Genomic DNA, 115,343 nt, shown 5'->3' on the forward strand with positions numbered 1-115,343 from the left:
ACAGGCAGGACGTGGCACGATGAAACACCAGCCAGGCAAGAACCTGTGCGGACAAGCGCCTGTTTGAGCGCGTCACGGCTGATTCGAGAAACCATCCATTCATGCATCGCAGGCGCTTTGTTCTGGCCGCGCTAAGTGCGGCGGGCAGCACGCTTCGGGCACGCGCCGCCCCGGCCGACCCGCCCGTCCACTTCGACATCGTCTATCCCCGCATTCGGCCTACCCGCGACGTGCAAGCCGCGTTTGCGCTCGCCGTGCTCGATCTCGCCATGAAAACGGCCAACGCCTCGTACACGTTGCGATCGGCCGACATCGAAATGGAACGCGGCCGCGCGCTTGCCGAACTGGCCGGCCCCGACAATATGATCAATCTGCACTGGACGAGCATGGAGGCGCAGGCCGAGCGCGGCCGCAACGTCGTGCGGATTCCGATACACCGTGGTCTGATCGGCCACCGGGTATTCATCATCCGGAAAGATCGGCAAGCCGATTTCGACAAGGTCGAACGCTTCTCCGATCTCAAAGCGTTCATGTGCGGCCAGGGACTCGGCTGGATCGATACGAAAATCCTGAGAGCTGCCGGCCTGAACGTCCAGACCTCGACCTATGACACGATGTTCGAGATGACCCAAGGCGGCCGCGTAGACTTTTTCCCACGCGGCCTAGTGGAAGCATTTACCGAACTGGAAGGACGCCAGCACCTGGAGCCCGATCTCGTGGTCGAGAACCGGCTGCTGCTGAAGTATCGATCGGATTTCATTTTCTATGTTGCAGCGGGCCATGAAGCACTGGCACAGACCATCGAAGCGGGGCTCGTCGCAGCGTATCGTAACGGCGCGTACATGAGGCTGTTCAACACCCATCATTACATTCAGGATGCGCTCGCGCGCGTAAATATCGCGTCCCGGTTGACCTTCACGCTCGACAACCCCTTCCTTTCCGAAGCCGACCGGAGGATTCCAGACGAGTACTGGATGAGCTGACGCTGGCGGGGGCTCGGTTCGAGCGACTGCCGGCCGGGCCGTTTCGCGCGCCACGCCAGGCGGCTGAAAGGGTTATGCCTAGGCCAAAAATCAGGAAATCCTGACATCAAGCTGCATCGCGGCGTCGCCGTATACAGGGAAAAGCGGCGCGGATTCCCACGGCGACGTCGTTTTGAATGCAGGCAGGATCATCCATCGCCACTCACGAACCCCTACACATGGACATTGACAGGTGAAGTCGCAGACGTTCGTCCTCCTGGCGCGGCTTTGCGATCGCGCGACGGCGCTCAGGATGCGCATGGCCGAAGCGCATGACAAAGCGAAGCAACTGATCGAGCGCGCCGAAGGCTGTCTTGCCGTGCTGGACCACGTGCGACAGGGCGCGTCCACCGCGGCCAACATCTCACGCGCGGACGATCCAGGCCCGCTCATCACGGCGCTGTTTCGCGCGGAAGACGAATGGCACGATCAGTTGCAGATGTTGAAGGCGATGCTGACCGAACTCATGTGTCAAAGCCAAAGCAACTGCGGCGAGATCGAGTCGCTCGCCGCGCTTGCGTTTCGCTCGCAGACGACTCCTGAAGCAATTGCCGCCGCCGAGCGCACGGCCGAAGTCCATGCGTCCCATTTTGAGGAAGTCGACGCGCAGCTGGAAATGGCTCGCTCATGGTTCGAACGCTTCGACTTGCAGATCAACGCGATTGTCGCTCGCTTGCGGAAGTCGTCTTGATCGCCGAGCCTAGTACTACAGCCGTAGATTTTTTTACTATACTCAAATAATTAAGGATTACTATACGTTAAGGCTATGCATTCGACTGCAAAAGCGTGGGAGCGTGAACTGGAGGTACTGCACCAGCGGCTCGGGGAACTGTTCAGGCGTCCGGAGCCCCGACAGCGGTCGCTCGCATACCTGAAGGGCCTGCTGGGTACAGTCGAGCGCAAGAACGGCTGGCAACTCGCCGAATGGATCGGCGAAGCGACACCCGATGGCGTACAGCACCTGCTGGAGCGGGCGCAATGGGACGCGGATGCCGCTCGCGATGTGCTGCGTAGCTATGTAGTGGAAGAACTGGGCGAGCGTGACGCGGTGCTGATTGTGGACGAGACCGGCTTCCTCAAGAAGGGACAGCACTCGGCCGGTGTTCAACGCCAGTACAGTGGCACGGCAGGTCGTATCGAGAACAGCCAGATCGGCGTGTTCCTCTGCTATGCCGGTCGTGGCGGCAGTGCGTTCATCGACCGCGAACTGTATGTACCCAAGGTGTGGACCGATGACCGGGTGCGCTGCGAGGCAGCGGGCATTCCCGGGTCGGTGGAATTCGCAACGAAGCCACAGCTTGCGCGTCGTATGCTTGAGCGGGCGCTGGACGCAGGGGTGCCGTGCGGCTGGGTCACGGGGGATGAAGTCTACGGCGGTGACCGTCACCTGCGGCTGTGGCTCGAGTCGCGCGGCCAGTCTTTCGTGCTGGCCGTTGCGAAGAACGAACCCCTATGGTGGAAAGGTCCAGAGTACGTACGGGCAGACCGGATCGCCGAGGCCCTGCCGGCAAGGGCATGGCGCCGCCTGTCAGCGGGTGCCGGCGCCAAGGGCGAGCGCCTGTATGACTGGGCGCTGACTCCGCTGTGGCGCTTGCAGATCACCGAAGAGGAGCGCCGCTTCGGGCATTACCTGCTGGTGCGACGCAGCCTGGACGAGCAACGCGAACATGCGTATTACGTCGTATACGCACCGCGCAGCAAGGCCACACGGCAAACCCTGGTGAACGTCGCGGGCCGCAGGTGGGAAATCGAGACCGGCTTCGAGGCGACCAAAGGCGAATGCGGACTCGATCAGTATGAGGTGCGCCGATGGCAAGGCTGGTATCGCCACATCACGCTGGCTCTGCTGGCCCATGCAGTACTCGTCACCCTGCGGGTGCACGGCAAAAAAAACACCTGAAGGTTTGGTGCCGCTCAGCGTGCAGGAGATCCGCCGGCTGCTCTGTCGCATCCTGTGGCGCGGCGCCCACTCTATCGCGTACGTGTTGTCCTGTTCGGCATGGCGGCGCCGACACCAGTACCGCGCCCAGCAGTGCCACTACCGAAGACGAGGATGTGTGCCTCCAGTTTACCCAGATCTACGGCTGTAGTACTAGGTCGCCTTTTGCCCTCAACAACGTGGCATTCGTCCGCAGACGGCCAGGGTTTATGCTCCCATACAGCTTCATCCCTTGCAATCTCCTCCGAACGAGGTCCAGAATGTAAGCGCTATCATTCAGGTTGTTAGGAGAAAAACTCGCAGGGAAATCTCATGAGCATCTCAAGAGCCAATCAAAATGTAAGCGCTAACACGCACAACGGCACGAAGCCGCTGCCCGCGCAGGCCGACGTCACGCTCAGCGTGATGCGCCGAAGGCGCGCGGACCTCGATCCAACGCGCGCCGACATAGACGCGCACATTCCGGCCGTCTGACATCGCATCAGCGCGGCTTGCTCACACCCGCCGAAGACATGAAACGGAGACAACGATCATGAGCGCAACACCGAGCCTCGAGCAGGCGCCACCGCGAATCCGCCGCGCCCAGATAGTGGCGCTCACACTGCTGATGGTGAGCGGCATCGTCAACTATCTGGACCGCGGCACGCTCGCGGTCGCCAATCCGCTGATCCGTCACGACCTCGGGCTGTCGCTCGGACAAATGGGACTGCTGCTCTCCGCGTTCTCGTGGAGCTACGCGCTGTTCCAGTTGCCGGTGGGCGGCCTCGTCGACCGCATCGGACCGCGCAAGCTGCTCGGCATCGGCCTGATCGTGTGGTCGCTCGCGCAGGCGGCGGGCGGGTTCGTCTCCACCTTCGGCTGGTTCATCCTCGCGCGGATCGTGCTGGGCATCGGCGAGGCGCCGCAGTTTCCGTCGGCGGCCCGGGTGGTCAGCAACTGGTTTCCGCTGCGCGCGCGCGGCAAACCGACCGGCATTTTCAACTCGGCGTCGCCGCTCGGCACGGCGCTCGCGCCGCTGTGCCTTTCGGTTCTCGTCGTGCAGTTTCACTGGCGCTGGGCCTTCATCGTGACGGGCGTGGTCGGTCTCGTCGTGGCGCTCGTGTGGCTCGCGGTGTACCGCGACCCCGTCAAGGCGACCATGACCGAAGCCGAGCGGCACTATCTCGAGGGCGACGAAGCGGACCGCAAGCCGGCACCCACGGTCACCTTCGCTGAATGGCGCTCGCTGTTTTCGCACGGCACCACGTGGGGCATGCTGATCGGCTTCTTCGGCTCGGTCTATCTGAACTGGGTGTACCTCACGTGGCTGCCCGGCTATCTGACGATGGAACGCCACATGAGCCTGATGCACACGGGCGTCGCGGCATCCATACCGTTCTTCTGCGGTTTTCTGGGTTCGCTGACGGCCGGCTGGTTCTCCGATCTCATCACGAGCCGCAGCACGAGCCCGGTTGCGAGCCGCCGCAATGCGGTGGTGATCGCGATGCTCGGCATGGTCGCGTTCACGATTCCGGCGGCGCTCGTCGAGAGCAACACGATCGCGATCGTGTGCATCTCGGTGGTGATCTTTCTGGCGAATGCCGCATCCGCCAGTTCGTGGGCGCTCGCTACGGCCGCCGCGCCGCCCAACCGTGTCGGCTCGCTCGGCGCGATTCAGAACTTCGGCGGTTTTCTGGGCGGTGCCCTCGCCCCGATCCTGACAGGCTATATCGCCCAGAGCTGGTCGTTCGTCCCCGCGCTGCTCACGGCCGCGGGCATCGCCTTCGTCGGAGCGATGAGCTACCTCCTGCTGGTGCGCAAGCCGATCGAAGACCCGTCCGCCCAAACCGAACCCGTGCGAGCGCCCGCGTAAAACGCGCGCGCCGCCCCGACTCAACGAACCCTTGCAGGGAGATCACGCGCATGACCACCTTCAAACCAGCCGCCACGTCGATCGAAGGCATCGTCCCCGTGATGCTGACGCCATTCGACGACGCCGGCGCCATCGATTACGCCGGACTCGAACGCCTGATCGAGTGGTATCTCGCGCATGGATCGGATGCGCTCTTTGCCGTCGCGCAGTCGAGTGAAATGCAGTTCCTGACGCTCGCCGAACGAGGCGCGCTGGGACGCTTCGTCGTCGACAAGGTGGCGGGCCGCATCCCGGTCGTCGTCTCCGGCCATATCAGCGACGACCCCGACGCGCAGGCCGAGGAACTCAACGTCGCGGCAAGCACCGGCGCACAAGGCATCGTGCTGGTGACGAACCGGCTCGATCCAAAGCAGCAGGGCACGGAGACGTTCACGGCGAACCTCCGGCAACTGCTCGCGCGCCTGCCGTCCGACATTCCGCTCGGTTTGTACGAATGCCCCGCGCCCTACCGCCGTCTTCTCTCCGATGACGAACTGAAGCTGTGCATCGATACCGGCCGCTTCGTCATGCTGAAAGACGTGAGCTGCGATCTCGCCACGGTCAAACGGCGCGTCGCGCTCGCCGAAGGCTCGCCGCTGAAAATCCTGAACGCCAATGCGGCCATCGCGTGGGACGCGATGAAGGCGGGGTCCGCCGGTTTCAACGGCGTATTCACGAACTTCCACCCGGATCTGTACAACTGGCTGCGCAACCACGCGGCACAAGACCCGGTTCTGGCAGAAGAGCTCGCTACGTTTCTCGTGCTCGCCGCCGTCTCCGAATCGCTCGGCTATCCGGCTCTCGCGAAGATCTACCATCAACGGATCGGCACGTTCGGCTCGATTCGCTGCCGCGTGATCGACTACGACGTGCGCGAACGCTTCTGGGCTCTGGACGCGGTGCTCGACAAGATCGTCGCCGGCACTGAGCATTTCCGTGGGCGTATCGCGGCACTCGGAGCGACCGCCCGGTCCGCTAGCGTTTGACTGGAAGATTTCCGGATCACGGGAGCGTCCGCCGCCGCTGCCGCGCGCGTCCGCGGCGGTAAGATGGCGGGCGTTCCCCGATTCACTCTGCGCGCTCCAACCTGATGCCTGACTCTCTCGACCCGCCGGCCGCCGCCCGCACCCAGACGAACCGCGCTCGCCGCGGCACGGGCCGCAGCGTGCTTTCCGATGTCGCCAAGCTCGCGGGCGTCTCCACCGCGACCGTCTCGCGGGTCTACAACGAGCCGGACAAGGTCTCCGCGAACGTGCGTGAGCGCGTCGAGCATGCCGCGCTCACGCTCAACTGGTTTCCGAACGCGGCGGGCCGCGCCCTCGCCTCCACGCGCAGCCACATCGCCGGCATCATCATTCCGACCTTGGATGATCGCGTGTTCGCCTCACAAGTGAGCGGCATGCAGGCGGCGTTCGCGGCGCGCGGCATCACGCTGGTGCTCGGCTGCTCGAATTACGACCCCGCGCAGGCGCTCACGCAGGTGCGCGCGATGCTGGCGCGTGGCGTGGAAGCGATGGCGGTGGTGGGCGAGGCTCATCCGCCAGAACTGTTCGATGCGTTGCGGCTCTACCGCGTGCCGTATGCGGTGACGTACGCGTATCGCAAGGACAGTCCCCACACCTGCATCGGCTTCGACAATCATGCGGCCTATGAGGAGATCACCGAACATCTGATCGGCCTTGGGCACCGCGCGTTCGCGGTCTGCATCCAGCCGACACGCGACAATGACCGCGTGCAGGCGCGCGTCGCGGGTATTCGCGCGACACTCGAACGTCACGGCCTCGCGGTGCGGCCGGAGCATATGTTTGAAGGCGAATCGACGATGGGATTCGGGCGGCGCAGTCTGCGCACGATCTGGCAAGCGTCGCGCGAGCGTCCCACCGCGATCGTCTGCGGCAACGACGCTATCGCGCTGGGCGTGTTGCGCGAGGCCGAGGAACTGGGCATTGCGATCCCGGGCGAATTGTCCGTCACTGGATTCGACGACCTGGAAATGGCGCGGGAGATCCGCCCCGCGCTGACCACCATGCGCGTCGACACCTACGAGATCGGCCGGCTTGCCGCACAGTATCTGCTCGACACGCTCGACGGCAAGCGTCCGCTGCACGGGCACGAGGTGCATGCGTTGTTTCAGCTCAGGCAATCGACGGGACCGGCCGCGAGATAGTCTCGCGGCGCGATGCCTCATCGACGGGTTACAGCGTGGCGGTCACGCCGCCGTCCACGTAAAGAACGTGACCGTTGACGAAGTTCGAGGCGTTGCTCGCCAGGAAGACCTCGGCGCCGACGAGATCTTCTACGTCGCCCCAACGCCGTGACGCCGTGACGCTTCACGGGCCTGCTCAACCATTGCATGACCGCTCTCAGGTTGCAGGCGCTGTCTCGCGACGCGAAAAGATGCAGTACACCGGCTTCGCCCACAGGCGGCTCGAGCGTATCGAAATGACGCGCGACCAGCGCCGCGGGAAACTCATGATCGGTCCATCCCGCCTCGCGCGCAATCGCCACGGACAAGGGAATGTCGAGGAACACGAATCGCAGGCCCGCGCATGCGCTCCCGGTAACGCATGTTCAATGCGGAGCACGACAGCACCGCGGCACCTTGGATCGCGTCCATCCGCCCGCCGCGAAGGTCGAGCCATGGCTCGCGATCGCTGTCGCACCGATATGGACATAACGGTAGATCGCCCCTGCGAATCACGCCAAGGCGGCTTCGTGCTTGCCCGATAGCAAAGGCTTATGAAGCGCGATTCTCCGGCACGTCGCGAGGCGGATAAGCGCCGCCGTCGCCGACCGACGCTTAACGTCGATTAGTCGCCCAATGAGTCCCCGTTCTCGCCGCGCGCTTTGGCTGAAGTGAAGTAGGTCCGCAACGCGGGGGCCGAATGATCGCTCAGCGAGCAGATTTGCGCCAGCCAGTCGGCTTCCGCGGGCCATTCGCCTTCCACCACGCGCGGATAGATCTGCCGCACGAACTGATGCAGCGCCTTTGCGCCGATGTTGCCGCTGATGCCGAGCAGGACGTGCAAGGCGCCGTGCGTCGATTCGAGGTCGCGGGCCGCCACGCTGGCGGCGAGTTGCGCCACAGTCGAGCGAATCTGTTCGATGCCGTTGAGGAACGTCTGGTCCAGCAAATCGAGCGCCACCAGTTCTTCGAGGTGTTTCTCGTCGAGCAGCGAGCCTTCCCTGATCGGCGCCGGCCTGGCGGCTTGCACGGCGGGCGTCTGTGCCGGTTCTGGTTTGCTCGGCCCTTGCGACGCACGTTGCTGGGCAAACTGTCTTGCAAGAGACGCATAGAGCGCGCCGATCTGCACGGGCTTGACCATGACCTCGTTCATGCCCGCGGCCAGACATGTCTGCACGGCTTTCATATCGGACTGGCCGGTCAATGCAACGATGGGAATCCGGGCATACGCGTCGGCACGAGCACGGATCGACGCAGTCGTTTCCACGCCGCCCATGCCCGGCATGTTCATGTCCATCACGATGGCATCGACAGCGTCGCTCTCCTCCAGCCTCGCCAGCACGTCCGGCCCGTGTTCGGCCTCGACGACGCGCGCGCCGCATCGCTCCAGATAACCTTTGGCAATCCGCCTGCTATAGGTGTCGTCGTCCGCGACCAGAATCGTTTTGCCGGCGAAACCGTCGAACGGGTGGCTCTGAACGTGCCGATCGCCGCTTTCGAAAAGCTTTTGAAGCGTCGCGATCAGTTCCACCGCGCTGGCGGATTTGCTGATCAGATCGTCCATGCCGGCGCGGCGGGCGAGCACCCGCGTCACATTGCCCGGCTCGGCCGTAAAGGCGGCGATCAGAACATTCCAGTTCGGGTGTTGATGGTCGGCGCGAATCTTCTCGGCCGTGGTGTAGCCGTCCATGAGCGGCATATTGATGTCAATCAGCACGAGGTCGTGCGGCGCCGACTGTTGAAGCACCCTCAATGCCGCCTCGCCGTTTTCCGCCTCGCTCACCTGCGCGCCGACCTTCGACAACGCGCGGCGGCTCCGCGTCCGCTGAGCGGCATCGTCGTCCACGACGAGAATGCGTTTGCCGGCAAAAAATGGCGTGGCGCGCTCGAAAACCTTCTGCTCATGCTCGGCCACTTCGCGGCTGGAGACCGCGGGGAATTGCAGCGTGAACTGCGTAAATTTCCCGACTTCCGAGCGGCAGGCGATCGTGCCGCCGAATGCGCGCATTGCACGCTGGCAATAGGCAAGGCCGAGCCCCGTACCCGCCGAATTGCCCGCGGTGCGGAAAGGCTCGAAAAGATGAGGCAGGAGGTCGGGCGCGATGCCGGGGCCGGTGTCATGAACCAGCACCGTCTGGCGGTCGATCGTCAGCGTGAGTGTCGCCAGTGGATGCGCCGCAATGTGATGCAGCGCGTTCTTGATCAGATTGAACAGCGTGAACAGATAGACGGTTTCGTCGACCTTGAAGATGAAGTCGTCCAGCACCACGAGCCGGACTTTGGCGCGCTCCTTCTGATCGCCGAAGCCGTATTCGTCCAGCGCTTTACGCGTGGTGGCCGCCGCGCTCAGATAGGTGAAATGATCCGCGCGGATGGGTTTCGCGCTGACCTCATCTAGTGTCATCGCGATGATGCGCAGCCCCCGATCAATCGACAATTGGCCATGGGCGAGATGCCGGTAAAGCAATGCCGCCCTGTCGTGCGACATGGCCGGCGTCGGGCTGGCATCAGTCACCGCGGGCAGCGCCTCTTCCATGCGATCCAGCACGTGCCTCAACTGGCTGAGAGGATTGCGCATTTCATGAGCGATCGAACCGGCGAGCGCACGAAACGCCACATTCTTTGCCTGCGCGACGATGCCTTTCAGGTTGCTGTAGCTGAACGTAAGGCCGGCGAAAATGCCGAACGTGAAAACCGGCAGATACGTGTAGAGAAATAGCTGACCGTCCACGTGCAGGGATTGCGGAATGACGATCCTGGCGCACAAGACGGCAAGACCAATGCCCAGCATCAGATTGAGTGCTAACGCAACGACCGACGGAAAAATGGCGATCAGGAAAAACACCATGCCGAGCTCGGCCATCGACCAGAGCATCGAATAGTGACCGGCAATCAGGTAGTAAGTGAAAAAGAACGGTAGCGAATAGGCTACCGTTACGAAGTAATACCACGGCAGGAAGCGCGCGACCGAAGCGGGCCAGAAACGGTGCAATAGCAGCAGCGTACAGGCCGCCGTACCAATAACGCGCATCGGCAGGCTTTCGTTGGGTTGAGGATCGATATACGTCCACCACAGCCAGTATAACGGATGCCCGATCGCACCGATTACGCCAACAGCCAGCACGCTGTAGTCCGACACCTTGGCCGAGTCATAAACCAGTCGGTTGAGATAACGGATGCTCCCTGAAATGGCTCTCATGTCGTGCTTTATCTTGACTTGCCCAGCCTCAGAATTTGAAGCTGCTGACGTTGAACGACATGCCGGCGCTGCCGACCCAGCACAGCACTCTGTCGCCTCTCTTCAACCGCCCGCCGTCTTTTGCCAGTGAAATGGCAGCCGGAATCGACGCCGAAACGAGGTTTCCCGTCTCCGGATAGATGTGATACATCTTGTCGTCGATCCCCACCTTGGCGCCATAACCCTGCCACGCCGCCTTGGAGGATGCGTGGGTGAAGACGATGTCGATGTCCTTCTTGGGAACTGGCAGTTTAGTCAATACCGCGGACAACTCGTCCGAATTTTTGTGAAGCTCATGGCCGAATGACGTGAAACGCATATCGCCGTTCTTGCCGATCCGTTCGGTCGGGTGGCAATACCCTTCATAGCCGGGAATTGGAATGGTGCACAAATCCGACACTGCCGGCTTGGCGCGGAACGCGAAGGTGAAGTTATCCGGCTCTTTGGCGACGAGCAAAGTCGCGGTCGCCGCCTCGCCAATCGTGAACGACGGCAACGTATATTCGATTTGAGCCTGGCTCTTCAACGCGAAATTCCCCGGATAGAGTGGGCCGCCCGCAAGCATATTGAACTCGGCATTCACAATCATAGCGCTTCTGTACTGACCCGACTTGAAAAGGCTGTCGATGATCGCCATGGCCCGGGTCCAGCTCATGCAGGCGTCGACCACATCGAAACACTCGGCGTTCACGAAGCCGAGCGTGCTGGCCATCATGTGGCTGTTGCCGGGCTCGAGGAAGCCTCGTCCAATACCGACATAAATAAACAGCTCAATGTGTTCCGGCTTCAGATACGTTTCCGATAGCGCCTTGCGCGTCGCCATGGCGACGTGATCGATAGGCGACTCGTGGCTTTCACACCAGCGCCGGTTGACCAGTCCGCTTCTGTCGAGCAAGGTCTTGATGGTGCGCATCCCCCGGTCGATATCACCCTCGTAGTCCCTGGAATGGAATCGAATCATATCGATCACTTCCTCGTTCGTCACGATCCTGGAGGGCAAGCTGACGGCTACGTCTTTGATAAGCATAAAGAATCCATGAATAAATTAACGCGGTGGGTAGAAGTACCTTTTGCGCCATGGCACGCGAGTATCTGGGACGCCAGATACGCGGCCTCGCGGCGCTGGTACATTAACGCGTCCACCGCGATTCATGAAAAAAGTCGCGTCTGGTGTGTTGGCAATGGGGATGTTGGGTGGTGGGGAGGCTGGAGCGCCGATGGTGCCGTCGCTGCGAATCTGCGCGGTGGCGTTCGGCGGCGTGTCCTTCTGCCTGCGTGAGCCCTTTTTCATGTCCTGTTCCGTCAAGAACGTGACCTCATCCGCCGCGCGCGTCCGCAGCCTCCTTCGAGCGACTAGACTTGGCTTCGGTCTTTCGAGGGGGCGCTTCTCTCAAGCGAACCCCACCCCTCGATCTTTCAGCCTGCCGCTCCCTCGGGCGGCAGGCTCTTTTTTTGTGGACCGCTTCAAATTCAGGCAATAGCCGCTCGTGAGCCGGGAGGATCAGGCCGCTGCATGCGGCTCCAGCTTCATCCGCGACGGCGGCTGCTGTCGTAACCCGTGGGTCGAAGACGAGTACCGTTCCAGTGGGAAAACCGCGTGACGCTTTCGAGGCAAGCATGCAGCTACCGAACGTAGATAACTTCATCAAGGACTCGCAGCACGGCGTCACCTACAACATCTGCGCCTATCGCAAGCTTTCGGTTCAAGAGATGACACGCGCGATGCAGGTCTTTATACAACAACAGGGCAAGCGTCAACCGAAGCAAGGAACAGTCGTCAAGATCTTTTCCCTGCTCGGGTTTGGGGATCAGTAGCCGTGTTGAAGCCTGGGACGTCGATTGACGGAGGTTGAACGCGCTCGCCATTGCAGGTGTGCCGGCATGCTGCGCGGCAAGATGAACAGTGTCGACTAAACCGTCCAGTCCAACATTGACAGCAGATCGGCGAGGTTCGTGTCGGGCAAGCGCTTCGCAACCATGTCCCAGAAGATCACGTCGTGCATTGCGCTCGCATCTTCCGCCGTCTTCCATTCGCGCGCACCGACGATCGAATCAGCCGTTTCGCGAGCTGCGGATACGATGGTCTGAATGTCTTGTTTCTGCATGAACCCGTTAACGGTCGCATAACGAGCTTATTTAGCCTCATGCGCAATCGTTTGCCAAAAAAGTTTAATCACTGCCCCCCGCACGGGACGATGCCAGCGGTGACCTGACTGAACATGGCGCATCACGGAGTTCAAGCGTTCGCTGCGCCCGAGGAGGCGGGCAAGACGGCCGCTCTGCGGCTCAGGTGAACCGCAGTGCATGTGAGCACGCACTTGTACTTCGCGCATCCTGAGCGTCGGGCGAAATTCTACCTCTTCCGCCGCGCCGCACCGTTTTGCGGCGTTTATTGGAAAACTTAAGTCCGAAACGAGCACATGGTTGGAGCCGCCTGACGACCTACCTGAGACAGGTATTCCCGACATCGGCCATGACGCTCGCCGACGACACCTGCGGCGCCGCAAATGCACCACCTTTGATCAACCCGACATGCATTCACCAAAAAATATTTCGCCGCTAATGGACTATGCACTTTTATAGAGCAGAATTATCATATCGACGAGATAAATCGATAAATGGATGCACTTTGCATGCCGCCCCTGTCTGTTGCGAACTACGATAATCATTTCTCAATCTTACCCATTACGGAACGAATCAGGCGCTCAGCAAGGCTGTTCGCCATCTTGCCACTCAACTCCGCAACAGCCAATGTGTTGGTTAATTCAGCCATGAAATACTGCCAAGAGAATTACACGTATAGCATGATCTAATAAGAAAAAAGACGGAGTCTTGGGGAGAAGTCTCTGTAGAACACATATTTCCGGGGGAAAATAAATGGATTTGGTACATACTCTGCCGCGCAGTTCGCGGCACAGTGCCGTGCCGATGCAAACGAACGATCTGACTCGCATCGACATCGCGCTGTTCAACGGATTCGCATTGCCTACGGTCGCCGCACTCATCGAGATTTTTCAGCGGGCTAATTCGCTGGTCGCCGCACCGCGATCCGGCCGCGCTCGTTACGACGTCTCGCTGCTTTCCGCCGCAGGCGGACGCATCGCCAGTTCATCATCGGTCTTTGTCTGGACCGACGACGTCCAGTCACATCGGGGCACCAATGAGCCGCACCTGTTGTTCATCGCAGGCGGCGCCGGCGTGCAGCAGGCATGCCGCGACGAGCGATTGAGCGAGTGGCTTCGCCGCAGGCATCCGTTCAGCGAGATCGTGCATCCGATCGCGGAAGGCCAACTGCTGCTTCAGGCCGCCGGGCTGCCCAGCCGGTACTGCCCGCTTCTCTATGGAGACAACGAAGCATCCGGATTGCATCGGGCGCGGTTGACGGAAGCGCCGGGCGCTGTATCGACCGCGTTGCGTATCGTCGAAGAGGATCTCGGTGCCGATCTTGCGCGGCGGGTTGCCGAGTCGATCGCGCCGCAACCCAAGACGCCCTTCAGCTCGTCGGTCACACTTGACGTGACGCCTCAGATCAGCGAGAAGATCCTCGCGTCGGCGCGCTGGCTGGAAGCGAACGTCGCCCGGCCCATCTCGATCGACGACGCGGCCCAGGTCGCAGCGATGAGCGAGCGCAACTTTCTGCGCCGCTTCAAGAGCGAGATCGGCATGACGCCCTCGGACTATCTGCTTCGCGCGCGCCTGAATATGAGTTGCCGGATGCTGATTGAATCGCGCCTGCCTGTCGACAAGATCGCGCGCCACTGCGGTATCGGCAGTGGCGGACAGTTGTCGAAGCTGTTCAGGAAATATCTGGAGACCACGCCAACGGACTATCGAACGCGCAACCACGTGGCACTGCAGAAGCCCAAAGCACCGCTACCGGATCAACTGCGCGAGTTCGATCCAGGCGATCTGATCGAAGCCGACTACGCAAGTCAAGTCGAAGCGTAGGACACAACCCAGCGGCACTTGAAAGAACATGCCGCGTTGAGCGCCTTCCATGTCATGTTCAGTCAACAGCGTGACGCAATCCGCCGCTCGCGTCTTGAGTCCGCTTCGAACGAATACACTTGGCGTCGGCCTTTCGAGGGGCGCCTCTCTTGGTCAACCCCCAACCCCTCGATTTTTCCAGCCTGCCGCTCCTTGGGGCGGCAGGTTCTTTTTTTTTCCCCGTCATATCAGGGTGGAGTCGCGTGTGCCACTATGCGCCGGGCTTCTCGCGAGGCACATGCATCCGCGTCCTTGATTCATACGAAACCTCCCAACGGAGCGCGCATGGATGACAAAGTGACTTACGTGTACGAGTACACGGGTGGTTTTGGTACGTACCGTACTGCTGGAAAAGGTTTCGCATGTCATCTTCCCCTTGTTGGCGACAATGTCGTCATGAAGGTCGATGAACTGGGATTCGACGATGTTCTTAAAGTGAAGTCTCGACTCTTCGAGTACGACAAAGCGGGCGCATTGACCGTTACGTTCACGCTATCTCATACGGTCACATAGGATCACTATATATCTACGATAAGTTAACTTTTTCGTTAATCGCTCGCCCTATCAGGCTCACACTCGATATTCAAATTCCACTCAAGGATGAGGGCATCCTGATTCTTTGCTCGATACTCCATTGCAGCCCGTTCAATAGAGCCGCATTTCATTCCCTCTCAAGACTTACCCACGTTTCAAATTAAACCCACCTCTTATCCAGCGGATAAATCTATTTCTCCCGAAACACCCCACGACTTGCCAATTCTTGCCAACACCTTGGCAAATTCGGCCAGTCATTAATGCAGTGCAACAACGTTATGTAGCATTCGATCAAACAATGAAGAGCGGCTTAGAGACGGCCGGCAAGTCACTCATTTCCGGGAAAGTACGATGGAGTTTCTTTGCAACGTGAAGCATAAGAATGCACTTCAAGCACCCGCTTTGCCGCAGAGCACCGGCGCAATCCATATCGGCATTGCATTGTTCAATGGATTCGCTTTGCCCGATGTGGCCTCCATCATCGAGATATTCCAGTCGGCAAATGCCCTGAGTGACACCGGCGAGCCCCGTCGAACGCGCTATGAGGTCTCGCTGTTGTCGGCATCCGGCGGGCGTATTGCCAGTTCTTCCTCGGTGTTCGTGTGGACCGACAGTGTCGAATCGCGCGGGCACGACGATAACTTCCGCGCGCTTTTCATTGCCGGCGGCACCGGCGCAACGAACGCGTTCCGTGACGATCGTCTGATCGTGTGGCTTCAGCAGGCGTTTCCGAGAAGCGGCATGGTCCATGCCATCGCGGAGGGACGCCTGATGCTCGAAGCGGCAGGTTTCTCGAACGCCTACGGCGCTCGCATTGAGAACGACAGTTACGCACGGAGCGCATTCCCGTCGCGACCTCTCGTCGACTCGCCCAGCCCGCTGCGAACCGCGTTGCGCATTGTTGGCGACGATCTTGGCCCCGAGGTCGCGCGGCAAGTCGCCGACTGGGTTGCGCCTCAGGGCGAAACGCAGTTCAGTGCCATCTTGCGCAGCAAAACGGCATCGCATATCAGCGACAAGATCCAGGCATCGGCGCAATGGCTCGAGGCCAATGGCGCTCGCCCGATATCCATCGACGATGCCGCGCAGATCGCGGCGATGAGCGAACGGAATTTCCTGCGGCGCTTCAAGAGCGAAATGGGTGTGACGCCGTCGGAATACCTGCTCTATGTGCGACTCGACATGAGCTGCCGCCTTCTCGCTAAAACGAGCTTGCCCGTGGACAAGATCGCGCGTCGGTGCGGCATTGGCAGCGGTGGACGGCTCGCCAAACTGTTTCGCAAGCACCTGCTTACCACGCCGACGGAGTATCGAATCAGCAAACAAGGTTCGCGCAGTGCGTCCTAACGCACGCCGGCGGTAAATCCACGGTCTCTTTCCAGAGTCCTGAGAACTCTGGAATCTTCAAGCGGTGCGCTCGAATCGCTCGTCTAGCGTCTGAGCAAGCGCATCCCACCAATGGGGTCGCACAAGGCCGAATCGCTCGTCGAAGCGGTCGTTGTTCAGAACCGAATTGCGCGGACGTGCCGCACGCGTCGGAAACGCCTCGCTCGGTACAGGCTCGATGTGTGTGACGCGTACCCGACCCGACGGCGCGAGATTGCGCGCATAGTCGATGATCGCAGAAGCATAGCCGTGCCAGCTGGTCACGCCTCGCGAAGTCAAATGAAAAAGTCCGCTTTGAAAGCGTGCTTCCTGACGTTCGCGCATCGCTTGTGAAATAGCGTGGGCAGTGACGTTGGCAAGCATTCTTGCGGGCGTCGGTGTGCCGAGCTGATCATCGACGATCTTGAGCGCTTCACGTTCTGCGGCGAGCCGAAGCATCGTCAGCATGAAGTTTGCCCCGCGTGTCGCGTAGACCCAGGAAGTGCGGAAGATTAGATGATCGCATTCGGACGCGATGATTGCGAGTTCCCCATCGCGCTTGGTCGCACCGTACACATTCAGCGGCGCAGTCGCGCTATCTTCCGTATAAGGCTCCGCCGACTTTCCGTCAAATACGTAATCCGTCGAGAAATGAACAAACAATGCGCCCGCACTTTTTGCCGCGCGGGCCATTACGTCGACAGATTCGGTATTGACGAGCCGTGCCGTCACGCAATCGTCTTCCGCCTTATCAACCGCCGTATAGGCCGCGGCGTTGACAACGACGTCCGGGCGGTAAAACCTCATCAACCCGTCAAGCAGCGCCGGCTTGCTGAGATCCGCGACTTCCCGATCCCAATGAACTACCTCACCCAGCGGCGAAAGCGAGCGCGCGAGCTCCCAGCCGAGTTGTCCTTGCACGCCTGTGACCGCGATTCTCATCAGTAAACCTCAGCCTCGTTGAAGCGGCTACCGGCGGCGTCTTTCGACGAAACGAACGGAACACCGTTCAGTTCCCATTCGACGGCGATGTCAGGATCGTCCCAGCGCAACGTACGTTCGTGTTCCGGATGCCAGAATGCAGTCGCTTTATAAAGGAACTCAGCAACGTCCGACAATACGACGAACCCATGTGCAAAGCCCGGCGGAATCCATAGCTGCCGCTGGGTTGACGCGGACAGCCGCACGCCGACCCACCGCCCGAACGTGGACGACCAGCGCCGCAGATCGACAGCGACGTCGAATACCTCACCCACTACCACCCGAACCAGCTTGCCTTGCGGATGCTGGATCTGATAATGCAGGCCTCGCAGAACGCCTTGCGCTGAAATCGAATGATTGTCTTGCACGAACGTATAGCCGCGCGCCACTTTTTCTTCGAACTCAACCTGATTGAACGTCTCGATGAAAGCACCGCGTGAATCTCCAAACACTTGGGGCTCGATGACCTTCACGTCAGGAATTGCGGTATGTCGAACTTGAATGGTCATGTGTGGATAGTCGGAATGAGAGATGACAGATATCGGCCGTAGTCAGTCTTTTGCAAAGGCGCCGCGAGGCGGGCCAGTTGCTCGGCATCGATCCAGCCACGCCGGAATGCGACTTCCTCCGGACTTGCAACCAGCAAGCCCTGTCTCTGTTGTAGCGTCGCGATAAACGTCGCCGCATTGATCAGCGATTCGTGCGTGCCGGTATCGAACCAGGCAAAGCCTCTGCCCAGCGTTTCCAGATGAAGCGCTTCGCGCTCCAGATAATGCCGATTCACGTCCGTGATTTCCAGCTCGCCGCGTGCGGATGGCTCGATATTCGCCGCTATGTCGCAGACGTCGCCGTCATAGAAATAAAGACCCGTAACGGCAAAATTGGAACGCGGTTTCTGGGGCTTTTCTTCGATACTCAGAACCTTACCCCGAGCGTTGATCTCCACCACGCCGTAGCGTTGCGGGTCGTGCACGTGATATCCGAAGACAGTCGCGCCTTTGGTTCTCAAATGCGCGTTGCCGAGATGCGCACCCAGGTCCGCGCCATAGAAAATGTTGTCGCCCAGAATCAGCGCGGACGGCTTCCCAGCGATAAACTCGCGGCCGAGTATGAATGCTTGTGCGAGTCCGTCCGGCGACGGCTGTACAGCGTACGTGATCTGCATACCCCACTGACTGCCGTCGCCGAACATCGCCGCGAAGCGCGGCGTGTCGTCCGGCGTCGAGATCAGCAGGACCTCGCGAATGCCCGACATCATCAGCGTGGACAGTGGATAGTAAATCATCGGCTTGTCGTAGATCGGCAGCATCTGCTTGGAGATCACGCGCGTGATCGGGTACAGCCGCGTACCAGACCCGCCGGCGAGAATAATGCCCTTACGGTTCGAGTCCATCGTTCAAGCTCTCTTCAGTACGCTTTCGGGGTTCCAGCGCCGATAGGCGCCGGAGCGGATTTCCTCGAGCCACGCATCGTTTTCAACGTACCACTGCACCGTCGTCGACAACCCGCTCTCAAACGTCTCGCGCGGCACCCAACCGAGTTCGCGACGCAGCTTCGTTGCATTGATCGCGTAACGCCGATCATGTCCCTTGCGGTCCGAGACGAAAGCGATCTGCTGGCGATAACTGCCACTCCCGCGTGGTTTTATCCCGTCGAGAAGATCGCAGATGAAATGAACGACTTCGACGTTGGTTTTTTCGTTATCGCCGCCGATGTTATATGTCTCCCCCGGTATGCCACGGGCGAGCACCGTGCGGATCGCCTCACAATGGTCGCCTACATACAGCCAGTCACGCACATTGCCGCCGTCGCCGTAAACCGGCAGTGCGTCGCCGCTCAGCGCACGTTGGATCATCAACGGAATCAGTTTCTCCGGAAACTGATAAGGCCCGTAGTTGTTCGAACAGTTCGTGGTCAGCGTAGGCAATCCATAGGTGTGGTGGTACGCGCGGACGAGATGGTCCGAACTCGCTTTCGATGCCGCATAGGGACTGTTCGGCGCGTACGGTGTCGTTTCCGTGAATGCGGCATCGTTGGCCGACAGCGAACCGTACACTTCATCTGTCGACACATGCAGGAAGCGAAACAAATTACGGTCCGTACCGTTCAGGCGTTCCCAATACAGCCGCGCGACATCGAGCAGTTCACCGCTGCCCGTCACATTTGCGTCGATAAACTCGCGCGGACGGTCGATCGAGCGGTCGACGTGACTCTCCGCTGCAAAGTGCACCACGGCACGCGGTCGATATTCTTCAAAGATCGCGCTCATGGCTGCGCGATCGCCGATATCGCGGCACACGAAAACGTGACGAGGATCGTCGTGCAGCGCTCGCAACGTGCCGTAATTGCCGGCATACGTCAACTTGTCGATATTGAGTATCGGCTCATCGTGTTGGGCAAGCCAGTCGATGACGAAATTTGCGCCGATAAAACCGGCGCCACCCGTGACGAAGATCATTTGAAGTTCTCTTAGATGACGGCTCTTACACTGTGAATCGTAAAGGCGCGACTATTTTTCTATCGGCCATATCGTTGGCGCATTCAGACATTCGCCAGTTACCCGCGTGGATCGCTCACACTGACTCATTCGGATCGATCGCATCAGTCGCCGAATTCGATCCCTGCCGATTCGCATCACGAAACTCGCTCGGCGTGAGAGAGAGTCGACGTCTGAATATTTTTGCAAGCCGCTCGCCACTTCCCATTCCGCAACGTCGCGCGATCGTATCGATCGGCAAGCTGGTTCGCTGGAGCAGGCTGCATACGACACCCAATCGAATCTCAAGCAAATACTCCGAGGGCGTGATCGACACCTCCGCCCTGAAACGACGCAAAAAGGTCCGCTCGCTCATATTCGCGACCTCGGCTGCGTGCGCAATCGAGATCGGGTGCATATAGTTCTCTCGCAGCCAATTTGCCGCCGCTTTGATCGGTGTCGTCCACTCCATCGATGATGCGCCGACGGTTTGCGCATCGCGACTGCTAGTCGACGCCCGAGGACTTGCATGTTTTCTCACAGCATTGCGCGACGATGTGAGGTAAAGCAGAATCTGCGATTCGATCTGTTTTCGCGCATGCGTGCTGGTCGCCGCCAACGCTGCAACAAACGACACCCCGGCTTCTGTCATGGACAACGCCAGTCTCGAGCGCGCGCGAGCGCTGCCCAACCGTCGTCCGCGCCGCGCGGTACTCGGCGAAGCCATCACGAATCGATGCAACGAGCTATCGCTATCCCACACGACGATATCGGCTCGCGCCACCAAGGTCGACACGACGCGCAACACATCAGGATCTTCAGCCGCACCCGCCCTGCACTCCGCACCGACTACGAACACACCGTCGAATTTCTCCGATAGCCGCGGTTGGATCGCCTCTGTCCAGATCCGGATTGAAAGCGAGTCATCCACATAGCCGCCTCCAATCGACAGTAACGACACCTTGAATATCAAGCCAGGCGACGGCGACGTTTCTTCGCCGATACCGCTGCCGTGAGCGCGATTAAAGATATCCGCCAGCGCGTCGACCTCTTTGATAGAGAACCCGGCGAATACGACTATCGCAATCTTCACTTCCGATTCCATGGAAGGCGCCGCGGCGCTCTCGGAGAATGCTCCTTTAGCTCTTGTACGGTTTGTGTACGGGTGCATGTTCCTGTTTCCGCGGCCAGCGCTGGCGTGTCACCTATTCTCACCGCCGATATTACTCACAGCGTGCTGTCGACAACGATCGCTGGCTACCGGTGCCATGGATTTGTCTGAAATGACGCTAGCCACTGTGCGAAACGCACCAGGCATGCACCTTTACTTCTTGAAAACACCGACAATGTGCTGTTGTTCCAATACCAGTAACGAAGTAATCCGCCGTTCGTCGAGCAATGCCAACGCGTCCTGCACGCGCGTGGCGGGTGACACCATCGTGGGCTCTCTCGACATGAAGTCTCGCGCGTATTTTTCGAATGCATGGGGTCCGTGGAGTTCGATCAAGCGGCGAACGTCACCGTCGGTAATCAGGCCCCAACCCGTTTCGTCGCGAACGATTGCAATCCCAAGACTGCCGCGCGTCATCTCGCTGACGATCTCCATGACCTTCGCATCGGGTCCGACGAACGGAAGCTTGTCGCGCACCATCTCGTCACCCACGGTGCTCAGCAATCGCCGCCCAAGCGATCCTCCAGGATGAAAACGCGCGAATCCCTCCGGCTTGAAATCGCGCGCCTCCATTAACGTCACGGCGAGCGCATCGCCCATTGCCAGCGTCGCCGTCGTCGAAGCGGTCGGCGCCAGTTGAAGCGGACAGGCTTCTTTCTCGACACCGATATCCAGATGGCAATGCCCCGCGCGGGCAAGCGTCGACTCACGATTGCCCGTCATTGCGATCACGAAGTTGTGATTGTTTCGCAGAAATGGGAGCAGTTGCACAACCTCGTGAGTTTCACCCGAATTTGAAATGGCGAGAAACACGTCGTCACTGGTGACCATTCCGAGATCACCGTGGTACGCCTCGCCGGGATGCATGAAAAACGCCGGCGTGCCGGTGCTTGCGAAAGTTGCCGCGATCTTCTTGCCGATAATTCCAGACTTACCCATGCCGCACACGATCACACGGCCGCGCGTTTCGAGAATACGCGCTATCGCCTGCGTATAGTCGTCGTCCAGGGCCGACGCGAGCGCGGCAACGGCACTGGACTCCAAAGCGAAAACCCGTTTCGCCGACGAGATGTAATCGTGAGCCGTCATGATCTCCCCGAAGCGTTCACAAACAGTATTTCCCTTACTCGCGCCACATCCTCGTTCGTATCGACACCCGGCGGCGGAGCTTCAGGCCATTCGAATACGCGAATCGGCATACCCAGCCAGATCGCACGCATCTGTTCCAGCTTCTCGAGTTCTTCGAGTTCGCATGAAGGTGTCTCCGTCAATCGGTAGAGCGCGGAGCATCGATAGGCGTAGATACCGATATGACGCAAGTACGCAGCCAATGGCCAGTCGTCCTGGGGAAGATCGCGGCAAAATGGAATGGCCGAACGTGAAAACACGATTGCCTGCCCTTGGGCGCCGACCACGAGTTTGACGACGTTTGGATCAGCCAAATGGGACACTTGGGTCAAAGGGACCGCGACAGTCGCCATGTCGAGAGCCTGCGCATTCGCGCAGAATTGCACGAACGACGCAAGCAACGGCTGTGGAATCAGCGGTTCATCGCCCTGCACGTTAACGACGAGATCGTCTGGATTCCAGTTCAATTCACGCGCAACTTGCGCGCACCGATCAGTTCCGGACTGATGTTCGGGGTCGGTCATCCGGACCGGAATCCGGTACACCTCCAGGCTTTCGACAATCCGCTCGTCGTCTGTGGCCACCACGATGTCCACCGTCTCGGGCAATGCCGCTCGCACGGCTTCATACACACGCACGATCATCGGCGCGCCCGCCAGATCGATCAGTGGCTTGCCGGGCAAGCGAGTCGACCCAAAGCGAGCTGGAATCACCACGTGGATCGAAGCAAGGCTACTGGACGATCGCACTGCGCACCTCCCCGGTCAAAAACGATTGATACATCTCGTCGAGCGTCATTCCGTCGGCCAACAACACGTTCTCTGCGACTTCTCGGGCGACGCCGTGGCCGCCACGCGCGCGCGTGACGTGATCCGCGTGCCGCAATACAAGCACGTGTGCATCGCCGGGGGCGAACGCGCGGCCGGCGCGCAACATCACCGGCAAATCGATCACGTCGTCGCCGACGTAGACGATCTCCTCGTCCTGCAAGCCCCGCTCCAGCTTGATCGCCTCGTACGCGGACAACTTGTCGCGGCTGCCGGTCACCACCAGGTCAAAACCGAGTTCTTTCGCCCGGCGTGTAAGCGGCGCACTCGATCGACCGGACAATACGCCCGTCGCAATTCCGTATTCCCGCAGCAGTCCGATCGCCACGCCGTCGCGTACGCTGAAAGACTTGAGGTGTTCACCTTCGCCATTGAAATGCAACGAGCCGTCCGTCAGCACGCCGTCCACATCGAATAGAACAAGGCGGATTTTTCCCCGATACTCTCGTGGCCCGCTCATTGAATATCCAGCGCCGGGAAGCTCTTGACCAGATCGTCAAGGTCCTTCATTTGCTGGAGAAACGGTTCGAGCACGGCAAGCGGAAGCGCGCTCGGACCATCACAGCGCGCGTGATCGGGATCGGGATGTGCTTCCAGAAAGAGACCGCCCAGACCAACTGCCAGACCGGCACGTGCGAGTTCGACGACCTGGCGGCGCCGGCCACCTGAAGCGGCGCCCCCCGGATCGCGATATTGCAGGCTATGCGTCACGTCAAAGATCGCCGGCGCGCCATCCGACGCTTCGATCATCTGCCGGAAGCCAAGCATATCGACCACCAGATTGTCGTAGCCGAACGAACTGCCCCGCTCGCACAGAATGACGTTGTCGTTACCGACTTCACGGCACTTGCCGACAATGTGAGCGACCTGCGTCGGGCTCATGAATTGCGGCTTCTTGATGTTGATCACACGGCCCGTTTTCGCAATAGCTACGACGAGGTCCGTCTGCCGCGCGAGAAATGCCGGCACCTGGAGCACGTCGACGACCTCCGCGACACGCGCGGCCTGCTCGACTTCGTGGACATCGGTAATGACCGGCACGCCGAACTCACGTTTGACCGCTTCAAAGATTTTCAGACCTTCATCCATTCCGACCCCACGGTAAGAATGGATCGACGAACGATTCGCCTTGTCGAACGAAGCCTTGAAGACGAATGGAATGTTCAACTTCGCCGTCGTCTCGACATAGTGGCGGCACGCATACAGCGTCGAGTCGAGGTCTTCGAGAACGTTGATGCCGCCGAACAATACGAACGGCAGACGGTTCGAGACCGTTACCGCGCCTGTGATTTCTACCGCACGATCGTTTATCTTCATCGCTCACGTCCACGCCAGAAAGAGTTAGAACGGTAGACCTGAATCGCCCTGCTCAGAGATATCCGAGCGCGGCGATCTTCAGTCTTTGGGTCTCATGCACTGCACGCGTTGACGTTAGCTACGCGTCTCGCCACCGTATTCATAGGCTGCATAGCGATATGAGCCATATTTGGAGCCGTAGCCATACCGCGCGTGCGACAGATTCAGCCCGTTAAAGAGTACGCCGTTTGCCTCAACCCCGTTTTGGGCGAGCCGCTTGACCGACTCTCCGATCTCGCCCGCTTTCGTCACCGCCGCCCGGGCGACCAGGAAAACAGTGCCGGCGTTCGGCGCGAGAATTCCGGCGTCGGCGGCTGCGAGTGCAGGCGCCGTGTCAATCAGCACGATGTCGTACATCTTCGACAGGTCCTGGATACAAGGCGTCACCCGGTCACCTAGCAACAACTCTGCGGGATTTCGCGGCAGTGTTCCAGTCGAAACAAAGTCCAGCCGCGGAATCAGCTCGCGCCGCACGACCTGCTCGAATGTCGAGAGACCCGACACCAGCTCTGAAAATCCGCCACCGCGTTCAAATCCGAACGACTGATGCAAATGCCCTTTGCGCAAGTCACCGTCGATCAGCAGCACTCTCTTGCCTCCCGCCGCCAGCACCGCCGCAAAATTCACCGACACGAACGACTTACCGACGGCCGGCGCCGACCCGGTCAACAGTACGACGTTGTTTCGCGCATTGACCATGGCAAACTGCAACGCAGTTCTCAGACTACGTAAGCTCTCGATAGCCGGATCGCTGGGCGAATCGGCGGCGAGAACGTGTGTACCCGCTTTCTTTGCGCTCGACGTCTTGCTCAGCTCCTGTTGACGCTTACTCAACGGGATCGTCGCGTACACATGAAGCCCCGTGCGGCGCTCCAACTCGGTCGGATCGCTGATGCCGCGGAACAGCATGTTGCGCACAAAGGCAAGCACCGCGCCTGCAAACAGGCCGACGACCAACGATCCCGCGAGGACGATCAACTTTTTCGGCTTGACCGGCTTCTCAGGAATCGCTGCCGTGTCGACAAGCCGCACATTCCCCGTCTTGCCCGCCTTGACGAGCTGCAATTGCTGAAAGTTGTTCAGCAACGACGTGTAGAGATCGGTATTGACCTGCACGTCGAGTTGCAACTGAACAATCTGCTGCTGCACGTCGGGCAGTTGCTTGATTCTGGAGGTTGCCGCATCGCTGTATTGACGCAACGTCGCAATCTGCGAGTCGATCGTGCGGATCGCCGGATGGTGTCCATTGAATCGCGCCGCGAGTCCCTGGCGTTGCTCCTCGAGTTCGAGCAGCTTGGTCTTCGCGTCGACGGACTGCTGCAATACCACCTTCGCTTCCTCAGTCAGGTCCACGCTGCCGAGTTTGTTGCGTGCCGCCGTATAGCGTTGCTGGGCTTCGCAGCAGACTTTCGTTCGACGTTCTGCCGGATGTACTGATCGCCCACCGCGTTCAACTCCGCCGCTACGCGCACCGGGTCGGTGTCGAGCAGACTCGCGATCAATACGCCCGATTGCTTCACCTTCTCTTGAACGTCGAGGTTGTTTTGCAAGTCGGTGATGCTCTTCATTCGCGAGTGGCGTCTAAGGACAAACTGCGTATCCGGCTTGCCTCGAATGGATTTCACCCAGAGAAGGATCTTTCCGCAGCACGACGGTACTGACTCGACCCGTCCAACCTGACCGACAAACGGTTCGGGGAGATCGTCGCCGGTCAACCGGTAGTGCGTCGCGTCAATGACGGTCAAGCGGAATTTGTCGTCCTCGAGCGATGTCGGTACGTCGAACTGCGCCACGTCGATACGCTCGTTTCCCCATGCGTAGCCGCCCATGCCGAATAGGCCAGGCGTGGAAAGCTCCTGATTGCGGCGGGCTATCCAGTTTCCGATCAATGGAAAGTAGCGCGGCTGTGCGTCGATAAACAGTTTGAGATTGTCGACCGCACGCGTAACGACAAGGCGTGATGCCAGAATCTGACTTTCCGCCGCAGCCGTCGACTTCACGTCGAACAACGACGAAACATCGCCCAGCAGGCCTTTTTCCGCCGAGCTTTCCGGGCTGTCTTCGACCTGTATGAGCAGATCGGCTTCATAGACCGGATTGCTCAGAAACGCGTAGAGCGTGCCGGCCACGACGAAGAAGGCGACCACAATGCCGATCAGCCAACGGCTTTCTATCAGCACGTCGAGGATCGTCACGAAGTCCAGTTCTTCTTCGCTATCGGGTGCCCCCGTGGGAGGCAATTTAGTTTGCGTCATCAAATAAGTGCCAAGGTAGCGAGCGGAAAAACGCCCGCTCGGTTAAGCCACAATTTTGAGTCGCTCGACCCAGTCTTCGATCGCGCGGTCAATCAAGGCGAGGCACGCTTGAAAATCCGAACGCTCGCCTCCGTAAGGGTCGAAAATATCCTGATCAATGAATTCGCCCAGCCGAAATACCTTTCCACGCGTGGTCGGATAACGATCGACCACGCTCTGCTTCTGCTTCGCGTCCATCACGAAGATCACATCCGACTGCGCACACAGAGACGCCGAGAGCGGCCGGGCGCGGTGATCGTCGATCACGATGTCGCGTTCGCGCATCAACTCACGCGCAATCCGGTCGGCAGGGTGGCCGATGAGCGCGCCCAGTCCCGCGGACTCGACTCGAACATGGCGCAGCCGTGCGCGCAAAAGGCCGACCGCCATCGGACTTCGGCAGATGTTGCCGATACAAACCACGAGAACCGATTGGACCATGTTCAGTTACCCGATGCGGTTCGTTGCAGGTAGTACGCACCGGTCGCACTGCCCACCAGAGGCGTCACGACGCGGTACCACCTGATCACGCCTGGCGCGTCCACATACACGACGTCATCCGGCTTCATTTCAAACCCGGCGGCAAGCACCATTCCGGTCGGCGACTTGCTGTCGAGATGGAATATCTTCGGAAGCCCATCGTCCGATTTCGCACGCACCACGTAGATTTCACCCGCATCGCCGGTCAACTGGCTGACACCGCCCGCGTCGCCCAGTGCATCGCTTAGCGTCAGGTGACCATTCGTCTTGAAGACGACAGGCCCCGGCTTCACGACTTCGCCCGAGACCACGACCCGATGTTCGATTAAAGGTGGGACCCGGATCGCGTCCTGGTCACGGATCGCAATGTCCTTCGGATTGAGCCCACGCTTCAGCATTTCGGGAAGATTGATCCGATACGTGATGCCGCCGCGGGTCAGTTCGATTCTGCTCAGGTCGCCGGTTGCCGCGACGCCGTTTGCCTGATTCAGCATCTCGGCCAGCGTCATCGGGACATCGGTGATCTGCTTGACGCCCGGCTGGCGCACTTCGCCGTCGATATAGGCTTTCTGACTGCGGTATCCAATGACCCGCACCGTCACCTGCGGATCGTTGAGGTTCTGCTTCAGGTGATCGATCAATTGTTGCTGCAATTGCAGCTCAGTCAGCCCACTGGCCTTGATCTTCCTGACATAGGGAAACTGGACGTATGCGTCCTTGCTGACGACAAAACCAGGCAGGCTCTGCGCCGTCATGCCGACTGTAGCCGGAGAAGCGCCCGAGTCCGTGCCGATCGCGTAACTAAGGTTAGGCATCACCAGTTCCGGGTGATCCCAAACGATGATGGACAGTACGTCCTGCGCTCCGATCCGATAGGGTGCGGGTGGCGCGATCAACGATGCATAGCTGGTGTCTGCCGCAATGGCCGCCTTGCGAGTTGACGACTCCTGCTCGATCAGCTTGAACGTAATCGGCGTGATAACCGGCACTGAAGAAGGATCCTCGGGATCGATCGGCTTATGGGGATCGAAACTCATCCCTGGCGCAAATGCGCAAGCGCCAAGTGCAAGCACCGAACACAAGGACAAGCGTTGAATAAGTAATGCAAAGCGATTTCTCATTGGCAGTGTGCTAGGGCAGTATGGATCTGCAGACTTCGAAATGACCGACTGCAAAAGCGAAGACCCGTGGACTATTCGAGGGCCCTTGAATGTCAGTCGCGCTTTACGGTTGTTAGACCGCATCGCACAGTCCGCCGTCGCTTTCTTGACGGCCTGTCTTACCGGGATCGGATATTACCGATGCTGCGACGCGGCGAATCGCGTTGACCGAAAACGGCATGCATTTGGCGAAATACGGAAAGTCCCGGGCGGCGCCGGTCGACTTCGAGGCTGGGTCCCCGGACTTTTTACCCAATACGACTGAATCGGAGATCGAGGCGCCACGCGGCTTCCGGCCGATGTCAAAACGCCATGCATGAGCACGTTGAGTCGATTCGGACGATTCATTGCCGTTTTCCGTCATCGGAATTGTCGTCGCCAACCTCGTGGTTATGATGCGACGCAAAACCGGTTAGCGCCTGCAAACAAATCGCTAGGGGAATGAAAATGCAATCAGTCAAACCGCTTGAGTTTCATCCCGGTACTCGCGCACCTGAATTTCTCTTCGCGCTGCTTGATGCGTGTCTCGTATTGGCGGGCGCCGAGATTGCGTATGTATTCCGTTTCGAAGACTTCACTGCGTGGAGTAACTCCACGCTGCTTCTCGTCGCCTTCAACACGGCGATGACCGCTCTGCTATTTCCCCCGTTGGGTATCTATCAATCCTGGCGAGGACGGAATCCGCTGGAGATGGTGACGCTCGTTACGATCGGCTGGGTGGCCGTCTTCGTCCTGGGACTCGTACTGGTCTTCACGACACATCAGGCACACACCCTGTCGCGGCTCTGGTGCGGGACGTGGCTCATCACGTCGCTTGCGCTGCTCGTCACCTTGCGGCTCGCGCAATATCACTTGTCGAAACAGCTATGGCGACGCGGCATCAATGTCCAACCGGTCGCCATCGTCGGCGCGAATCCGCTCAGCCTTACGTTGATCGATCGCTTGCGTAAGAACGCCCAGTCGGGTTTCTCTCCGGAATGTGTCTTCGACGAGGATCCGCAGGCCTCCACGTACGCCGGCGGACTTCCGGTGATCCCTTCTCTCGACGGACTTGCCGATGCGGTGCGCACCCGAAGCATCAAGGAAATCTGGCTCGTTCTGCCGCTGCGGGAAGAAGCGCGCGTACACGCCGTACTGAACGCATTCCGGCATGACTTCGTGAACGTCCGCTTCATTCCGAACGTGCGTGACATTTCCCTTTTCAACCACTCGGTCTCCGAGGTCGTGGGGCTATCCGCAATCAATCTATTGGCGTCGCCGTCAGCAGATCCACGTTTTGTACCGAAACAGATTTTCGACCGCACATTCGCGGCTCTTGCGCTGCTCTGTTTGTTGCCGCTGATGCTCATCATCGGAATTCTCGTGAAGCTGTCCTCGCCCGGTCCGGTTTTCTTCCGCCAATGGCGCAAGGGCGCGAACGGCAACGAATTCCAGATCTACAAGTTCCGGACGATGGTGGTCCATTCCGAAGATGCCGGCCAGTTGACTCAGGCCAAACGGCGCGATCCTCGTGTGACGCCGATAGGTGCGCTGCTACGCAAGACCAGTCTCGACGAGTTGCCGCAGTTCATCAATGTCCTCAAAGGCGACATGTCCGTAGTCGGTCCGCGCCCGCATGCGTTGCAGCACGACGAACTCTACAAAGACCTCGTGAACGGCTACATGTTTCGCTACAGGATCAAACCCGGCATTACGGGCTGGGCGCAAATCAACGGCTATCGCGGCGAAACCGACAAGATCGAAAAGATGCAAGGACGGATCGCGTTCGATCTCTATTACATCGAGAACTGGACGTTCGGTCTCGATCTCAAGATCGTTCTGAAAACCTTTATCCATGGTTTCAGCGGCGCCCAAGCGTATTGACGGCACGCGTTACTTTCGACCTGCACGCATTCGGGATTTGCCAGTCGCCAAATCCGTGTCTCGCGTCCCCGGTTCAGCGCTGCGATTCACAGTAAAAGCAGCCCTTTTTTTGACCTTTATCTCAATCTTCGAGCTCGCATGAATATCCTGATCACCGGCGGTGCCGGCTTTATCGGCAGTGCACTCGCGCGTACGCTTAACCGCCTCGGCGACACTGTTACGGTACTGGACAACCTTTCTCCGCAGATTCACGGGACTAATCCGGATGAATCCCCGCTGTTCAAGTCGTTGCCTGAATCCGTGCGCTTCATCAAAGGCGACGTGCGTCGCCGTGAAGACTGGCAAGCCGCACTGGAGGGTCAGGAAGCCGTCATTCACCTGGCTGCGGAAACGGGGACCGGTCAATCCATGTACCAGATCGACCACTATGTCGAGACCAACGTCCGCGGCACGTCGCTAATGCTCGATTTACTCGCCGAAGCGCGCGACGCTGGGCATGGCACCGTCCGCCGGCTCATCGTGGCGTCGTCCCGTTCGATCTATGGCGAAGGCAAATACCGCGGCCACGCGGGCTACGTATATCCGGGCACGCGGAAAGCCTCTGACATGCGTCTCGGACTGTATGATTGCCTTTGCCCGGAAACCGGCGAACGTCTCGAACTGGTCGCAACCGACGAGACCTCCAAGACCCATCCCAGCTCTGTCTACGGCATCACGAAACTGTTTCAGGAACAACTGGTTCTCACTGTCTGCGAGACGCTCGATATCGGCGCGATCGCACTCCGTTTTCAGAACGTGTACGGACCGGGCCAGTCGCTGCGTAACCCGTACACCGGCATTCTCTCCATCTTCTCCACGCTGCTGCTTCAGGGCAAAGACGTCAACATTTTCGAAGACGGCCTCGAGAGCCGCGACTTCGTCTATATCGACGATATCGTCGAATCCATTGTGCTCGCGCTCGATGCAACGAATAAAGCCGGTGTCGCCTACAACGTCGGATCCGGTAAAGCAACGAGCGTGCTTCAGGTCGCGTAAACGCTGAAGCGCTTCTACGGCGCCACCGGCGCGCTCAACATCACGGGCAATTTCCGTCTCGGCGACATTCGCCATAACTACGCGGATTTGAAAAAGATTCGCAAGGAGCTCGACTTCGAGCCGAAGGTGTCGTTTGCAGAAGGCGCGATGCATTTCTGCAAGTGGGTCGAGGAACAAACCATCTCTGACGCAGGCTACGACCAGTCGGTCGCCGAGATGCGCAGTCGCGGGCTGTTGAACTAAGCGCCCTCACTCTTCAAGGAAATTCGTGATGAAAATTGGCATTGTGACCGTGCTTTTCAAATCGGACCCGGTGATCGCAGGGTTTATTGCGAGCATGAACGCTCAACGATTCACGGATTTTCATGTCCTCTGTATCGAGAACGACGTCGACAACCGTGCGTGCGAAGCGGCAATTCGCGCGGATCTAAAGGTTCCGTTCACATTCATTCGCAACAAATCAAACCTGGGTGTGGCCACGGCGAACAACCAGGGACTGGACTTCTTTCTTCCGGACGAGAGCTTCACGCATATCCTCTTCCTGAATAACGACATTGAAGTCAACGCCGATTTCCTCCAGCAGCAAGTGGATATTCTGAATGCCAATCCACACGTCGACGCGCTCGCGCCAAAGAGCTTTTACTATGACACGCCCGGCAAACCGTGGTATGCCGGTGGCAAACTGAGCTACCTCAAAGGCGGCTGCCGTCATTTCGGCCATAACAAACCCGATCGACTGACCAAAAATCCTTTGTATCCGGTTGACTACGCGCCAACTTGCTCGCTCATCGTCAGGTCGCGTCTGTTAAAGGAATCGGGAATCCGGATGTGGGAGGAGCTCTTCGTCTACTACGACGACACGATCTTCTGCCTCGAACTGAAAAGGGCCGGAATCAAGATGTATTACACGCCGACCATTCATCTCCAGCACAAGATCAGCTCTTCGACTGGCGGCAGCCGCTCAGATTTTTCACGTTACTACTTGACGCGCAACTGGCTTTACTGCGGATTGAAAACACGCAATCTGGCTGTCGCCGCGTCGGCAATCGTGTTGACCGTTTTTCATGCGGCGGCACGTCACAAGATCGAACTTCGCGCATTACGCGACGCGCTTCAGATGAAATGGGCTGTCGCATAACCACGTTCGACATCGTATCCGGCCGGCGCCTGGCTCGCTCACACACTATGAAAACTAAAGTTGTCACGCTGGTTTACTACCATCCAATGGCGCGCTTCTTCTGCGCGATAGAGGATGCATGGAAGCAGTTGGATCCCAACGTTGAATTTCTCCATCTGGCGGTTTTCCCAAGTGCGTGGGCGTACTTCCGGTTGCACGGGCGTGCGACCAAGGCGCTGTCGTGGAGGGCATTTCTAGAGAGAGCCAAGGACCGTTCGACCGACCCGGACGTCATTTCGGCTCTGATCCGCTTCCACTCGTCCGATCCCGGTATGACCGATTCGCAACGGGACGCGCTTGACCGCCACGCGCGGAAAATGCTCGACGTGAGCCGATCGGTGATCGAGCAGTTCGATCCGGACGTAGCCATCCTGAGTGGCGACACACGTTTGCCCGCCGAGGTGTTGATGCGCACCCTGGCCGATTCGCGTGCGACGACGTGGTTTTTCGAGCAGGGACCGTATCGCACCACGCTTCTGGATCGCGAGGGAGTCAACGCGAATTGTTCGTTCCGCACGGCTCTTGCCGATCTTCCTGCGACGGGTCCTGAGCTGGTCGTACCTGGTCAGCGTCCGAGATGGAACAATCGTCTGTACTCGATGGTCGACAAGCTTGTCGTTGCGCAGTCGCGGCTCACCGGGTTGCTGCCTCCCGATCTCCGACCGTATCGCCTGGAGAAATGCCCGTCTGCGCGTTACAAGGCATTGGTGCGCCAATCGGACACCGTGTCCGACCGGCGAAAGACGCTCCTGCTCGCAATGCAGGTGCCCGAAGACGCGAACAACATCTATCACAATCCACTTCAGCTCAGCGACGCTGGATTGATCGAGTTCGTCATGTCGGGTATCCCACCGGACTGGAAGGTCGTCGTCCGTGAACATCCGCTGTACCGTCGCAAATACAGCGCGGCATTCTATGCGCTAGTGGAACGCCTGGAGAGAATCGAACTCAGCGGCCGGTCGCTTCCCGAGGATATTGCCCGGACATGTATAACGGTCACGGTCAACTCGTTGACGGGACTTGATGCTTTCGCGGCCGGCCACAGAGTCATCGTGCTCGGCGAATCGTTTTACGATCATCTCAACGGAATTCTGCCTGCACGTACGCCAGCCGAACTCGGCCATCTGATCGAACACCCCACCGACCGGTCGAATCCCGCGCCGAACATGTTGCTTGGCGCGCTGGTCGACCGGTACTTCTTCCCCGGCCACTTTACCGACGTCGATCTCGGCTATACGCGCGGTATCGCTGCGCGCGTAATCGAGTCGCTCCGCGTCGAGACTCGATAAACAGTTATGACAGCAGCCGGACTTCCGCCGTCGCCGAGCATTGTCAAACGTATTGCGTCGAGTTTCGTCTTCAGACTCTCGGGCGCAGTGACGAATTTTTCGTTCGTGATCTTTCTCGGCCGTTACCTCGGCGCGTCGCAGACGGGTCTCTACATGATTGGCCTGGGGTTTCTGTCGGTGCTGTCGACATTCTGTCGGCTCGGCCTCGAACAGATCGTGATTCGCGAGGGCGGTCCGATGGTACGCGATCGTCAGTGGGCACAGCTACGAAGCTTGTACCGCCAAACCATGCTCCTCGCCGCTGTTGCGAGTCTCGTCCTCACGCTGACGGTCATTCTTCTGTCGAAACCCCTGGCGCTGTACGTCTTTCATAAGCAGGAACTTGCCTCCGTATTGGTGTGGTTCGCAGTAGCGTTATTACCGACTTCAATCGCGATGATGCACGTACCGTTTCTGCAGATCATCGGCAAGCCGGAAAGAAGCATCGCCGTGTTCAGCGTTTGGGTACCGCTCCTCTCGTTCCTTTCACTATTCTGTATGCCGCCGTCGAACGCGGTGACGGCGGCATATATCTTCGTCGGCGCATCGACCGTCAACCTCGCTATTGCGTACATTCCCTTCAGCAGGTTCATGCGCAGCGCCGGCGGTCTCACCAGTCCGATCGGCCCGGTATGGAATGTCCGCTTACTGCGGCCAGCACTGCCGCTGCTGATCGGCAACACCTGCCAGATGGCGCTGCTCTGGATCGCGGTTTTTGCGCTGGGCATCCTCTCTTCTCCTTCCGACGTGGGCGGGTATTCGGTCGCACAACGCGTTGCGCTGACGCTTTCGGGCTTTCTGGTCCCACCCATCGACGCGCTAGTGGGGCCCAAACTTTCGATGATGCGCGGTACCGCCAGCAGGCACGATATCGAGTGGATTGTTCAACGAGTATCGGCTGCACTGCTGATCCTGGTGTCGGGTCTTTTCGTCGTCCTGGTCATATCGGGTCACCAACTGTTGCGACTATTCGGCAATGACTTTGGGGCGGGTTACGGCCCCCTTCTATTCTTGAGCGCGGGACAGCTTGCCGTGGTCGCAAGCGGTTCGATACGTCCTTTACTGGTCGTTCACGGACTGGAGAGAGTCATCCGTAATGCGATGGTAATAGCGACCCTGGTGTGCATTGCCCTTGCCGCGATTCTCGTACCGACGCTTGGCGGGACCGGCGCCGCACTCGCTACCGCTCTTGCACTCGCAGGCGAAAAACTCGTAGAGGGACTTGTGGCGTGGAAGGTTCTGGGTATCTGCGTCTATCCGTCGCTGTCGTTCTACCGACGTGAGATCACCACCGTCCTGAAGCCCCACGCGAAACGCACACAAACGGAATAGACACGTGAACATAGGCATCTTCTTCAAGATCCGGAATCGTCTTCGAACGTCACTTCAGAGCGTCGTTTATCCATTTTTCTTCGCGCGGTTCGGGGCACGTTCCCGCATTCTCAGGCCAATCCGGATCGACGGATCGGACAACATCACGATCGGCACTGATGTCTTCATTAACAACTTCGCATGGATCGAGACGATTCACGCGTTCTCCGTGCAACCCAGACTTGAGATCCGCGACCGTGTATACATCGGCAACAGCGCACATATTATTGTCACCCAGTCGATCGAAATCGGATGCGACGTACTGATCGCCGATCGGGTCTATGTCGCCGACTATATTCACGGATACGAAGACATTCACAAACCGGTCAAGACACAAACAGCGCCGCCCGGTCAGTATCGGCGACGGCTCGTGGATTGGCGAGAACGTCGTAATACTCGGAGCCAGAATCGGCCGCAACTGTGTGATCGGCGCTAACGCCGTCGTCACGAGCGACATCCCCGATTTCTGCGTCGCCGTCGGCGCACCTGCCCGCGTGGTTCGCCACTGGCATCCGGATCATAGGGAATGGTTAAAGGGCGGGCCTTCTGCGCGCAACGCCTGTCCCGCTAGTGTCACAACCGAAATCAATCATGCTTAGTGCCCTCTTCCGACGCGAATTCCGCGCCTCGTTACTGCTGACCGCAATCCTGCTTGTCAGCGGCGGTTGGATCGTTGTGGTTCGAGTTGGCAATTCCGCGATGATCGCCGCAATCGTGGTCGTTCTATTTTGCAGCTTCCTGGTATCCGTACGTTTTCCTCGGGCAATCCGCGGAAGCTACGGGATTCTGGTTATCGCGATCTTCGTTGCCAGCTACGCGCAGGACTTTCAGATCGACGACAAGGAACTCTTCGTCATTCTAAAAGCGCTGATCGCGGGCGCCGCGTGCATCTATTTCAAGCGGACACGCCGCGACTTCCGCGAGCTTTTCGTTGACGTGATGTATTACATGGCGATCATCTCGCTGGTCCTTTATCCGCTCGCGTACGTGGCTCCCGGCATCGCACGCCATATCGATGACGAATACAGCACGGTCTTCGGCCTTCTCTACGTCCGCTCGACCGATCTGCAGCGCTTCAATCACTACCGCAATCAGGGCATCTTCTGGGAAGCTGGTGTATACGGCGTCATGCTGACGATGGCCTTTGCATACAACTGCCTGAAGTACAAGAAACGACCCAACTGGGTATTTATTCTGGCTGCACTCTCCACTCAATCCATGGGAGCCTTGTCGGTCTTGATGCCATTCGCTGCCTATTGCTACGTGCATCAGCGCCAGCCGCGGCTCGCAAATCTCGCGGCCATTATGCTGGGCATTGTGGTGGCACTTGTGCTGGCCGCCCCTGGCGCGATCGACGACGCCTTCTCGACCCTCTTCGGCCGCTCGCTGCAAGGCGACTCGAGTATCACCGTGCGAATCAACGACATGACACTCGGGGCGCGCGCCGCAGCTGACAGCTTGCTGCTCGGCCGTCCAAGCGGCGATCTCGACGCCTACAACGCACTTGCACTGGACGAGTATGGGTACATCAAGGAGAACGACGCCGGCATATCGAACTCGATTACCGGCATGATCTACAAATACGGCGTACCTGTCACCGTGATCTATTGCTGGGTTCTCTGGCTCCGGGTGCGTAGGGATTTCGGATCTATGGCGCCACTTGTTTTTGCCGTTTTCGCCGGCTTGCTGATGATCGAACCACTCGGTCTGTCTATCTTCATCTTCATGCTTCTCGCCTATCGAGACTATCCGTCGGTAGCCGGCCGGGAATAGGTCCGACATGTCTCACGAAGCCCATTTTCAAAGCGGTTGTAGTGGGTTACCCGGATCTGCCAAAAGTATGTCGAATAAAGACAGTCGACGCACAACACATAGGTTGCTCAGTAGAGTCACACCGAACGAGGCACACAGGATAGAAGCACATGAGCATTTTCCCAGTTGTTCTATGTGGCGGCAGTGGAACGCGGTTGTGGCCGATGTCTCGTGGCGGTCAACCAAAACAGTTCCTTACGCTGGCGGGCGAGCACTCGCTGTTGCAGACTACGCTCAAACGCCTCAATGCCCTCGACAACACCAAGCCACCGGTTCTGGTTTCAAATGCCGAATACCGCTTTCAGCTTGCCGATCAATTAAAGGAAATTGCTCTCGACGTCTCTGCGATCCTTCTTGAGCCAGTTTCGAGAAACACCGCGGCGGCGATTGCGGCCGCGGCACATTTCGCTGTCCAGCATGATCCCAAGGCACTGTTGCTGGTACTGCCGTCCGATCACGTCATTCAAAACGTAGACGCGTTTCACAACGCCGTCGAAACCGGCATTGCTCTGGCGCGCGATGGACGGCTCGTCACATTCGGAGCGGTGCCGACTGCGCCGCACACCGGGTTTGGATACATCCGCAAGGGTGAGTCGTTGGCGGACATGGAGCACGAGGCATACAACGTCAGCGCCTTCGTCGAGAAACCCGAAGCCGCGCTCGCTGCCGAGTTGCTGGCTAGTCGCGATTACTTGTGGAACAGCGGGATTTTCCTGTTTGGCGCAGCCGTCTACCTGGACGAACTGAAACGATACGAACCAGACGTCGCCCGTCTCGCGCATCAGGCATACAAAGATGCACGTCCTGACCTGCCATTTCTTAGGCTCGGCAAAGATGCCTTCACCGAATGTCCCAGCATCTCGGTGGACTACGCGGTTCTTGAGCGTACCGATCGCGCGGCGGTTATCTCTGTGGACGATCTCGGCTGGAGCGATATTGGATCGTGGTCCGCACTGCATGAGATTGCGCCGCAAGACGAGCAGCGCAATGCGCTTATAGGCGACGTGCTGCAAGATTCCGTATCGAATTCATATATCCGCGCTGAACACCGCATGGTCGCGGCAATTGGCGTCAGCGACCTGGTAATCGTCGAAACGGCAGACGCTGTGCTCGTCGCCCATCGCGATCTGGCTAAAAACGTGAAGACTATCGTCGACAGCCTCAACGCAACGGGACGGCGCGAGTCCGTTACCCATCGGCGCGTGACGCGCCCGTGGGGCTCGTATGAATCCATCGACCAGGGCGAGCGCTTCCAGGTCAAACGGATCGTTGTCAATCCCGGTGCCCAATTGAGCCTTCAACTGCACCATCATCGGGCCGAGCATTGGATCGTGGTCAGGGGCACGGCGTTGGTTACGAACGGCGATCGCGAAGACTTGTTGACGGAAAACCAGTCTACCTATATTCCCGTTGGGGTATCGCACCGACTGTTCAATCCGGGAAAGATCCCACTTGAGCTGATCGAAGTTCAATCCGGAGCGTATCTCGGCGAGGACGACATCGTTCGGCTTGAGGACCGCTATGGAAGAACCGGCACCGCATAGCGCTTAAGCGCTGCTCGCGCTTGCTTCTATAGAGGCGGGCCAGCGGATCTCACCCCGCGATCTTGGGTGCATCGGGCCGATACAAGGCAGATTCGACAAGATCCTCATTTACTTAGTCATCCAAATTCTCCGACAGAAATAAATCCTGTCGGAGCGCTTCGTCACGTCTTATCGACCTGAGGCCTGTTAAATGACCACTAAATGCACGATGTTCGGGATAGAGATAGACGCCATCTCAATGGATACGGCCGCAAAGACGTTGGCACGGTGGCTTGAATCGCCGCGCACAAGATGCCGTTACGTGGTCACGCCGAATGTGGACCATATCGTCAAACTTCGAAACTCGCCGGCATTCCAGGCTGCGTATGCAGACGCTTCGATGATACTGGCAGACGGTAAGCCGCTCGTGCTCGCATCGCGGATGATGGGTCGCGCATTAAAGGAAACGGTGCCCGGCAGCGATCTCGTACCCAGTATCCTTCATCAGGCGCGATCAATGAATCAGCCCATGCGCGTGTTTCTGCTAGGCGCGGGCCCAGGTGTAGCGGAGCGCGCCGCGCGGATCATTACGCAACGCTGGTTGAACGTTCTGGTAGTCGGTACGTACTGCCCTCCTTTCGGATTTGAGACGTTCCCGTCCGAGTGCGATCGCATTCTCGACGAAATCGCCGCAGCTGAGCCGGATCTGTTGATCGTCGGACTCGGTGCGCCCAAGCAGGAACTATGGGTGCATGAACACAGGCCGCGCATCAGCGCAAAGGTGGCGATCTGCGCGGGCGCGACGATCGACTTCATTGCGGGCGAGAAGGTACGCGCACCGGTCTGGATGCGCAGGACTGGCCTCGAATGGCTGCACCGGATCGTCACCGAGCCCCGGCGTCTGTTGCGCCGCTATGCACACGACGCATTAGTCTTCCCAACTGTTCTGGTCAGGGAACTCGTGAGCAACGCCGTTGCGCGCAATAAATGATTGACGACAGAGAGTCATACCGTGACTAACCGACGACAGGCAATCAAGGGTGCCCTCGCAGGCACGATTCTCAGCGCGGCGGCGGCCGTCAACGGGCAAACGAAACCGGACGCGTCATCCGTAGATACGGAGTTGTCGAAGGACACCCCGTCGAGAGCAAGCAACGCTCAATCAATCGCATTCAAGGCGGCCGCGCCGACGAGTATCGTCCGGACGGTGGCCGAAGAGTTGAACGACGCCGACATCAATCCCAAACGATTTGGTGCAAAGGGCGATGGCCGCACCGACGACAGCGCGGCGATCCAGTCTGCGATCGACCTGCTCGAAGCACGTGGCGGCGGTGTGGTTCGCTTTCCGGCCGGGCGTTATCGCTGCAATGTCGTCCTGAAGAACGGCGTGTCGCTCGTATCGAGTAGCACGATGTTCGGCTATCTTCCGGGCCACATTTCCGGCGTAACGCTGGTACAGGCAGACCACGGCTTCGTGGTCGATACGCCAACGGCACTCGTGCGCGGAATCGGCATTAGCGGCATTAATTTCGAAGGACGCGGCGCCAATTTCCCCGGTGGCGGGGTGCGCTTTCAACTGGTCAAATGGGCGGCTATACGACGTTGCACCGCCAACAATTTCGCCGATCAGGGCTTTCAGCACCTCGCAGGGTTTGGTGTCGTTTTTGAGGATATTCTAACGACGAATGTCTTGCTCAATCGCCAGCGCGACCGAATTTCCGGATGCATCGAAACGTTCGGTACCGACGATTTCCTCAACCGCATCGAAGCCAACCCTTCTCTGATCGCGGGTCGCGGTCTGGTCACGCCGGACCTGCTGCTGTGCGGCATTGTCGTGGGCGGGGCAAACAACTTCCTGTCGAACTGCATTGGCGAGGATGCCGAACGCGGTATCTACATCGCACCGTTGCGAGGATCGCAGCACCGCATTTCGCAGTGCCGTGGCGACTCCAATATCGGCCACGGCTTCTATGTGGATGGCAGCGCCATATGGAGCACATGCTTCGGCTACAACAATAGTTCCGCCGAGGTCGGCACCTACAGCGGCTTCTATATGTCGTCGAAGTCGCGCTCGAACGTGCTGACCTCATGCCGCTCCGAGGGCCGAAAAGAACGTCTTCAGAAGTATGGTTTCGAGGACTACGTCAGCGAATCCGATCCGGATGCGCGCAATCAATACTTCGCCTGCGCGGGCAGCTTCAATCAGGCTGGATTATTCCTGGTGCAGAACCATGAAGGGTCGAGCGTGTCGGGCGCGCCGCTCACCATTAAGCCTCCGGCTGGGACGCGGATCGTCAACGTCACCGGCTCAGGTCTCGTTGTGCTTGATAACTACATGACGCCCACGGACATCTCGTATTTTTCCGGCGCCGCCGATGGTCAAACGATTCGCGCACTGGGGAATCCGAATGTGACGATCGTTCACGGATCGGGCATCGTGACGCGTTCATCTAAAGACGTTGTGCTGAAAGCGGACACGATCTACGCATTTACCCGATACGTCGACAAGTGGTACATGAATTGAGTGGAGCGGAAACAATAGGATCCGTGCGATGCGAAATGTTGCCTCACCTTGAACCAGCTTCGCACGGTGCTATTTAAGAATGGCCAGCAGATCGGCAACGCTTATATCGGGCAATCGTTTGGCAAGCATGTCCCAGAAGATCAAATCGCGCATAGCACTCGCATCTTCGGCCGTAGTCCACTCACGCGCGCCGACGATGGAATCGGCCGTCTCGGAAGCGGCACTAACGATTGTCTGAATTTCTTCTATACGCATGAATGCGTTATCGGCTACGTTCAGGACTTATTTAGCCCTGCGCGTTGAGAAAATGGCAAACCGCCGAAAAATTCTGCTTGGATCCGGTTTTTAGGCGGGTGAACTGGCAGTGGCAATCCCATGATAGCTGGAGTTTTTGCCGCAAATTACCCAGGAAAGCCCTACCTTGAAAAAGATCGGCTCAAGTGACATCCCGTAGAGGTTGAGCGGAGCGGCGGCCACCGTTCTGGCGATTCGTTTTATATCGCGTTCTCGCATAACCCACATCTATAAATGTGCTATACATTCCGTCTCATTTCACGGGTAAATTTATGCATATACGCATAAATCCTGTCCAAACGGATTGCGGATGTATCGGATAACGGATTCTCTCCGCTAAAACGGAATTTCTGCAGTCAGGTCGTGAACAGCCAATGTGTTGGCCAAATCGGACATGTAATAATTAAGCTAGAATTGATGGTTAGCATGCAAAAGACAAGAAAAATACAGAGTCCAGGGCGGGGCTTCGAAGGCTAAAACATTCCGGGGGAAAACAAATGGAGCTGGTACATACTCTGCCGCGCTGTTCGCGGCAAAGTGCCGTGAGAGCACAGACGCGTGAGATGACTCACGTCGACATAGCGTTATTCAACGGATTTGCACTGCCAAAAGTCGCGGCAATCATCGAGATTTTCCAGAAAGCGAATGCGTTCAGCGCATCACAGCAATTACATCGCGCGCGTTACGACGTCTCTTTGCTGTCGGCGGCAGGCGGCCGTATCGCAAGCTCGTCTTCGGTATTCGTCTGGACTGAAAGTGTCGACTCGCATCAGGTGAGGAATGACAGACATCTGCTGTTTATTGCAGGCGGCGCGGGCGTACCGCATGCGTGCCGCGACGAACGCCTAAGCAATTGGCTGCGCCGCAGGCATCCGTTCAGCGAGATCGTTCATCCGATCGCCGAGGGCAGGCTGTTACTGGAAGCAGCAAAGCTTCCCAGCCGCTACTGTGCCCTCTTATATGGCGAGGATGAGACAGGCGACTACTATCAAGCAAGAGCACTGAGCGAAGCTCCAACCGAGGTCGCCACAGCACTGCGTATCGTGGAAGAGGATATGGGACTGGAAGTGGCGCGTCATGTCGCTGAATCGGTTGCCCCTCAACAGGATGTGCCTTGGGACACGTCCATTTCCCGCAGCGGAGCGCCCAAAGTCAGTGAAAAAATCATGACGTCGGCGCGCTGGTTGGAGGCAAACGTCGACCGGCCCGTTTCTATCGACGCGGCCGCGAAGGTGGCCGCGATGAGCGAGCGCAACTTCCTGCGCCGCTTCAAGAGCGAGATCGGGATGACCCCCTCCGACTATCTGCTTCGCGCTCGTCTTAACATGAGTTGCCGGATGCTCGTGGAGTCGCGCTTGCCTGTCGATAAGATTGCGCGACGTTGTGGCATTGGCAGCGGCGGTCAGTTGGCCAAGTTGTTCAGGAAGTATCTTGCGACGACACCCACCGATTACCGCCTGGGCAGGGCACCGGCTCCCGCGGAGCAATCTTGAGCGAACGTCTCGGCTAAGTTCCTCCGGTAAAGCACGTCGCAATTCCGTTGGCCGCCCGTTCCTCCCGAACTTTCCGCGAAGAGATTATTTCTAGCATCGTTATGCGCGGGCTGGATCGCAACAGAGCCTCGCCGCTGTCATCGATGCCATGGATCCACGCGCTATACGCCCTGCGCCGTGGTGCTCCCCGCCAGGCCTTCACGTTTCCGCTTTAGCCAAAAGCGGCGCTTCTTCCGCCACCTTGCATCCATAGCCGGTTTTCGCCCCTATGGTTACGCTCGACCACCCGAGTCGATCTATCCGACACTACGCAAACTCTGCCTGGTCAGCTTCGCTTTGGCCCGTCTTGGAAGGCCGGCTACTCTCTAACGTCTATATCGCGAACACCCCGGACAACTCATGCTCAAAGTTACCAAGGCCATATTTCCGGTGGCGGGTCTCGGCACCCGGTTCCTTCCCGCCACGAAGGCCAGCCCGAAAGAGATGCTTCCGATTGTCGACAAGCCGCTGATCCAGTACGCGGTGGAAGAGGCAATGGCGGCCGGCATCACCGAAATGATCTTCGTCACGGGCCGCAGCAAGCGCGCGATCGAGGACCACTTCGATAAGTCGTATGAAATCGAGGCCGAACTCGAGGCGCGCGGCAAGGACAAGCTGCTGGAGCTCGTGCGCAGCATCAAGCCGAGCCATGTGGACTGTTTCTACGTACGTCAGCCGGAAGCGCTGGGCCTGGGCCACGCGGTGATGTGCGCCGAAAAGCTGGTGGGCGACAACCCGTTCGCCGTGATTCTCGCGGACGACTTGCTGTACGGCACGCCGCCTGTCATGACGCAGATGATCGAGGTGTTCGACCACTATCACAGCTCGGTGATCGGCGTCGAAGAGATCCCGGCCCAGGAGACGAAGTCGTACGGTATCGTCGACGGCAAGGAGTGGGAAGACTCGATCATCAAGATGTCCGGTATCGTCGAAAAACCGGAGCCGAGCGTGGCGCCGTCGAATCTCGGCGTGGTCGGCCGTTATGTGCTGAAGCCGCGCATCTTCGACCGTCTGCGTGCGTTGAAGCCGGGCGCGGGTGGCGAATTGCAGCTCACGGACGCGATTCAGTCGCTGCTCGCCGACGAACAGGTGCTGGCGTACAAGTATCACGGCACGCGTTTCGACTGCGGCAGCAAGCTGGGTTATCTGAAGGCAACCATCGAGTTCGCCTTGCGTCACCCGGAAGTGGCCGCCGATTTCGAAGAATATCTGCTTGCGCGCTCGCCAGTGACCGCAGGCTGACAGACTGATCTGCCGCGGATACGTCCATTTTGCGACCGAAGGAATGGACATTCGTCCGGCGGCCGGTGAATCTTGACCATATCGGCCAAGACTATGGTTCATTCAGCCGCGCTTTCGTGCCGCTAGCGCGGCATCGGTAATATCAAAACCTGTCGCGCCGTCTCTCGACGTCGAACAGCGATTGTCCCAAGGCAGTCGACCATTCGATCGCAAACTTCGAACGGACGGTTTTCATTCAAGGCGGTTTAACGTAGCGGGCGCACAGGAAGTTATGGGCGAGTTTATTCCAGAGTATCTGGTCCGAGAACAGGCAGCCGTGGGTGCGCTCGTATTGTTCGCCATTCTGCGCATTGTCTGCGCCGCTGTCGCCGTCGAGAAGGGCTGGCGCATATCCGTCGTGCAATCTTATTGCATTGCGATTGCGGTACTTTACTGCGTGCCCCAGCTATTTGATCTGTTGGTGCACTCGTATGGAATGCGGGCCGCGTCTGCGGCCGCGGAACTCGAAGGTAAGGCGGCGGGCTCGGCGGTTGCACTCTTTTTCGCGCCCATTCTGAGTCATAAGCTCGGCTACGAATAGTTACCGCGCCGCAGCCGACGCAGCATCTTCTCCCACCGCCGCATCCACCGACGCAACATCGGCCGCCACATGCGACAGCTTCATCATGCGCGGCTGAAGCAGCAGCGCGACGAGCCCGCTCCAGCCGGTCTGGTGCGAAGCGCCGACGCCACGTCCGTTGTCGCCGTGAAAGTACTCATGAAACAGGATGAGATCCTGCGAACGCGGGTCGGCCTGCAGCATCGGATAAGCAGCCATCACGGGCCGCACACCTCGTGCATCTTTAAGAAAGAGCGTGGTGACGCGCCGCGCAAGGTCGTCGGCAATCTCGCTCAGCGAACAACGCTTGCCCGATCCTGTCGGATAGTCGATGCGGAATTCATCGCCGTAGTAGCGATGGAACTCATATAGCGATTCGATCAGCAGGTAGTTGACAGGAATCCAGACCGGCCCGCGCCAGTTCGAATTGCCGCCGAAAACGCGCGAGTCCGATTCGGCCGGCTGATATTGAATGCAGACATTCACGCCGTCATGGTCGAAGACATAAGGTGTATCGCGATGCACGAGCGACAGCGCTCGCACGCCGTGCTCAGAGAGAAATTCGTTTTCGTCGAGCGCGCGGCGCAGCAGTGTTGTCATACGGTGTCCGCGCAATAACGAAAGCAACGTGGTATTGCCCTTACCGGGTTCGGTCCAGCGCGACACCAGCTTAGCCAGATTCGGTCGATGATCGAGAAACCAGGCTAGCCGTTCGCGCAATCCCGGCAGATGACCGTACACGCGATCCTCTAACACGTGAACGGCGAACATCGGAATCAGTCCGACAATCGAACGGATGCGCATTGGCACACGGGTTCCGTTTGGCAGGTGAAGCACGTCGTAGAAGAACTCGTCCTGTCCGTCCCATAGCCCCGTTTTGCACCCTTCGCTGCAACTGACCGCTTCCGCGATATATAGAAAGTGCTCGAAGAACTTCACCGCAATTTCAACGTACGCGCTGTTCGTCATTGCAAGTTCGAGGCCGATCTGCATCAGGTCGAGTGCGTACGAGGCCATCCATGCCGTGCCATCCGCCTGATCGATGCGGCCGCCGGTGGGCAGCGGCGAAGACCGGTCGAAGATGCCCACGTTGTCGAGCCCAAGAAAGCCGCCCTGAAAGATGTTGTGATCATCGGCGTCCTTGCGGTTGACCCACCACGAGAAATTGAGCAGGAGCTTGTGGAACATGACTTCAAGAAACGCGTGATCGCCGACGCCCGTCACCTCGCGGTCGAGTTCATACACGCGCCATGTGGCCCACGCATGCACCGGCGGGTTGGCGTCGCCGAACGCCCACTCGTAGGCGGGCAATTGTCCATTCGGATGCATATAGCGCTCCTTCACGAGCAGCAGCAATTGCTTCTTCGCGAAGTCGGGATCGATCATGGCGAACGCGACCGCATGAAAAGCGAGATCCCACGACGCGTACCACGGGTACTCCCACTTGTCAGGCATCGACACGATGTCGCCATTGCACATGTGCCGCCAGTCCGCGTTGCGGCCGTTCCTGCGAGCTCTCGGTGGCGCCGGTTGGCCAGGGTCGCCGTCGTGCCAGCGCGTCACGTCGAACTGGTAGTACTGCTTCGACCACAGCATGCCGGCGAGCGCCTGGCGCTGCACGAGCCGCGCATCGGCGTCGGCGATGTCGAGCTGAAGCGCCGCGTAGAATTCGTCGGCTTCCTCTTGCCGGCGCGTGAAAAGCGCTGGCATGTCGAGACGCGCGGCGTCCGCAGCCGCTTCGGGACGCCAGCGCAGGTACAGCACCGAGCACTCATGTGGCGCAAACTGCAGGGCCACATGCGCGGCGGCACGAGTACCCTTGTCGCGCCGGATTGCCTGCTCGTCGCCGTCAACGAGGTAGTCATTGAAGCCGTCTTTAAACGGCCCTGCTCCATCGACGCCGAAAATCCGGCGCACATTCGTTTCGTTTTCGCAGAAAAGCCACTCGATCGGCCGTTGCGCAGACGCCGTCACGATCATCGTTGCGAGTGCGGGGTGGCGCGCGACGACACACGCGCCATCCTCGCTATTCGACTCCAGCGTAAGCGACGGCTTGCCGGGCTTACCCGACCAGGCCCATCTGTTGCGCGCCCAGAATTGCGGCAGTAGATGAAGCGCCGCGCGCTGATCCGCGCGGTTTTCGACGGTCACCCGCATCACGATATCGTCAGGGGTGTGCTTCGCATACTCGACGCAAACGTCGAAGTAGCGGTTGTCGTCGAACACGCCCGTATCGAGGATTTCATATTCGGGCTGGTCCGCGCCGCGCCGCACATTTTCATCGATAAGGTCCTGGTACGGGTACGCGTCATGAGGATACTTGTACAGCATCTTCATGTAAGAATGCGTCGGCGTGCCGTCGAGATAGAAGTAAAGCTCCTTCACGTCCTCGCCGTGATTGCCCTCCTCATTCGCCAACCCAAAGAGCCGTTCCTTGATGATCGGATCGTGCCCATTCCAGAGCGCGAGCGATACGCACCAGTCGAGTGGGTCGTTGCCGAATCCGGCAATGCCGTCCTCGCCCCAGCGGTACATGCGGCTGCGCGCATGATCGTGCGGAAAGTAGTCCCATGCGGTGCCGTGTTCGCTGTAGTCTTCGCGAACAGTGCCCCATTGCCGCTCGCTCAGATAAGGCCCCCAGCGGCGCCAGCGGTCGAGTTCGGGACCATGAAGACGGGCACCTTCGTTCGACTGGAGCAGATTGGTTGCGTGTAGCGGTGACATGGCACCTCCGGGACCCGACATCGACCATCCAACACGTTCAGTACATCAAGCGTCCGTCCGTTTTTCATCAGGAGTACCGTTGCACGGCGCACCGCCGTGCTTCAACAAACGCTTCCAGCAAGGGCGGCCAGACACTTCTCTAATGATAAGCGCCATCGCGCTGCAACGAGTGAACCTTGCAGCCGCCTCTTGTTGCATACTTAAACGAAATATACCGCCGGGAAGATCGTGATGATGACGAACCTTGCTCACTCGTGGTTGAGTTTCAGCGGACCTGTAGCCGCTGCACAGTCCGCCGGCCGCCCGCTCGTCGCGCTGGAATCGACCATCATCGCTCACGGCATGCCCTATCCCGAGAACGTTCGCACTGCGCGCGAAGTGGAGGCCGTGATCCGCGGGCTGGGTGCCGAGCCCGCGACTATCGCGTTGATCGACGGGCGAATCCGCATCGGCCTTTCGAACGACGAACTGGAACTGCTCGGGCGCTCGGACCAGGTACGCAAGGTCAGCCGCCGCGATCTGCCGGCCGTGCTGGCCGGCGGCGGCCTTGGCGCCACGACGGTAGCTGGCACGATGATATGCGCCGCCTTGGCCGGCATCGAGGTCTTCGTGACCGGAGGCATTGGCGGCGTGCACCGGGGCGCGCCGGAAAGCTTCGACATTTCGGCCGACCTGCAGGAACTGGCGAAGACTTCGGTGGCGGTGGTTTGTGCGGGTGCGAAGTCCATTCTCGACATCGGACTCGCGTTGGAATACCTGGAAACGCACGGCGTGCCGGTGCTCAGTTGCGAGCAGGACAATTTCGCCGCGTTTTACACGCGCGACAGCGGTTTTCGCGCGGACTTCAGGCTGGACGATGCGGCGCAGCAGGCACGCTTCATCCGCACCAAGTGGGACTTGGGTCTCGTGGGCGGCGTGGTGTTGAGTACGCCAGTGCCGGAAGCGGCAGCGATGAAGTCCGAGGAGATCGACGCGCTGACCCAGCAGGCGCTCGCGGAGGCCACGGAGAAAGGTATCACCGGTAAAGCCGTGACGCCCTTCCTGCTGGCTCGCATCAAGGCATTGACGAGTGGACGCAGCCTGACGACAAACATCGCGCTCATCAAACACAATGCCGAAGTCGGGGCGAGATTGGCGCTGGCGTTGGCACATGCAGGGCGCGGGGCCTGTTCGAATCGTCGATGACCTCGTTCTTTGTTTAAGTCCGTAAGGCACTATAGTGAAGACTACCTTCACTCCACGGCAAGAGGGCTTCCATGATCGCATGCAACCGTCGCGCCTGGGCCAACGGGCTCCTGGTCGCTACATTGCTCTATTTCCCAACCGCCCACGCCCAACTCGGCAACCTTCTCAATCAGAGTGGAAACGGCGCCGCCGCTGGTGGACTCGACAGCCTGGGCGGTTTAGGCAGTGGGTTGTCGCTGCAGTCGCTAACGTCCGGCAGCACGGGCAATGTCGCGGGCGTGCTTGAATTTTGTATCAAGAACAACTATCTCGGTGGCAGCGCGTCGTCGATCAAAGATGGGCTCATGAGCAAGCTGCCGGGCGGTTCATCGTCGAGCGACAGCGGGTACACCGACGGCGCCAAAGGCATCCTGAACAGTGGCGACGGTAAGCAGGTGGACCTGAGTGGCGGCGGTCTGAAGGAGCAGATCACGAAACAGGTCTGCGACAAGATTCTGGCCCAAGGGAAATCTTTGCTTTGAGCAAGTGACGGCGCACTCCGTCCGAAGAGAGTGGCGATGTGACTTCGTTCGCGTTGAGAGCGCGTTGGCAACTATACCGAAACGAAACCGGTTGACCACCGGCTATTCCGTTCAAGTCGCGATGGTTCGGCGAACCGTCGTCGGAACGCTAGCGCATTTCAGCGCGAAGTTCCCGCACCCCGCGGCCGAGCCTTCGGCGCAGCAAAGTCCGCAACGTCGCCGAGTCGGCGTAACCCACCTCGCTCGCAATTCTCTCGAGGTCGTAGCCGATTGAGACGAGGTTCTGCGCCCGCTCGATTCGCAAATCCTGAAAGAAGGCCAGTGGCGACTTACCGAGCACGGCCTCGGTACGTCGCTGCAAAGTGCGCGGTCCGACCGACAACGCGGCCGCTGCCGCCTGAAGCGAAAACCCTGCCGAAAGATTGTCGCGAGCCCATCGCTCGAATCGCGCGACCAGCGGATCGGCGTGAGCGAGGTGATCCGGAATGATGTATTCGGACTGGGACGAGCGCTTGTCTATGAGCATGAAGCGCGCAACCAGCGTCGCCAGTTCGGGGCTTGCCTGACGCAGCAGCCAGAGCGCAAGGTCGAGATGACCCATCGCGGAACCCGCCGTCACCACGCGTCGTGAGGCGACGACCATGCGCGAATCGTCCAGATTGACAGCCGGATAGCGTTGGCGGAAGAAAGGCGCGAGCGACCACGTGGTTGTCGCCTCGCGGTTATCCAGAAGTCCGGCTTCGGCCAGCAGGAAAGTCCCGATACAGGCAGCCGCGACGCCGACGCCGTCGGCATGCCAGTTGCGAAGGTACGCCATCGTATCGCGCACGTCCGGACGGCCCAGCGCCTCGATCAGGCGCTCAGGCTGTCTGACATTCGGCGCAGGCACCACGACCCAATCGGGACGGCTAACGGTGCTCGCGGGTTCGACCGCGGTCGACAAGCCATGCGCGGTCCGAATGCGTTTGCGCACGCCGACGACTCTGACATCGAAAGGCGATGCGGCGAAGCCTTGGGCCACGGCGAGCTCGTTGGCAGTCGCAAAGGTATCCAGCAGGACCGTGAGCCCGGTGTCGAACAGGCCGTCCAGTGCGAAGATGACCACTTTCATGTCGCAAATAGCTCCATTAATGTCATTTGCGACTATAGCCTCGCGCCTGTCGGGCGTCTAGACTGCACAGCAATACGGCCAGCGTGACGCGCTGGCTGATCATTCAGTCAAGCCGCCGGCACTCAGTCGCGCTTGCAAAGGAGAAAGCATGAGCGGTTCGATAGACGCTGACCTCGACCGTCCGATCTGGGCGGCCCTCACCACGAAGCAGGCGCACCTGGGATATGGCGATGCCCTTGCCCGCCGATACCACCTCGATGTGGCGCCCTTCGCTGCCTTGGCATCCGAAACGCCCGCGGCATATCGGGCGCTGCTTCAGCTTTTGCTGCCTCACGAGCAGGCCGCCGTGCTGCGCTCCGGTGAATCGATCGTTCCGCTAGACGGGCTTCAGGTCACGCACGCGGGCGTGATCCATCAAATGATCGCGCGGCATCGCACAGCAGCGAGCGCGGACGACCGCGACGTAATTCGACTGGGTAACGCGGACGGGAAAGATATGCTCGACCTCGCCCAGAAGACCAAACCCGGTCCTTTCGGCAAGCGAACGGGCGAAATGGGCAACTACATTGGAATCCGCGAGCAGGGGCGTCTTATCGCAATGGCCGGCGAACGGATGCGCGTTGACGGATACGTTGAGATCAGCGCTGTTTGCGTAGATGAAAACTATCGAGGACGTGGCCTCGCGGGGCGGCTCATCAAAGTCTTGCGAAGAGAGATCGAGCAACGGGGGGACACGCCGTTTCTCCACGTGTTCAGCAACAACACCTCCGCGATCGGGTTGTATGAGCGTCTGGGATTTGAATTGCGTCGCACGTTTCAGCTTACTCGTGTTGGACATGCTGATTCACGTTCGGCCGCAGTCGTTTAAATCTATTCCGGAAGATGTCGAATCAGGGGCTTTGGACGGTTTGTATCGCTTCGCGACTCTTCCTTAACTTCCCCTCATCCTCGACGAGTCACGAAACTTCGACGCGCCATATAGCCCGAAGAAAGGGAGGTCAACCGGCGGAGACATGCAGCGTCGATTCAAGCTCAGTTGATGGAGGGTCTCGCTCTTGGACAGTTCGCGTCACCACGGACGGGTTTCGCAGCAGCCTGAAACACCTCTTGGGCCGGCACCGAGGCCGGCCCAACCTGCTAGTCAGGCAGCCGGAGCGCGATCCGTTGCGGCATCGCACCACCGGCCGAACGCTTGCATCAGCCGATGCGCGCGTTGCTAACCGTCACCGTCGGGCCGCCCTTGTCCCAGTCTTCCAGGCTCAGCCCGGTTTTCTTCCAGACCGGGTTGGCGCTGGTAATCGATCCATTCACGACGTAGCCATTCAATTGCAGGCCCTGCACGTTGAATGAACCGCCGGGACTGCCCGTATCCGTATGGCCGGTAATGCTGATGCTGACCGTCTTGTTGACCGGACCCGGGAAGAAGCCAAAATAAACGTTAATCCCGCCGCCGGCGCAGTTATTCGTCGTCGGGCTGACGATGCGAATGTTTTGAAACACGGCGCTATTGTCATTCGGTTCGATATCGAGACCGGCGCCGGGAGCCGTTCCGCCGATATTTTCCCAAAGCGGACTATTAAACGTGATGCCGCTGCCGCTGATAATCGATACGCCCTGGCGTCGGCATCCGGTCGCATGGTGCGAATTGACCGTGATGTTCGTGCTGTAGCCGTTTCTCTTTTTATCGCTGTTGTTGATATAAATACCGTCGCCCCAGCAATTGATCGTGGTCGGAGACGTAATGGTGCAATTCGTCGCGCCGTTAATCGAGATCCCCATTCCCCATTCGCCCGACTTCGCCGAATTCAATTCCTTGCTGCCGTCGAGATACGGGCTTTCGAGCGTGACATTATCCACGTCCGCCAAGCGCAGGATTTCATACGTATCGGTATTATGCGCCAGCAGTTTGATCGAAGCGCCGCTTGCAAACCGCACGTGGCTATTGGTGCGCAGGTCGAGGCCGGCCACATCGATCCGGCTCTTGCCGGTAATCAGCAAAATCTGTCCAATGGAGCCGTCGATTGCGCGCTGGAGTGCGACGCGATCGTTGGTGGTCCCATCGCCCTTTACGCCGAACGACGTGTCGAGAAGAACGCCCTGGGTGCTCGTCGGCGAGCTCGCGCCAGCCGGGGAGCTTGCCGCCGCCGGCGAGCTTGCCGTTGCCGGCGCGCTCGCTCCGCTCGACGAACTGGCGCCGCTCGGGTTCGATGCGCCGCCGCCGCGTCGGTATCGGTCCGCGACCGCGTCGGGACTGGCGGCATCGCCACCACCGCCGCATGCGGCGAGCACGAACGCGCCGCCGCCGGCCAACAACGACGTCAGAAATTTACGACGGACCGTGAGTTCAGTATTAGAAACGGGGAGGCTTGCCGCTGGTGTATTCTTAATCATTCAAGTCTTTCCAACTATGCCGGCGCGATCAAAAGCCAAAGCCAAGGCGAACGACCGCAACCATACAGGCGTTAATAGGGAAATTAAGCGAGATAACGGGCGCAAAGCCCGTACGCTTAAGTACGAGTTACCCCGCGTAATCGGCATGCGAATACGCGCGGGCGCAAGCGAATACCCGAAGAGATCTCCGCTTAAAGCAAAGAGAACTTCAGGATTGATAAAGCAGGTCTTCCGGAAGGGTTCGCCAGACTTGCATTTCGATGGCGCTAAAGCGGCCGATGAGATGCACAGTAATAGCTAGAAGGTAAATTATTACCATCTCTTAATAATCGTATCAGATTAACAAAGTCAGTCCTACGTCACACTTGTTACAATATGTACATCATATCATCATACTTTTTATAAGATCCGGAACAAATTCCCTGAACCTCCATCTTTTCAATGACTTCCGTACCGATACTTTTGTCTGCTGAATGGTAAATTTTTCTAAACGTATGACGATAAAAACGTATCAAGAACGACACACTTTTATCGTCTGATTAAATATAAATAAATATATGAGTAATTTATTCGAAAGGAATTAAATCTGGCGAATTCGCATTATGCGTGCTTTCACGCACCAGCGCACGACGCGGAGGCCGAATCGAGCTGCATTGGCGGTTTCCAGCGCGCGTCGGACGCCTGCGCGCGCAGCGTGTTTGAACGTCGCTCGCCTACTCGTCCGATAAATCGATTTATCGGCGTCATGTATCAAAACAACGCATTTAGCGTATTTTTATTTTGTCGGACGAGTACTGGCGAACAATCTCATTCCGGCTTATGCGCCGGTTTTGTCCGGAGGACGATTTTCCCCGAGAATAAATTAGTGGGGCAATCGCCAGCGCTATGTGCGAATTCGCACAGTGCGCGTTAAATTACCTTGAAACGCAACAGCTACGGGTAAATCCTTAATCGACTTTTTTTAAAAGAATACGCGCAATCAGTGAACGTTTGTTAAAGGGCAAACGTTGTTCAGATCAAATTCATTCTGTGCCTCGTGCAATGTTGTTTAGCGCACCGAAGCGGCCTCTAAAGAGCGATCCAATCGACCAAAACGCTCAAAACAAAAAGAGGCTCACACTGATGCACTACGAGACAAGAACATTGCGCGGTGCAGTTGCAAAAGACCTTGCAACGCCCGCTTTTTGCAACCCGGCCCCAGTCGGCGACAACAACCAGACCGATCGAGGCTAGCCATGAAACCGATCGCATTCGGTGGACGCTTTGGATGGCTTCATGCTGGAGAAGGCACGCATGGCGTGGTGCTCTGCAGCCCGTTCGGCCATGAGGAGCCGTGGTGCCACAAGGGCATCCGATATCTCGCCGAAGAACTGTCCGCGTACGGTATTCCCACACTGCGCTTCGACTATCTGGCGACGGGAGACTCCGCGGGCGTCGACGGCAATGCCCATCATCTTGAAGCCTTCGTGTCCGATATCGTCGCGGCCGTCAAGCGCCTGAAGGAACAAACCGGCGTGACCAGCGTGACGCTCTGCGGCTTGCGTCTCGGCGCGACCCTCGCTGCGCTGGCGTCGCGTGCATGCGCGGCCGACTCGCTCGTGCTGCTCGCGCCCGTCACCCGCGGGCGCACCTATCTGCGCGAACTGGCGGCGCTGCGCAAGGTCTGGCTCGACAATCTCGCCCCGTCCTTGCGCGCAACGCAGCGCGACAAGCCGTTCAACGTGCTGGGACAGGTTTACAGCGACAGGCTTTGCAGTGAACTGGACGCGCTTGATCTGTCCAAGGCGATGGACATGCACTCCGCGGTTCTCACGCGCGCGCTCGTGCTCGATGCACGCGCCCGCGCCAGCGCCACGCTGTGTTCGACGCTGCGCGGACGCGGCGTCGCGGTCGAAACGGGCGTGCTGGAAGGCTACCTTGAATATATGGATGAGACGAAGTCGTCGACTGTGCCGGCTCGCGCGTTCGACGAGGTCGTCAAATGGATCGTGGACGGCGCCCCGGGAACGCGCGTCCACAACCAGGTGAACAGAGGCGCACGGCCGAGCGTATCCCTCGACGACGAAGCGATCATCGAAACGCCCGAAGCTCGCGAGCGCCCGGTCATCTTCGGCGCCAACGGCCTGTTCGGCATGCTGTGCGAACCGCGCGGCAGGATTGCGTACGGGCCCGTCATGCTGATCACCAATACTGCCGGCAGCGTGCATCATGGCGACAGCCGGCTTTCGGTTCGAATCGCGCGGGAAATGGCCCGGCGCGGCATTCCATCCATGCGCATCGACGCGCGCGGCATCGGCGACAGTCCTCCGCGTACGCCACAAGGTCCACTCGATCTGGTGCCGAAGATCCACGCATCCACGACTATCGAGGATGTCGCGACGGCCGCCGCCTGGCTCAAGCGCAAGGGTTATCAAACGGTCATCTCGTTCGGGATCTGCTCGGGCGCCTACAGCGCCTTGCGCGCGGCGCTCGTGGAGCCGGCTCTCACGGCCGTCATCGCGGTCAATATCGTGCGTTTTTACATACCCCCGCACATGTCGATGGCTGAACTGGAGGAGTTGCAGCGTAACTCGCTGAAGCGTGTCGGGCCCGCGATATTCAAGCCGTCCAAATGGTGGCTCGTCCTGAGCGGAAAGCGCAAGTTCCGGCCCATCGCGCAGGCCGTCGCAGCAACTCTGCTCGCGCGTCTGCATTCGCATCGGCTGGACGCAGCCGGCCACCGTACCGGCGCGGCCGAAGCCGATACGCTGACGCACCCGCACGGCGTCGTTCACACGCTCGAACGCAAAGGCGTGCGGACGCTCTTCGTCTACGGTTCAAGCGACGAAGGAATGGATCAGCTCAATGCGCATTTCGGTAAGCGCGGGAAGAAGCTGTCGCGCTTTTCGCATGTCAAGGCGGTCGTTCTCGATGAGCTCGATCACGCGCTCTTCGATCCGCGAGCGTCGGCAAAAGTCATTGCGCTGAGCGAAGCGTTCATCAAGGATCTGCATCAGAAGGCAGCGGCGCCGAAGGTCGTCAATCCGCTGTTGGCCGTGCAGCAGCAGCGTTGAGCGAGAAGCCGGGGCGATTTTTCTAACTTCGCGCCGATGACACCTCGGCGCGCTTGCGCTGCAGAAATCGGCGCACGGACGGATCGCGCTCGAGTCCGATCGCGAGATCGTACGCGCCGAGCGCTTCAGCCGTCGCGCCGGCACGCGTGAGCAGATCGGCGCGCGCGGCCCAGTACGGCTGGTAGTCGGCCAGGCGCGGATCGTCTGCGTACGGCTCGAGCGCGTCGAGCGCCGCCAGCGGGCCGTCGCGTTCCGCCAGCGCGAGCGCGCGGTTCACCGCGACCACCGGGGACGCTGCAATCGCGAACAGCGCATCGTAGAGCTGCACGATCTCGTCCCAGTTCGAGCGATGCGTGCGGCAGCGGTGCACGTGCGCCGACTGCAGCGCGGCTTCCAGCTGAAAGCGTCCGATTGCGTTGAATGCGCTCGCGCGCAGTAACAGTGCATCGGCTGCGTCGATCATGGGCGCGTTCCACGTCGCCGGATCCTGAGCCGACAGCGGCACATAGTCGCCGGCCGCATTGCGTCGCGCGTCGCAACGCGCCTGCGCATACAGCATGAGCGCGAGCAGACCCAGCGTCTCCGGCTCCTCGGGCAGCAGTTCGACGAGCAGGTGCGCAAGGAACAACGCCTCGCCGGTGAGATCGCGCCTCTCTGTATCGCGGCCGAGCGGGTCGGTCCACCCTTCCGCATACGCCGCATAGACCGCTTCCAGCACCGCGGCAAGCCGGCCCGGCAACTCCTCGCGCTCGGGCACGCTGAACGGAATGCCCGCCGCGCGGATCTTGTTCTTCGCCCGCACGAGGCGCTTGCTCATCGCGGCCGGCGACATCAGGAACGCGGAGGCAATCGTCTTCGCTTCGAGCCCCAGCACGACTTGCAGCATTAGCGGCGTGCGAATCGCGGCCTCGAGCGCAGGGTGCGTGCATGCGAACAGCAGCGCAAGCCGCCGGTCGGGCAACGCGGCTGCTTCACGCTCGTCGATCTCGTCGGCGAGGATCGTGAGCTGGTTCGTCACTTCGTCGCCGACGCGGCGATGCCGCGCGCCGTCGATTGCCCGGCGCCGCGCGACCGTCATCAACCACGCTTCGGGATTCGCGGGGCAGCCGCGCTCCGGCCAGTCGGCGAGCGCGGCCGCAAACGCGTCGGCCAGCGCGTCCTCGGCCGCGGCAACGTCGCGCGTGCGCATTGCCAGCAGCGCGACCAGCTTGCCGTAACTGCGACGCGCGACCGCCTCGGCGATCGCACGCGCCGCGCCGTCAGCGCTCACGGCCGCAGCCATACCGACTCATGCAACGGAAGGCGCATCGTACGGAGCCGTCCAGACCGGGCGCACCTCCATGAGGCCGTGCGCCGCGCCGGGGCAACGCGACGCCCACGCGATCGCCGCGTCCAGGTTGGGCACATCGATCAGGTAGTAGCCGGCCAACTGCTCCTTCGAATCGGAGAACGGTCCGTCAAGCACCTGCGGCTTGCCGTCGACGAGCCGCACCGTGGTCGCCGTGTTCGTGTGCTGCAGCCGGTTGGCGCCGACCAGAACGTCCGCTTTTTTCAACGATTCGGTGTACGCGTGATACGCGGCGACGCCTTGCTGCCGCTCGCTGTCGCTCATCTCGTTCCAGCCGTTTTCTTCCGAATAGATCATCAACAGGTATTGCATAGGAGCCTCCGTCATGGGTTGAGGCGGGTGAACTGCATCGGGCCGCCATCACAATGACGCGTGGGCCGCATGCTGACGGACAGCAGGCCGCGAAAAATGTCGGACGGCAATGCATGAATGCATGGTAAAGCTAATCGGCTTCGCGCAGCGCATGGAGATCGTCCAGTGCTTCGGCGAGGCAGGCGGCAAATGCGTGGCAGGTTCCGCTGATCGGGTCGGATTCGAGGGATGCTATCCCCGCCACTTGCGCGGCACGGCGGGGTGGCTCACGAGCCGCCCATGCCCACTGTTCATCCCGATTTCAAGGACCGCCACCGTTGAGCCCGCGTCTCTCAGCCTCTAACCTCGCTCTTCAACGCCACTCTTATATAAGATATAAGACAATTGACCTCGAGCGCCCATCCCTTTAAAATTGCACCCAAACGCTATCCGGCACAGCCATGGCGGGCCGGAAGCGATCCCCTGAAACGCCAACATCAGCAGGTTCTTTCATGCTTGAAAACTTTCGCGCTCACGCAGCCGCACGCGCCACGCTCGGCATTCCGCCCCTGCCGCTGACCGCCCAGCAGACGGCCGAACTGGTTGAGCTCCTCACCAACCCGCCCGCAGGCGAAGAGCAAACCCTGCTCGACCTGATCACCAACCGCGTGCCCGCCGGCGTCGACGAAGCCGCCCGCGTGAAGGCCGGCTTCCTCGCTGCCGTCGCCAAGGGTGAGACCGCCTGCGCGCTGATCTCGCGCGCTCGCGCCACGGAACTGCTCGGCACCATGCTGGGTGGCTACAACATCCAGCCGCTGATCGAACTGCTGTCGGACGCGGAAGTCGGCACCGTTGCCGCGGACGCGCTGAAGAAAACCCTGCTGATGTTCGACGCGTTCCACGACGTCAAGGAACTGGCCGACCAGGACAACGCCAACGCGAAGGCCGTGATGCAAAGCTGGGCCGACGCCGAATGGTTCACGAGCCGTCCGGAAGTGCCGCAAAGCCTGACCATCACTGTCTTCAAGGTGACGGGCGAAACCAACACGGACGATCTCTCGCCGGCGCCGGACGCCACCACCCGCCCGGACATCCCGTTGCACGCGCTGGCAATGCTGAAAAACGCGCGTCCCGGCATCACGCCGGAAGAAGACGGCAAGCGCGGCCCGATCAAGTTCATCCAGGCGCTGAAAGAGAAAGGCCATCTGGTCGCCTACGTCGGCGACGTGGTCGGCACCGGCTCCTCGCGCAAGTCGGCCACCAACTCAGTGCTGTGGTTCACGGGCGAAGACATCCCCTTCATCCCGAACAAGCGCTTCGGCGGCGTATGCCTCGGCGGCAAGATCGCCCCGATCTTCTACAACACCATGGAAGACGCGGGCGCGCTGCCGATCGAACTCGACGTGTCGCAAATGGAAATGGGTGATGTGGTCGAACTGCGTCCCTACGAAGGCAAAGCGCTGAAGAACGGCGCGGTAATCGCCGAATTCCAGGTCAAGTCCGACGTGCTGTTCGACGAAGTGCGCGCGGGTGGCCGTATTCCCCTCATCATCGGCCGTGGCCTGACCGCCAAGGCGCGCGAAGCGCTCGGCCTGGCGCCGTCCACCCTGTTCCGCCTGCCGCAGCAGCCGGCCGACAGCGGCAAGGGCTTCTCGCTCGCGCAGAAGATGGTCGGCCGTGCGTGCGGCCTGCCGGAAGGCCAGGGTGTGCGCCCGGGCACCTACTGCGAACCGAAGATGACCTCGGTCGGCTCGCAGGACACCACCGGCCCGATGACCCGCGACGAACTGAAAGACCTGGCGTGCCTCGGCTTCTCCGCCGACCTCGTCATGCAGTCGTTCTGCCACACCGCCGCTTATCCGAAGTCGGTGGACGTGAAGACGCACCGCACTCTGCCGGACTTCATCAGCAACCGTGGCGGCATCGCGCTGCGTCCCGGCGACGGCGTGATCCACTCGTGGCTGAACCGTATGCTGCTGCCCGACACCGTCGGTACCGGCGGCGACTCGCACACGCGCTTCCCGATCGGCATCAGCTTCCCGGCGGGTTCGGGTCTGGTCGCGTTCGCCGCAGCCACCGGCACGATGCCGCTGGACATGCCGGAATCCGTGCTGGTTCGCTTCAAGGGCAAAATGCAGCCGGGCGTCACGCTGCGCGACCTCGTCAACGCGATCCCGCTATACGCGATCAAGCAAGGCACGCTGACGGTCGCCAAGCAAGGCAAGAAGAACATTTTCTCGGGCCGCGTGCTCGAAATCGAAGGTCTGCCCGATCTGAAGGTCGAGCAGGCGTTCGAGCTGTCGGATGCATCGGCCGAGCGTTCGGCTGCCGGCTGCACGGTGCACCTGAACAAGGAACCGATCATCGAGTACCTGAACAGCAACGTCACGCTGCTCAAGTGGATGATCGCGCAGGGTTATCAGGACCCGCGCAGCCTGCAGCGCCGCATCAAGGCAATGGAAGCATGGCTCGCCGATCCGCAACTGCTGTCGCCGGACGCGGACGCCGAGTACGCAGCCGTGATCGAGATCGACCTCGCCGATATCCACGAGCCGATCGTCGCCTGCCCGAACGACCCGGACGACGTGAAGACGCTGTCCGACGTGGCCGGTGCGAAGATCGACGAAGTGTTCATCGGCTCGTGCATGACCAACATCGGTCACTTCCGTGCCGCGTCGAAGCTGCTGGAAGGCAAGCGCGACATTCCGGTCAAGCTGTGGGTCGCGCCGCCCACCAGGATGGATCAGAAGCAACTGACCGAGGAAGGCCACTACGGCGTGTTCGGCACGGCCGGTGCGCGCACCGAAATGCCGGGCTGCTCGCTGTGCATGGGCAACCAGGCACAGGTGCGCGAAGGCGCGACGGTCATGTCCACGTCGACCCGTAACTTCCCGAATCGTCTGGGCAAGAACACGAACGTGTACCTCGGCTCGGCCGAACTGGCGGCAATCTGCTCGCGTCTGGGCAAGATTCCGACCAAAGAGGAATACATGGCCGACATGGGCGTGCTGACCGCCAGCAGCGACAATATCTACCAATACATGAACTTCGACCAGATCGAAGACTTCAAGGAAGTGGCAGATACCGTCGCGGTGTAAAAGGCTTAGCGTTTGCCGCGGCCACCCGCGGATCTGGCAGCCGGCTTGCGTGACCCCGCAACCGGCTTGCTGGCGGATTCGCCGCGTGGCTTTGGCACGCCGAATGAGTGACCGCGGGACGAGCTTGTACCTTTACCCGCGGCCACAGCGCCCTGCGCCGCCGGCTTGCGTTTGTTTTCGCCACTTTGCGGGCGCGATTTTTTGCTGAGCACCTGCCCGGCGCCCGGCGCGGCTTGCGGCACTTTCGGTTTCTTAGGCTTCTTGGGTTTCTTGATGATCTCGCCTGTCGCGCTAGTTTGCGGCACGCGATGTTCGGCCTCAAAACCCGGCTCTTCTTCACGGCGCAACGTTTGCCGGATCAGCGCTTCGATCGCGGCCAGTTGCGGCGCTTCATCGGCGCAGACAAGGGACACCGCCACGCCACTGGCACCCGCGCGGCCGGTACGGCCAATACGGTGCACATAGTCTTGCGCCACGATCGGCAGATCGACGTTAATCACCAGCGGCAGGTCGTCGATATCCAGCCCGCGCGCCGCCACATCGGTGGCTACCAGCATATCGACTTCGCGCGTCTTGAAGCGCTCCAGCGCACGCAGGCGCGCCGGTTGCGGTTTGTCGCCGTGGATGGTGTCGACCGCATAGCCCGCTTCATCCAGCATGGCCGCCAGGTATTCCACGCCGTTGCGGGTTTTGACGAACACCAGCGCGTGCTGCCACTTGTTCTCAGCCACAAGGTGCATGAAGAGGTCCGGCTTGTTCTTCTTATCCACCGGCACCACCCACTGCTTGATCCTGCTGGCCGTGACGTTGGGCGGGCTGACGCTGATATTGACCGGGCCGCGCAGAATGCCCGCCGCCATGGCGCGGATATCGTCCGTAAACGTGGCGGAGAATAGCAGGGTCTGGCGCTCGGCAGGCAAGGCAGCAAAGACGGCGTTGAGTTCGCGCGCAAATCCCAGATCGAGCATGCGGTCGGCTTCATCCAGCACGAGCGTTTGTACCTGATCAAACTGCACTGCGTTCTGGCGATGGAGATCCAGCAAACGGCCCGGCGTGGCAACGAGCACATCCACGCCTTTGCGCAGCTTCATCATCTGCGGGTTGATACTCACGCCGCCGTAGGCGGCCAGAAATCGTAAGTCGAGACCTTTGCCGTACTCGATAAAGCTTTGCAGCACCTGTTCGGCCAATTCACGCGTGGGCACCAGCACCAGAACACGCGCGCGGTTGCTGGACACCGCCGGGCCGTGTTGCACCAGCCGTTGCAACAGCGGCAGCGCAAAACCCGCCGTTTTGCCCGTGCCGGTCTGTGCCGCAGCCATGACGTCCTTGCCGCTGAGCACAGCGGGAATCGCCTTGGCCTGCACCGGCGTAGGTGTCTGGTAATTGAGGTCCTGCACATTACGCAGCAAAGGATCGATCAGGCCAAGCGAGGCAAAAGACATTGGCGTATTCCAGACTAAAGCCGCAATTCTAACGGTTACCGTCTCACACATTGCAATCGGAGAAGTTGGGCGACGATGAATGCGTTAGACGCTCGGGCGTTTCGTGAACACCGTTGGTCTCCGGACGGCGGTGGGAATGCAGCGTACGCAATCCGTGCTCTACGCACGCCTTCTACGCGGCTCGGGAACGCCTGATGTCTCGCCGGTAAAGCATGGATGGTCGTCATCCATATCACCAGGGATCAATACTGCATATCGCAAGAACGCGGAGCGTCAGGCCGAAGCTGGGGAGAAGGGAATTGCCGCGGGCGGCGAAGCGCAAGATGGGTGCGACTGCCAATCGCACAAGACACGCAGGAGGCGTACCATCTGCTGCGTCGATAAAACGGCGCCCCGACGGATTGCCGTTCGCTACGCCAAGTCCGATCCGGCATCGGCAATCGATCTCTTCAAGTTAAGCTCGGCGAACCCACTGTCTATGGCGAACCACGCGAATCAACAACCGGAATCGAACGCTACTCCATCGAATCGCTCGCTCGAACGCGGGCTCGAACTGTTGCGCGCGTTCGGCCCCGGTGCGACGCTTCTCGGCAACGGAGAACTCGCGGAACGCACCGGCCTGCCGAAGGCAACGGTGAGCCGGCTCACGCGAACGCTCGTCGACGCGGGTTATCTCGAGCACGATGCGGCACGCAGGGCATACAGACTGGGCCTGCCCGTGCTCAGTCTCGCGCAGGCGTTGCGCAGCGGATCCACGGTCCTGACTGCGGCAGGACCGCTAATCCGCGACACTGCCCAGGCGAAGCGCATCAATGTCGGAATCGCCGGCGCCGACCGGGAAGAGATGGTCTACCTTGAATCCATTCGTTATAACCAGCGGGCCTCATTGCGTACGATCGTCTCGGGACAACGCGTGCCGATGGAACTGACCTCGCTCGGCCGGGCGTATCTGGCCACGCAGCCGAAGCCCGAATTCACTCGTCTGATGGACGCGTTCAAGCGTCGCGGACGCAGCGGTTGGGAGCGCCTCGCGCGAGAAATCGCCGAGGCCGTGGATGACGTGCACCGAAACGGCTATTGCGTCGCAAGCTGGCAGCCCGAAGTCATTGCGCTAGCGACACCGCTCGCCATTCCCGGACACCGGATATTGATCCTTAACTTTAGCGTCCGCACGGCGGCCTCGAAAAACAGCGTTATAAGCGAACTGGCAGCGCCCCTGCTGCGTCTGCGCGACGACATCAAAGCCGCATGCGTGCGCCTGGAAGATTGAAGCCCGCCAGCGGATCTTTCACTCGCGACGCTCACTGATCGCGCGGGCCGGAACGCCCAGCACCACCGCAAGGCCGCCGAGAATGGAGACGCCCGCGACCGCATAGAGGCCCATCGCGCTGCTGCCGAAGTGCGTCGATGCATAGCCGATCACCGAGGGCGCGGAAATCCCGCCAAACTGGCCGAGACTACTAATCAGGCCGATGCCGCTAGCCGCGGCGGTGCTCGACAGGTACGCGGGTGGGATCGTCCAGAACAGCGACAGCATGCCAAGATAACCGGCCGTGGCGACGCAAAGGAGTGCCACCAGAATGCCTGCGTGATTCGCCGCCGCCGGCAGTAACGCGACGCCGACTGCGGCCATCAATGCGCTTGCCATGAAATGCCACCGTCTCTCCAGCATACGATCCGAACTCCGGCCGAACAGATACATCGCGACTGCGCCGACCACATACGGAATCGCGGAAAGAAGTCCAATGTGCCAGTAGTTCGTTACGCCGCTTTTCTGGATCACGCTCGGTGCCCAGATATGCACGACGATGCTCGCCCACGGCACGCTGAAATAGGCGAACGTCAGGAAATAGAACTTTGGCTCCTTCAACGCAGCCCAGATCGAACCATGGGCACGTGAGGCCTTTGTTTGCGCGTCGCGCTCGAGTTCCGCCAGCAGAAGCGCTTTTTCGTCGTCGAGGAGCCAGCTCGCCTGCTCGGGCCGGTCCGTCAGATAGACATAGGCGAAGACACCGGCGACCACTGACGGAAGTCCTTCCAGAAGGAACAACCATTGCCAGCCGTTGTAGCCGAGCAAGCCCGTCATGCTATTGAGAATCCATCCCGACACGGGTCCGCTGACAATGCCGGATGCGCAGATCGCCATCATGAAGATCGAGGTCACGCGTGCGCGGCGTGCGGCCGGAAACCAGTAGGTGAAGTAGAGAATCACACCCGGAAAGAATCCCGCTTCCGCTGCGCCCAGCAACACGCGCGCGATGTAAAACTGCGTCGGCGTCTGCACGAACGCGCTGCCCGCTGAAACGATGCCCCATAGCGTCATGATCCGCATGAGCGTTTTTCTCACGCCGACGCGGGCAAGCCATAAGTTGCTCGGCACCTCGAAGATCATGTAGCCCACGTAGAAGAGTCCTACGCCCAGACCGAACGCGGCATCGGAAAGACCGATGTCGCGCGAGAACTGCAGGTGCGCGAAGCCGATATTGGCGCGATCCAGATAAGCGAAGACGTAGCAAACGAAGAGGAACGGCAGCAGCCGCCAGGTGACTTTCCGGTAGACGGCCTCGGTCTGCGGTTGCGCGACGGCGCTGACGTCGATTGGATTTGAACGGGCTGCGTGCATCATGTCTCCGGAGCTTATATGGGCCGCAGGTGGGTCATGGCCAGTCCCCTGCGTTGGAATCCATTATCGATACCGAACGGTCGATGACAATGCGCCAATTCCATGTAGTGGAATTGGCGGCTCCGGGGGACAAACTCGCTCCGTTCCACAGAGTGGAATTGATGGGATGTCGCGAGCGACTAGTGAAGCTAAGCTGCATTGGCAGATTAACCCAGTCGGCCGACTCCAATTCAACCATCGAGACGCGCATGAGCACATCCACCATTCAAGTCACTATCGAATCGCAGATCGCTACGATCGCGCTGAATCGACCTGAAAAACGTAACGCCATTACCAACGAAATGCGCGCTGAACTGATCGGCGCGCTGGACACCGTTTCGCGCGACCGCGAGGTGCGCGCCGTCCTGTTGACCGGCAACGGCAAGGGATTTTGCGCCGGCGGCGACGTTAGCGGCATGGCGCAACGCATGGAAGCACCCGCCGGCGAGGTCGCGTTCAATGGCTGGTCCCGCCAGCAACTCGTGCATCACACGGTCAATCTGCTCTACTCGATGCCCAAACCAACCATCGCCGCGGTCAACGGGGCGGCGGCGGGCCTCGGCGCCGACATGGCGCTCTCATGTGACTTCATCATCGCGTCGCAAGAAGCGAGCTTCGCGTGGAGCTACATCAAGCGCGGTCTGATCCCCGACGGCGGCGGCATGTACTTCCTGCCGCGACGCGTCGGCCTCGCACGGGCGAAGGAACTGATCTTCAGCGGGCGCAAGGTCGAGGCGAAGGAAGCATTGGAAATCGGCATCGCGGATCGCCTGAGCGCGCCGGACGCGCTCATTGCCGATGCACGCGCCTGGGCCGCTGAATTGAGCCAGGGCTCGGCCACTGCGCTCGCCCTCGGCAAAACTATTCTCAACCAGAGCTACGAACTGTCCGCGCATCAGGTGTTTGCACAGGGCAGTCAGGCACAGGCCGTCTGCTACACGAGTCGCGAGCATCGTGACTCGGTGCTCGCGTTTCTGAACAAGACGAACTGAGCACGGAGGTGATCCACATGAATGCAATTGCAAAATTGATGCACCCTGCAAGCGTCGCGGTGATCGGCGCGTCAGCGGACGCCGCCAAGACCTCAGGCCGCCCGATCGCGTACCTCAGGAAGCACGGCTTCGGCGGCGACATCTACCCGGTCAACCCGCGTTACGAGTCGATCGATGGCCTGCCCTGCTATCCCGATGTCGCCTCACTGCCGTGCGCGCCCGATGTCGGTATCGTGCTGCTCGGTGCCGAACGCGCTCACGTCGCTGTCAGGGATCTGGCGAGCCGTGGTACGAGCGCTGCCATTGTGCTGGCGAGTGGTTATGCGGAGATTGGCGAGGAAGGCGCCAGGCGTCAGGCGCAATTGATCGAAGCAGCAGGCTCCATGCGTCTGCTCGGACCGAACACGATCGGGCTCGTGAACCTGACCGATCGCATCACGTTGTCGGCAAGCGGTGCGCTGGAAACGGACGCGTTCACAGTCGGTGGAATTGGCGTGGTATCGCAAAGCGGCGGGATTCTCGGCTCGCTGCTTTCACGGGCGGCGGCACGCGGCATCGGCTTGTCGAAGCTCATCTCGACGAGTAATGAGGCCGATCTCGACATGGCAGACTTCGTCGACTATCTGGTCGACGATGATTCGACTTCTGTCATTGCGCTTTACATGGAAGGGCTCCGTCACCCGGACCGATTTCGGCGTGCGGCGTTACGGGCGGCGGCAGCAGGCAAGCCGGTCGTGGTCTTCAAGATCGGGCGTTCGGAGTCAGGCGCGCGTTCGGCGGTCTCGCATACGGGCGCGCTGGCGGGCTCCGACCGCATGTACGACGCGCTGTTCAAGCAGGTCGGCGTCATTCGTGCACAGACGTTTTCCGATCTGCTCGATATTCCTCATGCACTCGCTGCGCACCGCAAGCTTGCCGGACGACGGGTGGCGATTCTGACCTCGACTGGCGGCGCCGGCACGCTCGTTGCCGATAGCCTCGGTATGGCAAACTTCGAGACCCCGCCTCCTGACGAGGCGACCGCTGCAAAGCTGCGAGCGCTCCAGACCGGCGATCATGCGGTGCTCGACCGCAACCCGATCGATGTGACGCTCGCGGGCCTGCAACCGACGCTCCTGCGCGGCGCGATCGGCACGCTGCTCGACAGTCCGACTTACGATGCGGTCGTGGTCATCATTGGATCGTCGGGTCTCGCAATGCCCGACCTGATGGCCTGCGCGATTCGCGATTCGCTGCCCGGCAGCGACAAACCTGTGATGGCGTTTGTGAGTCCACACGCGCCGGAGATCACGCGCATGCTTAACGAGCAGACAGTGCCGGCGTTCCCGTCGCCCGAGAGCGTAACGAGCGCGTTAGCTGCAATGTGGCAGCATCGCGAGTACACGCAACGTGCCGTGAGTTCGGACGAACAACACGCTGAAGCCGAAGTCGACGTTAGCGATCTACCTACCGGATCGCTTAACGAAGCGCAGGCGAAAGAGCTGTTTGCGCGCTTCGGCGTGTCAGTGGCGCACGAACGTATCGTCACGAACGCAAATGACGCAGAGACTGCTGCTCGCGAGCTGGGTGGCAAGGTCGTACTCAAGCTGCTGTCTAACAAGATCACACACAAGAGTGATGTCGGCGGCGTAGCCGTCGGTGTGACCACTGACAATATCGGAGCGCGCCTGAACCGCATGCGCGACGAGGTTGAAACCGCAACCGGCGTATCTGCGGATGCATTTCTCGTGCAGGAAATGGTGAGCGGCGGAACAGAACTGATTCTTGGCCTTCATCGCGACGCGTTGGGCACGGCCTTGCTGCTCGGCATGGGTGGCATCACGGCAGAATTGTTCAAGGACACGACCATGCGTCTCCTCTCCGCCGAAGCGCCTCTGTCACGCTTCGACGCCCTCGAGATGATCCACGAACTGAAAACCTGGCCACTGCTCGACGGTTTTCGTGGGCGGCCGCGCGCTGATATTGATGCGCTGGTAACCGCGATCGTCGCGTTCGCGCGGATGGCCGTGAGACTTGGTGGGCGTATTGTCGAAGCCGAGATCAATCCGATTTTCGTGCTACCTGCGGGACAGGGAGTGCGGGCGGCGGACGGTGTTGCTGTACTCGCACCGGAAGCCACGACAAACGACGATGCTCGCGCCGCACACGACGACGTATGCCCGCTGGCGTCGCCCAGCGATTTGGCGAGCTGACGACGTTGGCAACTCGCGGCGGGGTGTCGGCAGCCGCTTCCATTCTTTCCACAGAAACGCTGCCACCTCCTGCCGCGCGTCCCTTGCGCGCGATCCACGGCCCCCGGATACATCAAACTTTCATCCGCGCAACGCTTCCACTGCGCTATTGATGAACCGCTGCACCTCTTCGCCCGCTTCGCTATACGCGCGCGCACTGCTCCAGTCGGCAATTTCGTCGAAGCGGCGAGCGATGGTCTCCGGCGTCAATTCCTCATCGCGCAGATGGCAAGGCGCGGTCTCCATGACCGCTGCAACTGAAAACGAGCCCCCGCCTGCGGATAGCACGACCCTGGAAGGCGCGTCGCTGCTGCACAGGAACAGCACGCCGGGCGTGACGCGCTCGGGGCGAATGGCGTCAAGCGCGTCGGCGGGCAACAATGCCTCGGTCATGCGGGTTGCCGCGATCGGCGCGATCGTGTTGACCCTGATGTTGCTCCTCACGCCTTCCTGATGAAGCACGTTCATCAGCCCGACCAGCGCCATTTTGGCGGCGCCGTAGTTCGCCTGGCCGAAGTTTCCATAGAGCCCTGCGGCGGACGTCGTCATGACGATACGGCCGTACTTTTGCTCGCGCATGATGTCCCACACTGCTTTCGTACAATGCACCGAGCCCATCAGATGCACGTCGAGCACCGTCTTGAACTCCGCCAGGTCCATCTTCGCGAAACTCTTGTCGCGCAGAATGCCCGCATTGTTGATCAAGATATCGACGCGGCCGAACGTGGCCATCGCCTGCGCAACCATGTCCGCGACCTGCGTATAGTCGGCAACGTCGGCACCGTGCGCGATCGCGCTGCCACCCGTGGCGCGGATCTCTTCCACAACTGCTTGCGCCGCCGACGATGAACCGCCGGTGCCATCCCGATTTGCGCCGAAATCGTTAACCACCACCGCTGCGCCGCGCGCGGCAAGAGCGAGTGCGTGTTGGCGCCCAAGGCCCGCACCTGCTCCCGTGACAACGGCGACTCTGCCGTCAAAGCGAATGCTCATTATCTCCCTCTCCTTAAGTACAAGCCGCGCGGGTCAGTAGAAGAAGCGCACGATGGATTCGGCCACACAGGCAGGCTTGCTCTGCCCGTCGATTTCCACAATCATTTCGAGCTTGATTTGCGCGCCGGTGGTTCCCAGCGGGTCCCATTCGACAAGCCTGAACTGTGCGCGCAAGCGCGAGTTCACGGGAACCGGTGCCGCAAAGCGCACCTTATTGAGGCCATAGTTGAGCGCCGAACCGATGCCCCGTACCTCGAACGCGGTCGCGAGGAATGCGGGTAGCAGGCTCAACGTCAGGAGGCCGTGCGCGATCGGCATGCCGAATGGACCGCTGCGCGCGCGCTCGACATCGACGTGGATCCACTGGTGATCGCCGGTCGAGTCCGCGAACAGATTGATGCGGTGCTGATCGATGACCAGCCAGTCGCTTATGCCGATCGATTCCCCGACAAGCGGCTTGAGCGCTTCGATGCTTTCGTAATATTTCATGCGTTTTCCGTGGACAAACTCAACGCATCGCGCAGCGAGGCCGCGCAATATGCGTCGTGCTGGTCGCTGGTTCCGTACAGAAGGTCGCCAACGACAGCGCGTTTGAAATAGTGGCCAATCGTGTATTCCTCGGTCATGCCGATCCCGCCGTGCAACTGAATCGCCTGACCGCATACCTGCTTCGCCGTCCGGCCGATCAGCGCCTTGGCCGCCGATACCGTGTGCTGACGCGTCGCTTCATCGTCGTTTTCAAGCGATGCCAGCAGCACATACAGCATTGAGCGTGCAAGCTCCATTTCGGCGGCCATGTCGGCCATCCGGTGCTGCAACGCCTGAAAACTGCCAATCGGTACACCGAATTGCTTGCGTACCCTCAGAAACTCCGCCGTTGCGACGACCGCGGCTTCCATCACGCCCACGAGCTCCGCGCACAGCGCGGCGGTTCCGTGGGCCAGGCCGTGGCGAAGCGCGCTCAGACCCCATCCCGGATCGCCCAGCACCGCTTGCTGGCCGACCTGCACGCCGTCGAGTTGCAACTGCGCGGCCCAGCTTCCGTCGTGCAGCGGCACCGGGCGCACCGTCACGCCTTGCATCGTCGCGTCGACGAGGAAGAGCGCCGCGTGGTCGCCGCTTGCACCGTTGCCCCCGATGCGCGCCGACACGATGAACTGATCTGCGCCGGGCGCACCCAGCACGGCTGTCTTCTGTCCGTGGAGCCGGAAGCCGTTTGCATCGCGAGTCGCGAGCGTCTCGACGACCGCCGGATTGCCGCGCGACGAAGCCTCCAGGTACGCGAGCGCGATACGACACGTGCCCTCGGCGATGCGCGGCAAGAGCACATCCATCTGCGCGGGCGTGGCCGCCGCCACGAAGGTCTGCACCGCCAGCACCGCGCAGCCGACGAAGGGATCGACCACCAGCCCCCGACCCAGCTCCTGCGCGATCAACACGGTGTCGAGCAACGATCCGCCCAGGCCGCCGTACTCTTCCGGCAACGCCGCGGCAAGCCAGCCGTTCTCGGCGAACGAGGACCAGTTCCGCGCGTGATGATCGCAGCCCGCGTTCACCTGCGCGGTGCGCCTGTCGAATGCATACGCGCGCGCGATATAGCGACGTACGCTGTCCTGCAGCATCTGCTGCTCCGAATTCAACTGGAAGTTCATGATGATCTGTCGCGTCAGAGTTGAAACATCAGCTTGGCAATGATTCCGCGCTGAACCTCGCTCGTGCCGCCGTAAATCGTCGACGCACGTCGAAAAAACATTTCGCTGGCAATACCCGGCCCCAAGCCCGGAGCTGGCATCGGCAATGCGTCGTACGTTGCACCGGAACCGCCATGCGCGTCTGCTTCTGCGTAGGCATATGCCCCGTAGTGGCCCAGTGACTCGACCAGAAACTCGCTCATGCGCTGCTGGAGTTCGGTGCCGCGAATCTTGAGCATCGAGCCCAAGACGTGAGCGCCAGGACTATGGTCTTCCTCCATTGCCGCGACGCGCTGCACCAGCATGCCAATGGCTTGCAATTCGGCTTCGAGACGCGCAAGCCGTTGCGCGAATTCAGGCCGCTCGATCAGCGGCTTGCCGTCCACCACCAGCGTGGTGGCGAGCTTGCGCAATTGCCGCCGAAAGCGTACGAGCGTCGGCAGATCGGCCGTCGCCGCATGCTCGTTGTTGAGCAGAAACTTCGTGACGGCCCACCCCGCGCCCTCGCCTCCGACACAGTTGACCACCCGCACACGCACGTTGTCGAAGAACGTCTCGTTCAGGTGATGACAGCCGTCGATCGTCAGAATGGGGCGCACGGTGATACCCGGCGTTTTCATATCGGCGAGCAGGAAGCTGATGCCCGCCTGCTTTTTCACGGACGCGTCCGTGCGAACCAGCATGAAGATCCAGTCCGCCTGATGCGCGTAGCTGGTCCAGATCTTCTGCCCGTTCACGACGTAGTGGTCGCCTTCGCGTACGGCCTGCATGCGCAGCGAAGCGAGATCGGAGCCGGAGCCAGGCTCGGAAAATCCCTGGCACCACAAACGGTCCCCGTTGAAGATCGGCGGTAAATGTTCAGCTTTCTGCGCCGCCGTGCCGAAGTGATTCAGCACGGGGCCAAGCAGGCGTTGGCCAAACACGTCCTGGGTCGGTGCGCCCGCCGCGGCGCACTCCTCGTCGAAAACCAGGCGCTGTTGCGCGGTCCAGCCGGTGCCGCCATGGTCCGCCGTCCAGTAGGGGGCGCCCCAACCGTGCTGATTGAGAATGCGCTGCCAGCGCACCAGATCGGCGCGCGGCGAACGCACGCCGTGCTGCGAGCCGGCCAGCTCGGCCGGCAAGTTCTCACGCAGGAACGCGCGGACCTGCTGGCGAAAGGCGTCGAGGCCCGTGTCCGGTCGAAAGTCCATCGGACGTTACTCCTGTTGAGGAATCGAGATGAGATTGTTCGAAGCGGCAGCGCGCGCTCAGACGCGCTCGTACAAGGTCACGACGCACGCGCCGCCCAGCCCGACGTTATGTTGCAACCCGAGCCTTGCGTTGGGCACCTGGCGCGCCTCGGCCGTGCCGCGCAGCTGCTGGACCAGCTCCACGCATTGCGCAATGCCGGTAGCGCCGAGCGGGTGCCCCTTCGACAGCAGCCCGCCCGACGGGTTGGTCACGAACTTGCCGCCATACGTGTTGTCGCCATCGACGACGAACTTTTCCGCCTCGCCTTCAGCGCACAGACCGAGCGCCTCGTAAGTGAGCAACTCGTTGTGCGCAAAACAGTCGTGAAGTTCGACCACGTCAATGTCCTGTGGGCCCATACCCGCCTGCTCGTACACCTGGCGCGCCGCCGCCTGCGTCATGCCCGCACCTGCGATCAGGCGCATGTCGCGGTTCTCGAAGGTGGCGGCGAAATCGGTCGTCATTGCCTGCGCGGCGATCTTCACCTTGCGGTTCAGGCCATGCTTCTGCGCGAACTGTTCCGAGCAGACAATCGCCGCGGCAGCGCCACTGGTCGGCGGGCATGCCATCAGACGCGTCATCACCCCTTCCCACAGCATCGGCGAGGCCATTACCTCGTCTTCCGTGACAACGTTGCGGAATACCGCGAGCGGATTATTAGCCGCGTGGCGGCTTGCCTTGGCGCGGATTTTCGCGAACGTCGAGAGCTTCGTGCCGTACTGTTTCATGTGCGCAAGTCCCGCACCGCCGAAATAGCGCAAGGCCGGCGGCACGTCTGACGCACCGACGAGATCCTCGGAAATCGCGTCGAAATGGTCGAACGGCGACGGACGGTCCTTGAAGATCGTGCCGAGCGCGCCGGGATTCATCTGCTCGAAGCCGAGCGCGAGCACGCATTCCGCAGCGCCGCTCGCCACCGCCTGACGTGCGAGATAAAGCGCCGTCGAGCCAGTCGAACAGTTGTTGTTCACGTTGATGACCGGCACGCCGGTCATGCCCACGTTGTAGAGCGCGCGCTGACCTGCGGTTGAATCGCCGTACACGTAGCCCACATAGCACTGCTGCACCTGCGCATAGCCGATGCCTGCATCGGCCAGCGCGGCGTTTGTGGCCCGGGCGGCCATCTGCGGATAAGGTTCGTTCGCGCCCGGCTTGGTGAACGGAATCATGCCGATGCCGGCTACATACACGTCTCGACTCATGGTGTGCTCCGCGATAAATCGGTTGAAAGGAAATTCATGGCGACGCGGCCGCGTTCCTGCATGCCCAGTTGCTGTAGCGCGCCGGCGAGTTGCACCACGCGATGGACGAACTCGCGGAAACATCGAGCGCGCCCCGCCAAGCGCGTGGCGATCCGCTTGGGATATTGCTGCACCGCGCGATGCAAGGACGGGGTTGCGTACGTCATGTCTCCGTCACTTTTTCTGGCGCTATAGCGCTTGTTGTGTGAACTGGATGTTAGAAGCGAAGGCCAAACGCGACGATTGCGCTTGGCCCCGATTACATTGCAAAAGACCCCAATCGACACAGCTACGCCAATCGGGTCTAACGGTCGCGGGTACTTTATGCGGCTCGGCGCCGGTTTCACATCAGGCTGCGCGCGATGATCAACTTCTGGACGTGGCTCGTGCCTTCGTAGATCTTGCAGACACGCACATCGCGGCTATAGCGCTCGACCGGGAAGTCCGTCAGGTAGCCGTAGCCGCCATGAATCTGGATCGCGTCCGAGCAAACCTTTTCAGCGATCTCGCTCGCGAACAGCTTGGCGATCGATGCCTCCTTCGCACATTCGATACCCTCCCCGCACAGACGCGCGGCATGCAGCGCGTACTGATAGGCGATCTCGACCTGCGCGGCCATATCGGCGAGATCGAAACTCACGCCTTGCAGTTCCGCGATCGGACGGCCATAGGCTTCGCGGTCCTTCGCATAAGCCACAGCGGCGTCGAGCGCAGCGCGTGCAACGCCGGCCGCGATAAACGCGATGCCGATGCGCCCGTCCGACAAACCGGACATGACGAGGCGATAGCCTTCGCCTTCGGCGCGCAGCAGGTTCTCGCGCGGCACGCGGTAGCCTTCGAGTGAAATCGCGGCCGTATGCGCCGTGTGCTGGCCTAGCTTGCTCTCGATGCGAGTGACGGTGTAGCCCGGCTGTTTCGGGTCAATGATAAAAGTACTCGCGCCGCGCTTGCCCGCGTCCTTGTCGGTCAACACGAAGGCGATCGCAACGCCCGCTTCGCTGCCGTTCGAGATGAACTGCTTCGCCCCGTCGAGAATGTAGTGGTCGCCATCGCGGCGACCCGTGGCGCGCAGCGCGGCGGTGTCGGAACCGGCTTGCGGCTCGCTCAGCAGGAACGCGCCGATCGACTCGCCGCGCGCCATGGCCGGCAGATACCGGCGCTTTTGCTCCTCGGTGCCGTGAATCGAGATGCACAGCGCCGTGAAGTTATGCACGTGCAGAATCGTGGCGAGCCCCGCATCGGCGCCGGCGAACTCGTACTGGGCAAGGCAAAATTCGACGACGCCCGCCCCCACCCCACCGTACTCTTCCGGCACCAGCATGCCGAGAAAGCCAAGCTCGGCCAACTGCTTCAGTTCGGCGTGCGGCCACGCGGACGTGCGGTCCCGCTCCGCGGCGGTCGGCGCGATCACCTCCGCGGCGATGCGGCGCGCCGAGTCGCGAATCATGATCTGTTGCTCAGTGAGAAATGCTGTGGATTTGTCTGCCATGGGTGTCTCCGTATTCCGGGTGCGTCGATCGCCGTTCTGAATTCTCGCTCCGCAACGTCGCAGCCGCCTGGTGGCACGCTGCTTATTTACGCGGACGATAATTTTTTTCTACTCGTGAGTAAATTGTTATTCTTCGTCGTCACATTGTCAACCTGAAAACTTTCCTGCTCTTTCGGCCGGGCCCTGGCAGGTGACAGTACGGTGCTTCGCAGTGCATTTCCAGTTGAGTTCCAGCGTCATCACCGCCGGTTCGACCGCATGGTAAGATTCATTTAACAAATGACGGCATCTTGACCATGACCTCGACTGCGCGCAAATCTACTGGCACCCGAAAATCGAAAGAGTCTTCCGCTCGGTGGAAAGACGCGCTGCCCTCGCGCGAAGATCTGCAAAAGCTGAAGAAAACCGCTTTAATCCGCGAGGCCGGCCGGGCGTTCAAGGCGAAGGGGTTTCACAACACGTCGCTCGACGAAGTGGCCGAGGCGCTAAACGTCACCAAGGCAGCGCTGTACTACTACGTGAAGGGCAAGCGCGAACTACTGTTCGAAACGCAGAAACTCGCGCTCGACATGGGTGACGTCGCGCTCGAGGAAGGTCGGCATGGCAAGACCGGGCTTGACAAGCTCGAACGGACCATCGGCCGGTTTGTGGTACTGGTGACAGAGGATTTCATTTCGCACGCGTTCGTGTCCACGCTCGACGACATGCTGCCGGAGCACCAGGAAATCGTCCGCAAGCGCCGCCGTGCTTTCGATCTGCGTATCAGGGAATATATCCAGGAGGGCATCGAAGACGGTTCCGTCGCGCCTTGCGAGCCGAAGCTGGCCGTGGCCTGGCTGATGGGCTCGATCAACTGGATTCCGAACTGGTTCAATCCGGAGGGCGGCTACGGCCCGGAAGCGATCGCAGAGGTGTTCGTCAACTTCATGTCACGCGGGCTTGCGGCTGGATCCGCGAAGAGCCGCCCGCGTCCGCGCAAGACCACCACCGAAGCAGCCTAGACGCTCCGAACGCCGCCAAGAGACGTGCACGCGCTGAATCGCGTGCATGCATGTCCCGGCAGTGAGCCGTTGTATACGCGTCGCGCCTTCCCTCGACACGACGCGTACACGCTCACTGAATCCGCTGCGCGGCAGGCGGCGTCCAGTTACCCGCCGTGATCGCCGCTGCGGGCCAATAGGCTCGCATCATCAAAGAAAAATCCCCGTCGCGTGGCGCTGGCAGCCAGTTCGCCCGTTGTGCCGGATCGGCAGGCGGCTCGGACTGAATGTACACGGTCAGCGAGCCATCCGGGTTCGGCCTGAGATCCGTATTGCGCGTACCGATTGCATAACGGCCAAGCGGGTTCGGCACGAAGAAGTGATACGCGTCATACAGCGTCAGCGACCAGAAGCCCTGCACCGGCGGCCACTGCCCCTTCGCGAACGTGATCGCATAACGGTTGTGCGCATTGAGCCGCTCGCCGGCTGCATCGAGGTCCAAATAGAAGTACGTCGCCTCTTCCGGCTTGTTGACGAATATATTGGAGCGCGCAACAGCGGTCCGGGTCAAATAATCAGTGCCGAAGCGCCCGCCATTGCGTTGCGTCGTCCAGTGATGTGCGAGTGGTATGCCGAAGTTGCGGAACTGAAGCAAGGGGTCGACGAGATCCTTGTCCGCGCGCGTCGCTTCGTCGATCATCGCGGCCTTCAGCGACGGATTGCGCCGCGCCGCCGCGATCACCGCAAGCGCTTCCGAGTAGCGTGCCTCCTCACCCGGCATGGGTGGGGCGTCGTGCAGTACCGCAGGCAGCCCGTCGAAGAAGCGTTCCGGAAATACCCAACGCGCTTCGCCGGGACTGGCACCCTCGTGAGCCGGCATCGGAAACGCCGGCAACTTTTTCCAGTCGTGCTGTTTGAACACGCCGTCAAACATCGCCAGCGGATACATATCGATGCGGTTCAGCAACGGCTGGATGGCCGCGTTGTCCTGCGGCGTGTCGGTCTGAAAAACGCGCGGCACGACAAATGCCGTGCGGGTGCCCGAGCGAATCACCTGCGCGATGCCCTCCGGCACCGCGCCGTGCCAGTCTGGGCCCGCCAGCAGATAGAAGCCGGGCTTCGTGCCGTACATCGACCCGAGGTTGGCGACGCTATCGGTGCGCAGATCGACAATCTGATAGCCCCAGAAACGCTTGCCGAAATCCGGCACCTGGATCACGACCGGGCTCTCGTCGAGCGCCGCGATACCCGCGCCGTACACGACGTCCTGATTCGGACACGCCACCAGCCGCTCTGCGGGGTCGACGTAGCCGGTCAGCATCGCGAGACGGTTGAGCGGGGCAATCGGCATGATCCCGCCGACGAGGCCAGGCGCCGGCGCGCGGGTGAATGCAAGACGGCGGTTGTAGGCGTTGACCATTGGCCACGCCCAGAAGTAAGTATTGCGCGCGACCATGCGCGCATAAGCCTCGGTCATGAGCGCGGCCGGTATAACAGGCGCTTCGTCCGTGCGGATCGCGCCGCTCGCCGCTGCGGGGCCGGCCCCTGCGGCTTGCGTGACAACCGGCACGCGGCCGGGTTCGCACCCGCCCAACGCAAGCAGTGCAAACCCGAATGCCGCGAACAACTGGAATGAACTCGAAAGCAGTTTGCGCATGAATGATTTCTCCGAAAATCGACTCAACGCTGCCCGACGAGCGGGGGCGGGAAATACTGTTCCGCCGCCGCGCCGGCCGCCGGGCCATATAGCCGGAACGTAAGGTTGTAGTTCGTACCAGGCTGCGTGGGCAACCAGTTCGATTCAGGGACACTGTCAGGACGCACAGGACCGAACGCGAGTGTGACAGAGCCGTCCGCGTTGGGCTGCACACGCGACTGCCGGTTTAGCGCATGACGTCCCAGCGGATTCGGCACCACTTTGAAATGAGTCGAATCGACTTCCGTGACCGACCAGAAGTAGCGCGCGAGACTCTGCGGCAACGCATCCTTCGGATAGGTCTGCGTATAGGTCGCCCTGCCGTCCAGATTCCGCATGCCGTAGTACGTCACCTCGGTTCGGGTGTTCGCCCAGATGCCGACGAGATCGACAACCGTGCGGGCGAGGTAATCGCTTCCGTAGTGGCCGAAGGTCGTAGGCCGGACCCAGCCGTTGCCGCTCGGACCTAGCGCGCTCAACCGCTGCATGAGCGCCGGCAGCGCCTTCCGGGCGATCACGTCGTCCACCCGCGTGCGTGCCGCTGTGCCCGATTGAACCAGCGCGGCCACCGCCCTTACCTTCGTACGTACGTCGTCCATGCCAGGCGAGACGTCCGGCTGACCATCGAGGACCTGTGTAGCGAAGTCGAACGCTTCGGCACGGGGCAATTGCGCATTCGTGAAAAATGGAACTTCGATGGGCGTTTCGATCCGCGGCTCGCCGAGCGGCGTCAAGTGGAATTCATGCTGCAGACGTATCGCCTGCGCCGCATCCTCGCCGGGCTCGATGCGCGCGAGAACCCGCATCGTCCGGACCGGCAAATCGATGCGCAGCGCGTCGGCGGGCGGCATGACGCGTGCGCCCTTCAGACACAGTGCATAGCGGCCGTAAGGCCGTTGGGCAAACGTGCGCTCATTGATATTGAGCACCGTCTCGCCCCATCCATCCAGCATCTGCCACGTGTAATAGCGTCCTTCGATGCGCGGAATGTCGAGCAGCACGCAGGTCTTCTCGTCGAGTGCGACCCACGCTTCGGAATAGACCACGTCAAGATTCGGGTTTGCCCATTCCACGCCGCCCGGCTTGCGGTGCACGAGGTGGTTCCATTGAAACCCGTCCTTCTCGAAATCGAGGCGTTGCTGACGTAGGACCAGCAACCGTCCGAGCAGGTAGTGGTAAGCATGGACGATGTCGGTGTCGCTCACTGTGAGTGCAGAGTTTTGATCAACCGCAATCGGTGGCGTCTGTTCGACTGGCGCGCTCTTGCAACCATCGAGGCCCGCGAGCAAGGTCACCGCGAGCACGGTCGCCGCGCTCGCGCGAGATAGCTTGTGCATTCTTGTCTCCATCAAGTAAGTACAGGTGGCCGCTCACGCGCGCAAGCGGCCACCGGGGCAAAATCAGCGGCCGGTGAACTGAGGCGCACGTTTTTCCTGGAACGCGGCAAGTCCCTCGCGGATGTCGTCGCTGTGTTCGTGGAGCGCGGTCATCAGCAGTTCCTGGCGCAGCGCCACCTCGGCGGGCTGCTCGAGACCGTCGTTCACGAGCGCCTTCATCCGGCTCAAGCCGAGCGGACTCTTCGCGGCTATCGTCTTCGCAAGCGCGTCAACCGCCTCGCCAAGCTGCGCGTCCTCGACGACCTGATTGACAAGTCCTGCCGACTCCATCGACCCGGCCGAGACGAATTCGCCCGTGTACATCAGATATTTCGCGCGCGTCACGCCGATCTTGCGCGGCAGGCGAACCGAGCCGCCGCCGCCGGGCAGCAAACCGTAATTGGCATGCGCGTCGCCAAAGCGCGCCGACTTCGCCGCGATCACAAGGTCGCAGCACAGCACCAGCTCAAGGCCGCCCGCGAGCGCCATGCCATTCACGGCGGCAATCACCGGCCGGGGGAAACGTTCGAGACGGTTCAGCAGCGCGAGCAGCGCGTCGAGGAAGCGGCTTGCGCCCGGCTGGTCGCCATCGCGCTCGCCACGTACAAATTTCAGATCAGCGCCGGCGCAAAACGCGCGGCCCGCGCCGGTCAACACGACCACACGCGCGTCGTCCCGTTTCGCGGCTTCGTCGAGCGCCTGTTCGATTCCCCGAACCACGTCGGGCGTAATCGCATTCATCGCTGCGGGGCGATTCAGTGTGATCCACATCGCGCCGTGCCGTACCTCGGCGATAACGGGCAATTCCTGCATGGTGTCTTCCTCCTGAAAGAGTCTCGGTTCGCTTGCCCGGCGCTGGACGCCCGGGCTTGATTTTAATATCGCGTATCAATACTAACTCATCGGTAGAAACTATGCCAATATAGCGCCTCAACAGCGCGGCGCACGCACAGTCTTCACGCGATCCGCTGGATCGCAGTACCAAACATCTTGCATGAGAGGAGACACATATGAGTTTGCCTTTGGAGGGTATACGCATCCTCAGCCTTGCTGAACAGTATCCCGGCCCGTTCGCCACGCTCGTGATGGCCGATCTGGGCGCCGACGTGATCGTGGTCGAGCGGCCGCCGGCTGGCGACCCGGCCCGACAGTTGCCCGACTTTCACGCCGCACTCAACCGCGGCAAATGCTCGGTCGGCGTCGATCTGAAAACCGACGCGGGACGCGCAGCACTGCGCGAACTGATCGCTTCCGCGGACGTGTTGATGGAAGGTTTCCGTCCCGGCACGATGGCCCGCCTCGGCTTCGGCTACGACGATGTCGCGAAGCTCAATCCGCGCATCGTCTATCTGTCGATCTCGGGTTTCGGCCAGAACGGACCGTATCGCGACCGCCCCGCGCACGATCTGTCTTATCAGGCAATCGCAGGCCTGTTGCACCGCCAGGCTGCCAGCGGCCAGATCGAAGCGCCGCCTGAACTTGCAATCGGCGACCTCTCCGCAGCGATGTTCGCCGTCACGGGCTGTCTTGCCGCCCTGCTCGAGCGTACCCGCACCGGCCTCGGCCAGTACGTCGACGTGTCGATGACCGACGGCCTCGTATCGTGGATGAGCGTGTTTCTTTCGCCGGCGATGAACGGCGGACGCCTCGGCATGGCTGAAATCAATGCCCAGCCCGCTTACGGCGTGTTCCGCTGCGAGGACGAGCTTCTGCTGACGCTGTCGATCGCGCACGAAGACTGGTTCTGGGCTCCGCTATGCGAGCTTCTCGGCCTCACCGATATCGCGCACGTGACAAACGCGGAGCGCGCACCGCGCGAAGCTGAACTTCGCGCCCGCATTGCCGAAGCGCTGCGCCGCAAGCCGCGCGCTCAATGGGCGCCGCTGCTCGATCTGGCAGGCGTGCCCTGGGGGCCGGTGAACAGTCTCGACGAAGTCGTGAATGACCCGCACTTTCGCGCCCGCGGCATGTTCCGCGAGGTCGACGAACGCGGCGGCCGTCGCGCCTGGCACGTGGCGCAGCCACTCGTATTCGGCGGCGTACATCCCGGACCTACGCGCGGGGTGCCCGCCGTCGGCGAGCATGACGCCGAGTTGCTCGCGCAAGCCGTCAACGCACGGGCAGCCGGGTAAACATGGACTTCTACCTTATCGACTATATTTTTACTCCCAAGTAGAATTTGATTCATTGGATGTGCCTATCCTCAAACAGCATGGGAATTGAAATGAAAGATATCTATGTGGTTGGCGTCGGCATGACGCCGTTCGGCAGGCTACTCGACCAGAGCATCAAATCGTTGGTACGCAACGCCACCCAAGCGGCGCTCAAGGACGCGGGCATCGAAAAGAGCGCTCTGGAAGCGGCGTTCTACGGCAATGCATCACAAGGTCATATGGACGGCCAGCACATGATTCGTGGCGAAATCGCGCTGCGCGACATGGGCATCGGCGGCATTCCGGTCGTGAATGTCGAGAATGCATGCGCGAGCGGCAGCAGTGCATTCGTGCTGGCGGTCAACCATCTGCGCTCGGGCGCCGGCGACGTTGCGCTGGCTGTGGGCGCCGAAAAAATGTTTTCGGAGGACCGTGAGCGCATGTTCTCCGTATTCGACAGCGCGCTCGACGTTTCGCGAGCCAAGGAAATTCACGCGGAGTTGTTGCGCATTGGCGAAGGCGTCGAGATTCCGGCAGGATCGACGTCGCCGAAGCCCTATAGCGTGTTCATGGACGTCTACGCGGCATTCTCCCGCGCGCACATGAAACGCTTCGGCACCACGCAGCGCCAGATCGCCGCCGTGTCGGCGAAGAACCACCGTCATTCGGTACACAACCCACTGTCGCAATACCGGGTCGCTTACACCGTGGAAGAAGTGCTGGCCGCGCCGCCCATTACGTACCCGTTCACGCTACCGATGTGCTCGCCGGTATCCGACGGCGCTGCTGCTGCCATCCTGTGTACCGCCGACGCGCTCAAGCGTCTGAACATCGATCCGAAGCGCGCGATCCGCGTGCTGGCTTCGGTGGTCCAGAGCGGCACGGACCGCTCGCCCGACGACATCGAGCAGCACGTCACCGTGCAGGCTTCGCGGCGCGCCTACGACCTGGCCGGCATCGGTCCGAAGGACGTGTCGGTGGCGGAAGTGCATGACGCGACCGCAATGGGTGAGATCGTACAGATCGAGAATCTCGGTTTCTGCGACTTCGGCGACGGCGGCCCGATCTCCGAGCGCGGCGAAACGTCAATCGGCGGCCGGATCCCGGTCAACCCGTCCGGCGGTCTGGAATCAAAAGGACACCCGGTGGGCGCGACGGGCCTCGGACAGGTGCATGAGCTCGTCACGCAACTGCGCGGCGAAGCCGGTCCGCGTCAGGTCGATAACGCGCGGATCGCGGTCGCGGAGAACGGCGGCGGCCTGTATGGAATCGAGGAAGCGGTGGCCTGCATCACGATTCTGGCGCGCTAGGGCATCACGGGCGAGCGCACCGCAGCGGCCTCCTTCAGGCTGCTGAGCGGGCGGCGGGCAAGAACCCGCTGCCGCCGCCTATCATGAATGAAAAGGTAGCCGCCGAGCACGGCTACGTCGACTCAAGGAGACTGATATGCGCCTTGCTGATTACTTCGATTCGGCTGTGTCCCGGCATCCGGACCGCGAGGCATTCGTCGACGGAACGACGCGCATCACGTTCGCTGAGGCACAGAAGTTCGTCCATGCCGCCGCGCACGCGCTCACGCTCGACCCTTCGCTGAGGCCCGGCGCACATGCGGCGATCTACGCACCGAACGACTACCGGATCAGCCTGCTGCAGTTGGCGATCAACCGCGCGGACATGGCCTGGGTGTCGGTCCATACACGCAATACGGTGGAAACCAATGCGGCCGTGCTTGCGTTCGCCGATTGCGAGCTGGTTTTCTTCCACAGCGCATACGCCCACATCGTGCCTGCGCTGAAAGCCGGCCTCGCGGCTGGTTGCAGGTTCATCTGTATTGACCAGCCATCGGAACATGGCGAGTCGCTCGACAGCTGGATGCCGAACCATCGTGACCCGTTCGTCGCGCCGCCGGAAAACCCCAATCAACATGCGCTGCTGCAGCCGACCGGCGGAACGACGGGACCGTCGAAAGGCGCGCTGCACGACAATCGCTCGCTCGAAATGGGGCTGATCGCGGTTTTCTCCGAACTGAACATTGATCGGGACTCGCGCGTGCTGGCTGTGGCGCCGCTCACGCACGCCGCGTGCATGCTCACGCTGGCCGCGGCGATCCGCAATGGCTGCACCGTCGTGCTGCCCTCGTTCGACCCCAAGGTGGTACTGCGCACGATCGCTGAAGAACGTATCACGCATTTGTTCCTACCGCCCACGGTCGTCTACGCACTATTGAGCGATCCCGCGATGGCGGGCGCCGATCTTTCGTCGCTACGCTGCCTCGCCGTCGGCGCAGCGCCCATTGCCCCGGAAAAAATGAAGGAGGCTGTCCGCCGCCTCGGCCCGGTGATCTACGAAGTCTATGGGCAGAGCGAATGCGGCTTTCCCGTAGTCGTCAAACGGCCGTCCGACTATCTGCTGACTGATGGCACCTTCGACGAAGCCGCACTGCAATCCGCGGGAAAGGCCGCGCAGTTTGCGTGTGTCGAGATCATGGACGACGCGGGCAACGTCGTCGGCCCCGGAGAAAAAGGGGAAATCGTCGTGCGCTCCACGACTGTCATGCTCGGCTACTACAAGAATCCCGAGGAAACGGCACAAGTGTCGCAGTTCGGCTGGCATCACACATCCGACATCGGTATCAAGGATAAGCGCGGGTTCATCACCGTGGTCGATCGCAAGAAGGACATGATCGTCAGCGGTGGCTTCAACGTCTTTCCGGGCGAAATCGAGGCGGTCATCAACTCGCACCCCGCTGTTCTCGATTGCGCGGTAATCGGCGTGCCGGACGAGAAATGGGGCGAGGCGGTCAAGGCCATTGTCCAGCTGAAGAACGGCGAACATGTCGGCACAGAACAACTCGCCGAGCTATGCAAACGCGAGCTCGGCAGCGTGAAAACGCCGAAGAGTTTCGAGTTCTGGGAAGACCTGCCACGCAGCGCGGTCGGCAAGGTGCTCAAACGTGAGATTCGCGGCAGGTACTGGGCAGGTCAGTGGCGCGCGGTGTGACGTCAGCGCTTGATCGCTTCACTCTTAGACATCAAACCAGGAACAGGGCAAGAACATGAATCTGCAGAACAAGGTTGCAGTCGTCACCGGCGCGGCATCTGGCCTCGGCCTCGCCACCTGCAAGGCGCTTGCGGCAGCAGGCGCCAAGGTAGTGGGCTTCGATCTCGACGGCGCGAAGCTCGGAGAAGCGCTCGGGCCGGATATCAAGGGCGTCGCGGTCGACGTGGCGAATGAAGAAAGCGTCAAGGAAGGTATCGCTACGGTCGTGCGCACGTACGGAACCGTGCACGTCGCGGTCAATTGCGCAGGCATTCTCGGGCCGTCCAAGACGATCTCCAAAGGACAGCTTTTCCCGTCCGATCTGTGGGACCGCGTGCTGTCGGTGAACCTCACCGGCACCTTCAACGTGCTCCGTCATGCGGCGCTCGCGATGACAGCGAATGAGCCCGAAGAAAACGGCGAACGCGGCGTAATCATCAACACCGCATCGGGCGCGGCGCGTCAAGGTCAGATGGGACAGGCGGCCTACAGCGCAAGCAAGGCCGGCGTGATCGGCATGACGATTCCGGTTGCGCGCGATCTTGCCGAGCACGGCATTCGCGTGCTGTCGATCGCACCGGGTCTGTTCGAGTCGGGCATGTCGGCAGGCATGCCGCCGAAGGTGTCCGAGACGATCGTCGGCAAGCTGCTGTTTCCCCAACGCATGGGCAAACCCGAAGAATTTGCGGGCCTCGTCCGGCATATTGTCGAAAACGCCTATCTGAACGCCACCACCTTCGATATCGAGTGCGGAACGCGTTAATCGTCACGGCGCGCGGCGCGCCGTGATCCAAATGTCCCTTTCCGCTTCCAATCGTAATCCGCGTTAATTCGATGGTGCAGCACCCGGCCTTCACCAGGCAACGAGCGTCCATTTTCATAAGGATTCCTTTTAATAAAATGAGATGTGGTGATTTTGAAATGAAGTGACCGGCTTCAACAATCGAGGGAAGCCCACCTGATTTTGCCTTACCCGCGTCTGTCGATGCGGCATAAACATAGAGGAGACATGCATGCGTTTTATTAGCAAGGGCATTTTCGCCACCAGCGTGGCACTTGCGGCGGGTAGCGCCGCCGCGCAGTCGAGTGTGACGTTGTACGGGGTGGCAGACACGTTCTTCCAGTACCTGAACAAGGGTGGAGCGAGTTCGGTTTCCCAGCGAAGCAGCGGCTCAACGGGTTCGATGGTCGGCTTCAGAGGCAAGGAGGATCTGGGCGGCGGGTTGAAGGCCGTGTTCGACCTGGAAAGCGGTTTCAACATCAACAACGGTGCAGCCTTCGCCGATACCACCACCCTTTTCTATCGCCAGGCATGGATAGGGCTGCAGCAGGACAAGTACGGCACGCTTAGCTTCGGTCGTCAGTATCAGCCGAGCTTCTGGGCCGTTTATCCAACCGATCCGTTCCGTGGCAACGAAGTACTCTCGCCGCTCTCGGCAGCCGATCTCGCCGCGGCCTCCGACCGTCGCACGCTCGCGGTTCAATATGCGCCGGGGCGGATCAGCAACACGATTTTCTATCAGTCGCCCAACGTTGCAGGCGCGAAGCTTTATGCAATGTACGGTTTCGCGGCGACGGCTACGCAGCCGATCCCGACCACATCGGGGAATATGATCGATGTCGCGCTGACCTGGCAAGGCGCCGGCCTTTACGCAGCCGTGGCTTACCTGAACCAGCATTCCGGCGTGGAGACCATTGCGGGTCTGCCACGCTCGCTTAACCTGCTCGGGACTGAGCATTTTAGCGGCGCACTCGCGTATCAGATCGGCATAGTGAAACTTCAGTTTAACTACTCGTATGCGCGCCCCAAAGATGCTGCACCTGGGTCGATGGCCGCGCTCCTCGGCGCAGGACACGCTCTGAGCTACGGCGAGTTAGGTGCGACGATCCAGGCCACGGACGCCGACGAAGTCCAGCTCGCAGTTGTCGAGCGCGATGTGCGCGGCGTGCACGACAATGCAGTCGGCTTCCAGGTGGGCGTCGACCACAATGTGTCGAAGCGGACCAGCTTTTACGCGCGGGCAGGCTACATCAAGAACAATGGCAGTTCGACGATGAGCTGGCCGGGTATCTCAGTGACGGAGCCTGATGCTTCTCAAACGCTTGTTGCCATCGGCATGACCCATCGCTTCTGACATTCCCGCGGTTTTGTTCTATGAAGGCCCGCCGATGTGGCAGGCCGCCGCCGTGTGCGTCGCGTGGTATCGACCGCGCGCGGAGGGATCAAGTAGGAGACGGAGGTCTGCGAGGCCGCCCCGCTCTTGCCAAACCTGCACGACTATTCACAACGTTCGCGACGTGAACAACGCATGCGTCATTAGTCTCGCCTTCGTGCGTCGTGGCATCGTGTCGAAGGAAGTCAGGTGGCAGAAGATGATTTGCGTTTTCGGGCACTACGCACGCCGGCAGGATGCCATTGGAATGTCTGCACGGCGCACCTGACAACCGTCCCTTCCTGACCGCACCGAGACGAATGCGGATAAGCCTCTCTGAACGACGCCTCGAGCGCCGAACGATGCCGTTTTCCTACATGCGCTGTGGGAGTGCCAAAGCAAAAAAGTCCGTCGCGCGACGCACGCGTGCCGGTACAAAGCGACGTTTCGGCCAGATGAGGCTGACGTCCCTGACCTCACTTATGAACTCGTCGAGAACCGTGATCACGTCCGGATGTCGGAGTTCATCGGCAAGAGAGACTTTGGCGAACAGGCCAATACCAACACCGGCCAGAACGCCAGTGCGGATCGTTTCGACACTGTTGGACGAAAGATTACCGCGCACGGACACACTGAATCGGCCTTCCGGTCCTACAAACGGCCAATTGGCCGACTCCGTCAGGCCGCCATATAAAAGGCAATTGTGATCGACGAGCTCGGCGGGAGTCTTCGGTATTCCGTGTTGCTCGAAATACCTGCGGGAGCCGGCGCATACAAGCGGGGTGGTAGCCACGCGCCTGACAACCGCATCGAGATCGTCGACGGCGCCCACCCGGATCGCCAGATCGATCCGATCTTCCACCATATCTCGTACGAAGTCCGAAAGAACAAGATCGACCTGAAGGCCGGGGTTGAGTGACAACAACTCCGGTATGAGTGGAAGGACGTGAAGGCGGCCGAAAGTAGCGGATACGGCGATCCGGATCAGACCTGAGGCATTAAGTGTGCTGCTGGTCAGTTCGCTGTCGGCTTCATCCATTTCATCAACAAGGGGTTTGGTCCGGTCGTAATATCTCTGGCCCTGGTCCGTCAGCGTCACGCTGCGTGTGCTTCGATTGAGTAGCATCACGCCGAGGCGTTTTTCCAGCGCGCCGATCGCCTTGCTGATCGCGGACTGTGACTCGCCGGTTCTACGCGCGGCGGCGGAAAAAACCGCCGGCCTCAACAACGGCGATGAAAGCGCTCAATTCGTGAAACCTGTCCATGGCATTCCTCTCGTCTGATCCATTCCGTCCAAGAATAGATCTTATGGGAAATTTGCGGATTATCATTCCCGGCGATGGTAATTACCATGGACCTGTCATTCACGAACAGGCAGAAGGTCTCAATGTCCACTCTCGCAGGCAAGATTGCAGTCATTAGCGGCGGCACCACCGGTATCGGTTTAGCGATCGCCCAGCGGTTTGTTGCCGAAGGCGCTCACGTCTTTATCTTCGGCCGTCGGCAGGCACAACTCGACGAGGCGGCCGAACTGATCGGGCGCAACGTCACCGCCATCCAGGCTGACGCCGCGAACCTTGATGACCTCGACCGGGTCGCTGCGGCAGTCAGGGACAAAAAGGGTGTCGTCGATATCATCGTGTCGAATGCGGGCTTTACGGAGCAGGCTTCGGTCGACACTCTCACGCCTGAGCACTTCGACAAGGCGTTCAACCTCATGGCCCGCGGTCCCGTCTTCCTGGTGCAGAAGCTGCTGCCGCTCATGACAGGGGGCGGATCGATCATTCTGGTCTCGTCGGGCATGCACGTCATGGGCATTCCTGGCCACACCGCCTACGCGGCGACCAAGGCCGCGTTGCGCTCCTATGCCCGCACCTGGGCCGCGGAGTTTAAGGACCGCGGCATTCGCGTCAATCTGCTCAGCCCTGGTGCAACGGACACTCCGATTCTCGACACTCAATCGATGGCACGCGAGGATCTGGTCAACATGTACCAGAGCATGATCCCGCTCGGTCGACTCGGTCGGGCTGACGAGCTTGCCAACGCGGCGCTCTTCCTCGCATCCGACCAGAGTTCGTACATGACGGGTGCGGATTTGATGGTCGATGGCGGCATCGCCCAGGTCTGACAGCTACGGTCGACAGCGAGGCCTTTCGATATACACAGGAGATTTCAATGAGCTACGCAATCATCGGGCTTGGCAAGATCGGCACGGCCATCGCTCGGGCGTTCGCCCATAAGGGCCTCGAAGTAATCGTGGCAGGCAGGCGATCGCTTGACGCGCTCGCGGCGCAGATCGGCCCGTCTGTCGTCCCCCGGCGTGTCGATGACGCGGTCAAGGCCGACGTCGTCATCCTGGCCGTCCCCTTCGCCACGCATAGTGAAATCGGACGGACCGCCGAGAGCTGGCAGGGGAAGGTGGTAATCGACGCAACCAACGCATTCGGCGTTCCCCCGGAAGAACTGGGCGGGCTGCCGTCGACCGCCGCCCTTGCGAAGTCGTTCCCGGGGGCGAAGGTGGTGAAGGCCTTCAACCACCTGCCGGCGAGCGTCCTGGCCAAAGGCGCGAGGACGCCCCAGGGAGGCCGGCGGGTCGTGTTCGTCTCCAGCGACGATGACGCGGCCAGCGCCTCGGTGGCGGCACTTGTCGACAGGCTCGGCTTCGCCCCGATCGAACTGGGGAAGATTGGCGAGGGCGGCATGCTGGTCCAGGCACGGGGCAGCACGTGGGCTCGGCTTATTTTCCAGGACCTGGCCAAGTTCGACTGATCGAAACACGTGGAAAAGCGGCCGGAACCTCCTCGGAGTCGTTACGTGCGCAGCGGTCTCAGACCCGCTCTAACCTCCTCCACAAATAACCCTGGCTGCTCCCATGCCGCAAAATGACCGCCCTTTTCGGGCCGGTTGTAATAAATGAGGTTGTGATATGCCTGCTCCGACCAGCTCCGCGGGGCCTGATAATTCTCACCAGGAAAGGCACTCACGGCAGCCGGCACAGAGACGTCTGCGGCAGCATAAAAGTTGAAATGCGATTCCCAATAGAAGCGAGCCGCGGAAACGCCTGTATTCGTCAACCAGTAAAGCGTGATGTCGTCGAGCACGTCGTCTCGCGTCAGGTCACCTGCAGAGTGTCCGTTGATCGTGCGCCCGAACACGGCTGAGGTCAGTGCCGCAGCCGGCTGGCCATAACCGTCCGGGTGATCCAGCAGCCAGCTGGCCAATGCAACGGGTGAGTCCGCCAATCCATAGAGGGTTTGCGGACGCGTGCCCTGTTCCAAAGCGTAGGCCCGTCGCTTTGACAGGGCGCTGAGTTGGTTGTACGCGAGTCTTTCGTCAGCCGACAGGCTAGCTGGCGCCGGATCGCCGACTTGAAGCGCCTTTGCGATCGCCGGTGGAATTGTGGCGGGGAAGTTGACGTGAATACCGAGCAACTCCGGTGGCGCCTGCTTGGCCATCACGTTGGCCACAATGCCGCCGAGGTCGCCGCCTTGCGCCGCAAATTTCGCATACCCCAAGCGCTTCATCATCACGACCCAGGCACGTGCGGTGCGTTCCGGACCCCAGCCGACTTCTCCAGGCTTGCCCGAAAATCCATAGCCCGGCAGGGACGGAATCACGAGGTGAAACGCATCCGATGCGCTCGCGCCATGCGCGGTCGGATTGACCAACGGATCGATGATCTTGAGTTGCTCGATGACCGAGCCGGGCCATCCGTGCGTGACGATGAGCGGCATCGCGTTGTCATGCTTGGAACGAACGTGGATGAAATGGATGTCCACCCCATCGATCTCAGTCACGAAGTTCGGCAGCGCGTTCAGTTTCGCCTCGACCTTGCGCCAGTCGTAATCGGTCGACCAATGACGCGCGAGTTCCTGAATCATTGCGAGCGGCACGCCTTGCGAATCGTCGGCGACTATCTCCCGATCCGGCCATCTCGTCGCTTTGATGCGTCGCCGCAAGTCGGTCAGTTGCGACTCGGGCACATGGATACGAAGCGGACGAACGGCGGTCTTATCGGCTCCGGTCGACGAGGCAACTTCAGTGATGGTTTGATTCGTTTGCGCGAACGCGAGCTGACTCAAGGAGCCGGCAGCAATGGCTGCCGCCGCCACGCCAACAAAGCGACGGCGAGCCGGTGATTGGGGAAAGATGTTGTCTGTCATAAGTTTTCCGATTGGCGATGGCCAGGTCCTCGGTTAGCAGCCGCGTGATCTCACGCGCTACCGGTTGCGATAAGACTGTGTCTGCAGAACACGAAGGCGCTAAGCGGCCGCGTCACCGCGAGTGAACTCAGCGGCGTGGAGCTTCACGAATTCGTGCATGTCCGTCGGTGGCTTACCGGTGAGCTTGAACAGATCGTCCGTCATGCGGTCGTATCTTCCCTGCGTGTGAAGTTCAGCCATCACGGCGAGGTGATCGACGAGATGCGTTGGCACACCCACTTCCCGGAGCGTGTTGGTCCATGCGGACAGCGGCACGTCGCGGTAATGGATCGTCCGGCCGAGCGCGTCGGAAAAAGCGCGCGCGTAGTGCTCAAGATCAGCGGACTCGGACCCCGTCAGGTTATAGACGTGGCCGATGTGCGGCGCCGGATCGTCGAGGATGACGGATACGGCACGCGCCACATCGACGGCAGAGATCGGCGAAGTGCGGCTGCTGCCCAGCGGCAACGCCAGTTCATCGCGATCACGCACACCTGCGTCGGCGAGACGCAGAAAGAAGCCTTCGAGAAAGACCGTAGGCCGCACCGTGACGACCGGCAGCCCAGACCATGCCAGGACCTGCTCTGCAAGCCAGTGCAGCTTGTGCTGAGGGCTATTCGTGGTCTCCGTGATGCTCATTTCCGTGACCGTCATCTGGGACATATTCACGAGGGCTTCGACGCCATGGTGACGCGCCACTGCAGCGACGTTGACCGTGGCTTCCAGATAATTCGCCGAGATCGACATGCCGAAATAAATGCGCGAGCACCCTTCGATCGCACGATGCATCGAAGCGAGATCAGTCAGGTCGCCCAGCATGACCTCGGCGCCGAGCCGACGCAATTCTTCCGCGCGTTTATCCTCGCGACGAACCAGAGCGCGCACTTTATGGCCCTTGGCGAGGAGCATTTCGGTGACGTTGCGGCCGATGCCGCCAATCGCGCCGGCCGCACCTGTGACCAGAATCGGCCGATCCTGTGTGGTTTGAATCTTCATATCTTTAACCTCTTCGCAAAGAACAAGCGCATTTATGCAGATGCACACTTAAGGACGAAATGCGTCCCGACGGAGTGGCTGTTCGGAAAGCTGGGCCACCTAATGCGAGGACGGGCATCTGCAGCGTGCCGTACGTCTTGTTGTCAATCACATGCTGGGGGAAGGTCTGATACCACGCGTTGCTTGCACGGATCGCGTCGGCCGGGATGTACGCCCGCTCGTACGCTGCGCGGTCGCGCGCGCCTACCGCGCTCGCGTCCTCTAAAAAGTAGTTGAAGATCTAGTTCTGTTCCACCCGAATGTGGCCAGCCAGAGGCTTTTCCGGCAGGAGGGTCTCGACGACGACCCCATACCACGCAGGTCGATATGACTTTCAAGGTACATCTCCCTACACTCAGAGAGTGAGTTAAAAGAAGGCACGGGTGGTTGATGAGCACGGGTGTGTCGCGGTCGGTTCGCCATGCTCAGGCAACCGTGACGCTCGTATCGTCGGCGCCTTGTTCTGTGCTCGATTTGCCGTGGACGCCACGTTCGTGAATGTGCGCAGTCGGTGTACGGTCGATCATCAGGCTCAGCAGTTCCGGCCGGTTGTAGTGACCGGCTGAGTCCATCAACAGCTTGCGTCGATCGATCATCGTGAAGTCGAGATCGGCAATGACCTCGCCCTCGCCCGAGCGGAGGGGTTCGCCGATCAGCATGCCATCGGGCGTCACAATGGTGGTGAAGCAACCACCCGAGATCGGACCGATTTCGCAGCCCGTGTCCTCCATGATTTGCGCCTGCTGATCGGCGTCCAGCCACGCCGTCGCGTTCACGACGAAAGAGCCGGACTCCAGTGCGTGCTGACGGATATTGATTTCCATCCTTTGCGCAAATCCCTCGCCGAAGGCGGAACCCGGATACATCGCCGAATGAATCTGCTCGCCGTCGGCCATCATCGCGTAGCGCGCCAGCGGATTGTTGTGCTCAAAGCAGGCGAGCTGGCCAATGCGACCAACCTTGCTATCGACGGCGCGCAGACCCGACCCGTCGCCCTGACCCCAGATCATCCGCTCGAAATGCGTAGGCGTGATCTTGCGGCGGCGCTGGATCAAGCTGCCATCGGCATCAAAGAGCAGCTGAGTGTTGTAGATGGTTCCACCATCACGCTCGTTGACGCCGATCGACACCACCATGCCTGCCTTGCGGGCAGCCTCGCCAATCGCGTCGGTCGCGGGAGACGGCACCGTCACGGACTGGTCGAGCAGCCTCAGATGCTCTTTTCCAGACAAAAGCTGAATGCCGGTCTGCACTGCTGCGAAGTACGGGTAATAAGGCACGACGGTTTCCGGAAATGTGGCGAACTGCACGCCCTGCTGGCCCAGTTCGTGGATCTTCTGCACGACTTTTGCGACGGTGGCTTCACGGCTGTACAAGACCGGGCTGAACTGCACTGCGGCGGCTTTGACGACTTTCATTGCAAACTCCTCGATTCATAAGAACGGGCATAGAGCGCCCTTGCGGTGTTGCATATGCAACATCGATGATTAAAAAAATTAGCGCATGCGCCGCGGCAAGTCGCTCGCGATGCCCATAAGCGCGTCAGCACCGACCTCTCCGACGAGAGATCTGGCTCTTGCCTGCGCAGACGACCACGCGGACGCGGCGTTGCGGAGCAATGTTTTGCCTTGTCCTGTCAGCGCAAGAGGCCGACTGCGGCCATTGCTTTCAGGGGCATCTTCGAAAACCCACTCCTGCGAGATGAGCGGTTGCAAATTCCTTGTCAGCGTCGATCGATCGTGATGATTCTTGCGCCCCAGATCCGCACGGCTAATGGGTCCAAGTTCACCAATGAGTACAAGCAGGCTGAATTGAGAGGCGTTGATGCCAAACGGCCGTAGCGCCTCGTCGTAGATCGCGGTCAGAACCCTGGAGATCTGCCGCGTGCGCGTCAGCAGACAGTTCTGCGCAATCTCACAGCCGACGTCATGACCTGCTTTGTTTTGAGTATCTACAGACATGATGGGCTCATGTTTTGGGCGCCGGCTTGCGACCCTGTCAGATGTAGGTCGCGGAACCGTTCGTCGCTTCAGGTGTTTCGATGTGGCGATAATCGGCCTTTACGGGCACACTGGACAGTGGCAGCATTGCCATTATTCGAGGAATATCAGACACGCACGCAAATGATCACGATCAGGATCTGGGTCTATGACGGAATTCTGGCGTCGGGCGTAGCGGGGCCCATCGACGTCCTGAGCGCAGCCAACTACCTGAACGGCAAGTTAGCCGCGCGTGGGGCCAAACCTTTACCCATGTTCGCGTGGCGCGTGGAATCGCTGGACGGACAGCCCGTCACGGCTGCGTCGGGCCAGAGCATTCCGGTGGACGGCAAAATCGATCCGCGCAAACGTGCTGATGCCATCCTGCTAACGGCTCCGTTTTTTTCCAACATGGACGAGTTCATCGGCCGCCGCGAGCAGATGAATGCGCTCTCTTCCGCGCTACGGCGCCAGCGCAAGGCAGGCGCCGTGTTGGCTGCGTACTGCACCGGCAACTATCTGCTTGCCGAGGCGGGTTTGCTGGACGGCCGGGTCGCCACCACACACTGGGCCAACGCGGCCGACTTCGCCCGGCGGTATCCGCGTGTCGAACTCCGCGCGCGGGAAATCCTGACCTGGCAAGACGGCATTGTCTCGGGCGGTTCGGTGACGTCGTATCTCAATCTCGCCGTACGGCTGGTAGAGATGTTCGTCGGCGACAAGCTTGCGGCGATGACCGCCAAATCGCTACTGATCGACATGAACCGAACTTCTCAAGCGTCTTACGCGAAACTGCTCGACGATCACGGACATGTCGATTCGCTCGTCGCGCGAGCTCAACAGCGGATGGAGGCGACACTTCAGGAGGGGTTCCGGCTGAGCGAGCTCGCCAGTTGGCTCGCTGTCAGCGAACGGACGCTTAACCGGCGTTTCAAGCAGGCAGTAGGCCTTGCGCCATTGACGTATCTGCAGAATTTGCGCATCGAAGTAGCCAAGCAGTTGCTGGAGTCGAGGCCCATCGGGCTTGAGATAGTCAGCCAGCGTGTCGGCTATGGAGACATCAGTACGTTTCGCGAACTGTTCAAACGCAAGACCGGTCTCTCACCGAGCGAGTATCAAACGCGCTTTGCGCGCGCTTCAGTGGCGGGCGTTACTGAACGCGAGTCGCATGGCGACGGTTGATGGATAGTCTGGATAACCCGTCCTGAGGATTTGCGAACGCGTGGACGACCATGTTGCGCGAAAAGCTGGCGAGCTTCGTCGGAAAAGTGAAATCAGGCGGAAGTCCGACTGGCCACTTCCCACACGCGACGCAGACGCAGAATGTCGGGGAGTCCGAAGTCCCACACGTTCGGCGCCGCAAGCCCTCTTTTTTTCGCGACTTCAGCAGCAATTTGCAGCGCGGAAGACCGTTCTCTCAAAAGCGACGACAACGCATCCACCAGCAACGTGTAATCAGCCTCTGTCACGCCCTGGATATCGGGCGATCGGTTCATGGGCATATGACACCTCCGTCTAAAAACGGTATCGATCCTGGAACCGTAGAATGGCCTCCACACCTCGGGGGACTCGCCTGCTTTCACATGACAGCGCCGAGTTGCCACGGAACAAACTCACTGTCTCCCATGCCATGCTGCTCGCTACAGGTTTTTCTTCCTGACGCCGTGTCCAGCATCAACTGGAATATCTGGGCTCCAGCCTGAGCAATGCTCAGCGTTCCATCAAGGATCGCTCCACAGTTGAAATCCATATCCATGCTCATCTGTTCGAACATCCGGGTGTTCGTCGCGAGCTTGAGCGAGGGCGTCGGTTTGCACCCGTACACTGACCCACGGCCCGTGGTGAAACAGATCAGGTTCGCGCCGCCGGCGACCTGCCCCGTCGCCGATACCGGGTCATAGCCGGGGGTGTCCATGAAAACGAGTCCGTGCTGCGTGACGGCTTCGGCGTATTCATACACCTCCATCAAACCCGTACTCCCGCCCTTGGCAACCGCACCCAGTGATTTTTCCAGAATGGTCGTAATCCCTCCGGCCTTATTACCCGGTGAGGGATTGTTGTTCATGTCACCGTGATGGGCGCGCGTGTACGCTTCCCACCAGCGCAGCTTTTCCAATAGCCTGTCCGCCACCCGCGGCGAAGCCGCACGCGACGTCAGCAGATGTTCCGCGCCATATATCTCCGGCGTTTCGGACAGTATGGCCGTTCCTCCATTGCGCACCAGAAGATCAACGGCGCAACCCAATGCCGGATTGGCGCTGATCCCCGAGTACCCATCCGAACCGCCGCACTGCAGCCCGACTTTCAGGTGCGCGGCCGACACGGTACTGCGATTTGCGCGATCGGCGAGCGTCAGCATGTCGCCGACTATCTCTATGCCTCTTTGAATGGTTTCACGCGTTCCGCCTTCTTCCTGAATCGTCAGCGTGGCGATCAAACCGTCCGGTCTGGCGGCCAGCGTATCGACCAGCGGCGCGATCTGATTCACTTCGCAACCGAGCCCGATCAGCACCACGCCTGCGAAGTTGGGATTGTTCGCGTACCCGCGCAAGGTACGGCGCAGCAATTCGATCCCCTCGCCAGACCCGGCCATGCCACAGCCGCTGCCATGTGTGATAGCCACGACTCCGTCGACTGATGGAAACGCCTTGAGCGCATCGTCTTTAAAGGCGTCGGCGATATGCCGGCATACGGTTGCCGAGCAATTGACGCTCGCGATCACGCCGATAAAGTTTCGTGTACCGACGTCTCCATTGGCTCGCACATATCCCTGAAACGTTGCCGGCCGCCCGTTCACTTCAGTCGCTTCGTAAGCGGTACCGCTGGCGAGTTCGTTCCCGACCTCGCTCATGCCGACGTTATGGGTATGAACATGCTCCCCCGCTTCAATATGATGCATGGCGACACCGATGACCCGCCCGTACTTCAGAATGGCAGCGCCCTTTTCAATGCGGCGCACAGCCACTTTATGGCCAGACGGAATCGACGCGCGGGTGCGCAGTGTGGCCGCCCCGAGATTCACCTCGACCCCAGCCGGTACTGCACGGCGCGCGACCGCGACATTGTCCTGTTCGCGCAGAAGAATAAAAGAATCCGATTCCGTGTTCATGACTTTCTCGAAACAGTTCTAAACCGATGCGATGCGCTCCAGCATCGCGCGTATTCGCAGCGGTCCGGGCTCAACGCCGAGTGTGTCGGCAAGTTGCACAAGTGGCAGAAAACGCCGCTGCATTTTTTCTGTGTGATTCTGAGCGATGTCCGCGATCCGATGCTCAAGAAAGGGATTGAGCAGGCGATCACGTAACTCGACGAGATAGGCCAGAGCCTGCTCGTGCTGACCCAACGCCGTAAATGTCGGGAGTACATCTTCCGCCCAGACAGTTTCCAGGTTCGCGCGCAGGATTGGGTCATTCATTGCCTGATAGACGGTCTCGTCAGCCGGCCTGCGGTCCTCCAGCCAGCGCTCGGCCAGATAGCTGTGACCGAGATTAAGCAGGAACAGCTTCAGACGCTCGAAGCGCTGCAGGTCGTCTGTCAAAACGATGTTCTCGTGTGTGCAAGGCAGAACCAGCCCCGGCTGCTGCTCAATCGCCCACAGCGCATACGGTTCGGCAACCGCGCCTACCGGTTCGATCGCCTGTGAAACGATGCGATCGACGAGCGAATTGGCCCATATGCAATGCGTTCGAAGGTAGGTAATAAACGGCTCCGGCAGCCGCCAATTTGTCGCGAGAGTCACAACAAGTTCGCGCAGCGTATCGCCGTTATTGACCACGAGTTCGCATGGAAAAAGGGAGAGCGGCGCGTCAGGGTTGCGTTCCCAACGGGCATGAAGCAACACCAGCAGCTTGGCCGGAAAGCTGTATGGCACGCACTCAGGGTGAGTCACGCGGGCCGCGGTGTCCCGGTCATCGAGCTGGAATCCCCGGTCTCCCGTATTGGAGACAATCACTTCGACATGTTCCGCTACGGCATCTCGCACTTGTGCCCAATGCGTCCCGGCGTGCCATGCTGCGCGCACCGCGTTGCCGCTCAACATCTCGTCAACCGGCACGCCGCGCCGCATACCTCGAATCCGTACCGGATAAGGCCTGCCCTCTGCCAGCGCTGCAATACGCTTCTGACTGGACTCGCTGCCGGTGGTCTGCACGACCGTAATGCCACCGAGCGCGGCGCCGCGCGTCAGCGCTTCCGAAACGAACAGGTCGACATGCGCCTGGAGAAAGCGGCTGGTGCCGAACTGGAGAATTGGCTGGCTCATGGCTTATATCCGATCTGCGCCTTCGTCAGCATTCGATGATGGCTTTCACCACGCCTGCGGACGGTTCGAGCAGTTTCGAAAATTCCGCGGGGACATCGGCAAGTTTCATCCGGTGTGTGTTGAGTGCCGCATCGGGCACCTGGCCGGCGCGCATGGCCCTCAGCACCGTTTCGAAATCTTCCGCGGTCGCATTGCGGCTTCCGATCAGGGTGGCTTCGCGCTTGTGGAACTCCGGATCGGAGAAAGTGATCTTGTCTCTCACCACGGAAATCAGCACGTACTTTCCGCCGTGCGCAATAAACTCGAAGCCACGCTCCATGGCAGCCGGATTGCCCGTCGCATCGAAGACCACATCGAAGAATTCACCGTCGGTGAGTCTCGTCAGCTCGTCCACGTCGGTATCACCGATTTGCACGGTAGCCGCCACTTCGATTTTCCCGGCGCAGAAGTTCAAACGATCGAGCCGTGTATCGAGTGCTGTCACCGTGGCCCCGCGCAGACGTGCAAAGATCATCGCGGCCATCCCGATCGGACCTGCACCGACCACCAGCACGCGCTGTCCTGCCTGAACGTCGGCGCGACGAACCGCATGCGCGCCGATGGCGAGAAACTCGATCATTGCCGCCTGATCGAGCGTGATTCCCTCAGCCTTGTGAACGAACTGACGCGGCAAACTTAGGTACTCCGTCAATGCGCCATCCCGATGCACGCCCAATACCTGAATGTTCACGCAGCAATTCGTTTTTCCATTCCTGCAGGCAATGCACTGGCCGCATGACAGATAGGGCATGACGTAGACCGGGTCGCCGGCGACCAGGCCGGAATCCGCATCGGCTTCTTCGACTGTGCCCGACAGTTCGTGTCCCATCACGCGCGGGTAGGAGAGAAATGGCTGGTTGCCGGTAAAGATGTGCAGGTCAGTGCCGCATACGCCGACGCGTCGCACTCGTAGCAACACCTCGCCGCGATCGCGCGATGGCATTGAGCGCGTGCCAGCGCGTAGTACTCCGGGCGTTTCACAAATAACAGTGAGCATGAGGTTTCCCTTTTCAGATACAGAGCCCGCGACGCCATGACGCGGTATCGATGCGGGCCCGGTTAATTTGATTCTCTATCGCGAGGTCACACGCGTGCAGTCTCGGGACCACGCCTATTCGACGTAAAAAACCTCTTCCATCCGTGCCCAGTGTTCCGACGGCGCACGACTCGGCAACGGTTTCTGGCATGGACCGCACAGGCTCCACCAGCGCTGTGTTTCCGGGTCGTTCGCAATCTCCGCCATATCGCTTTCATAGTCGGACCCGACGTATTCCCAGTAGCCGAACAACAGGTTCTCGGGCTCCCACAGGAAAATCGAGTAGCGGGTGACATTCGAGCGTTTCAGGCGATTGAGCACCGTCGGCCAGACCTGCGCATGCAAGCGTTTGTATTCGTCGATATGCTGCGGATCGATACCGATCACCATTCCCATGCGTTGCATCACACTCTCCCTATTCTTCGAGCCGGTAGAAGCGATAAGCGTTGCCGCCGAATACGGCGCCTTTGTCCTCTTCACTCGCATATCGATCGCAGTAATCGTCACAGGTGGCAAGCCAACCGGCGTAGTCACCGAAATGTGTCGCGAGCCGCTGGACAGGCCAGTCACTTCCCCACAGAAGACGACGCGGGCCGAACAGTCGGAATAACGTCTCCACATAAGGCTCGAAAGCGGCAACGCCGATCTCTGGCGGCGCTTCCGTCCATAAGCCCGACAGCTTGCAATGCACATTTGCGAGTCTGGCCAGATCGGCCATGTCGGTTCGCCACGGCTCCAGTTGCCCGATAGCGATCAGCGGCTTGGCTGCATGATCTATAACGATCCGCAGGCCCGGGTAACGCTTCGCGAACGCGACCAAACCCGGGAGTTGACGCGGAACAACCAGCGCATCGAATGCAAGGTCATCGGCGAGCATCGCGGTAATCGCCGGCCGCAATACCGGGTCGTCAATCCAGTTGTCGTCTAGAAGATCCTGCAGCATCGGCCGCAGCGCTTTCAACTTCGGGTGGCGGGCCAGAGCATCGATCTGTTGCGGCGCGTCCGGCGCTTTCAGGTCGACCCATCCCACCACGCCGCGAATAAAAGAATGACGCTCCGCCAGTTCGAGCAGGAACCTGGTGTCATCGCTGTCAGGTAAGGACTGGACCAGCACGGTTCCGCCGATGCCGCATCGTTCAAGCAGCGGTTCAAAATCGGCCGGCCCGAAGTCTCGGTAGATCGCTCCAAGACTGGCGGGCGGCCAATGTCCTAGACGCGCCGCCAGGTGCCAGAAATGGTGATGTGCGTCGATACGCAGGCTCACAGGCTACCCCCGGGCACAGGTGCGGCGTCCGCGACCAGACCATCCGACTTCAGCTCCTGCCACAACCCGGCCGGCAGCGTCTGCTCGAACCACGCGACGTTCTGCCGGAGTTGTTCGACACTGCGCGCGCCCACCACGCACGACACAACCGCGGGATGCGCAAGCGGAAACTGCAGTGCCGCAGCGGGTAACGGGACCTCGAATTCGCGGCAAACCTCGGCCAACCGGTGAACGCGCGACACGACAGCGGCGGGGGCGTCCCCGTAATTGAACTTGCCATTACCCGCCAGCACGCCGGAATTGAACACACCGCCGGCCACGATCGAATTCCCATGCCGTACGCAATCGTCGAGAAACGGCGACAGACAATCCTGCTCGAGAAGCGTATAACGGCCCGCGAGCAACGTCACATCGATCTGTATCTCCTGCATGGCTTCATGCACAACCTGCCATTCATTCACACCAAGACCGAACGCTTTGACCTGCCCTGTACTTCGCAGCGCGTCGAGTGCGCGAAAGCCCCCTCCTGTGGTCAGTTGCCTCCAGAATTCGACGTTCGCGTCTCCATGCGTCATTCGACCGACGTCATGCACATACAGTAGATCGATCTGCGGAAAGCCGAGACGCTGCTGGCTGTCTTCGAACGACCTCATGACGCCGTCGAAGCTGTAGTCGTAATGCGGCCGGAAAGAAAGCGGCTCAGCCCACCCATCGTCGCCGCATTGAACAGTCGGGTCCGGCCGAAGAAGCCTGCCCACTTTCGTACTCAGCACGAATTCGTTGCGTGGGCGCGCTGACAACGCGTCGCCCACGCGGCGCTCGGAAAGCGTGTACCCGTAGAACGGCGCGGTGTCGAAGTAGCGCAGACCAAACGACCACGCTTCGTCCATGAGTGCGCGCGCCTGTTGCGGCGGCATGGTGCGATAGAGGCCGCCAAGTTGCGAACAACCCATGCCGAGTGCGCTCAGTTGCACGCCGCCACGCGACAGATCACGCAGATCACCTGCTTTCATCAAAAATTCCGCCTTCAGGGATTCGTTTCTCGATGTTCAACGCTTTACCGCGCGTCCTGAACGGCGCAGTCCTCAAGGGCGGACAACGCCACCGGGCGTCGTCCGCGCCGCGCTTCAATACAAGACGTTCTTCGCAGCCGGCTGATCGATGTTGTTCTTGTCGACCATCACGACACCGGTATCCAGTTGCTTCGTAACCGGCTTGTGTTCGATGACTTCCACCGCCGTTTTGACGCCTTTGTAGCCCATTTGATAGGAACCCTGAACAGCGATGGCCTGGATGGTTCCGTCCTTGACGAAGCCCTGCAGGTCCTGGTTGCCGTCAAAGCCGATCGCGACGATCTTGCCGGCTTTCCCGGACTGCGCCAACGCGCGTCCCACTCCCACGGCAGTCGGTTCATTCGCACCGAAGATGCCCTTCAGATCCGGATTCGCCGACAGCACGTCGGTCGTCTGATTGAGCGCTGTCGCCATCTGCGACTGCGAGTAGAACGGTCCGACAATCTGCAGCTTCGAGTGTTCCGCGAGGTACTTCCGGAACCCGCCCACGCGGCCAATCTCGGAACCCGCGCCGGCAACGTACGACATCACGGCAACCTTCCCTGTCTGTCCGACACGGTCGATCATCGCTTTGGCGCACATCTCGCCGGCCTTGGCGTTATCGGTCGAGAGAAACGACTGGTAGTACTGCTTGCCGGAATCGGACACGAGCGAGTCGATCAGGACAACCGGAATTTTTGCCTCCCAGGCCTTCTTCATTGCGGGGACGAGTGCATCCGGATCGGACGGCGCGAGCACGATCGCCGCAACATGCCGGTTCACCGCGTTCTCGACCATATTGACCTCGTCGGCCACCGCTGACTCGGTGGCCGGTCCCTGAAACGTCATCGTGTAGCCGTTCAGCCCCTTCATGCCCTCAGCTGCACCTTTCTGCACGTTCTGCCAGTAATTCGAGTTGGCCGTCTTGACGATAACGGCGATCTCTCCGCCCGCCGCATTCGCGTGCGCCGCCACTGCGGTCAAAAGCGCGGCGGCCCATGCCAGATATTTCTTTTTCATATCTCACTCCTTGGGTTGGTGATTGCACTGCTTTGTTGGACTTCTCGAATGGCATCATTCGATGTGCTTTATCTACGGTTTCTAACCTGATCGATCCAGACCGTGCCGAGAATGACCAGTCCGATAATGATTTGCTGGACGAAACTCGATACGCCGTTCATGTTCAGGCCATTGCGCAGCACGCCGATGACGAACGCACCAATGGCCGTACCCGAAATCGTGCCGACACCGCCCATCAGGGACGTCCCGCCAATCACGGCGCTGGCGATCGCATCGAGTTCGTACATGACGCCTTCGTTTGGTTGCGCTGTGACGAGACGCGACATCAGCACGCAACCCGTCAGACCGGCGAGCACGCCGGACAGCACATAGGTAAATAAGGTGACGCGTCGGACATTGACGCCGGAGAGCCGCGCGGCTTCGGCATTCGATCCGACTGCGTAGATGTGTCGGCCAAGCGAGGTGCGCGTCAGCATGATCGACACGGCCACCGCCAGCACCACCATGATGATCACGGGATAGGGAATGCCCGGAAATACCGTATCGGGGAACCCGTCCGCCCCGATATGCGAGATGCGGAACAGCGCGCCATTTCCGAGTTCGCCGAATGCGTCACCAAGTCCCGAAACCGGGCGCGCGCCAGTGATCTGAAGTGCGAGACCACGCGCGACCAGCATCATGCCGAGCGTGGCGATAAACGGCGGCAGACCCATACGCGTCACACACAGGCCATTGACGAGTCCGCACAGGCCGCCCACCACGACGCCGCCGAGCATGCCGAGAGGAATCGGCACGCCAGCCTTGACCAGCAACGCGGCGACCACGCCGGACAGCGCGAGTACGGAACCCACGGACAGGTCGATTCCGCCCGTAATGATCACGCAGGTTGCCGCCACGCCGAGATAGGCAATCGACGTCACCTGCAAGGCGACCGTCATGCCGTTTTCCACCGAAAAGAACGCCGAACTGGTCGATGAAAAGACGACCACCAGCATGATCAGACTGCCGAGCGCGGCAAATTTCTGGATCAGGTCGCGACGGCGGAGTTTCGCGCTGCTGTCGACGCTAGCGGTCTGGTCAGATGTTATTTCAAGCATGGTTTCGTCCCGATGCGAAGTGCATGATTTCTTCCTGATTGGTGTGACGCGCTTCCAGGACTCCGGCGATCCGGCCTTCGTGGAATACCGCGATACGATCGGACATGCCGAGAATCTCGGGCAATTCCGAACTGATCAGCACGACGCCGATGCCCTGCGCGGCGAGCTGATCCATCAGCGTGTAGATCGCGTATTTCGCGCCGACGTCGATCCCGCGCGTGGGTTCGTCGAAAAACAGAATCTTCGATTCGCGAAACAGCCATTTGCCGATGACAACCTTCTGCTGATTGCCGCCGGACAGGTTGCGCGTGAGCTGATGAACCGTCGGCGTGCGGATGCCGAGCGTTTCGACGTAGCGCCGTGCGATGGCCGCTTCGTCGGCAAAGCGGATGAAGCCCGCGCGCCCCGACACCGCGTCGATATTGGCCAGCGTGATATTGGTCGCGACCGGCATCTTCAGCGCGAGGCCGTCGCTCTTGCGGTCTTCCGATAGATACGCGATACCGTGGCGGATCGCATCGATAGGCGAGCGGATCGAGACGCGCTCGCTGCCGATATGAATCTCGCCGCCGTCCGGTTGGTCGGCACCAAAAATCGCCCGCGCCACTTCGGTCCGGCCTGCGCCCATCAAACCGGCGAAGCCGAGAATCTCGCCTCGTCTCAATTCGAACGAAACCGGCCCGAATGCCGGTGCGCGCGACAGATTGTCGACACGCAGCAGCACGTCCTGCGTCGGAACCGACCGGCGCGGCGGGTACGCATCGTTCAGCGCCCGGCCGACCATTCGCGCAACGATCTCATCCATGCTGGTCGCCGCGAAATCGTCGGTTGAAATGTGGCGCCCGTCGCGCAGCACCGTCACGCGGTCGACGATCTGCTTCATTTCGTCGAGACGATGAGAGATGTAGACAATGCCCACCCCACTCTCGCGCAACTCCTTGATGATCCGGAACAGGTGCATGGTTTCGGATTCCGTGAGCGACGAAGTGGGTTCGTCCATGATCAGCACCTGGGCGTCGAGCGAGAGCGCCTTGGCTATTTCAACCATCTGCTGCTGGGCGATCGACAGCGTCCCCACCAGCCTGGTGGGTGGCAACGACAATCCAATGCGGGCGAGCGCGCGCCGGGCGTCGCCATTCAGCCGTGTGCGATCGATGAACGGTCCGCGTTTGGGCTCCCGTGCGAGGTAGATGTTTTCCGCAATCGAAAGGTGCGGCACCAGATTCAGTTCCTGGTGAATGATCGCAATGCCTGCTTTCTGTGCCTCGAGTGAGGATGCGAACCGCCGTTCCACGCCGCGAAAAACGATCGTGCCGGCATCCGGCTGGTATTGGCCGCTGACGATTTTCATCAGGGTCGACTTGCCCGCGCCGTTCTCGCCGCAAATCGCGTGTACTTCGCCGCGGCGCAATTCGAAGTGCACGTCATCCAATGCAACCACACCGGGGAACCGCTTGCCCAGCCCGCTGAGTTTCAATAGCTCCGTAGGTTCCTTCGAACCGAAGCCGCCCACCGCGCGCGGGGCCAGTTCAGCGCTCAAGTCTGTCACGCGTGTCTCCTTCTTTATGCGGCGCTTGTGATGGTCAGGCCAATCTGAGGCAGATTAGAGAATAAAAAGCGAAACTGGTCAAGCCAATTTTCATACTTTGCAGATTGGCCTTACCTAGAACAAACCCCTATGCTTCCCACCGAATGCGCGGAGAACCTGTCGGAGCTTGCGTGATAGACTTGACCGCCAGGCGCGCCAGGCGCCCGCGCCACTTTTCCTTTTGCCAGCAAGATGAAACAGACTGAGCCAAAGCGGCTTTACCAATTGGTCGCCGACCAGATTCGCGGCCTCATCCACGGGGGCGATTTCCCTCCGGGGTCAAGGTTGCCGGCTGAGCGCGAGTTGTCGCAGCAACTGGGCGTTTCGCGCCCGTCGCTACGCGAGGCGCTGATCGCGTTGGAAATCGGCGGCAGCGTTGAGACCCGCATGGGTTCGGGTGTCTATGTGCGCGAAACCGCAAACGAAAGCGAAGGATCGCTGGCGGTACTAGGCGAAAGCCCGACGGAAATCATGCAGGCGCGGGCTGTGATCGAAGGCAGCCTCGTCGTGCTCGCCAGCACGCGACTCACAGCCGCCTCTCTGGACCGGTTGCGGCGCAGCGTGGATGCCATGCATCGCCTTGCGTCCGCTGGCAAATCTCCGCTGGAACCGGACCGGCAATTCCACCTCATCATCGCGGAAGCGGCGGGCAACACGGTGTTGAGCCGATACGTGGCCGATCTGTTTGACGCGAGGCGCGATCCGATCGGGGCGAGGATTAGTGAACTCGCCGAAAATACGACTACGTGGATGGCTGCCGTTGAAGAGCACGAAAGAGTCCTGCATGCATTGCAGGCAGGAGACCCGCTTGCCGCACAAGCAGCGATGCGATCGCATCTGAAGTCTTCTGAAGAGCGGTGGGTCGGAAGCGACATGAAGAAGGTCGCACCCAACGATGCGGACGGTAAAGCTGCCCGCGTGCGACTGGGTTGAGGGGCGAATTCAAGCGGGGTGTGGTTTCCTCGGACTTTCACCGAGCACGAAATCCTGTAAAGGAACTCGATTGGCTTCCGCAAATTCAACCAAATAACTTCCGCTGTACAAGACCGAAGGGCCTTGCCTCGCTTGCACAGGATGACGGGATCGTCTGCGCAGGTCACTATTCGACTGCCAAGACTGCGCTGAAGGCCGAACGTCTTCCCGACGCCTGTGAAATCCCGCGCCGACTGTCTCGAGCCTCCGTCGTCCGTTTCTGCCGGCCTCGGTCATCGGTTTCTTCAACGGGGCATTCCAGTTACATCCTGATCAGATGCAGCACACGCCGATCAACGATGCGTTGCGCGAGCGACAACATCGAGGCACCCGGCCTGTCCCTCTTGGGCGTCCGGCTGGTTATCCCTGACCATGCAGGCAAACCCTGCGCGAAACTCCGCAATTGACGGATGAGGACAAAGCTTGTCCGTCGGTTCCAGGCACGAAAGCGAACAGCTGGCCGCAGCGCTCGACCGCCATTTCAAAAACGCGCAGCCGAAAACTGCCAGGCGTATCGGGTTGCTGAACGCGCTGGATGCGCATCTGGCGAACCTTAACGAGAAATTCCCGAAGTGATCGCACGACCGGCGCGAACGGTCAAAGAAAAAGCCGCGCCAATTGAACTGCACCCGGAATGCTGGCTTTCACAGCGCTTCCAAAGACCGGACGGCGTCGGAGTTCGATCTAGGTTAGGTCCCGATGGCACGCCGTAGGTCATCGGCTTATTATTCCGCAAGGTCGGTGAAAGTTGGCCCGAGGTAACGATTTCGCATGCTGGCAAGAACCTTCATAACAAGGCAATGCTTTCCCGCAAGCTTACGCGGTCGGCTCCAGGCCACTGCCAGTGGACACACCATGCTTGGACCTCTGAGATTATTCATGCTGCTTTGGTCGTTGGCGGGGATCGTGCAGACCGCGCATGCGACCACGATCGGCGTCGTGCTACCCGGCTCGTCGCTTGTTTTTTACCAGACAATGCTCAAGGGGATACAACAGTCGGCCCATGATCATCATGTAGATCTGCTGACCCGCAGCCCGTCCGACGGTGAGTCGCTCGATACATCAAATATCCAGTTGCGCATTATCGATTACATGGTGACGCAAGGAGTCGCGGGTGTGCTACTGGCACCGGAACCATTGAAAGGCGACACGCGGGTTTCAATCCCTGTCCCCCTGATCCTTGTGGATCGGTATAACGCCGATTACGACGGCATCTCGACCATATACACAGACAATTTCGGCGCAGGGAGGAAGGCCGCCCTCAGCCTGGTACCGGTTTTGAAAAAGGGTGCCAAGGTGGCGATGCTGCGGCTCGCGCCCAACGTGAGTTCGACTGACGCGAGAGAAAGCGGATTCTTAAGTGTCGCCCGGAGCGAGGGATGGGATGTGGTGATCGATACCTACGTCGGGTATCGACCCCGCGATGCCGAAGCACGGATCGCTGAGGTGTTAAACACGTACCCAGGCCGCCTGGATGCCGTTTTCGCGCCGGCCGAACCCATCGCCTACGGCGCTCTGCGGGTAATTGAAAATGCGGCAGTCGGCCAGCGCCCGCGCCTTGTGCTGTTCGACTGGCGTCCGGAATTCCTGGAAGGCCTCAAAAGAGGAATCGTATACGCCGCCATATTGCAGGACCCTTATCGCATGGGTTACCTCGGCTTGGCGTCGCTAGTGGAGGCACTGCAGGGCCATCCGCCGCCCCGCAATATATTTGTCGACGTGGTCACCGTTACGCCAAAAAACATGAACGACCCGGCGATCCGTTCCTCGTTGGCAAAGTACGCGAAATAGGCGACGTGAGCCACGAGCGTGTTCAGTACCGCTTGACGGGGCAACCGTTGCCGCCACTTGAATCCCCACCCAGTCCGTCCTTCTATGGACTGCTTCAGGCTTGGGGAAATCACATGCATCCGCCCGCCTCTTGAAGTGCCCACGTCGCAGAAACGCAGCTAATTGACCAGACACGGGAAAACTTCATGCCGAGATCACTTCATGTCCGCCGTGTTGCAGACGCGAGTGGCCTACACGGCCACCGTCCTAGCGGTGACGTCACCCATGCGTGTGGCACGCGATGCCCATTTCACTCCCCGGCGCTCCCTGTCCGATGCGGGTGCGCCATCAACCGCAAGCCGCTCGCTATGCCGCCGATGCCCGCGAACATCGCGCCGCCAAGCAGAGCGAGCATCGGCCCGTGCTGTCCGTCCAGTCCAAAAAACAACGCAACCAGCGCAGCGCCCGTGGCCTGTCCGATCAGGCGCGAGGTCGCGACGACGCCGCTGGCGCCGCCGCTGCGCGCGTGCGGCGCGCTTGCCATCAACGCCTTGATGTTCGGCGACTGGAAAAAACCGAAGCCGACACCGCAGATCCCCATCCGTATCGCGATCGAGTACGCGCAAGGATGTGCGGGTAGCAACGAGAGCGACACGAGACCCACGCACAGACAGGCGAGCCCGGCCGCGCCCAGTGCGCCAGGCGGATAGCGATCCGACAGGCGTCCGGCAATGGGCGCGACAAGCGTCACGACAACGGGCCAGGGCGTAATCAGGAACCCCGTCTCAATCTGGCTGCGATGCAGCACGTCTTCGAAGTAGAACGGCAGCGATACGAACGCGAAGCCCTGCGCGGCGAACGCGCACACCGCCCATCCTCGCCCGCTATACGGCTCGCGAGAGCGCCGTCTCGTTCCGGCTCTCCGTGCAGGTGTCGGCGCTGCTATTCGACGAACTGAAGGACGGGCAACTCGATCTCGCGCTTTGCTTCACGCCGCAGACCGTCGCAGACGAAGAACTCCAGTCCGATGACATCGGCAGCCAGCGCTACCGGATCGTCGCGCGGCAGGGCCATCCGCTCACGCATACGCCTGCCGATCCACGCCTGCTGCAAGCGGCAAAATGGTTGCTGCCGCTGCCTGGACATGGGTTGCGCCAGATCGTCGATCGCTACTTCCAGGACCACGATCTGGTGTCCCCGCAGGCCGTGATCGAAACCGACGCGTCGATTTCGCTGCTGACATCGCTGCTGCGCAACAGCGATCTGATCACGATGCTGACCGAACAGATGCTCCAGACCTATGCGGGCCGCGATCTCGCGGCCCTGCCCTACGAAACGGCACTATTCGAAAGCAAGGTCCGGCTTTTCTATCGCAGGAAAACCCCCATGTCGCCAGCCGTGCGGCGATTTCGCTCGACGTTGCATGAAGCGTTGACCGATTCCTGAATGCAATCGCTTGCGCTTCAATGGTCGACGGCTTTTATCGGCAGCAAGCCCGTCTGCCCATAGAACTCCTGCAACGCAAACGCTTCCTGCTCCCGCTGCGCGCGAGCACCGCGATCCAGTATCGAAAAGAGCCAGATTCCCGCGAACGCTAGCGGCACCGAAACCAGCGCGGGATTGTCGAGAAACACGGGCGTATGCGCGTGATGCAGCACGTCGACCCACACCGATTTCGACAGCAGCGTCAGCAGCACGGCGGATATCAGGCCGAGCGCGCCGCCAACTACCGCGCCGCGCGTCGTCATGCCGCGCCAGAAGATCGACGACACCAGCACCGGGAAGTTCGCGCTCGCCGCGATGGCCGCCACGAGGCCGACCAGAAACGCCACGTTGACGTGCTCGAAGAGAATGCCGAGGCCGATGGCGACGACGCTTAAAATCAGCGTCGCTGCGCGCGAAATGCGCATTTCATGGACTTCGTTCGGCTTGCCCCGCGCGAGCCAGCACGCGTACAGATCGTGCGAAACCGTGGTCGCGCCGGAGAGCGTGAGGCCCGCCACCACGGCCAGGATCGTCGCGAACGTGACGGCGGCGATGAACCCGTAAAACAGGTTGCCGCCCACGGCCTGCGCCAGCTTGACGGCAACCATGTTTGAACCACCCAGCAGGTCGCGCGTGAGATTGAAATGCCCGTCTGCCGCCGTCTTGAAGAACTCGGGATGCTGCGCGAGCAACGCAATCGCGGAGAAGCCGATAACAAACGTCAGCAGATAGAAGTAGCCGATGAACCCCGTTGCGATGAATACCGACTTGCGCGCCTCTTTCGCGCTCGGCACCGTGAAAAAACGCATCAGGATATGCGGGAACCCCGCCGTGCCGAACATCAGCGCGATGCCGAGCGACAGCGCGTTGAGCGGGTCCTTCAGCAGCTTGCCGGGCGCCATGATGCTGAGTGCGCCGGGATGAACGTCGACGGCGCGCCGGAACATCTCGTCGGGACTGAAACCGAACTGAGCGAGCGCGGTAACGGCCATGAACGTCGCGCCGCATAGCAGCAGCACGGCTTTGATGATCTGCACCCACGTGGTGGCCGTCATGCCGCCGAAGAACACGTAGACCACCATCAGCGCGCCGACAATCACCTCCGCCATCCAGTACTGCAAGCCGAACAGCAACTGGATCAGCTTGCCCGCGCCGACCATCTGCACGACCAGATAGAACACCACGACGACGAGCGATGTGCTCGCCGTCAACAGACGGATCGGCGCCTGCTCGAAGCGGTAGGCGACCACGTCGACGAACGTATATTTGCCCAGATTGCGCAAGGGTTCGGCGAGCAGGAACATCACAAACGGCCAGCCGACCAGAAAGCCGATCGAATAGATCAGGCCGTCGAATCCGAACAGATACACCATGCCGGAAAGGCCCAGGAACGACGCCGCCGACATGTAGTCCCCGGCGATCGCGAGCCCGTTCTGGAAGCCGGAGATACCGCCGCCCGCGCTATAGAAATCGCGCGTCGTGCGCGTTCTACGCGAAGCCCAGCGCGTGATGCCGAGCGTCACGAGCACGAACAGCAGGAACATGCCGATCGCCACCGGGTTCAGTTCGACGCGGTCAGCCACCGGACCTTCGATGCCCGACGCGCGAGCGAGCGCAACTGTCGATGCGAGACCCGCGCACAACAAAGAACGAACGAGCTTCATGCTTCACTCTCCTGCGATGCGTTGACGAGTAGTGCGCGCATCGAAGGATCGAAGCTGCGGTTTGCGTGAAGCACGTACCAGGCGGTCAGCGCGATCGCCACCGCAATGATGCAGACGCCCACGAGTACGCCGATCGTGGTCGTCGCGCCCGCGTACAACGGTCGCGCCAGCAGATGCGGCGCCACCGCGACGAACAGGATAAAGCCGTAATACGTGGCGATCATCAGCGCGGTCAGCGTGAAGCTGAATCGGCGGCGTGACGCGATGAGCCGCCGGTACGCGGGGCTCGCCTGGATTGATTCGATATGGGCTTGCTGCATGCGTTTGTCTCCTGCCTGCTGTCTGTTGTCTGTTGTCGGAACGAAATGAGCGTCTTGGGGCTCGATGCAACCGCGCCGCGGGCTTCTGTCGGCACCGCTTGCCTGGCGGCGTCAGTGGCTCGCCAGCCGTCCCATCGCCTGCCGCATGTCGCACTCGAACCGGAGCACGATGTCAGCAAGCGGTTCGATCCGGTCGGTGAAGGCGAGCGACTGTCCGGCGGAAAGCAATCCCTTCGACCAGTCGCCCGTCACATAAGCGTTGCGGCCGATCTTGCCCGCGACCATCGGCATCAGGTCGGCAATCGTGATGTCCGGGTTCTGTGCCTCGAGTTCCTTCACGGCCGCCGTCGTCTCGTTGCGCAGCGTCCGCACGGTATTGCGCACGGACTGCATGCACAGATCGGTATCGGTCGGTCCGGCTTCCACCAGACGGCGCTTGTAGTTGTCGTGCGCCCAGATCTCTTCGGCCACGGCGAAGCGCGTACCGACCACCACGCCCGACGCGCCCATCGCGAGCGCCGCGGCAAGCTGCGAGCCGCGACCGATGCCGCCGCCGATCAGATAGGGAATGTCGAGGTGGCTCTCGGCCCACGCGGCGTTGACGAACGAGCCCACCATGTCGAGACCGGGATGTCCGCCGCATTCCGCGCCGACGATCGCCACGGCATCGACGCCGACAGCGGCAGCCTTGACCGCGAACCGGAGCGCGGGCACTTTGTGAAGCACCTTGACGCAGGCCGCTTTGAGCAGCGGCATGAATTCCTCGGGATTGCGCCCCGAGGTTTCGACGTACTTCACGCCTTCGTCGACGACCAGCTCGAACACCTCGCGCGTTTTCTCGCCCGGGACGAGCTTCGGCAGCATCGACACGTTGACGCCGAACGGGCCGCCCTCGCACAGTTCGCGGCAGCGCCGGATCTCGGCCCGCAGTGCATCAGGCTCAGGGAAGCTCGCGGCCGTGATGAAGCCGATGATGCCGGCACGCGAGGCGGCGGCGACATAGTCTGCATCGGCGAGCCACATCAGGCCACCGGCAACGATCGGCAGCCGCGTGCCGAACAGTTCGGTCACAGCATTCGTAAAAGCGGGTTGACTCATTGAACGGTCCTTGTGCAATAACGCGTGATCCAGCGTCACACGACGCCTTCTGCCTTCAGGTGCGAAAGCCGTTCGGCGGACAGCCCGAGCAGCGACTGGAGTACATCGTTCGTGCCTTCGCCGAGTTGCGGCGGGGCTGTGCGAACCGGAAGGCGCGCGCCGTCGAAGCGATATGGCGGCGCGAGCACATGCGTGCTGCCTGCTTCGGGATGTGTGTAGGTGGTCACGAGTCCAGCCTCTTCCGCTCGCGTCGAATTGAGCGCTTCGTGAAGGCCCGCGACCTCGCCACAAGGAATGCAGGCCTGCGTCAAACGTTCGAGCAACACCTTGCGCCTGCGCTTCCTGATCTCTTGCTGGAGTTCGGGTGCGAGCACTTCGCGGTGTGTGGTGCGGGAAATGTTCGTGCGAAAACGCTCGTCGTCGACGAGATCGGGACGCTCGATGACCTCGCGACAGAATCGCTCGTACTGGCGGTTGTTGCCGACCGCAATGACAAGCGGGCCATCCTCTGCATCGAATACGCCGTAGGGCATGATCGACGGATGCGAATTGCCGTAGCGCGGCGGATCCTCGCCCATAATCAATGCCTCCAGTCCGTAGTACGACGTGATCATCAGCCCGCAATCGAAGAGCGCCATTTCAATGTGGCGTCCGTTGCCCGTCTTCTGACGCTCGAAGAGTGCTGCGAGCACCGCCTGTGCGGAGTACATCCCCGTGAACAGATCGACGGCGGCTACGCCGAACTTGAGCGGCGGCTGATGGGCCTCGCCGTTGAGCGCCATCAGCCCGGCTTCGCCCTGAATGACAAGATCGTAGCCGGGACGCGCCGCTTCCGGCCCGTGCCGGTCGTAGCCGGAGATCGAGCAGTAGATGAGGTTCTCGCGTCCTTCCTTGAGTTGCTCATAACCGAGGCCCAGTTTCTCCGCGCCGCCGAACTTGAAGTTCTGGATCACGACGTCACACTGCTGTGCCAGTTCGCGGGCGATCTGCTGGCCCTCTTCCGTTTGCAGATCGAGACACACCGATCGCTTGTTGCGGTTCACGCTGTTGAAGTAAGCCGTCTCGGTCGTGCCGACGCGGATGCCCCAATCGCGCGTGTCGTCGCCGCGCTTCGGATGCTCGACCTTGATGACTTCTGCGCCGAGATCGCCGAGCACCATCGCGCACCACGGCCCCGCCAGCACGCGGGATAAATCGAGAATGCGAACACCGGCAAGCGGCAGGGATGAATCGAGGTTCGACATGACAGATCCGGAATGACAAAGAGTGACGAAGGCGCCGCGTCTAGCACGAACTGACTTCGGACGCACGGCGCAACGCCGAAAAATCGGCGGCGCGCTTCTCGAAAAAGGCGTTGATGCCTTCGGCGGATTCATCGTCGCCAAGCGATTCCGCCATGTAATCGGCTTCGAGGTCGAGCTGCGCGTCCACCGTGTTTCCACCCGCGTGGCGGCACAGACTCTTGATCCGTGCGATCGCGCGCTCGGGTCCCGCCGCGAGCGATTGCGCGAGCGCCACGGCTTCCGACAGCGCGCTGCCCGGCTCGGCGAGTCGATTCGCGACGCCGAGTGCATGCATGCGTTCGCCCGTGACGGGCCGCCCCGTCAGACACAGCTCCGTCATCAGCTGCCGGGAGACGACACCGGACAGAAACGCCGTCGCCCCGCCGTCGGGCGACAGGCCCACCTTGACGTAGGCCACGGAGAACGACGCGTTGCGCGCGGTCACGAGCATGTCGCATGCGAGTGCGATCGAGAGCCCCGCGCCGGCTGCCGCGCCTTCGACGGCTGCGATCACTGGCTTGCCGCAGTCGCGCAGCGAGCGAATCATGTTGTGCAGACCTTCGATGCCCGCGCGCCGCTCGGACGGCGTCGCCAGGCGCCGCTGCGCCAGCCGTTTCAGGTCGCCGCCCGCGCAGAACGCGCCGCCCACGCCTGTCAGCACGATAGCGCCGACTTCCCGATCGTTTTGCGCCGCTTCGATGGCAGCCGGAAGCGCCGCGTACACCTCGGCTGTGAGCGCATTGCGCGCAGACGGATTGTTGAAGGACAGCACCTGCACCGCGCCTTCGCGGCGTGCAAGGATAGGTTCGTTCATCGTGATTCACTCCGGTTCAAGGTGATGTAGCGTTCGAGATGGTGGTCTTCATCGCCCAGTTGATGGTCGATCATCACGAGGCGCTTCGCGTAGTGGGCAAGCGGCAGTTCCCATGTCATGCCGATGCCGCCGTGCAACTGGATGGATTCTTCGGCGACCTGCGCACCGACGCGGCCGATCGTGTACTTCGCCGCCGACAGCGCGCGTTCGCGTTCTACCCGGCCCGCGCCAAACGCGGCGGCCGCATTGATCACCGCAGAGCGGGCCTGCTCGATCTCCAGCAACAGATCAGCCATGCGGTGCTGCAATGCCTGGAAGCTGCCGATCGCGACGCCAAACTGCTTGCGCGTGCGCAGGTACTCAAGCGTGTGTTCCTTCGCGACGTCCATCGCGCCGAGCGCCTCGGCGCACAATGCGAGCACACCCGCGCCAATGCTGTACTCGAGCGTCGTGAAGCCCGCATCGCGTTCGCCGAGCAATGCCGTGTCGGGAAGACACACTTCGTTGAGGCAGATTTCGGCAGCGCGCCCGCCGTCGATCTTTCCGTAGCCGCGCAGCGCGACGCCTTCCGTCTCGCGCGGAACGACGAAGAGCGAGATGCCCTCTTCGGCGTCGGCGGCACCGCTGGTACGCGCCGAGACGAGAAAGAAGTCGGCCTCGGCGCCCAGCTGGACGACAGCCTTCCTGCCCGTCAGCACCCAGCCATTCGAACTGCGCACGGCGCGCGTGGTCACCTTCGCGAGTTCGTAGTGCGAGCCGGGTTCGTCGTGAGCAAGCGCCGCAGCAGTGTGGCCTTCGATCAAACCGTCAATCAGCGCCTTCTGTGCGTCGCTGCCAGCCAGGGCCAGCGCGCGCCCGACAATCAGGGCGCCGAGGAACGGTTCGACCACCAGGCCGCGTCCGAGGCTCTCGAAGACAACGGCAATATCGAAACCCCTTCCGCCGAAACCACCGTCGGCCTCGTCGAAGAGCGCGCCAACGATGCCCAGTTCCGCAAAGCGAACCCACAGTTCACGGCTGAAGCCCGAGTCGCTGCGCGCCAGTTCGTCGCGCTTCGCGAAGCCGTACTGCTCGCTGACGAAACGGTTCAGCGTATCCGCCAGCATGCGGCGGTCTTCGGTATGCTGGAAATTCATCGCGATCCTCTTACAGTCCCAGGATCATCTTCGAGATGATGTTCTTCTGGATTTCATTGGAGCCGCCGAAAATCGACAGCTTGCGGTTGTTGAAGTAAAGCGCGGCGGCGCTCGCGGCCTCGTCGGGGCCAATGGGCGCATCGTCATGGTCTTCGTGCAGCGCTTCTTCGACAAAGGGCTGCGCGTACGGCCCCATCGCGCGGCGCATCAGCGACGTCAGTTCCTGGCGAATCTCGGTGCCGCGAATCTTCAGCATCGAGCTTTCCGCGCCCGGCACACCGCCGCCCGTTACCGCGGCGATCACGCGCAGGTTGGTCGTCTTCATGTTCTCCAGGTCGATTTCGACGCGGGCGACGCGCGCCGCAAAGAGCGGATCGTCGACGAGCGGACGGCCGTTGCGCGTCACGTTCTGCGCCGCGCGGCGCAAGCGCGCCAGCGCTGCGACCGAGAAGCCGACGCCCGCGATGTTGGTGCGCTCGTAGGTCAGCAGATACTTCGCGACCGTCCAGCCCCGGTTCTCCTCGCCGACCAGATTCGCAGCGGGCACGCGCACATCGGTGAAGAACACTTCGTTGATTTCGTGTTCGCCTTCGAGCGTGATGACGGGACGCACTTCGATGCCCGGCGAATTCATGTCGACGAGCAAGAAACTGATGCCCTCCTGCTTGCGTACATCCGTCGCCGTACGCACGAGGCAGAAGATCATGTTCGCGTGCTGGCCGAGCGTCGTCCACGTCTTCTGGCCGTTGACGATGTAGTGCTCGCCTTCATCATCGATGCCGCGCACCGCGCTCGTCTTGAC

At 60.5% G+C, this 115,343-nt stretch carries 102 protein-coding genes and 5 pseudogenes (2 of these 107 running past the window's edge); 48 read left to right on the plus strand and 59 right to left on the minus strand.

Features of this window, described 5'->3' with window-relative positions; all coding sequences use genetic code 11:
- Window positions 1–107 carry the 5' end (the start) of a hypothetical protein gene (locus tag B0G80_RS47400; protein ID WP_258879113.1) on the minus strand. Its footprint begins 562 nt before the window's first position, so 107 of the gene's 669 nt are visible here — the first part of the coding sequence; its start codon is at window positions 105–107; its stop codon lies off the left edge, out of view.
- Here B0G80_RS47400 and B0G80_RS33850 point away from each other — a divergent pair.
- The 7 genes and pseudogenes from B0G80_RS33850 to B0G80_RS33875 all read left to right on the plus strand — a co-directional run bounded on the left by B0G80_RS33850 (window position 102) and on the right by B0G80_RS33875 (window position 7,019).
- Complete coding sequence (locus B0G80_RS33850; protein ID WP_116122162.1) at window positions 102–983, plus strand: hypothetical protein; 882 nt, start codon at window positions 102–104, stop codon at window positions 981–983. The two genes, B0G80_RS47400 and B0G80_RS33850, sit on opposite strands and share 6 nt — an antisense overlap.
- Window positions 984–1,215: 232 nt before the next feature.
- Window positions 1,216–1,713, plus strand: a complete 498-nt coding sequence (locus B0G80_RS33855) for a hypothetical protein (protein WP_116122163.1) — start codon at window positions 1,216–1,218, stop codon at window positions 1,711–1,713.
- Between the two features lie 75 nt (window positions 1,714–1,788).
- Window positions 1,789–2,913: pseudogene (locus B0G80_RS33860) on the plus strand (IS701 family transposase); the annotation flags it as partial.
- 360 nt (window positions 2,914–3,273) lie between these two features.
- A complete protein-coding gene (locus B0G80_RS46175; RefSeq protein ID WP_181920115.1) occupies window positions 3,274–3,435 on the plus strand; it encodes a hypothetical protein in 162 nt (53 codons plus the stop codon).
- A gap of 58 nt (window positions 3,436–3,493) precedes the next feature.
- Window positions 3,494–4,813, plus strand: a complete 1,320-nt coding sequence (locus B0G80_RS33865; RefSeq protein WP_116122164.1) for an MFS transporter — start codon at window positions 3,494–3,496, stop codon at window positions 4,811–4,813.
- A 50-nt stretch (window positions 4,814–4,863) separates the two neighbouring features.
- Complete coding sequence (locus tag B0G80_RS33870; RefSeq protein ID WP_116122165.1) at window positions 4,864–5,838, plus strand: dihydrodipicolinate synthase family protein; 975 nt, start codon at window positions 4,864–4,866, stop codon at window positions 5,836–5,838.
- Window positions 5,839–5,942: 104 nt separating this feature from the next.
- On the plus strand, window positions 5,943–7,019 hold the full coding sequence (locus tag B0G80_RS33875; RefSeq protein WP_181920116.1) for a LacI family DNA-binding transcriptional regulator: 1,077 nt from the start codon (window positions 5,943–5,945) through the stop codon (window positions 7,017–7,019).
- A 28-nt stretch (window positions 7,020–7,047) separates the two neighbouring features.
- Here B0G80_RS33875 and B0G80_RS33880 read toward each other — a convergent pair.
- The 3 genes and pseudogenes from B0G80_RS33880 to B0G80_RS33890 form a co-directional block, all read right to left on the minus strand.
- Window positions 7,048–7,176 (minus strand): annotated as a pseudogene (locus B0G80_RS33880) (SDR family oxidoreductase); the annotation flags it as partial.
- Window positions 7,177–7,662: 486 nt separating this feature from the next.
- On the minus strand, window positions 7,663–10,236 hold the full coding sequence (locus B0G80_RS33885; RefSeq protein WP_116122166.1) for a hybrid sensor histidine kinase/response regulator: 2,574 nt from the start codon (window positions 10,234–10,236) through the stop codon (window positions 7,663–7,665).
- A gap of 28 nt (window positions 10,237–10,264) precedes the next feature.
- A complete protein-coding gene (locus B0G80_RS33890) occupies window positions 10,265–11,302 on the minus strand; it encodes a 3-oxoacyl-[acyl-carrier-protein] synthase III C-terminal domain-containing protein (protein ID WP_116122167.1) in 1,038 nt (345 codons plus the stop codon).
- A 590-nt stretch (window positions 11,303–11,892) separates the two neighbouring features.
- Between B0G80_RS33890 and B0G80_RS33895 the strand changes: the two genes are divergently transcribed.
- On the plus strand, window positions 11,893–12,090 hold the full coding sequence (locus B0G80_RS33895) for a hypothetical protein (protein WP_116122168.1): 198 nt from the start codon (window positions 11,893–11,895) through the stop codon (window positions 12,088–12,090).
- A gap of 95 nt (window positions 12,091–12,185) precedes the next feature.
- Here the strand turns inward: B0G80_RS33895 and B0G80_RS33900 are convergent, their stop codons facing one another.
- Window positions 12,186–12,380 carry a hypothetical protein gene (locus B0G80_RS33900; protein ID WP_116122169.1) on the minus strand — a complete coding sequence of 65 codons (195 nt, stop codon included), beginning with the start codon at window positions 12,378–12,380 and terminating at the stop codon, window positions 12,186–12,188.
- 772 nt (window positions 12,381–13,152) lie between these two features.
- Here B0G80_RS33900 and B0G80_RS33905 point away from each other — a divergent pair.
- The 3 genes from B0G80_RS33905 (at window position 13,153) to B0G80_RS33915 (ending at window position 16,143) form a co-directional block, all read left to right on the plus strand.
- A complete protein-coding gene (locus B0G80_RS33905) occupies window positions 13,153–14,223 on the plus strand; it encodes a GlxA family transcriptional regulator (protein WP_116122170.1) in 1,071 nt (356 codons plus the stop codon).
- 324 nt (window positions 14,224–14,547) lie between these two features.
- Window positions 14,548–14,775, plus strand: a complete 228-nt coding sequence (locus B0G80_RS33910; protein ID WP_116122171.1) for a hypothetical protein — start codon at window positions 14,548–14,550, stop codon at window positions 14,773–14,775.
- A 372-nt stretch (window positions 14,776–15,147) separates the two neighbouring features.
- Window positions 15,148–16,143 carry a GlxA family transcriptional regulator gene (locus tag B0G80_RS33915; RefSeq protein WP_116122172.1) on the plus strand — a complete coding sequence of 332 codons (996 nt, stop codon included), beginning with the start codon at window positions 15,148–15,150 and terminating at the stop codon, window positions 16,141–16,143.
- Between the two features lie 57 nt (window positions 16,144–16,200).
- Here B0G80_RS33915 and rfbD read toward each other — a convergent pair whose 3' ends face one another.
- The 13 genes and pseudogenes from rfbD to B0G80_RS33980 form a co-directional block, all read right to left on the minus strand.
- Complete coding sequence (gene rfbD / locus B0G80_RS33920; protein WP_116122173.1) at window positions 16,201–17,103, minus strand: dTDP-4-dehydrorhamnose reductase; 903 nt, start codon at window positions 17,101–17,103, stop codon at window positions 16,201–16,203.
- Window positions 17,103–17,651, minus strand: a complete 549-nt coding sequence (gene rfbC / locus B0G80_RS33925) for a dTDP-4-dehydrorhamnose 3,5-epimerase (protein WP_116122174.1) — start codon at window positions 17,649–17,651, stop codon at window positions 17,103–17,105. The genes rfbD and rfbC overlap by 1 nt, the downstream gene beginning before the upstream one ends.
- Window positions 17,648–18,535: a glucose-1-phosphate thymidylyltransferase RfbA gene (gene rfbA, locus B0G80_RS33930; protein WP_116122175.1), complete on the minus strand. Its 888-nt coding sequence runs from the start codon at window positions 18,533–18,535 to the stop codon at window positions 17,648–17,650. Before rfbA ends, rfbC begins: the two co-directional genes overlap by 4 nt.
- 3 nt (window positions 18,536–18,538) lie before the next feature.
- The gene (gene rfbB, locus B0G80_RS33935; RefSeq protein ID WP_116122176.1) at window positions 18,539–19,600 is read right to left on the minus strand and encodes a dTDP-glucose 4,6-dehydratase; all 1,062 of its coding nucleotides are present in this window, start codon (window positions 19,598–19,600) and stop codon (window positions 18,539–18,541) included.
- 115 nt (window positions 19,601–19,715) lie between these two features.
- Window positions 19,716–20,270 (minus strand): helix-turn-helix domain-containing protein, encoded by a 555-nt coding sequence (locus B0G80_RS46180; protein ID WP_181920117.1) that lies wholly within the window; start codon window positions 20,268–20,270, stop codon window positions 19,716–19,718.
- Between the two features lie 672 nt (window positions 20,271–20,942).
- The gene (locus B0G80_RS33945) at window positions 20,943–21,878 is read right to left on the minus strand and encodes an SIS domain-containing protein (RefSeq protein WP_116122178.1); all 936 of its coding nucleotides are present in this window, start codon (window positions 21,876–21,878) and stop codon (window positions 20,943–20,945) included.
- Complete coding sequence (gene kdsB, locus B0G80_RS33950; protein ID WP_116122179.1) at window positions 21,875–22,666, minus strand: 3-deoxy-manno-octulosonate cytidylyltransferase; 792 nt, start codon at window positions 22,664–22,666, stop codon at window positions 21,875–21,877. Before kdsB ends, B0G80_RS33945 begins: the two co-directional genes overlap by 4 nt.
- Window positions 22,650–23,204, minus strand: a complete 555-nt coding sequence (locus tag B0G80_RS33955) for an HAD family hydrolase (protein WP_116122180.1) — start codon at window positions 23,202–23,204, stop codon at window positions 22,650–22,652. Before B0G80_RS33955 ends, kdsB begins: the two co-directional genes overlap by 17 nt.
- Window positions 23,201–24,061 (minus strand): 3-deoxy-8-phosphooctulonate synthase, encoded by an 861-nt coding sequence (gene kdsA / locus B0G80_RS33960; RefSeq protein WP_116122181.1) that lies wholly within the window; start codon window positions 24,059–24,061, stop codon window positions 23,201–23,203. The genes B0G80_RS33955 and kdsA overlap by 4 nt, the downstream gene beginning before the upstream one ends.
- A gap of 114 nt (window positions 24,062–24,175) precedes the next feature.
- A pseudogene (locus B0G80_RS33965) lies at window positions 24,176–26,355 on the minus strand (polysaccharide biosynthesis tyrosine autokinase).
- A gap of 42 nt (window positions 26,356–26,397) precedes the next feature.
- Window positions 26,398–26,835, minus strand: coding sequence for a low molecular weight protein-tyrosine-phosphatase (locus B0G80_RS33970; protein WP_116122182.1), 438 nt, complete (start codon window positions 26,833–26,835; stop codon window positions 26,398–26,400).
- Between the two features lie 2 nt (window positions 26,836–26,837).
- Window positions 26,838–28,049 carry a polysaccharide biosynthesis/export family protein gene (locus B0G80_RS33975; protein ID WP_258879114.1) on the minus strand — a complete coding sequence of 404 codons (1,212 nt, stop codon included), beginning with the start codon at window positions 28,047–28,049 and terminating at the stop codon, window positions 26,838–26,840.
- 58 nt (window positions 28,050–28,107) lie between these two features.
- Entirely contained in the window at window positions 28,108–28,398 is a 291-nt protein-coding gene (locus tag B0G80_RS33980; RefSeq protein WP_116122184.1) for a hypothetical protein, read from the minus strand.
- 83 nt (window positions 28,399–28,481) lie between these two features.
- Here B0G80_RS33980 and B0G80_RS33985 point away from each other — a divergent pair, with 83 nt between their 5' ends.
- The 13 genes and pseudogenes from B0G80_RS33985 (at window position 28,482) to B0G80_RS34030 (ending at window position 40,667) form a co-directional block, all read left to right on the plus strand.
- Window positions 28,482–29,897, plus strand: coding sequence for an undecaprenyl-phosphate glucose phosphotransferase (locus B0G80_RS33985; RefSeq protein ID WP_116123824.1), 1,416 nt, complete (start codon window positions 28,482–28,484; stop codon window positions 29,895–29,897).
- A 138-nt stretch (window positions 29,898–30,035) separates the two neighbouring features.
- Window positions 30,036–30,932, plus strand: a complete 897-nt coding sequence (locus B0G80_RS33990) for an NAD-dependent epimerase/dehydratase family protein (RefSeq protein ID WP_258879116.1) — start codon at window positions 30,036–30,038, stop codon at window positions 30,930–30,932.
- Between the two features lie 87 nt (window positions 30,933–31,019).
- Window positions 31,020–31,175 carry a hypothetical protein gene (locus B0G80_RS47405; RefSeq protein ID WP_258879118.1) on the plus strand — a complete coding sequence of 52 codons (156 nt, stop codon included), beginning with the start codon at window positions 31,020–31,022 and terminating at the stop codon, window positions 31,173–31,175.
- Between the two features lie 28 nt (window positions 31,176–31,203).
- On the plus strand, window positions 31,204–32,070 hold the full coding sequence (locus B0G80_RS33995; RefSeq protein WP_116122185.1) for a glycosyltransferase family 2 protein: 867 nt from the start codon (window positions 31,204–31,206) through the stop codon (window positions 32,068–32,070).
- Window positions 32,071–32,156: 86 nt separating this feature from the next.
- Entirely contained in the window at window positions 32,157–33,398 is a 1,242-nt protein-coding gene (locus B0G80_RS34000; RefSeq protein WP_258879119.1) for a capsular biosynthesis protein, read from the plus strand.
- Window positions 33,399–33,404: 6 nt separating this feature from the next.
- Window positions 33,405–34,769 (plus strand): lipopolysaccharide biosynthesis protein, encoded by a 1,365-nt coding sequence (locus B0G80_RS34005; RefSeq protein ID WP_116122187.1) that lies wholly within the window; start codon window positions 33,405–33,407, stop codon window positions 34,767–34,769.
- Window positions 34,770–34,773: 4 nt separating this feature from the next.
- Complete coding sequence (locus tag B0G80_RS34010) at window positions 34,774–35,244, plus strand: hypothetical protein (RefSeq protein ID WP_258879274.1); 471 nt, start codon at window positions 34,774–34,776, stop codon at window positions 35,242–35,244.
- Entirely contained in the window at window positions 35,201–35,407 is a 207-nt protein-coding gene (locus B0G80_RS47410; protein WP_258879248.1) for a hypothetical protein, read from the plus strand. The genes B0G80_RS34010 and B0G80_RS47410 overlap by 44 nt, the downstream gene beginning before the upstream one ends.
- On the plus strand, window positions 35,400–36,581 hold the full coding sequence (locus B0G80_RS34015; protein WP_116122188.1) for a hypothetical protein: 1,182 nt from the start codon (window positions 35,400–35,402) through the stop codon (window positions 36,579–36,581). Before B0G80_RS47410 ends, B0G80_RS34015 begins: the two co-directional genes overlap by 8 nt.
- Window positions 36,582–36,730: 149 nt before the next feature.
- Entirely contained in the window at window positions 36,731–38,164 is a 1,434-nt protein-coding gene (locus B0G80_RS34020; protein WP_116122189.1) for a mannose-1-phosphate guanylyltransferase/mannose-6-phosphate isomerase, read from the plus strand.
- 379 nt (window positions 38,165–38,543) lie between these two features.
- Window positions 38,544–39,134 (plus strand): WecB/TagA/CpsF family glycosyltransferase, encoded by a 591-nt coding sequence (locus tag B0G80_RS34025; protein ID WP_258879120.1) that lies wholly within the window; start codon window positions 38,544–38,546, stop codon window positions 39,132–39,134.
- Between the two features lie 216 nt (window positions 39,135–39,350).
- Window positions 39,351–39,509 (plus strand): annotated as a pseudogene (locus B0G80_RS47415) (glycosyl hydrolase family 28-related protein); the annotation flags it as partial.
- A 45-nt stretch (window positions 39,510–39,554) separates the two neighbouring features.
- The gene (locus tag B0G80_RS34030; RefSeq protein ID WP_258879275.1) at window positions 39,555–40,667 is read left to right on the plus strand and encodes a hypothetical protein; all 1,113 of its coding nucleotides are present in this window, start codon (window positions 39,555–39,557) and stop codon (window positions 40,665–40,667) included.
- Between the two features lie 69 nt (window positions 40,668–40,736).
- On the opposite strand, the gene B0G80_RS34035 is transcribed toward B0G80_RS34030, so the two are convergent.
- A complete protein-coding gene (locus tag B0G80_RS34035) occupies window positions 40,737–40,922 on the minus strand; it encodes a hypothetical protein (protein WP_116122192.1) in 186 nt (61 codons plus the stop codon).
- A 536-nt stretch (window positions 40,923–41,458) separates the two neighbouring features.
- Here B0G80_RS34035 and B0G80_RS34040 point away from each other — a divergent pair.
- The 3 genes from B0G80_RS34040 to B0G80_RS34050 all read left to right on the plus strand — a co-directional run bounded on the left by B0G80_RS34040 (window position 41,459) and on the right by B0G80_RS34050 (window position 44,315).
- Window positions 41,459–42,454: a helix-turn-helix domain-containing protein gene (locus B0G80_RS34040; protein ID WP_116122193.1), complete on the plus strand. Its 996-nt coding sequence runs from the start codon at window positions 41,459–41,461 to the stop codon at window positions 42,452–42,454.
- 399 nt (window positions 42,455–42,853) lie between these two features.
- The gene (galU, locus tag B0G80_RS34045; protein WP_116122194.1) at window positions 42,854–43,735 is read left to right on the plus strand and encodes a UTP--glucose-1-phosphate uridylyltransferase GalU; all 882 of its coding nucleotides are present in this window, start codon (window positions 42,854–42,856) and stop codon (window positions 43,733–43,735) included.
- Window positions 43,736–44,006: 271 nt separating this feature from the next.
- The gene (locus tag B0G80_RS34050) at window positions 44,007–44,315 is read left to right on the plus strand and encodes a hypothetical protein (protein ID WP_116122195.1); all 309 of its coding nucleotides are present in this window, start codon (window positions 44,007–44,009) and stop codon (window positions 44,313–44,315) included.
- On the opposite strand, the gene B0G80_RS34055 is transcribed toward B0G80_RS34050, so the two are convergent.
- Window positions 44,316–47,057 (minus strand): MGH1-like glycoside hydrolase domain-containing protein, encoded by a 2,742-nt coding sequence (locus B0G80_RS34055; RefSeq protein ID WP_116122196.1) that lies wholly within the window; start codon window positions 47,055–47,057, stop codon window positions 44,316–44,318.
- Window positions 47,058–47,288: 231 nt separating this feature from the next.
- Here B0G80_RS34055 and B0G80_RS34060 point away from each other — a divergent pair, with 231 nt between their 5' ends.
- Both B0G80_RS34060 and B0G80_RS34065 read left to right on the plus strand, forming a co-directional pair.
- A complete protein-coding gene (locus B0G80_RS34060; RefSeq protein WP_116122197.1) occupies window positions 47,289–48,242 on the plus strand; it encodes a pseudouridine-5'-phosphate glycosidase in 954 nt (317 codons plus the stop codon).
- A 71-nt stretch (window positions 48,243–48,313) separates the two neighbouring features.
- Window positions 48,314–48,763, plus strand: a complete 450-nt coding sequence (locus B0G80_RS34065; RefSeq protein WP_116122198.1) for a DUF2501 domain-containing protein — start codon at window positions 48,314–48,316, stop codon at window positions 48,761–48,763.
- A gap of 148 nt (window positions 48,764–48,911) precedes the next feature.
- On the opposite strand, the gene B0G80_RS34070 is transcribed toward B0G80_RS34065, so the two are convergent.
- The gene (locus B0G80_RS34070) at window positions 48,912–49,874 is read right to left on the minus strand and encodes a GlxA family transcriptional regulator (RefSeq protein WP_116122199.1); all 963 of its coding nucleotides are present in this window, start codon (window positions 49,872–49,874) and stop codon (window positions 48,912–48,914) included.
- A gap of 148 nt (window positions 49,875–50,022) precedes the next feature.
- On the opposite strand from B0G80_RS34070, the gene B0G80_RS34075 reads away from it, so the two are divergent.
- The gene (locus tag B0G80_RS34075; protein ID WP_116122200.1) at window positions 50,023–50,742 is read left to right on the plus strand and encodes a GNAT family N-acetyltransferase; all 720 of its coding nucleotides are present in this window, start codon (window positions 50,023–50,025) and stop codon (window positions 50,740–50,742) included.
- Between the two features lie 329 nt (window positions 50,743–51,071).
- On the opposite strand, the gene B0G80_RS34080 is transcribed toward B0G80_RS34075, so the two are convergent.
- On the minus strand, window positions 51,072–51,872 hold the full coding sequence (locus tag B0G80_RS34080; RefSeq protein WP_258879121.1) for a hypothetical protein: 801 nt from the start codon (window positions 51,870–51,872) through the stop codon (window positions 51,072–51,074).
- On the opposite strand from B0G80_RS34080, the gene B0G80_RS47420 reads away from it, so the two are divergent.
- Both B0G80_RS47420 and B0G80_RS34085 read left to right on the plus strand, forming a co-directional pair.
- A complete protein-coding gene (locus B0G80_RS47420) occupies window positions 51,856–52,566 on the plus strand; it encodes a hypothetical protein (RefSeq protein ID WP_258879122.1) in 711 nt (236 codons plus the stop codon). The two genes, B0G80_RS34080 and B0G80_RS47420, sit on opposite strands and share 17 nt — an antisense overlap.
- A 934-nt stretch (window positions 52,567–53,500) precedes the next feature.
- Window positions 53,501–55,318 carry a serine aminopeptidase domain-containing protein gene (locus B0G80_RS34085; protein WP_116122202.1) on the plus strand — a complete coding sequence of 606 codons (1,818 nt, stop codon included), beginning with the start codon at window positions 53,501–53,503 and terminating at the stop codon, window positions 55,316–55,318.
- 22 nt (window positions 55,319–55,340) lie between these two features.
- On the opposite strand, the gene B0G80_RS34090 is transcribed toward B0G80_RS34085, so the two are convergent.
- Together B0G80_RS34090 and B0G80_RS34095 are read right to left on the minus strand one after the other, a co-directional pair.
- Complete coding sequence (locus tag B0G80_RS34090) at window positions 55,341–56,600, minus strand: RNA polymerase sigma factor (RefSeq protein WP_116122203.1); 1,260 nt, start codon at window positions 56,598–56,600, stop codon at window positions 55,341–55,343.
- 6 nt (window positions 56,601–56,606) lie between these two features.
- On the minus strand, window positions 56,607–56,978 hold the full coding sequence (locus B0G80_RS34095; protein WP_116122204.1) for a YciI family protein: 372 nt from the start codon (window positions 56,976–56,978) through the stop codon (window positions 56,607–56,609).
- Between the two features lie 491 nt (window positions 56,979–57,469).
- Here B0G80_RS34095 and acnB point away from each other — a divergent pair, with 491 nt between their 5' ends.
- A complete protein-coding gene (gene acnB / locus B0G80_RS34105; RefSeq protein ID WP_116122205.1) occupies window positions 57,470–60,055 on the plus strand; it encodes a bifunctional aconitate hydratase 2/2-methylisocitrate dehydratase in 2,586 nt (861 codons plus the stop codon).
- A gap of 5 nt (window positions 60,056–60,060) precedes the next feature.
- Here the strand turns inward: acnB and B0G80_RS34110 are convergent, their stop codons facing one another.
- The gene (locus B0G80_RS34110; RefSeq protein WP_116122206.1) at window positions 60,061–61,500 is read right to left on the minus strand and encodes a DEAD/DEAH box helicase; all 1,440 of its coding nucleotides are present in this window, start codon (window positions 61,498–61,500) and stop codon (window positions 60,061–60,063) included.
- A gap of 478 nt (window positions 61,501–61,978) precedes the next feature.
- Between B0G80_RS34110 and B0G80_RS34115 the strand changes: the two genes are divergently transcribed.
- Window positions 61,979–62,770, plus strand: a complete 792-nt coding sequence (locus B0G80_RS34115; RefSeq protein ID WP_116122207.1) for an IclR family transcriptional regulator — start codon at window positions 61,979–61,981, stop codon at window positions 62,768–62,770.
- Between the two features lie 18 nt (window positions 62,771–62,788).
- On the opposite strand, the gene B0G80_RS34120 is transcribed toward B0G80_RS34115, so the two are convergent.
- Complete coding sequence (locus B0G80_RS34120) at window positions 62,789–64,123, minus strand: MFS transporter (protein WP_116122208.1); 1,335 nt, start codon at window positions 64,121–64,123, stop codon at window positions 62,789–62,791.
- A gap of 248 nt (window positions 64,124–64,371) precedes the next feature.
- Between B0G80_RS34120 and B0G80_RS34125 the strand changes: the two genes are divergently transcribed.
- Window positions 64,372–65,154, plus strand: a complete 783-nt coding sequence (locus tag B0G80_RS34125; RefSeq protein ID WP_116122209.1) for an enoyl-CoA hydratase/isomerase family protein — start codon at window positions 64,372–64,374, stop codon at window positions 65,152–65,154.
- A 17-nt stretch (window positions 65,155–65,171) separates the two neighbouring features.
- Entirely contained in the window at window positions 65,172–67,346 is a 2,175-nt protein-coding gene (locus B0G80_RS34130) for an acetate--CoA ligase family protein (RefSeq protein WP_181920118.1), read from the plus strand.
- Window positions 67,347–67,466: 120 nt separating this feature from the next.
- Here the strand turns inward: B0G80_RS34130 and B0G80_RS34135 are convergent, their stop codons facing one another.
- The 7 genes from B0G80_RS34135 to B0G80_RS34165 form a co-directional block, all read right to left on the minus strand.
- On the minus strand, window positions 67,467–68,378 hold the full coding sequence (locus B0G80_RS34135; protein WP_116122211.1) for an SDR family NAD(P)-dependent oxidoreductase: 912 nt from the start codon (window positions 68,376–68,378) through the stop codon (window positions 67,467–67,469).
- Window positions 68,379–68,411: 33 nt separating this feature from the next.
- Window positions 68,412–68,867: a MaoC family dehydratase gene (locus B0G80_RS34140; RefSeq protein ID WP_116122212.1), complete on the minus strand. Its 456-nt coding sequence runs from the start codon at window positions 68,865–68,867 to the stop codon at window positions 68,412–68,414.
- Window positions 68,864–70,030, minus strand: a complete 1,167-nt coding sequence (locus B0G80_RS34145; protein WP_116122213.1) for an acyl-CoA dehydrogenase family protein — start codon at window positions 70,028–70,030, stop codon at window positions 68,864–68,866. Before B0G80_RS34145 ends, B0G80_RS34140 begins: the two co-directional genes overlap by 4 nt.
- 14 nt (window positions 70,031–70,044) lie before the next feature.
- A complete protein-coding gene (locus tag B0G80_RS34150) occupies window positions 70,045–71,259 on the minus strand; it encodes an acyl-CoA dehydrogenase family protein (protein ID WP_116122214.1) in 1,215 nt (404 codons plus the stop codon).
- A gap of 57 nt (window positions 71,260–71,316) precedes the next feature.
- On the minus strand, window positions 71,317–72,501 hold the full coding sequence (locus B0G80_RS34155; RefSeq protein ID WP_116122215.1) for a lipid-transfer protein: 1,185 nt from the start codon (window positions 72,499–72,501) through the stop codon (window positions 71,317–71,319).
- The gene (locus tag B0G80_RS34160) at window positions 72,498–72,707 is read right to left on the minus strand and encodes a hypothetical protein (RefSeq protein WP_116122216.1); all 210 of its coding nucleotides are present in this window, start codon (window positions 72,705–72,707) and stop codon (window positions 72,498–72,500) included. Before B0G80_RS34160 ends, B0G80_RS34155 begins: the two co-directional genes overlap by 4 nt.
- Window positions 72,708–72,883: 176 nt before the next feature.
- Window positions 72,884–74,029: an acyl-CoA dehydrogenase family protein gene (locus B0G80_RS34165; protein WP_116122217.1), complete on the minus strand. Its 1,146-nt coding sequence runs from the start codon at window positions 74,027–74,029 to the stop codon at window positions 72,884–72,886.
- 296 nt (window positions 74,030–74,325) lie between these two features.
- On the opposite strand from B0G80_RS34165, the gene B0G80_RS34170 reads away from it, so the two are divergent.
- Window positions 74,326–75,030 (plus strand): TetR/AcrR family transcriptional regulator, encoded by a 705-nt coding sequence (locus tag B0G80_RS34170; protein WP_116122218.1) that lies wholly within the window; start codon window positions 74,326–74,328, stop codon window positions 75,028–75,030.
- Between the two features lie 112 nt (window positions 75,031–75,142).
- Here the strand turns inward: B0G80_RS34170 and B0G80_RS34175 are convergent, their stop codons facing one another.
- From B0G80_RS34175 to B0G80_RS34185, 3 genes are all read right to left on the minus strand, one after another.
- A complete protein-coding gene (locus B0G80_RS34175; RefSeq protein WP_116122219.1) occupies window positions 75,143–76,666 on the minus strand; it encodes a DUF1254 domain-containing protein in 1,524 nt (507 codons plus the stop codon).
- A gap of 23 nt (window positions 76,667–76,689) precedes the next feature.
- Window positions 76,690–78,042, minus strand: coding sequence for a DUF1214 domain-containing protein (locus B0G80_RS34180; RefSeq protein WP_116122220.1), 1,353 nt, complete (start codon window positions 78,040–78,042; stop codon window positions 76,690–76,692).
- A 63-nt stretch (window positions 78,043–78,105) separates the two neighbouring features.
- Window positions 78,106–78,894, minus strand: a complete 789-nt coding sequence (locus tag B0G80_RS34185; RefSeq protein WP_116122221.1) for an enoyl-CoA hydratase/isomerase family protein — start codon at window positions 78,892–78,894, stop codon at window positions 78,106–78,108.
- A 197-nt stretch (window positions 78,895–79,091) separates the two neighbouring features.
- Between B0G80_RS34185 and B0G80_RS34190 the strand changes: the two genes are divergently transcribed.
- The 5 genes from B0G80_RS34190 to B0G80_RS34210 all read left to right on the plus strand — a co-directional run bounded on the left by B0G80_RS34190 (window position 79,092) and on the right by B0G80_RS34210 (window position 85,408).
- Entirely contained in the window at window positions 79,092–80,213 is a 1,122-nt protein-coding gene (locus tag B0G80_RS34190; RefSeq protein WP_116122222.1) for a CaiB/BaiF CoA-transferase family protein, read from the plus strand.
- A gap of 92 nt (window positions 80,214–80,305) precedes the next feature.
- Window positions 80,306–81,544 carry a thiolase family protein gene (locus tag B0G80_RS34195; RefSeq protein WP_116122223.1) on the plus strand — a complete coding sequence of 413 codons (1,239 nt, stop codon included), beginning with the start codon at window positions 80,306–80,308 and terminating at the stop codon, window positions 81,542–81,544.
- A gap of 136 nt (window positions 81,545–81,680) precedes the next feature.
- Entirely contained in the window at window positions 81,681–83,234 is a 1,554-nt protein-coding gene (locus tag B0G80_RS34200) for a class I adenylate-forming enzyme family protein (RefSeq protein WP_116122224.1), read from the plus strand.
- A 55-nt stretch (window positions 83,235–83,289) separates the two neighbouring features.
- Window positions 83,290–84,036, plus strand: a complete 747-nt coding sequence (locus B0G80_RS34205) for an SDR family NAD(P)-dependent oxidoreductase (protein WP_116122225.1) — start codon at window positions 83,290–83,292, stop codon at window positions 84,034–84,036.
- 250 nt (window positions 84,037–84,286) lie between these two features.
- Complete coding sequence (locus B0G80_RS34210) at window positions 84,287–85,408, plus strand: porin (RefSeq protein ID WP_116122226.1); 1,122 nt, start codon at window positions 84,287–84,289, stop codon at window positions 85,406–85,408.
- A 391-nt stretch (window positions 85,409–85,799) separates the two neighbouring features.
- Here the strand turns inward: B0G80_RS34210 and B0G80_RS34215 are convergent, their stop codons facing one another.
- Window positions 85,800–86,654 (minus strand): LysR family transcriptional regulator, encoded by an 855-nt coding sequence (locus B0G80_RS34215; RefSeq protein ID WP_258879123.1) that lies wholly within the window; start codon window positions 86,652–86,654, stop codon window positions 85,800–85,802.
- 159 nt (window positions 86,655–86,813) lie between these two features.
- Here B0G80_RS34215 and B0G80_RS34220 point away from each other — a divergent pair, with 159 nt between their 5' ends.
- Together B0G80_RS34220 and B0G80_RS34225 are read left to right on the plus strand one after the other, a co-directional pair.
- The gene (locus B0G80_RS34220) at window positions 86,814–87,554 is read left to right on the plus strand and encodes an SDR family NAD(P)-dependent oxidoreductase (RefSeq protein ID WP_116123825.1); all 741 of its coding nucleotides are present in this window, start codon (window positions 86,814–86,816) and stop codon (window positions 87,552–87,554) included.
- Window positions 87,551–88,195 carry an NADPH-dependent F420 reductase gene (locus tag B0G80_RS34225; RefSeq protein ID WP_408969466.1) on the plus strand — a complete coding sequence of 215 codons (645 nt, stop codon included), beginning with the start codon at window positions 87,551–87,553 and terminating at the stop codon, window positions 88,193–88,195. The genes B0G80_RS34220 and B0G80_RS34225 overlap by 4 nt, the downstream gene beginning before the upstream one ends.
- A 41-nt stretch (window positions 88,196–88,236) precedes the next feature.
- Here the strand turns inward: B0G80_RS34225 and B0G80_RS34230 are convergent, their stop codons facing one another.
- The 4 genes from B0G80_RS34230 to B0G80_RS34245 form a co-directional block, all read right to left on the minus strand.
- Window positions 88,237–89,589 (minus strand): epoxide hydrolase family protein, encoded by a 1,353-nt coding sequence (locus tag B0G80_RS34230; RefSeq protein WP_116122228.1) that lies wholly within the window; start codon window positions 89,587–89,589, stop codon window positions 88,237–88,239.
- 99 nt (window positions 89,590–89,688) lie between these two features.
- Window positions 89,689–90,624: an SDR family NAD(P)-dependent oxidoreductase gene (locus B0G80_RS34235; protein WP_116122229.1), complete on the minus strand. Its 936-nt coding sequence runs from the start codon at window positions 90,622–90,624 to the stop codon at window positions 89,689–89,691.
- Window positions 90,625–91,088: 464 nt separating this feature from the next.
- Window positions 91,089–92,081, minus strand: a complete 993-nt coding sequence (locus tag B0G80_RS34240) for a carbon-nitrogen hydrolase family protein (protein ID WP_116122230.1) — start codon at window positions 92,079–92,081, stop codon at window positions 91,089–91,091.
- 78 nt (window positions 92,082–92,159) lie between these two features.
- Window positions 92,160–92,624 (minus strand): MarR family winged helix-turn-helix transcriptional regulator, encoded by a 465-nt coding sequence (locus tag B0G80_RS34245; RefSeq protein WP_116122231.1) that lies wholly within the window; start codon window positions 92,622–92,624, stop codon window positions 92,160–92,162.
- A gap of 162 nt (window positions 92,625–92,786) precedes the next feature.
- Here B0G80_RS34245 and B0G80_RS34250 point away from each other — a divergent pair, with 162 nt between their 5' ends.
- A complete protein-coding gene (locus B0G80_RS34250) occupies window positions 92,787–93,824 on the plus strand; it encodes a GlxA family transcriptional regulator (protein WP_116122232.1) in 1,038 nt (345 codons plus the stop codon).
- Window positions 93,825–93,916: 92 nt separating this feature from the next.
- Here B0G80_RS34250 and B0G80_RS34255 read toward each other — a convergent pair whose 3' ends face one another.
- The 10 genes from B0G80_RS34255 to B0G80_RS34300 form a co-directional block, all read right to left on the minus strand.
- Window positions 93,917–94,144, minus strand: a complete 228-nt coding sequence (locus B0G80_RS34255) for a hypothetical protein (protein WP_258879124.1) — start codon at window positions 94,142–94,144, stop codon at window positions 93,917–93,919.
- Between the two features lie 77 nt (window positions 94,145–94,221).
- Window positions 94,222–95,751, minus strand: coding sequence for a UxaA family hydrolase (locus B0G80_RS34260; protein ID WP_116122233.1), 1,530 nt, complete (start codon window positions 95,749–95,751; stop codon window positions 94,222–94,224).
- Between the two features lie 18 nt (window positions 95,752–95,769).
- Window positions 95,770–96,903, minus strand: coding sequence for a mannitol dehydrogenase family protein (locus tag B0G80_RS34265; protein WP_116122234.1), 1,134 nt, complete (start codon window positions 96,901–96,903; stop codon window positions 95,770–95,772).
- A 25-nt stretch (window positions 96,904–96,928) separates the two neighbouring features.
- The gene (locus tag B0G80_RS34270) at window positions 96,929–97,939 is read right to left on the minus strand and encodes a zinc-binding alcohol dehydrogenase family protein (protein ID WP_116122235.1); all 1,011 of its coding nucleotides are present in this window, start codon (window positions 97,937–97,939) and stop codon (window positions 96,929–96,931) included.
- Between the two features lie 114 nt (window positions 97,940–98,053).
- A complete protein-coding gene (locus B0G80_RS34275) occupies window positions 98,054–98,383 on the minus strand; it encodes an L-rhamnose mutarotase (RefSeq protein ID WP_116122236.1) in 330 nt (109 codons plus the stop codon).
- A 10-nt stretch (window positions 98,384–98,393) separates the two neighbouring features.
- A complete protein-coding gene (locus B0G80_RS34280; protein WP_181920119.1) occupies window positions 98,394–99,242 on the minus strand; it encodes an amidohydrolase in 849 nt (282 codons plus the stop codon).
- On the minus strand, window positions 99,239–100,255 hold the full coding sequence (locus B0G80_RS34285) for an aldo/keto reductase (RefSeq protein WP_116122237.1): 1,017 nt from the start codon (window positions 100,253–100,255) through the stop codon (window positions 99,239–99,241). The genes B0G80_RS34280 and B0G80_RS34285 overlap by 4 nt, the downstream gene beginning before the upstream one ends.
- A 114-nt stretch (window positions 100,256–100,369) precedes the next feature.
- Window positions 100,370–101,314 carry an ABC transporter substrate-binding protein gene (locus B0G80_RS34290; protein ID WP_106283074.1) on the minus strand — a complete coding sequence of 315 codons (945 nt, stop codon included), beginning with the start codon at window positions 101,312–101,314 and terminating at the stop codon, window positions 100,370–100,372.
- A gap of 68 nt (window positions 101,315–101,382) precedes the next feature.
- On the minus strand, window positions 101,383–102,411 hold the full coding sequence (locus B0G80_RS34295) for an ABC transporter permease (protein ID WP_116122238.1): 1,029 nt from the start codon (window positions 102,409–102,411) through the stop codon (window positions 101,383–101,385).
- Window positions 102,404–103,924, minus strand: a complete 1,521-nt coding sequence (locus tag B0G80_RS34300; RefSeq protein ID WP_408969468.1) for a sugar ABC transporter ATP-binding protein — start codon at window positions 103,922–103,924, stop codon at window positions 102,404–102,406. The genes B0G80_RS34295 and B0G80_RS34300 overlap by 8 nt, the downstream gene beginning before the upstream one ends.
- Window positions 103,925–104,191: 267 nt before the next feature.
- Here B0G80_RS34300 and B0G80_RS34305 point away from each other — a divergent pair, with 267 nt between their 5' ends.
- Window positions 104,192–104,932 carry a FadR/GntR family transcriptional regulator gene (locus B0G80_RS34305; protein WP_116122239.1) on the plus strand — a complete coding sequence of 247 codons (741 nt, stop codon included), beginning with the start codon at window positions 104,192–104,194 and terminating at the stop codon, window positions 104,930–104,932.
- A gap of 918 nt (window positions 104,933–105,850) precedes the next feature.
- Window positions 105,851–106,762 (plus strand): substrate-binding domain-containing protein, encoded by a 912-nt coding sequence (locus tag B0G80_RS34315; protein WP_116122240.1) that lies wholly within the window; start codon window positions 105,851–105,853, stop codon window positions 106,760–106,762.
- A gap of 289 nt (window positions 106,763–107,051) precedes the next feature.
- Here the strand turns inward: B0G80_RS34315 and B0G80_RS34320 are convergent.
- Window positions 107,052–107,612 (minus strand): annotated as a pseudogene (locus B0G80_RS34320) (MFS transporter); the annotation flags it as partial.
- 2 nt (window positions 107,613–107,614) lie between these two features.
- Here B0G80_RS34320 and B0G80_RS34325 point away from each other — a divergent pair.
- Window positions 107,615–108,187: a LysR substrate-binding domain-containing protein gene (locus tag B0G80_RS34325; RefSeq protein ID WP_258879250.1), complete on the plus strand. Its 573-nt coding sequence runs from the start codon at window positions 107,615–107,617 to the stop codon at window positions 108,185–108,187.
- Between the two features lie 17 nt (window positions 108,188–108,204).
- Here B0G80_RS34325 and B0G80_RS34330 read toward each other — a convergent pair whose 3' ends face one another.
- From B0G80_RS34330 to B0G80_RS34360, 7 genes are all read right to left on the minus strand, one after another.
- Window positions 108,205–109,890 (minus strand): cation acetate symporter, encoded by a 1,686-nt coding sequence (locus tag B0G80_RS34330; protein WP_116122241.1) that lies wholly within the window; start codon window positions 109,888–109,890, stop codon window positions 108,205–108,207.
- Entirely contained in the window at window positions 109,887–110,210 is a 324-nt protein-coding gene (locus B0G80_RS34335; RefSeq protein WP_106283070.1) for a DUF485 domain-containing protein, read from the minus strand. Before B0G80_RS34335 ends, B0G80_RS34330 begins: the two co-directional genes overlap by 4 nt.
- A gap of 111 nt (window positions 110,211–110,321) precedes the next feature.
- Window positions 110,322–111,308: a nitronate monooxygenase family protein gene (locus B0G80_RS34340; protein WP_116123829.1), complete on the minus strand. Its 987-nt coding sequence runs from the start codon at window positions 111,306–111,308 to the stop codon at window positions 110,322–110,324.
- Window positions 111,309–111,343: 35 nt separating this feature from the next.
- Window positions 111,344–112,552 carry a CaiB/BaiF CoA-transferase family protein gene (locus B0G80_RS34345; protein WP_116122242.1) on the minus strand — a complete coding sequence of 403 codons (1,209 nt, stop codon included), beginning with the start codon at window positions 112,550–112,552 and terminating at the stop codon, window positions 111,344–111,346.
- 40 nt (window positions 112,553–112,592) lie between these two features.
- Window positions 112,593–113,405 carry an oxepin-CoA hydrolase, alternative type gene (locus B0G80_RS34350; protein ID WP_116122243.1) on the minus strand — a complete coding sequence of 271 codons (813 nt, stop codon included), beginning with the start codon at window positions 113,403–113,405 and terminating at the stop codon, window positions 112,593–112,595.
- On the minus strand, window positions 113,402–114,541 hold the full coding sequence (locus tag B0G80_RS34355) for an acyl-CoA dehydrogenase family protein (RefSeq protein WP_116122244.1): 1,140 nt from the start codon (window positions 114,539–114,541) through the stop codon (window positions 113,402–113,404). The genes B0G80_RS34350 and B0G80_RS34355 overlap by 4 nt, the downstream gene beginning before the upstream one ends.
- 10 nt (window positions 114,542–114,551) lie before the next feature.
- On the minus strand, window positions 114,552–115,343 hold the 3' portion of the coding sequence (locus B0G80_RS34360; RefSeq protein WP_116122245.1) for an acyl-CoA dehydrogenase family protein. The gene runs 417 nt beyond the window's last position; 792 of the gene's 1,209 nt are visible here — the last part of the coding sequence; its start codon lies off the right edge, out of view; its stop codon occupies window positions 114,552–114,554.

This window comes from Paraburkholderia sp. BL6669N2, from assembly GCF_003387275.1.
GTDB lineage: Bacteria > Pseudomonadota > Gammaproteobacteria > Burkholderiales > Burkholderiaceae > Paraburkholderia.

Coding starts and splice junctions, on each gene's coding strand:
- B0G80_RS33850 (WP_116122162.1), top strand. CDS start 102: ATGCATCGCAGGCGCTTTGTTCTGGCCGCGCTAAGTGCGGCGGGCAGC.
- B0G80_RS46175 (WP_181920115.1), top strand. CDS start 3,274: ATGAGCATCTCAAGAGCCAATCAAAATGTAAGCGCTAACACGCACAAC.
- B0G80_RS33865 (WP_116122164.1), top strand. CDS start 3,494: ATGAGCGCAACACCGAGCCTCGAGCAGGCGCCACCGCGAATCCGCCGC.
- B0G80_RS33870 (WP_116122165.1), top strand. CDS start 4,864: ATGACCACCTTCAAACCAGCCGCCACGTCGATCGAAGGCATCGTCCCC.
- B0G80_RS33875 (WP_181920116.1), top strand. CDS start 5,943: ATGCCTGACTCTCTCGACCCGCCGGCCGCCGCCCGCACCCAGACGAAC.
- B0G80_RS33885 (WP_116122166.1), bottom strand. CDS start 10,236: ATGAGAGCCATTTCAGGGAGCATCCGTTATCTCAACCGACTGGTTTAT.
- B0G80_RS33890 (WP_116122167.1), bottom strand. CDS start 11,302: ATGCTTATCAAAGACGTAGCCGTCAGCTTGCCCTCCAGGATCGTGACG.
- B0G80_RS33895 (WP_116122168.1), top strand. CDS start 11,893: ATGCAGCTACCGAACGTAGATAACTTCATCAAGGACTCGCAGCACGGC.
- B0G80_RS33900 (WP_116122169.1), bottom strand. CDS start 12,380: ATGCAGAAACAAGACATTCAGACCATCGTATCCGCAGCTCGCGAAACG.
- B0G80_RS33905 (WP_116122170.1), top strand. CDS start 13,153: ATGGATTTGGTACATACTCTGCCGCGCAGTTCGCGGCACAGTGCCGTG.
- B0G80_RS33910 (WP_116122171.1), top strand. CDS start 14,548: ATGGATGACAAAGTGACTTACGTGTACGAGTACACGGGTGGTTTTGGT.
- B0G80_RS33915 (WP_116122172.1), top strand. CDS start 15,148: ATGGAGTTTCTTTGCAACGTGAAGCATAAGAATGCACTTCAAGCACCC.
- rfbD (WP_116122173.1), bottom strand. CDS start 17,103: ATGAGAATCGCGGTCACAGGCGTGCAAGGACAACTCGGCTGGGAGCTC.
- rfbC (WP_116122174.1), bottom strand. CDS start 17,651: ATGACCATTCAAGTTCGACATACCGCAATTCCTGACGTGAAGGTCATC.
- rfbA (WP_116122175.1), bottom strand. CDS start 18,535: ATGGACTCGAACCGTAAGGGCATTATTCTCGCCGGCGGGTCTGGTACG.
- rfbB (WP_116122176.1), bottom strand. CDS start 19,600: ATGATCTTCGTCACGGGTGGCGCCGGTTTTATCGGCGCAAATTTCGTC.
- B0G80_RS46180 (WP_181920117.1), bottom strand. CDS start 20,270: ATGACAGAAGCCGGGGTGTCGTTTGTTGCAGCGTTGGCGGCGACCAGC.
- B0G80_RS33945 (WP_116122178.1), bottom strand. CDS start 21,878: ATGACGGCTCACGATTACATCTCGTCGGCGAAACGGGTTTTCGCTTTG.
- B0G80_RS33955 (WP_116122180.1), bottom strand. CDS start 23,204: ATGAGCGGGCCACGAGAGTATCGGGGAAAAATCCGCCTTGTTCTATTC.
- kdsA (WP_116122181.1), bottom strand. CDS start 24,061: ATGAAGATAAACGATCGTGCGGTAGAAATCACAGGCGCGGTAACGGTC.
- B0G80_RS33970 (WP_116122182.1), bottom strand. CDS start 26,835: ATGGTCCAATCGGTTCTCGTGGTTTGTATCGGCAACATCTGCCGAAGT.
- B0G80_RS33980 (WP_116122184.1), bottom strand. CDS start 28,398: ATGACGGAAAACGGCAATGAATCGTCCGAATCGACTCAACGTGCTCAT.
- B0G80_RS33985 (WP_116123824.1), top strand. CDS start 28,482: ATGCAATCAGTCAAACCGCTTGAGTTTCATCCCGGTACTCGCGCACCT.
- B0G80_RS33990 (WP_258879116.1), top strand. CDS start 30,036: ATGAATATCCTGATCACCGGCGGTGCCGGCTTTATCGGCAGTGCACTC.
- B0G80_RS33995 (WP_116122185.1), top strand. CDS start 31,204: ATGAAAATTGGCATTGTGACCGTGCTTTTCAAATCGGACCCGGTGATC.
- B0G80_RS34000 (WP_258879119.1), top strand. CDS start 32,157: ATGGCGCGCTTCTTCTGCGCGATAGAGGATGCATGGAAGCAGTTGGAT.
- B0G80_RS34005 (WP_116122187.1), top strand. CDS start 33,405: ATGACAGCAGCCGGACTTCCGCCGTCGCCGAGCATTGTCAAACGTATT.
- B0G80_RS34015 (WP_116122188.1), top strand. CDS start 35,400: ATGCTTAGTGCCCTCTTCCGACGCGAATTCCGCGCCTCGTTACTGCTG.
- B0G80_RS34020 (WP_116122189.1), top strand. CDS start 36,731: ATGAGCATTTTCCCAGTTGTTCTATGTGGCGGCAGTGGAACGCGGTTG.
- B0G80_RS34025 (WP_258879120.1), top strand. CDS start 38,544: ATGATACTGGCAGACGGTAAGCCGCTCGTGCTCGCATCGCGGATGATG.
- B0G80_RS34030 (WP_258879275.1), top strand. CDS start 39,555: ATGTTCGGCTATCTTCCGGGCCACATTTCCGGCGTAACGCTGGTACAG.
- B0G80_RS34035 (WP_116122192.1), bottom strand. CDS start 40,922: ATGCGTATAGAAGAAATTCAGACAATCGTTAGTGCCGCTTCCGAGACG.
- B0G80_RS34040 (WP_116122193.1), top strand. CDS start 41,459: ATGGAGCTGGTACATACTCTGCCGCGCTGTTCGCGGCAAAGTGCCGTG.
- galU (WP_116122194.1), top strand. CDS start 42,854: ATGCTCAAAGTTACCAAGGCCATATTTCCGGTGGCGGGTCTCGGCACC.
- B0G80_RS34050 (WP_116122195.1), top strand. CDS start 44,007: ATGGGCGAGTTTATTCCAGAGTATCTGGTCCGAGAACAGGCAGCCGTG.
- B0G80_RS34055 (WP_116122196.1), bottom strand. CDS start 47,057: ATGTCACCGCTACACGCAACCAATCTGCTCCAGTCGAACGAAGGTGCC.
- B0G80_RS34060 (WP_116122197.1), top strand. CDS start 47,289: ATGATGACGAACCTTGCTCACTCGTGGTTGAGTTTCAGCGGACCTGTA.
- B0G80_RS34065 (WP_116122198.1), top strand. CDS start 48,314: ATGATCGCATGCAACCGTCGCGCCTGGGCCAACGGGCTCCTGGTCGCT.
- B0G80_RS34070 (WP_116122199.1), bottom strand. CDS start 49,874: ATGAAAGTGGTCATCTTCGCACTGGACGGCCTGTTCGACACCGGGCTC.
- B0G80_RS34075 (WP_116122200.1), top strand. CDS start 50,023: ATGAGCGGTTCGATAGACGCTGACCTCGACCGTCCGATCTGGGCGGCC.
- B0G80_RS34085 (WP_116122202.1), top strand. CDS start 53,501: ATGAAACCGATCGCATTCGGTGGACGCTTTGGATGGCTTCATGCTGGA.
- B0G80_RS34090 (WP_116122203.1), bottom strand. CDS start 56,600: ATGGCTGCGGCCGTGAGCGCTGACGGCGCGGCGCGTGCGATCGCCGAG.
- B0G80_RS34095 (WP_116122204.1), bottom strand. CDS start 56,978: ATGCAATACCTGTTGATGATCTATTCGGAAGAAAACGGCTGGAACGAG.
- acnB (WP_116122205.1), top strand. CDS start 57,470: ATGCTTGAAAACTTTCGCGCTCACGCAGCCGCACGCGCCACGCTCGGC.
- B0G80_RS34110 (WP_116122206.1), bottom strand. CDS start 61,500: ATGTCTTTTGCCTCGCTTGGCCTGATCGATCCTTTGCTGCGTAATGTG.
- B0G80_RS34115 (WP_116122207.1), top strand. CDS start 61,979: ATGGCGAACCACGCGAATCAACAACCGGAATCGAACGCTACTCCATCG.
- B0G80_RS34120 (WP_116122208.1), bottom strand. CDS start 64,123: ATGCACGCAGCCCGTTCAAATCCAATCGACGTCAGCGCCGTCGCGCAA.
- B0G80_RS34125 (WP_116122209.1), top strand. CDS start 64,372: ATGAGCACATCCACCATTCAAGTCACTATCGAATCGCAGATCGCTACG.
- B0G80_RS34130 (WP_181920118.1), top strand. CDS start 65,172: ATGAATGCAATTGCAAAATTGATGCACCCTGCAAGCGTCGCGGTGATC.
- B0G80_RS34135 (WP_116122211.1), bottom strand. CDS start 68,378: ATGAGCATTCGCTTTGACGGCAGAGTCGCCGTTGTCACGGGAGCAGGT.
- B0G80_RS34140 (WP_116122212.1), bottom strand. CDS start 68,867: ATGAAATATTACGAAAGCATCGAAGCGCTCAAGCCGCTTGTCGGGGAA.
- B0G80_RS34145 (WP_116122213.1), bottom strand. CDS start 70,030: ATGAACTTCCAGTTGAATTCGGAGCAGCAGATGCTGCAGGACAGCGTA.
- B0G80_RS34150 (WP_116122214.1), bottom strand. CDS start 71,259: ATGGACTTTCGACCGGACACGGGCCTCGACGCCTTTCGCCAGCAGGTC.
- B0G80_RS34155 (WP_116122215.1), bottom strand. CDS start 72,501: ATGAGTCGAGACGTGTATGTAGCCGGCATCGGCATGATTCCGTTCACC.
- B0G80_RS34160 (WP_116122216.1), bottom strand. CDS start 72,707: ATGACGTACGCAACCCCGTCCTTGCATCGCGCGGTGCAGCAATATCCC.
- B0G80_RS34165 (WP_116122217.1), bottom strand. CDS start 74,029: ATGGCAGACAAATCCACAGCATTTCTCACTGAGCAACAGATCATGATT.
- B0G80_RS34170 (WP_116122218.1), top strand. CDS start 74,326: ATGACCTCGACTGCGCGCAAATCTACTGGCACCCGAAAATCGAAAGAG.
- B0G80_RS34175 (WP_116122219.1), bottom strand. CDS start 76,666: ATGCGCAAACTGCTTTCGAGTTCATTCCAGTTGTTCGCGGCATTCGGG.
- B0G80_RS34180 (WP_116122220.1), bottom strand. CDS start 78,042: ATGCACAAGCTATCTCGCGCGAGCGCGGCGACCGTGCTCGCGGTGACC.
- B0G80_RS34185 (WP_116122221.1), bottom strand. CDS start 78,894: ATGCAGGAATTGCCCGTTATCGCCGAGGTACGGCACGGCGCGATGTGG.
- B0G80_RS34190 (WP_116122222.1), top strand. CDS start 79,092: ATGAGTTTGCCTTTGGAGGGTATACGCATCCTCAGCCTTGCTGAACAG.
- B0G80_RS34195 (WP_116122223.1), top strand. CDS start 80,306: ATGAAAGATATCTATGTGGTTGGCGTCGGCATGACGCCGTTCGGCAGG.
- B0G80_RS34200 (WP_116122224.1), top strand. CDS start 81,681: ATGCGCCTTGCTGATTACTTCGATTCGGCTGTGTCCCGGCATCCGGAC.
- B0G80_RS34205 (WP_116122225.1), top strand. CDS start 83,290: ATGAATCTGCAGAACAAGGTTGCAGTCGTCACCGGCGCGGCATCTGGC.
- B0G80_RS34210 (WP_116122226.1), top strand. CDS start 84,287: ATGCGTTTTATTAGCAAGGGCATTTTCGCCACCAGCGTGGCACTTGCG.
- B0G80_RS34220 (WP_116123825.1), top strand. CDS start 86,814: ATGTCCACTCTCGCAGGCAAGATTGCAGTCATTAGCGGCGGCACCACC.
- B0G80_RS34230 (WP_116122228.1), bottom strand. CDS start 89,589: ATGACAGACAACATCTTTCCCCAATCACCGGCTCGCCGTCGCTTTGTT.
- B0G80_RS34235 (WP_116122229.1), bottom strand. CDS start 90,624: ATGAAGATTCAAACCACACAGGATCGGCCGATTCTGGTCACAGGTGCG.
- B0G80_RS34240 (WP_116122230.1), bottom strand. CDS start 92,081: ATGAAAGTCGTCAAAGCCGCCGCAGTGCAGTTCAGCCCGGTCTTGTAC.
- B0G80_RS34245 (WP_116122231.1), bottom strand. CDS start 92,624: ATGTCTGTAGATACTCAAAACAAAGCAGGTCATGACGTCGGCTGTGAG.
- B0G80_RS34250 (WP_116122232.1), top strand. CDS start 92,787: ATGATCACGATCAGGATCTGGGTCTATGACGGAATTCTGGCGTCGGGC.
- B0G80_RS34255 (WP_258879124.1), bottom strand. CDS start 94,144: ATGCCCATGAACCGATCGCCCGATATCCAGGGCGTGACAGAGGCTGAT.
- B0G80_RS34260 (WP_116122233.1), bottom strand. CDS start 95,751: ATGAACACGGAATCGGATTCTTTTATTCTTCTGCGCGAACAGGACAAT.
- B0G80_RS34265 (WP_116122234.1), bottom strand. CDS start 96,903: ATGAGCCAGCCAATTCTCCAGTTCGGCACCAGCCGCTTTCTCCAGGCG.
- B0G80_RS34270 (WP_116122235.1), bottom strand. CDS start 97,939: ATGCTCACTGTTATTTGTGAAACGCCCGGAGTACTACGCGCTGGCACG.
- B0G80_RS34275 (WP_116122236.1), bottom strand. CDS start 98,383: ATGCAACGCATGGGAATGGTGATCGGTATCGATCCGCAGCATATCGAC.
- B0G80_RS34285 (WP_116122237.1), bottom strand. CDS start 100,255: ATGAAAGCAGGTGATCTGCGTGATCTGTCGCGTGGCGGCGTGCAACTG.
- B0G80_RS34290 (WP_106283074.1), bottom strand. CDS start 101,314: ATGAAAAAGAAATATCTGGCATGGGCCGCCGCGCTTTTGACCGCAGTG.
- B0G80_RS34295 (WP_116122238.1), bottom strand. CDS start 102,411: ATGCTTGAAATAACATCTGACCAGACCGCTAGCGTCGACAGCAGCGCG.
- B0G80_RS34305 (WP_116122239.1), top strand. CDS start 104,192: ATGAAACAGACTGAGCCAAAGCGGCTTTACCAATTGGTCGCCGACCAG.
- B0G80_RS34315 (WP_116122240.1), top strand. CDS start 105,851: ATGCTGCTTTGGTCGTTGGCGGGGATCGTGCAGACCGCGCATGCGACC.
- B0G80_RS34330 (WP_116122241.1), bottom strand. CDS start 109,890: ATGAAGCTCGTTCGTTCTTTGTTGTGCGCGGGTCTCGCATCGACAGTT.
- B0G80_RS34335 (WP_106283070.1), bottom strand. CDS start 110,210: ATGCAGCAAGCCCATATCGAATCAATCCAGGCGAGCCCCGCGTACCGG.
- B0G80_RS34340 (WP_116123829.1), bottom strand. CDS start 111,308: ATGAGTCAACCCGCTTTTACGAATGCTGTGACCGAACTGTTCGGCACG.
- B0G80_RS34345 (WP_116122242.1), bottom strand. CDS start 112,552: ATGTCGAACCTCGATTCATCCCTGCCGCTTGCCGGTGTTCGCATTCTC.
- B0G80_RS34350 (WP_116122243.1), bottom strand. CDS start 113,405: ATGAACGAACCTATCCTTGCACGCCGCGAAGGCGCGGTGCAGGTGCTG.
- B0G80_RS34355 (WP_116122244.1), bottom strand. CDS start 114,541: ATGAATTTCCAGCATACCGAAGACCGCCGCATGCTGGCGGATACGCTG.